Raw genomic sequence first — 92,654 nt, forward strand, 5'->3', positions numbered from 1 at the left:
ACGCTGGCGGAAGGTGGCCGACGACGTCGTCGAACGGGTGCGTGACGAGTTCTGGACGGACGACCTGAGCGTCGGCGCGGACACCCTCGGCGAGACGGTCATCGCCCTGCAGTGCGGGGTGGTCCCACCGGAGCACGTCAGCCTCGTCGTGAACCGCCTCGAGGAGCGGATCGCGCGGCAGCGCTTCGTCGTCGACGTCGGTGAGGTCGGCATGGCCGCGCTCGTCGAGGTCCTCGCGGCACACGACCGGCACGAGACGCTGTACCGGGTGGCATGCCAGGAGGAGCTCCCGGGTTACGGCTACATGATCCGCCACGGTGCCACCTCCCTCACCGAGACCTGGGACGGACCGACCTTCGGCATCAGCCAGAACCACTTCATGAACGGCGCGATCGACGCCTGGTTCTACTCCCACGTGGCAGGCTTGCAGCAGACGCCGACGAGCTGTGGCTTCCGTGACCTCGTGGTGCGGCCCCGGCCGTGCGGAGATCTGCGCTCCGCCACCGCGAGCTATCGAACCAAGCGCGGGACATTCTCCAGCGCGTGGACCATCGAGGAGGAGACGTTCCGTCTCGAGGTGGAGGTGCCACCCGGGTCGCAATGCGCCGTCGAGACGCCTGACGGCCGCCGCCGCTGCGTCGGGAGCGGGAAGCACGCATTCGAGTCCGCGCTCAGATAGCAGACGCCTTCTGAGTGGGCGGCCGCGAGCGCGCGCAAGGAAGAGGCTCGACGGGGCGTCCGAGCGCGGACGGGCACGGGGAGCCAACCCGCCGGCGGGTTGGCTCCCCGTGGTTGGCCGGTACGCGGTCAAGCGCGGCATGAAGGTCGTGCTGACTTCCGTGGCCGGGTGGGCCAGCTCCTGCGCCACGGATGTGGCCTCCGGGATGCGGCGTACCGGCACCACCGCTCGAGCGTCTTCGCACTCATCGGAACCTGTCACCGGTCGTGGCGAGGCGGCCGGTGCAGCGGCGGGGTCGCGAACGCCCGGTCGAACACGACGCCTTCGTCCGCCAGCCGCTGCAGGTGCGGCGTCGGCACCCCGAGCACGTCGTAGCAGCTCAGCATGGTGCCGACGTCGTGCAATGGATGAGCACGACATGGGGTGCGGGCATAGGACAGGTCATCCTTTCATTCCGGACATCATGGCGGCCTGCAGGAAGTGCCGCTGCGCGACGACGTAGACGGCCATGATGGGCAGGAAGGCCAGCGCCACCCCGGCCATCTCCATCGGCAGAAGCGTCTCCTGCTGGCGCAGACCGGCAACGCCGACGGTCAGGGTTCGCATGTCCTCGGACTGGCCGACGACCAGCGGCCACAGGAAGTCGTTCCAGTGCCACAAGAACATGAACAGGCCGACCGTCGCCACGATCGGCCGTACCAGCGGCAGGACGAGGCTCCAGTAGATGCGCAGCTCACCGGCGCCGTCGACGCGGGCCGCGTCGATGATCTCGTCCGGGATCCCCATGATGAACTGGCGCATGAGGAACAGCGCGTGCACGTTCGCCAGGGTCGGGACGATCAGGCCCCAGTAGGTGTTGATCCCGCCGGCCTGCGCCACGAGGATGAACAGCGGCACCAGCGTCAGGTGATACGGGATCATCATCATCGAGACGATGCTCCAGAAGATGGTGTCGCGACCGGCGAACCGCTTCTTCGCGAACGCGTAACCGGCCAGCGAGGCGAGCGCGACGATCACGACGGTGGAGCCGGCCGAATAAATGACGCTGTTGAGCGTCCACCGGGCGATCTCGCCGCCGGCCAGGGCGGTTCGGATCGTCTCCGTCGTGAGCGGCCAGGGCCACAGCGATCCCGGGAGCTCGATGACCGCCGTCGGTGGTTTGAGCGCGATCACCAGCATCGCGTAGAACGGGAAGCCCGTCGCGAGGGCCGCGACGGTCAGCGCCGTGTACCTCGCGTACCGCGGCAGCCGCGCCGCCGTGGGCCGAGTCTGGGTCGTCCGCGCTGTCGCGGTCACCGTCGTCATGTCCTGCTCCTGCCGAAGAACCGCCCCTGGACGATCGCGACCGCGATCGTGATGACGAACAGCACGACGCCGATGGCTGCTGCGTAGCCGAACTCGAAGAACTCGAAGCCGCGCTGGTAGAGCAGGAACACCAGCGTGGTGCTCGACCGGACGGGGCCACCTGCGGTCATCACGTAGATCACGTCGAACACCTGGAAGGAGTGGACCGTCTCGATCACGAGCACGAAGAACAGGGCCGGCCGCAGATGCGGGAGTACGACGTACCGGAAGACCTGCCACCAGCGCGCGCCGTCCACCCTGGCCGCCTCCTCCAGCTCCGCCGGGACGCTGAGCAAAGCGGCCAGGAAGATCAGCATGTCGAACCCGAACCTGGCCCAGGTGGCGACCGAGGCCAGCACCGGCAACACGAGCGTCCCGCTCGACAGCCACGAGACCGACGACAGGCCGATGCCGTCCAGCAGGGAGTTGATCGCACCGTTGTCGGCGTAGATCCACCGCCAGATCACCCCGGCGAAGACCAGGCTGGTCATGACGGGAAGGAAGAAGACCGAGCGAAAGAACTTCACGCCCCGCGTCGGGCGCCGGATCAGCAGCGCCATGCCGAGGGAACTCACGACGATCAGCGGCACCGCGATCACGGTGTAGACGGCGGTGACCACCAGCGCCTCCCCGACCAGCGGATCGGACCCGAGACGCTCGTAGTGATCGAGACCGACCCAGGAGAACCGGCCGGCGAGCGAGTAGTCGGCGAAGCTGAGGGCGATGCTGCCGGCCGCCGGCACGATCCGGAACAGCAGGAACAGTGAAACGTAGGGCAGGATGAACGCGTAGGCGATGCGCGCCTCGCGGCGCCGCAGCAGGACACCGGCCCGGTGTGCCACGTTGCTCGGAGGCGGCGCCGAGCGCTGCGTGGTGCTCATCCGGCCGCGAGGATCCGATTGGCCTCGGCCTCGGCGTCGGCCAGTGCCTCGGCAGGCGACTTGCGGCCCAGCAGCGCCGCCTGCACCTCGACCCGCAGGGTGGTCATGACCTCGACCGACTTGGCCGGATGCGGCCCGAACGTGGACGTCATGGGAATGAGCTTCTCGACGTCGCCGAGCACCGGGTCGTCGGCATACAGGTCGTCCAGTGACCGGCGCGGCGCGAAGTAGCCGGATTCCACGTCGAACTCGCGCAGTGCCTCGGGCCGGCTGATCCAGTTCACCCACGCCTGTGCGGCGTCGGTGTTGTCGGTGGTGCTGAGCACGCCGTAAGCGCCGACGGTTCCGTACGCGACCTGCTCCCGGTTCTCCAATGGTGGTGCGACGAGGACGTTCTCGGCTCCCCAAAGCTCGATGAGCCGTTGCGGCTCGGCGCTCACCTGGGCGACGTTGCCACGGCTGACCTCGGACTGCTCGATGTTCGATGGTTCGCTGATAGCTCCGCTGGGTGTGTAGCCGTTCTCGACGAGCGACGTGAGGTACTCGAGTGCCTCGACCCCTTCCGGGCTGTTGAACGCGACCGACTCTCCGTCGTCGGCGAACACCGAGCCGCCGGCTTGATGCAGCCACGGATAGAAGGAGATGTTGAGCGTCATCTCCAGGTGCCCGGGGTACTCGGTCATGTAGTAGCCGGCCGCCTGCACCTTCTCGGCCGCTTCGAGGAAGGCGTCCCACGTGGTCGGCGGCTCGCCGACGCCGGCGGCGTCGAGCACCCGCTTGTCGTACACCTGGGGGATCACGCTCTGCAGCACCGGGACGGCGTAGATCTCGCCGTCATAGGTCACCGCTTCCAAGGCGTTGTCGTGGAAGTCCTCCCGGTCCTCCCCCAGTGCCGCACCGAGCGGAGTCAGCAGGTCCTGACTGGCAAGGGTCGGTATGCGGTCGGGGATCAGGTAGGCCACATCGGGGCCCTCGCCGGCCGCGAGCGCCGCCGTCAGCTGCTCCTGAGCTCCCTGCCACGGGTTCACGGTGATGTCGACGTCGACCCCGGGATGCTCCTCCATGAACTCGGCAGCCTGCTGTTCGTAGTGCTCCCGCATGGCGTTCTCGTCGTAGATCGGGTTGGTCCACATCGTCACCGTGCCGGTGATCTCGCCGCCGCCGCCCGAGCCGGATCCGGAATCCGACCCGCAGGCAGCGACCATCATCACCGCAAGGGCACCCACCACCGCCGTCGTTGTTCGCCGCATCGTTCGAACCTTCCTGTGAGTGTGTCGGGGTCGTCGCCGGTCCGGCCGCGCGTTCACAGCCACCTGCCGAACCAGCGCAGCGCCGTGTCGACGTCGACCTCGTGACCGCCTTCGTGCAGGTGTAGAGCCATCCGCTCGCCGTGGCCGAGCTCGGCCCAGTGCCGGCGGGCCCGCTCGAACTCGGTGCTGACCGCCGGTGCCCAGCCGATGTTGTCGGCGCGTCCGTGCTGCACCAGCAGGGGACGCGGGCAGATGAGGCTGACCAGGTCGGCGTCGGCGAACTCGGCGAGCAGGCCGGGGTGATGCGCGTGGACCTCGGCGGTCTCCAGGAAGCACGTGTACCGCGGATCAGGCACCGCCATCTTGGCGAGACGATCGTTGAAGTACGCGGAGACCACTCCCGCCCGGATGCGCGGTTCCAACGGCAACCAGTACTGCGTCGCCAGACCACCCCAGCTCTGCCCCCACATCCCGAGCCGCTCCGGGTCCACCCCGCCGATCTCCGGCAGGGTGTCGAGCAGGCAGCGCAGCCGCGACAGCTCGACGCCCTCGATGAGCCGCCCGTCCATGAAGGCCAGTCGCTGTAGCCGGTTGCGCTCCTCGATGCCGGCGATGTTGAACGGCGCCAGGACGGCGAAGCCCGCCCGCACGAGGGCCAGCGCGCATTCGTGGTACGCCCCGGAGTCGTCGGGTGCGCCGAACGTCGTCTCCGGGGTGCTCGCGATGCCGTGTTGAACGACGACAACGGGTGCACGCCCGGCTCCGTCGGGCACGGCGAGGAGCCCTTCCGCCGTCAGCCCGCCGGTCAGCGGCACCCGGATCCACGATGTCGCCAGTCCCGCCCGTACCGGATACGGCTCGATCTCGGCCGGACCGGCGGCGGCCAGCGGTGGCGCGCCGAGGAACCGGGCCCAGCGCTCCCTGTTCGGCTCGATGCTGCGGGCGTACGCGGCCTCATCCGTGTAGTCCCGCCGCCACGCCGCCTCGGCGCGTGCCTGGTATTCGTCGACGAGGCTCTGGCGAAGGTAGTGCTCGAGCTCGATGCGGTAGCGGCGGTTGCGCTCCCGCCGCCAGCGCGCGCTGTTACGCACCCCGGCGGGCTCGCCGTCCGCCGCCGGTCTCAGAATCGCAGCCATGTTCCGGCCAGGTCCTGTTCGCCGACGCCGGGCTTGGACCAGTCGCAGACACCGTCGGGGAAGATCCGGCGCGCCCGGGCCAGCTGATCCCGGCTGAATTCGACCGGGTAGTCGGCGGCGGCGACTGGCTGGAGCCGGCATTTGACGACGTCGTTGGCCAGCGGCCCACCGGCCACGATCCGTGGTGAGGTCCACACCGGGTAGAGCTCCGCACAGGTGGTGCCGTCGATCTCCGGTTGCTGCGACTCCCGGATCCGCTGCGGGTCGTCACCTCGTGTCCAGCAGGAGTCCTCGAGCCATTCCGGCCGGTTGCGCGCGATCCGCTCGATCGGCCGCGCCGCGGCCGCGGTGTCCTCCTGGATCGCGGTGACCCAGGCGTCGAGCTCGGCGAGCGCCCGGCGCGCGACCGGCGCACCGGAGTTGAAGCCGCCGTGATCGAGCTCGTCGACCAGCATGACGTGGTTGTCGGCGGTTCCGTTCGCCTCGATCAGCCGCTCGCGGGTGGAGAAAGAATGGAAGCGCTGGTGGTTGTCGCCGTTCGGACGGTCGTCGAAGTAGAGCCGGAAGTCGATGATCGGAATCGCGGCCAGCCCGCCGCCGCCGTTCAGGATGCGGCCGGTGCGGTACGCGGTGTCGAGGGCCGCGGCGTCGGCCCGGGTGCGTTCGGAAACGTGCCCGGCATCGGCGTCCAGTCCGCCAATGTTCTCGTTGAGGTCCAAGAACTCGTCGACGTCGATGACGCCGTCCTCGAGCGCGCCGAGACCGTACTGGACGCCGACGTTGTCCAACGGCCGGCGCACCGTCCCGCTCACCTCGTCGAGACCGTAGACGTTGGCGTGGTGGGAGTACACGTCGCAGCGGGCGCCGCCGGGGTTGCTGACCGGGTCGTAGCGCAGCAACGCAGGCAACTGGGCGGGGCACTGCTCGCGGGGGTCGATCCGGCGGGCGCTGCTGGCGCCTCTCGCCAGGCTCCCCCACCGGCCGAAGCCGGAGACCGCCCGCTCCTGCTCGGCGGTCAGGGCGTCCGGCGCGGTCTGGGTGAAGTAGCGGTGCAGCAACGCGGCGTCGGTGGCGGTGACCAGGGTGCCGGAGACCACGTCGGGAAAGCTGGCGGCGGCGACGATGCCGTCGAGCAGCCCCGGGTAGTTGTCCCCGATCTGGTGCACCTGGTAGGCGCCGCCCGACGATCCCCAGCCCAGTGTGAACGCCGGCGGTCCGTAGGCCTCGACGAACCGCTCCTTCACCATGCTCATGGTTTCCGCGGCGAGCACGTCGTTGCAGTTGTTGCCGAAGACGTTGAGTGAGGCGGAGGCGACGGCGTACCCCTGCTCGAGCATCCCGTGGTCCATGACGCCGCCGGTCTCACGGCCCTGGATGTACCAGCCGCCAGGGCAGCCGCCGCCGAACCGGTAGATCAGCCTGCCGTTCCACCCCTTCGGCCGGCTGGACGGCGCGGGAACGGCCGTCGCAGGGTCGTGCAGGATCGCGGTCTCGTAGATCGACCGGTTGATCGTGCCGGTCTCGACCCGGACGATGTACGGCACATCCTGGCCGGCGCTGGTGGTCGTCCAGGCGAGGTCGGCCGGCCGGGTGACGCCCGCGGGCAACCGGGCGAACCGCCCGTTCGTGCTGCGGTACATGTAGTCGACGCGGGTTTCGGCCGAGCAGTTGGCGCTGGCCGGCTCGCCGAGCAGCTCACCGGTGACGAGTTCGAAGTGGGCCGTGTCACAGATGAACGGTTGCTGGTGCGGTCCGGAGAAGACCGGCCCGTTGACCGGGTGGTTGGTCACCTCCAGCTCGGCCGGAGCCGAGCCGGCGCCGGCGATCGCGGTCAGCGTGCTCGTCCCGGTCGGCAGGCCGGTCACGACGCCCTGGAGAGTCCCTGTTCCGGCGTCGGCAACCAGCTGATCGGTGACGGCGACTCCGTCGAGCTCGATGGTGATCTCGTCGACGGCGACCCCGGACGGCGCGACGACCCGGACGAGAGCGTCGCCGCCGGACACCACGTCCGGCCGGGACGAGAGCACGTCCAACTGCGGTGCGGGCGGCGGCGCGCACTGGCCGCTCGCGGCGCCGGTGACCGTCGTCGGGCTCCCGTTGTCCACGGGCGGCGGCTCGTTGCCGGTACACGCCAGCGATCCGCGAACGGTCGATCCGCTGATGACGTTCTGGCCGCCGACGTTGTCGGTGAGCGACACCGATCCGGAAGCCGTCGAGTCCTCGATGGTCACCGGCCCGGTGCTGCCGTGGATGCGGGTGGAGCCGACGATGCGGCTGTCCCTAACCACGACGGCCGACGCGCGGTCGGTGGTCACGCCGCCGAGCAGCCGGCTGCCGGTGACCACCAGGCCGGCACCGGCGGACACCCGGACCATGCCGCCGACGGTGGCGGCGTGCACGCAGGTGACGCCGTCGGTGACGGTCACCTGCCCCAAGTCGTGGCCGTCGACGATGCGGTCGCAGTCCGGGTTCGCCGCGGGATCCGGGCGATACCGGAACAGGTGGGCACCCGAGCGGTAGTAGAGGTCGCCTTCGTCGTCGATGGCGAGGTCCTCGACGGCGTTGTCGGCCAGCACATGCGCCTGCCAGCGGGCGCGATCGATGTAGAAGAGCTGCTTCGAGCTGGTGGCGAACATCCGGCCGGAGTCGTCCACGACGATCTCGAAGTCGCGCCCGTGCGGCTCGGTGACGTCGTGGCCGAGGTCGATGGTGCCGGCGACCTCACGGGTGTCCCGGTCGACGGCGAACAGGGTCCCGTCGGCGATCCCCCAGATCCTGCCGCCGTACACCGCCAGGCCGGAGACCGTGGCGGCGCCCGCGACCGGCGTGGTCTCGAAGACCACCTCGCGGGTTCGCGGGTCGAAGGCGAACAGTCTGGCCTCTGTCGCCACCGGCTCGGCCCCGAAGCCGCCGGTGATCGACGTGCCGCCCCAGACGAGCGTGCCGTCGAAGGTCAGCGACACCACGCTCTGGTCGGCGACGACGTCACGGAAGACTTCCTTCTCGCCGGTGCCGGGGTTCCAGAGGGTCAACGCGCCGCCGAGCATCCCGCTCTCCGGAGCCGAGCCGACCGCCACCTGGTCGGTCAGCTCGGCGAACGCGAACGGGCGATCCTGCCGGTCGCCGATCGGCAGCGGCGCGGACGGATTGCCAGCTCCCGGGTCCCATGGCGCGGCGGTGTCGTAGAGGCCCAGCCCGCCGCCGGGGTATTTGCCGATCAGCAGGTCGTCTCGCCAGGATCCGAAACCTTGGGCGCCGCCTGGCCCGGCCAACCGCTCCATCGTGTCGTCGGCCGGATTCCAGCGCGCCATGCCCGGCTGGCCGGACACGTAGATCCTCCCGTCCGGGCCGCGGTCCAGCGAGGCCAGTCGCGCCGGCGGCGCGTTCATGTCCGCCTGCTGGTACGACTCGTTGCCGGACTGGAAGTTGTGCACATGGATGTGCCCGTAGTAATGGGTCAGCGCGAGGCTGAGCCCTGGGAACGCCGGATCGTCCATATCGATCCACCGGAAATCGCCTGGCCCGGTGTTCGGTTCCCAGCCGGTCGGCTCCCACGTCAACGCATCCAGGTCGTAGCGGACGATCGATCCGGCGTGCTCGCCCTCGTTGACCGAGAAATAGACGTGCTTCCCGGTCACCGGGTCGACCGGTGACACCATCCGCGGACCGCCTTCGTCGACGGTATCGACGAAGGTGCGGCTCTCCAGGTCGAACACATGGATCTCGTGCTCGGGCGGTGACTCGGTGCGCACCAGCAGCCGGTCGTCCCGAACGTGGAAGAGGTCATACACGGCGAGCCTGGACCGGTACTCCGGCGGCAGCGGGATCTCGGTCAGCACCCCCGTCGTCCGGTCGATCTCAGCGAGGCGGGCCTCGCCGCGAGTGCCGACCCAGATCACGTCGTCAGTGACGGCGATGCTGCGCGCGTACGGCTGCTCGAGCACTTGCCCGTAGTCGCGCACCTTGCCGGTGGCGGGGTCGTAGCTGAACACGTGCCCGTTCGGATACGTCCCACCGAACACGACACCGTCCGGGGCGATCTCCAGCATGAGGATCTGCTCACCCGGCATCGGCGTGCCCAGAGGCTCGATGGTCTCGCCGCCGACTCGGTAGCGGTACAGCTCGCCGCTGCGCATACCCAGGTAGACGGCCTGCTCCACCTCGGAGTACTCGACGCCCCACGAGTCGTTGCCGCTGGGCACCTGCTGCCGGAAGACCACCTCCTGGGTGCGCAGGTCCACGACCGTGAACTCGGACGCGACCTCGTCGTTCCCACGCGGCAGGAAGAAGGCGAGCGGTTCGCCGTCCAGGCCCTCACCGAGTGCCTGATCCGGCGACAGCGGCGTCTGCGGCAGCGCCGGTCCGAGATCCTCGGCGGTCCCCGTCGGAACGGTCGCGCTGCCCACCGTCGCCGCAGGAGACGCATCGGCGTGCCCGCTGGCCACGGCGGACACGGAGTCCGGCTGCGCCGAGGCCGTCAATCCCGACGCGGCCACCACAATGCCGAGCACGACCGCCACTGTTGTCCGTCGCCGGGAAGTTCTCATGTTGGCTCCTTCCGCTGCGAATAATTAAGGGGGTGGCCGTAATGTAGGCCTGTGGACTCCATCGGTCAACAGTCGCATTTGAAATCGGGATCACCCCTTGCCACGTCTCCGCGGTGCGGATTACGGTAGCGACCGTTATTGCGGAGTAGACCCGGCCGGACCGGAAGGAACGCCATGACCAGTCGTTCAGCAGTCGTCCGCAGAGGCATCGCCCTGACGGCGGGAGTGGTGGTCTCCTCCACGCTGTTCCTGGCTCAGCACGGAACCGGAGCGGAGGCGGGTGACAGCCGGGAGACCGACCTCGGCTACCCGATCGCCGGCAACGTCGTCGCGTTCGCCCAGGCCTTCGGCGTGGACCCCGATGGCCGGCCGCAGAGCTATCACGTCGTGGACGGGCAACCGCTCTACACGCTGGAGTTCGTGGTCACCGACCTGCGAAGCGGCGAAACCTCGTACTCCACCCGGGTGCCTCGTGGTCAGCGCAGCAAGGCGCTGGAGTTCTCGGTCGCCGACGGCGGTGTGTACATCGGGACCCGGGAGGGCGACCTCTACCGGCACCCCACCGGGACGCAGGAGCTCCAGGACCTCGGGTCCCCACTGGACGGCGACGGCATCTTCAGCCTCGAGGCCGGCCCCGACGGCACGATCTACGGCGGCACGTACCCCGGCGGCCATGTCTTCGCCGTCGATCCCGGCAGCGGCGAGGTCCGCGACTTCGGCCAGGTCGCTCCCGGCGAGACCTACGTGCAGAGCCTGGTCGAGGTGGACGGCATCGTGTACGCCGGCAGCCAGCCGGGGGGACGGCTGTTCCGGGTCGATCCCGACGCCGGAACCATCGACGAGATCCCCCTTCCTCCTGGGCACGAGGAGGAGAAGGCCGTGTACCGGCTGTTCGAGGCGGCGGGCAAGCTGTTCGTCTTCCTCCAGTCCGAAGGCGTGCTCCTGGTCCACGACCTGGCCACCGGCACCTGGGTGGACGAGGTCGCCGATTTCCAGGGGCAGGCCGTCTCGCCGCTCGACCCGGTGACCGGCGAGCACGTCTACTTCCGCCTGAAGAACGGTGAAGCCGTCCGCTATCACGTCGACAGCGGCGACCGTGAGCTCATCGGTTGGCGGCCAGGGGTCGTCGCTGGCAGCTTCGCCTGGATCGACCTGGACGACCCCGCGTTCCCAGGCCCCACGCTGGCCGTCACGTACCAGGGCTCGGCCCGGATGGAGGTCTTCGACCTCACCAGTGGAGCCTCTCGCCGGATCGACGCGGAGCTGGTGGGCGCTCCCCCGCCGGTCCAGTCGCTCGGTACCGGCCCGGACGGGAAGATCTACATCGGGGGCTACCTGTCGCAATCCGGAATGGCCCGCTGGGATTCGGACACCGGCGAGATGGAGCGGCTCGGCGGCGTGCGTCAGGTCGAAGGCTTCGGCACGTTCGGGGATCTTCTGCTGATCGGCCGCTACCCCAACGCGCTGCTGTCGGTGTACGACACCACCCTGCCCTGGTCCGACGGGTTCGACCAGGGCTCGCCCGTCTACGTGGAACAGTTTCAGGACCGGCCGCACGCATTCGCAGATCTCGGCGACCGGGTGGCCGTCGCTACGGTACCGCTGTCCGGCCGGCGCGACGGTGCGATCGGCCTGTGGGACCCGGTGAGCGGAGAGCTCGACGTCCACCGTGGCGTGCTGGGCGACCGCAGCCCGGTTACGCTGGCGGCCGGCGCGGACAGCCTGCTCTACGGCGGTTCGACGGTTTGGGGCGGATACGGCGTGGACCCCGTCGAGGAATCCGGAACCCTGTTCGTCCTCGATCCGGAGAACGGCGAGATTGTGCACGAGTCCGTTCCGGTCGACGGCGAGCCGTCACTGTCCGGGCTGGCTTTCGGACCCGACGGTTTCCTGTACGGGCTGGCCGGCGGGTGGTTGTTCGCGTTCGACCCGGACACCCGCGAGGTGGTGCGCCGCCAGGAACTGCAGGACACCGGCGTGAGCCGATACGGCACCGACCGGGCCCTGCTGTTCGACGAAGTCGGTCGGTTGTTCGTCACCACCGGCGGGTCGTTGCACCAGGTCCACCCGACCACGTGGGAAGTCGACGTCCTCGCCACCGGTCAGGTCGAGCGGCTGGCCATCGACCGCCACGGCGACCTGTACTTCAACCGCGAAGCGAGCCTGTACCGCTACGACCTGCCGGAGCCCCGGTGCCCGCAGCCGGATCCGCGCGACACCGTCGTGATCGGCGACCATGACACCGGCGTCCCGAACCGGCACGCGGACGAGGGCTGTCGCGTCAGCGATCTCCTGGGCACGCCCGACGACTTCGCCAGCCACGGCCACTACGTGCGCCATGTCGGCGACATCTCGGAATCCCTGCGCGCCAGCGGGATCATCAACGCCCGGGAACGGGCGGCGATCCTCGCCGCGGCGGCCGGCACGCATTGATCAGAAAACCACCGGTTCACGACACCTCGGCGATGGAGACCTCATGCGACGACGCGCTTTGTTGACAGCCGCTCTGGCGGGACCGCCCCTCGCCCGCACGACGGCATGGCTCGACTCCGCTACTGGTGCGGCCGCGCCCGTTCCCGCACCGCCAGCACCGCAGCGCGAGACACACGAAGCACTCCCTGAACGGCTCGGTGTGCCGATCAGCGACGTGAACATGGTCGGCGCGAAGGTGCTCACCACAGCCGACGACGTGCCGCTGCTGTGCGGCGTCACGAGTGGGTCGCCGGCCAGGGTGTCCGTCGTCGACGCACGAACCGGTGCGGCGGTGTTCACCGAGCCGCTGCCCGGTGCGGGCGGCGCGTACGCGACCGCAGTCGGCGCCGACGGGCACGTCTACGTCGGCTCGTACTCCAACGCGGGTCTCTACCGGGTGGATCCGCGGGCCGGGACGGTGGACGATCTGGGTGCGCCGCTGGCCGGTGAGACGTTCCTGTTCGGTCTGGCCGCCGGTGCCGACTCACGCCTGTACGGAGTCACCTTCCCGGGCACGAGGGTCTTCTCCTTCGACGTGGACACCGCAGCCGTCCACGACTTCGGGGCGGTCGCCTCGGACACGAACTACGCCCGTGCGGTGGGCGTGCACGACGGGCTGGTCTACGTCGGCACCTCCCGGGGTGTACACCTCGTCCGGCTGGACCCGGCGACCGGCGACCTGTCCGAGCTGCCCCTGCCGGCCGGGATGGAGCCCGGGGACACCGGGCTCTCCGTGTGGGACGTCGACGCCGCCGGCGACTTGCTCTTCGTCCGCATCGGCGCCGACATCAAGCACGCGCCGCTGTATGCCCTCGATCCCGCCACCGATACCTGGGTCGGTGAGCTGGACAACGTCGCGGGCCTGGAGCTGGCGCCACCGGATGTGGCCGGCAGCGTGTACGTCATGCACAACAACGAGCTCACCGCGTGGAATCCCGTCAGCGGCACGGTCACCGGGACGGGCCTGGTCTACCCCGGCCGAGTGTGGAACTACCGTGGTGCGGGTTGGGTCCAGCTCGATGACCCGGAATGGCCCGGACCGACGCTGACCGGATGGTTCTGGCGCGGCGAGATGTGGCGATACAACCCCGCCAACGGCCGGCATTCCATCACGGCGGGGTCGACGGTGCCCGGCGAGCCCGCCGAACTGATCTCCCTCACGACCGCGCGCGACGGCAGTGTCCTGGCCGGCGGCTATCTCGCCGGTTTCGCCCGTATCGATCCGGGCGACTTCACCGTGGACTTCCACCGCTTCTCCCAGACCGAGAGTCTGCTCGACGACGGAGAGTCGGTGTGGATCGGGGCCTACCCGGACGCCCGGGGCTATCGCCACGACCCGAACCGGCCGTGGAACAGTCCCGAGTACTCACCCGGTCCGCCCGCTACGCCGGAGAACCCCGTGAAGGCGTGGGACCTGCACGACAACGCCGACCCGCAGGACCGCGTCTTCGCGATCGCGCGCGTCGGCGACCATGTCGTGGCGGCGACCGGCCCCCGGAGTCCGACGTTCGGCGGCGCGCTCGTCGTGCACGACACCCGGACGGGGCAGACCGACGTCCGCGAGGCGGGCCTCGGCGATCTGGCCGCGTGTGACCTCGCCGTCCTGGACGAGGTCGTCTACGGTGGCACGTGGATCTACGGCGGCTCCGGCGCCCCGGACCCAGCCCTGTCCGAGGGCGACCTGTTCGCCTACGACCCCTTCGGGGACCGAATGCTGTGGCGTTCCAGGCCGGTGCCCGGTGCCACCGCCTATGCCGGAGTCGTGGCCGACCGGGACGGCAGGCTGTGGACGCTGGGCGACACCACTCTCGCCGAGGTCGATCCCGTCGACGGTTCGGCCGTGCGGACCGTTCGGCTCGGCGATCCGACCAGCGGTGGGCGCACGTTCCCCAACTCCGTCGCGATCCTGCGCGAAGCCCCGGACGCGCCGCTGCTGTACGCCAAGTCGGCCGGCCGGCTGTGGCGGATCTGGACCCGCACGGCAGCGGTCGAGGACCTCGGCCTGACCGGCTACGGGCTGTTCACCGTGCTGCCGGGAGCCACCCTCGTGCTCGCCAGGGACGCGGAGCTCTTCCGCTGGGCGGCGGGCGCGCACGACGACTCCCCGCCCCGGATCTCGATAGCTCGAATCCATCCGCCAGGCGAACGGCTGCCATCGGTCACCGTGACGGTAGAGGACACCGGCGGATCAGGCGTCTGGCAGGTCCACTACCGGATCGGCAACGGTCCGTGGACCGCCTACACCGGCCCGATCGCGCTGCCCCGCCCCGGCCTGCACCGGGTCACGGTCCGCGCCGTCGACGGCGCCGGAAACCGTTCAGAACAGTCCCGCCCGGTGCTGGCCCGCCCCCGCGTGTCGTAGTCTCGGCAGAGCACGGGAGGTGGTGGTAGGGCGGTGGCAGCCGTGATCGGCGTGGTGGGGCCACCGGACATCGTGGACGCGGTGGCTCCGCACTGCGATCAGTACGACGGCGTGACCGCGATGTCCCTCGACTACGCCGACGAAGCCGAGGCTCCGGCCATCGTCGAAGCTCAGACGGAGAACGTCGCCGGCTGGCTGTTCACCGGCATCGGGCCGTACACACGGGCCGATCGCGCGGGTGTCCTCGACCGGCCGGCGGTCTACCTGCCGTACACGCGTGAGGCCTTGCAGCTCGCGCTCATCGGTCTGCTGCGGTCGGGCCAGCCCATCGATCGCCTCTCCGTCGACACGATGTCGCACAACGCGGTCGAGCGGTGCCTGGGTCGGGCTGGGGTCGCCACCGACCACGTTCGCGTCCTTCCGTACCGGCCGGAGCTGGGACCGAACGACTACGCCGAGTTCCACCGCCGGGCGCGAACCGGCGAGTCCGGCACGACTCACGCGATCACCTGTGTACCCGCGGTGCACGAGCAGCTGCGGCGCGAGCTGCCGGCCATCCGGCTGCACCCGACCAGACACGCGATTCGCAGCACGCTGCGGCACCTCGTCCTGAGCATGGAGGAGGCCGCGCTCGGCCACGCACAGATCGTCCTCGGGCTGATCGAGACGTCGGCCGGCACCTCGGCCGTGTTGCGCCACATCACCGAGCTCAGCGGCTGCCCCGGCCAGCGTGCGGACGGCACCTTCATCGTCGTCACCACCCGCGGCCGGCTGGCTGGAGCGACCGGCGACTTCACCGGCCTGCCGTTGCTCGAGAGACTGGCCGGCGTCAGCAGCCGGGTCCACATCGGCTTCGGGCTCGGGCGTACCGCGGCCGAAGCAGAACACCACGCCCGCCGCGCCGTGATCAGGTCACGGCGGGTCGCCCCCGTGGCGGCGGTATTCTCGCGCCGCAACGATGCCGACCTCATCCTGGCGGAGATCACGCCCGCCGCCGATCCACGACCGCACACGATCGACCGCCTCTCCCAGCAGTCCGGGATCTCGGCCGCCACTCTGACCACGATCCGCGACCTGGACCTCCGCGACAGCCCGCTTACCGCCGGCGAGCTCGCCCGGCGGCTCGGGCTCCAGACCCGCAGCGCCCGGCGGATCCTCGCCAAGCTGGAAGGCGCCGGGCTGGCTGAACGAACCGGCGAAGCCGCCGGCGGAGCCCGTGGTCGCCCCGCGACGTTCTACCGGATCCTGGCGCCATGAGCACCACGATCGGCGTCATCGCACCCCACGACCTGATCACCGGCATCGCGGCAGTCGTACGCGAGCAACCCGGCACCGTCGTCATGGAGCTGCCGTACGCAGACGACGGCGAGGCACGCGAACTCGTCACCAAGCACGCCGACGTGGACGGATGGCTGTTCTCCGGCATCGTTCCCTACGCGGCCGCAGCGGCAGCACACGAGCCGTTCCCGGGACCCGTCACCTACATCGAGTACAGCGGCCCGACTCTGGCCCAGGCGCTGCTCCTGCTCACCCAACGTGGCCACGACATCTCCCGGATCTCCGTCGACACCCTGCCGACGGACGACGTCACGCAGACCTACGCCGAGGCCGGAATCCCCGCGAGCGACGTACACGTTCTGCCCTTCTCCGCCGACGCATCCGTGGCAGAGGCCATCGAGTTCCATCGGTCCCGGCACACCGGCCCCGGGGGCACCCACGTCGCGATCACCTGTATCTCAGCCGTCCACGCCGCCATCGCCGACGAGGTCCCGACTCTCCGGCTCGCGCCGCTGGCCGCCTCTGTGCGGATCGCTCTGCGCCAGCTGCTCCTGGCCGGCAGCAACCAGCTCGCCGAGGACGCGCAGGTCGCCGTCGGGATGATCCAGACGTCGGGAGGTGACGCCGGGCTCGCGGCCGAGGCCGCCGCCTTGGGCGGTAGCCTCGCAACCGCGGTCGGCGGCTCCCATCTGCTCATCACCACCAGGGGTCCGCTCTACGCCGCCACGTCGGGCTTCACGTCGCTGCCGATGCTCGGACGGCTCGCAGACCATCACGATGTCGTTCGCATCGGCCTGGGGCTCGGCGACACCGCGGCTGCGGCCGAGACGAGGGCACGCCACGCTCTCGCACGGGCCCGCGTCCTTGGCGACGTCCGTGCGATTCTGTCTCTGCGCGACGGTACCGACATGCTGCTGGACGTTCCGGCAACCCGCAGCGCCATGGACACGATCAGCCTTCCCGTACTGGCCCGGCGCGTCGGTGTCTCGGTTCCCAGGCTCCGGGCGCTGCAGCGACTACGCGAGGCCACCGACGACGAAGCCCTCACCACCCGCGACGTCGCCGACCACCTCGGCATCCAACTGCGCACCGCCCACCAGATCGTGCAACGGCTCGAACGCGGCGGCCTCGCCGAACGCACCGGCCACCTCAATCCCGAGCGCGCCGGCCGCCCGCACACGCTCTACCGGCTCATCGTGTGACGCCTGCTCGGCCCCACGAGGAGGCTGTCTACTTGGGTGCGCCCCGTGTAGGGATCGGTTCGGCACTGTCGCTGGATCACCGTCACGTTGTCGATCCGTGGCATGGCCGTGCGGATGCCGGGCAGCGGTGAGCCACGGTCGGGGACGCCCCGTACCGTTCAGTCCCACCCGCGCGGTGCGGCGCAGCTCGTGAGAGGAGGGCTGACCGCGCCTCGGTCGATCTGCATAACCTTCCCCGCGACCTACTTCACCAGCTCCTGCAGTTTGGTCACGACTGGTTGTGCCGCGTGATCGTAGTTGCTGAGGATCACCGCCAGCACGCTGGACTCGGTGAACCAGATCAGGTCGGTCGACAGGCCGGGGGCGCCGCCATGGACGTGCCGTTCGGTGTCGTCGAAGGTCTTCTCGACGAAGCGGACCAGGTCCTGGGCGTCGGCGAACGCTCCGCCCGCCGGCGTGCCGAGGTAGCTGTTGCTCACGTCGCCGATGTCGACCCACTGCCCGGTGCCGTCCTGTGCGTGCGGACGGGCCAGCCGCCGCCGGATGTCACCCCATTGCGCCGCCGTGTAGAAATCGGAGTTGGTCATCCCGAACGGACGAAAGACGTGTTGGCGGATGTAGTCGTGATAGGACAGCTCTTCGCATACCTGGTCCACGATCCCGCCGAGAACCGTGTATCCGTCGTTGCTGTACTCGTACTGACTGCCCGGCGGGAAGTTCAGCGGCAGGCCGCGAATGTAGTCCAAAGTCCCGGCCAAGATCTCGTCGAGACCGTCCCACTCGTCCGACCCGGGAATCTCTACCATCTGGTTGGCGGGGCGCCCAATGCCGGAGGTGTGGGTGAGAAGCTGCTCAACGGTCACCACGTCGGCGATCTCCGGTGGAAAGCCGTCGAGATAGGTCCCCACCGTACCGTCGCTGGCCACCTTGTCCTGCTCGATGAGCTGCGCGATCGCTGCCTGGGTGAACAGCTTGGTGATCGAGGCCGTGCAGAAGACGGTGTCGGGTTCGTTCGGGATGGAACACCGCAGGTTGGCAAAGCCGTGGGACCGCCGCAGCAGAGTGCGTTTCCGCTGTCTCAGCACGACGGTGCCGGAGAACTCGTCCTGCGCAGCGAGCCGAGCAAGGTACCGGTCGAACTCGCCGCCGGGCAACAAGGCCTCGGGTGCTCCGGGCCGGGCCGAGTCCGTGCCCGCCTGGGCGCTGCCGGACGCCGCAAGCATAGTGCCGGCGGCCAACGGCGCGGCTCCCAGCAGGGTGAGCACCGCTCGCCGGGAAGGCTGGGCTCCCGGCGATGTCGATCGGATGTGGCGATGAGGCATGGTTAGCCTTCCTGTCGGTTCCCGTCGCCACGGATTCTGCCGGCCGCCCGTCAGCGTCCTGTCAAAGTCCAATCTGGAGCGACTTTTCTTAGGAAACTCACAGGCGACCCCTCCCATCCGAAGCTGTCCCGCCGGCTCGGCCCGGGTGCCTCTCCCGTAAGGCGCAAACCTTGCAGCGCTCCCACGACCACCTCGAGAAACGGTTCGAACCGCTCGAGGAAGAGGAGGCGCGGATCTGCCTGAGATCACGCCGTGGGAGACGTCACCGATTCCTCCGGCATCCCCCAGGTGAGCGCGTGCTCGCGCAGCGGACGGGTGTAACGCGGAACTTCACTGCAGGTTCTCCTCGGTGTACCGCCGGCGCCATCGCATGCCGTCAAGGTGGCGTGCCAGGCGATCGAACTTCCGAACATCGCTGGACATTCCGACCAAAGGGAGACCTGGAATGACGCATCGGGCCACGGCCGCAGTCCTGTTAGGGGCGTTGATCGCCACGGCAGCGGCGGTCCCGCAGGCCACGGCATCACCACCAGCTCAAGCAGCCGCGGCGCAGTCCGCTGAACCGACCGGCACGTCGTCCGGCCAAGACGACGACACCGTGACGTTCGACGTGTTCAGCGACATCCAAGGTCACCTCGACGACCTCGAGAACGTGCTGGACGCGGCCCACGCACTCGACCCGGGAACCGAGGGCTTGGTGATCAACGGCGACATCGTGGACCGGGGCTACTCGTTCGAGTACGACGACGTGCAGGCTCGCCTCGACGCCGCCGACCGGAACGGACCGGTCGCCGCGGCCATCGGCAACCACGAGGCGTACGCAGGAGCTTGGTGTGACGAGCGGACCCTCTGCCAGCCGAGCTGGCCCAACGGCTGGACCGAGGAGGGTTTCTACGGCAACTTCCTCGACTTCGCCGCGCGCGACTCTGTGTACGGCGAGTATTCCTTCGGCGGCGTACCCATACTCGTGACCGGCACGGAACGGCTGATGTGGTGGAAGGACCTCAACCTCGACGACCACATCTACCTGAGCGACACTCAGCTCGATTGGCTGGACGAGCGCCTGCGCCATCATTCTCGCGATGGCCGGCCGGTGTTCGTCTTCACGCACTACCCGCTGGCCGACACCGTGAGCGCATCCGACGGGAGGGCTGGACAGTTCCACCTCCAGGACGCCGAACTCCGATCTGTCCTCGGCGCCTACCCGAACGCCGTTCTGTTCACCTCCCACACCCACGCCGACCTGCGTGATGGCGCCTGGGCCACGCGGGTTGCGGTTCCCGGCGGGCACCCCGACGGCTTCGTCACCGTCAACACCGGTGCGGTGCTCAACCATCAGTACCTGCATGTGACGAGCGGACCCGAGGGCGCCGTCATCCGCGCACGTGACACGTCAGCGGACGCGTGGGTCAACCAGATCGATGTACCCCGGGTGGAGCCCGACGCTCCGGGCCGCGCCTCCGTTGCGGTCGACGTGGCCGAGGAGGCTGTCGCCCCTGGCGACACAGTGCGGATCGAGGCTGCGGTGGCCAACGTCGGCGGGCGGCCGATTCCCTGGGTGGATCTCACCATCGAGGTGCCGGACGGATGGTCCGTCGAGCCCGTGGACGCACCACCGGCGGGACGGCTGACTGACGGAGACCGGCGCAGTGGCACCTGGGACGTGACCGCGCCGGGCGACGCCGCCGCTGACGTCGTCGATGTGATGGTGCGTGCCGTCGACCGGCGCGGCGACAGCCTGGGCCAGGGAGCTTCACCCCTGCGTGTCCCGTCAGCACCCTCCGGGACGCCGTACGTGTCGGATCTTCCCTTCATTCGTGCCGACAACGGCACCGGGCCGGTGGAGCGCGATCTGAGCAACGGCGCTACGGCACCCGGCGACGGTCCGGCTCTGACGATGGCCGGAACAGTTCATCCGAAGGGTCTCGGCACGACGGCAGACTCGCACACGTCGGTGTATCTCGGTGGTGCGTGTACACGCTTCACGGCGACCGTCGGCGTCGACGACCGGGCACCGCAGGCGTCGCAGCGCCGGCCGCACGACGGTCGGGACGACGGCGGCGATGTGGTGCTCTCCGTCCGCGCCGACGACGGCGTCGTGTACGAGTCGGCGGTCATGCGACGGGGGGACACTCCCGAACAGATCGACGTCGACGTCACCGGAGCCGAGCGGCTGCACCTCGTCGTGGACGCCGCCGACGGCAGCACGGCCTGGGACTACGCAGACTGGGCCGACGCACGCCTGATTTGCGCGAGCTGACCCGAACAACCAGCGATCCCTGAACCAATTTGACCGTGTGAGTCACATCGCGGCTGCTGGCGACCGCAGCTTGCGTTGGGCGCGTTCAAGAGGACGATGTCGGCGTCGCTGAGGCCCATCACCAGGGGCGTATGTGCTTCACCAGGCTCACATCCATGGTCGGGCGCGCGAACCCCTGGTGATGGGCCTTAGTGTCGACCGCAGCGAACGCCAGCAGCTCCTTGGTCGGGCGGCAGCTCTACGGCCAGTCGACCGCGACGGACAGCAGGGCCGCGGCGAGACAGGTGAGTGCGCCGATGGACACCACGGCGCGGGCGTCGTTCCAGCGGGTCCACGAGGCTTCGAAGCGGCCACGCACGTCGGCGAGGTCGGCGACCCGGTCCGGGTCACCCGCCGCGGCGAGGGCGTTGTTGAGAGGCACGTTCCCGGCGAAGGTGATGACCCCGATCGCTCCGGCATAGAACAGCAGCGCCGCGACGATCCACCACAGCGTGGATCGATGGTCCTCGCCCAGGTGGAGCAGCAGCGATGCGCCGGTCAGCAGGCCGGGCCCGATGATGGCGACGGCGAAGCGCGGGCCCGGGGCGGCGTTCATCCGTTGCATCGCCACCACGAAAGTCCGGTCGTCGGCGCGTCGAAGGCCGACCATGACGAGCGACGTGAAGGCGTAGAACACGCCGGCGAACAGGCCCATCGTCACCGTCGCCGCGATCAGTACGAGTCCGCGCGTGACTTCCATCGTGTCATCGCCCCACCGGGGCCATCTCGCTCGGTGTCATACGACCCAGTCAAACGCACCCACGTGAGCCGATCTATGTCTCAGGGGCGCGGATCCATGTCTCATCGTCTACCTGCCGGATCGATCGGTGGTCCAGGCGCCCTCGCCTTGCCGTCCGGTCTGCGTTGCGTATAGGTTGAGGTGGTCAATCTTTGAATACTTCAACTGTCTGCTTCGAGGGTTCATGAGCCACGGGTCCAGCGAGTTCATCGCGACCATGTACGTCTTCGCCGAACGGCTCCGCGGCGACTACGACCAGGCCGCGCAACGGGCCGACCTCACGCCGGCTCAGGCGATCGTCATGGGCCTGCTGTCCGAGCCGCTGCCGATGAGAGACCTGGCCGAACGCCGGCACTGCGATCCGTCGAACATCACCTGGATCATCGACCGGCTGGAGCGCAAAGGCCTGGTCGCCCGCTCGGCCGACCCGTCCGACCGCCGGGTCAAGCGCGTCGAGCTCACCGGCGAGGGCCGCACCCGGCTGGCGCAGTTCCACCGCGAGCTGGACCAGATCTCCGTACTCAACGGGCTGACCGCAGCCGAGCAGCAGCGCCTGCTCCGCGCGGTTCCCGCGCTTCACCCCAGCGACGACCAGCCCTCGACGACGCCCGGCGCCCGACCAGACGCGAAGGAATGACCATGTTCGTCGCCACCGTCATCTGCAGCGTGTTACTCGCACTGGCCTTCGCGGGGACCGGTGTCGGCAAGGCGAGCGGTAAGGCCGACATCGTCGATGGGCTCGGCCGGCTCGGGGTCAGTCCACCCCTCGTCCGCGTGATCGGCCTGCTGGAGCTCGGCGGCGCGGCCGGCGTGGCGGTCGGTCTGGCGGTCGCCTGGCTGGGCATTGCCGCGGCGATCGGTCTCGCCGCTCTCATGATCGGTGCGATCACCACCCACCTGCGCGCCGGTGACTACGGGGAGCCCACGCGCCGCGGGGGTGCGCTCATGCCCGTCGCGCTGCTGCTCCTCGCCGTCGCGACCCTGGTCCTGCGAGCCGCCACGAGCTGAGCGCGGGCATATGCCGCGACGACGCCCGCCGTGACTGGGACCGCTCGCGGCGGGCGCCTTGTCGTGAGGCAGCCGGGCATCCACCCACGGATGCGTCGGAAGAGCCCGAAATGATCACGTTCAGCAGGATCGCCCGAGCCTCACCATGATTGCGAGCATGGTGTGACACGAGATTTCGTGCTGAACGTGATCATTTCGGGGTCCCGCGGCCCACGGAAGCAGCAGGAGGCATCAATCGATCACCTGCCAGGTGTCGCTCAGCGGTTGCTGGCCGACGCCGGGCTTCGACCAGTCACACACGCCCGACGGGAAGATCTCCAGCAGCCGGGCGCGCTCGGCCGGGGTGAAGTCGACCTCGTAGTCGCTCCATTCGACGTCCTTGCGGTGGCACGTCACCACGTCGTCGGTGAGCGGGGCGCCGGCCACCAGTCGCGGGGTGGAATGGGCGGGGTACAGCTGCCCGCACTCACCGGCGTTGTCCGGGGTGATCGGCTGGACGATCTCGCGGGGCTGTGCGTCGCGGCTCCAGCAGGCGTCGGTGAGATCGGCCGGCTTGTTCCGTACCACCCGCTGGTGCGCGGGCAGCGCCGAACCGTCGGCCATCAACGCGGTCAGCCACTGGTCCATGCTGGTCAGGGCATACTGAAGGGTGGGGCTGTTCAGGCTGAACCCACCGTAGCGGCTGTCCTCGACCAGGAAGACCTGGTTGTCCGCGTCGCCGTTCGCCGCCTCCAGCCGCGCCCGGGTGGCGAACCCGTGCGTCATCATGTGGATGTCGCCGTTCGTCGCGTCCTCGGAGTACGAGCGATAGTCGATGATCGGCGTGTCGGCCAGACCCGCGCCGCCATACAGGATGCGACCGGTCCGGTACGCGGCACGCGTCGCGATCGGGTCCGCCACGGTGCGGTGCGGAGTCGGCTGGGCGTCGAGGTCCAAGCCCCCGATGCCCTCGTTGAGGTCGAGGAACTGCTGTGTGGTGATCGCGCCGGAGTTCAGCGCTGCCAGCCCGTACTGCACCCCGACGTTGTCCAGCGGCCGCCGGGCGAACCCGGTGGCCGGGTCCCGGCCGTAGACGTTGACGGTGTGGTCGTAGACGTCCCCCCGCGCGCCGTCGGGGTTGGTCTGCGCGTCGTAGTGCAGCTCGGCGGGCAGCTCGGCGGGGAACTCAGCGGCCGGGTCCAGTCGATTCGCCCCCTTGCTTAGGTTGCGGATGCTCTGCCACCGCCCGAAGCCGGCGACCTGGCGCTGCTCCTCCTGGCTGAACTCGCCCGGCGCGACCTCGGTGAAGTAGTGCTCCAGCAGCCGAGCGTCGAACAGCGTGATGTTCGTCGCGGACGCGACATCGGGGAAGGTCCTCCCGACCACGATGCCGTCGAGCAGACCCGGATAGTTGTCGGCGATCTGGTGGCTCTGGTAGGAGCCGCCCGAGGAGCCCCAGCCGATGGTGAACAGCGGGTCACCGTACCGCTCGACGAACCGTTCCTTCACCATCATCATCGTCTCGGCGGCCAGAAGGTCGTTGCAGTTGTTGCCGAAGACGTTCAGCGACGCCGACGCGACCGCGTAGCCGCGACCGAGCATCTCCGGGTCCAGGACGCCGCCGGTGTCCGTGCCCTGGGTGTACCAGCCGCGCCGGCAGCCGCCGCCGAACGTGTAGATGAGCCGGTCGTTCCAGCCGGGGCCGCGCTGATGGAACGAGGGTTCCTCCGCGGCCGGGTCGTGCAGCATGGAGATCTGGTAGATCGCCCGGTTGAGCGTGCCGGTCTCGATCCGGATCAGGAACGGGACCGTCTCCCCGGTGATGGTTGTCGTCCAGGCCAGGTCGTCGGGTCGGACGGACGGGTCCGGCAGTGGCTTCGTCTGCCCGGCGGTCGACCGGTACGCGTAGTCGACCCGGGTGGCCGCCGAGCAGTCGTCGTCGAGCGGGGCGCCGAGCGTGCCACCGTCGACCAGACGGAACAGGTCGGTGGTGCAGACGTACGGTGTCTGGTGCGGACCGCTGATCACCGGACCGGCGGCTGGGTGGTTCGTCACGACGAGTTGGTCGCGCAGCGACCCCGCGGTCGCGACCAGGCGGTTGCGTCCGGGGCGGAGTCGGTCGACCAAGCCGGTGAGGGTATGTGCGTCCGCGTCGGCCCGGAAGGAGCTGGTGACGTCCGCGCCGTCCCGTGAGATCCGTACCTCGTCCAACTGTGTGTCGCGCGGCACCTCCACTGCGACCAGCACATCGTCCGCCGTGACCATCTCGGGTCGGGCCGACAGCGATACGAGGCGCAGACTGTCTGCTTCCCCAGCCACTGCCGACCAGCCCGGCTGCGTCAGGACTGCCGACACGAGCGAGACGACGGCGCAGGCCGCGGCCAGAGTGGGGCGGCGTCGTGCGAGGAGAGTCATCGATGGCCTCCAGGCTCGGTGACCGGGTCCGCGCAGACGGCGAACGCGGCCAGTTGAGTGTTGTGACTGGGCTGGTTGGGGTACCACCCCTGCGTGATGCGCAGCCGCACACCCAGTGCGTCGACGCCTGCCCGTCAGTGAGGAACGACGGCGGATGCTGATGGCTCGATGCGCAGACACGCGGATACGGGCTTCCGGTCGGGTTGAGCGCCAGGTTGTCGGGGTGTCTGTGCCGGTCGGTGCGGGCCATCCGGCGACCAGGTCGCGCGGGCTCAGCGCCGGTGGTCCGCCGTCGCGATCCGGATCGACCGGCACAGTGCCGCTGTGGGTGATCCCGTCCCGGATCGTGCCATCGAGGGCTCCCACCTGGCACTGCCGACCTCCTTCGCGTTCGCGGTAGTGGCCTGTGCCCTGCTGCAAGATGTCCTACAGGTTTCGTTACCGTAGGGTTCGCGGATCATGGTGTCAAGACCGGCGAGATGTCCCGTGAGTCCGCGCCAGCAACGGTCGGTCTGCTCCCGCAACCAGGGCGTGACCTGGCCTGTGCTATTGCCGAGAAAGAATCGCGCTGAAGGACGCAGATCATGGTGAGCCTGGCGACTTCCGACGCGACCAGCACGGCGAGGATCTCGTACGCGCCGAACCCGGCCGACCGGAGCCAGCGAGCGCATCGAACAGGTGCTGCAGCAACCAGCCGATGACGAGCATCGAGCCGTTCCAGGCGACCACACGCGCGAACTTCAAGGAGAACAGGCCGATCCGGTAGCGGGAGATCCGCCCGGCCGGGCGCCACAACGACAACCGTTGGTTACTATCGCCGAGCACCCACCGATGACGTTGAGGAAGAAGCTCCGGCGGAAAGCATCAACGGTCGTGCCGACCGATGGGGACGACGAGGTCTTCTTCGGCGGTGATCACGTCGCCGTCGAAGGTCGACCGTGCCGCGATCGCGGCCGCCTCCCGATCGTTGCCCGGCCAGAAGTGGGTGAGCATCAACTTGCGGGCGCCTGCCTCGGTGGCCCAGTGTCCCGCTTCCTCGGACGAGAGCAGGTTGCGGTGGATCTGTTGTCGCTCACCTTCCCTGTCGGTGGCTTCGACGATGTACAGGTCGACCTCGCGACCGAGTTCGGCGAGTAGCGGGTCCGGGCCGGTGTCGCCGGTGTAGGCGAGCGCCACCTGGTCGGTCTGCAGACGTATGCCGACGTTGGGCACGTAATGGGGCAGCAGGGCGCCGCTGAGCTCGAATGGACCGACCCGATGGCTTCCCGGTAGCTCGTGGACGTCGAACACGGCATGCAGGTCCGCATCGGGCTCAAGCCCACCCAGGCGAGCCAGCACACCTGGCGTGCAGTACAGCGGTAGCGGGGAGCGGTCCACGCCGCCGTAGAGGCGCATCCGGAACAGCCCGTGCAGGTCGATGCAGTGGTCCGGGTGTTCGTGGGAGATCACCACGGCGTCCACGGCTCCGTCCGGGCAACGAGCCAGCAACCGTGGCAGGGCCGCGTAGCCGAGATCGAGCACCAGCCGGAAGCCGTCCCACTCCACCAGGAAACCGCTGCATGCCCGGCCCGGCTCCGGATAGGCGCCGCAGCTTCCGAGCACCGTGACCTGTCGCATCAGCACAGTATGCGGACCTCACCCGGAACGTACCGACGTCAGGGCAGCTGTGCGGTGATCCGGTACCTCCCGGGTCCGGCGGAGTAGACGGCGTAGCCGTCGGCGAAGGACTCGAAGTCGACCTCCCGGGAGGCCCGGGCGGGGCGGCCGTTCACCCGCACGGTGGTGGGACGGATCGTGGGCACGTGGATCTGCGCGGTGGTGTTCCCTGGGATCGTCACGTCCAGCGAGAGGTCGCGGCTGCCCTGTTCGGCAATGCTCCACGCGCTGCGGATTCGCCCGCGCGGCCCGTCGAAGTAGCCGTCGACGTGGGTGAGCGGGAGGGTCGCCGTCCCGACCAGGCGCGGCTTCACCACCACCTGCTCGTAGGCGATCGCGTCGGGGACGTGCTGGATGCCGGCGAGGCCGGTGCTGAACCACTCGTCGATCTGCAGCAGGATGATGTGGTTCAGCGACGAGTTCCGTTCCGGCGCGTACCAGTGCTCGGGGACCGTGGTCATCCCGTGCGGGTTGAAGACGGACGGGAGCATGAACGACCCGTAGCTGGGCCGGGTGGTCTCGTGCAGCAGCTCCCAGATGACGTCGTCGCGGCCGGCGTCGCTCAGCGACCGGAAGGTCGGCCCGAGCGAGATCGTGCCGCCGCTCAAGTGCGGCCCGCCACCATTCGGATGGTAGGCGTAGATCCGCTCGACCAGGTTGTCCAGGACGTCCTGTTCCGACCCGGCGGGCACCAGGCCGGCGTCGAGGGCCAGGGCGTTCGCCGCCTGCGTCCCGGTCGTGCCGGCGTTGCCGTCGTTGGTGTACGTGCGCAGGGAGTCGTTGAAGAAGCGGGCGTTGAACGCGGCGGCGATGTCGGCGGCCAGGACACCGAACCGCTGGGCGTCGCCGTCCTTGCCCAGCTCCGCGGCCATCTGGGCCAGCCGGTCGGTCATGAGGTAGTAGCCGTAGGTGCCGACCAGGACGCCGGGCGTGCTCTCGTCGCTGGCCACCCAGTCCTTGAGTGGGCCGTCGACCAGGTGCTCGCCCACGCCGTCGGCTCCGGCCTGCATGGTCCGCACGTAGTCGTGGTAGTCGACCATGGCCGCGTAGTGCCGGTCCATTGTCGCGGTGTCCCCGTGCCGCTGCCAGAGCCACCACGGGGTGAGGATGATCGCGCTGCCCCAGTTGATGTCGTCGCGGTACATCGCCCATTGGCCGTCGAAGATCGGGAACTCCGGCGTGTGTGCGGGCACCAGGCCGGCGTTCGGACCGGCGACCAGCTGGGCCTCCCGCATCACCTGCTGCATGTGGGGCAGGAACGCCGACATCTTGAAGTTGCGGTCGATCGCCTGGATCGACTGGATCATGTCCGCGAGCCAGCCGAGCTTCTCGCGGTTCGGGCAGTCGGTGAAGATCGACTGCATGTTGCTGGCGATCGAGTAGCGGCTCATCCGGTGCAGCCGGTTGACCAGGTCGCTGGACGTCGACACGTCGCCGGAGACCGTTGTGGAGGCGCGCGTGTGCAGGGCCGTCAGCGTCTCGGTGGTGACGTCATATCCCGCCGGCAGGCCGGTGACCTGGAGGTACTGGAAGCCGTGGTGGACGAACGACGGGCGCCAGGTCTCGCCGTCAGGGTCGCCGGCGGTGGTGTAGGTGTCGAAGATGTCGTCGTCGGAGCCCATGCTGCCGGCGTCGACGGTGCCGTCGGCGCTCAGCGATTCCGACGGCTGCACCCTGACGACGGTGCCGGCCGGCACCGTCCCGTCGACGTGGAGCTCGAACAGGGCGGCGGAGTTCTGGCCGAAGTCGACGACCCAGGTCCCCGGTACCGGCTGGGTGATCTCGACCGGGGCGACGGTGTCGACGATCGTCACGGGCTCGCCATGGCGCCAGGTGAGCCGGGTCGCCAGGCTCGGCGGCGGCGCGATGCCGGCGGCGATCCAGCCGGTCGGCGTGCCGTCCCCGCGGGTGGCCGTCGCCGACAGGTCAGCCCCCGGCAGATCCCAGCCGTGCTGCTCACGCCGGGCGTCGTAGTCGCTGCCGGAGTACCAGTTGTCGGTGACCGTGGGCCCGAGGGCGCACCGCCAGCTCGGGTCGCTCACGATCGACTCGACGGAGCCGTCGCTATAGGCGACCTCCAGCCGGGCCAGGACGCGCGGGGAGACGGCGACGGTGGTCTCGTTCGCGGTGCCGGAGCGGGTGACCATCGCTCCGGCGGCATGCGCCTTCGCCAGCGGCTCGGCGAAGGCGATGGTGATCGTGTCCGGACCGGCAGCGTCGACCGCGGTGATGATCCGGCACTCCAGGTCCGCGCCGCCCGCGCCGGTGTCGATGTTCACGGTGGCGCCGACGGCGAAACCGTCAACGGCCGCGACGGAGACCGTCGTGGCACCGTCCGAGACGGGGGCCGCCAGCGTCGTCGGCTCGGCCACCTCGCTTTGGAACTTGGTGTACACGTCTTCGCGGCCTACCGCCGGGTTCTCGATCTCGACGACGTTGGTGATGCCGTTGCCGAGCTGGATGCCCAGGGTGTTCTCGCCGGGCGCCAGCAACGCGGTGATGTCGTAAGTGCCGACCTCGACCGACTGTTGCGGGTTGGAGTTGCCCGGGCAGAGCACGGCGTCGGTGACCTCGCGACCGTTCACCGTGGCGACGTAGACGCCGAGACCAGCCACGTAGAGGCGCGCCTGGCCGACGGTTCGGCCGGCGTCCACCGTGAACGGCCGGGCCAGGATGGGGAGTGGATCGGCATCGGTCCTGGTGGGGTGCTGAATCCACACCGCCGCGCCCCAGTCCGTCGACGCGAGCAGTCCCACCTCCCAGGTCGACGGGGCACTCCAGTCCGACACCTCGCCGTCGGCGTCGCGGATCCGCACCTGCCAGACGACCGCCTGCCGCGCCGGCAGCTCGCCGCCGGCATACGGCACGCCGGCGGAATTCGACGACCGCACCCAGCCCGAGTCCCACAGGTCCGCCGCCTCGAGTGTGTCCGGGTTCGTCGCCGCCCGGATCTGGTACGCCACCTGGGTGCCGCGGTCCAGCCGCCACGCCAGCAACGGCGCGGGGTCGTCCACACCCAGCAGCCGGTCGAACCGGCCCGCCACCGACAACGACCCGACGGACACCGCCTCCGCCGCCGCGGCCGCCCGGGCCATCGGACCGACAGTCGAACCGGCGGCGGCCAGTCCGGTCACGCCGGCCGCGGTGACCTGCAGGAAGCGGCGACGAGACAGGCCGTCCGCCGGATGCGACACCTCGGTCATGAAGCTGGGCTCCTTTCACGAGCTCGATGAGCCGGACCAGGCCAGAATCCGCGAACGACTAGATATTCAGATGTGGTTCTGCATGCGGATGCCGATGTCGCGCACAGTACGAGGCCGGCCGCGCGGCGAGCAACGGCCAGCCGTCAGGATGACCGCATCCGGCCATCACCCGCGGCCGGCGCACGGCCCCTACGACACCGCCGAAATCGAGTTCCGGTCCTCGCCTCGGACCTTCACAAGTAGTCATACAAGATTTTCAAATGATAAGTTACGGATGCGTTCGCGGACCGACTCGGCGCACTGGTGCCCGAACCTGGCCGCGACGTGCGCGATCCTGAGAAGGTGCCCTGGCTACCGCCGGCGGCGAGGAACGGCGAAGGGGTGCGACATGGGGGCACAGTCGCGACGGGGTATGCACGGCATCGCCGTGGACGGCATCGGCTCGCGCATCGTCTCCGGCGAGCTGGCACCGGGACAGACGCTCGACGTGGCGTACCTGGAGCGCGAGTACGACGCGAGCCGGACGGTCATCCGGGAGGCCATGCGGGTGCTGGCCGCGAAGGGCATGGTGGACGCGCGGCCGAAGCGCGGCACCTACGTGCTGCCGCGGGAGGCGTGGAGCCTGCTCGACCCCGACCTGCTGCGCTGGCAGTTCCAGGAGCCGGGCGACGAGACGTTCCTGCAGGACCTCGCCGAGGTCCGCGAGATCGTCGAGCCGGCCGGTGCGCGGCTGGCCGCCCGGCGCCGCGGTGAGGACGAGCTGGAGGTCATGCGCGAGACGCTGGCGCTGCTCGACGACACGACCGCCGACCCGGTGGACGTCGTCGAGGCCGACCTCCGGTTCCACCGGACGCTGCTCCACGCCAGCCACAACGAGCTGCTGCGGCGGCTGGAGTTGGTCATCGAGACCGGCCTGCGCGCCCGCGACGTGCTGGTGCACGGACGCGGGACGTGGAAGGAGTCGGTGTCGGCGCACCGCGCCGTCCTGGACGCGGTGGCCGCCGGCGACCCCGACACCGCCGAGACCGCGATGCGGCGCCTGCTGGACCAGGCGGCCCGCGACGTCCAGGTGAAGGTCGACGGCGACCCGCGCTGAGGCGCTGTGCTGCTTCACGGTCGAATTCGCCGCTTGAGCCACGATGTATGGCCGCTAGCGGTCGACTTCGACCGTGAAGCCCGACCACGCGCCATCAACCCGCTCCGAGGGAGACAATCACCGCATGAAGGCGATCGTTCACCACGGCTCCGGCCCCGCCGACGTCCTCCAGCTCACCGACCGGCCGGTCCCCGAACCGGGTCCGGGCGAGGTGCGGCTGCGCGTCGTCGTGTCGGGGGTGAACCCGACCGACTGGAAGTCCCGCAGCGGCGGCTACGGCGCGGTCGACGACTCCGAGGCCGTGCCCAACCAGGACGGCGCTGGTGTCGTGGACGCGATCGGCGACGGGGTCGACGGGCTGACCGCGGGCGATCGCGCGTGGGCGACCCTCGCCGCGTACCAGCGCCCGACCAGCGGCACCGCGCAGGAGTTCACCGTCGTCCCCGTCGAGCGGGTGTTCCAGCTGCCCGACAACGCCGGCTTCGACCTCGGCGCCGGCGTCGGCATCCCGGCCATCACCGCGCATCGTGCGCTCACCATCGCCGAGGACGGGCCGGCGCGGCTGCGGCCCGGCGCGCTCGGCGGGCGGACGGTGCTGGTCGCCGGCGGGGCGGGCGCCGTCGGCAACGCCGCGATCCAGCTCGCCCGCTGGGCCGGCGCCACCGTCGTCACCACGGTGAGCAGCTCGGCGAAGGCGGTGCTGTCCCGTGCGGCCGGCGCCGACCACGTCGTCGACTACACCACGCAGGACGTCGCCGCCGCGGTCCGCGAGGTCGCGCCGGAGGGCATCGACATCGTCGTCGAGGTGGCCATCGGCGCCAACGCCGAGGCCGACCTCGCCGTCCTCAAACCGCTCGGCACCATCGCGGTCTACGCCAACAACGGCGACCGGCCGTTCGCGCCCGAGGTCCGCCGGTTCATGGGGCTGAACGCCCGGCTGCAGTTCGTGCTGCTCTACACGCTCGGCTGGGACCGTCTCCGCGCAGCCGGCGACGACGTCAACGCCGCGGTCGCCGCGGGCGCCTTTCGCGTCGGCGAGGAGGCCGGGTTGCCGCTGCACCGCTTCGCGCTGGAGGACGCAGCGGCGGCGCACCGGGCGGTGGAGACCGCGACGGTCGGCAAGGTCCTGATCGACGTGACCCCGGCGACCTGACCTTCGGCCTGGCCCAGTGCACGCGCACCGGTCTGGCCCTGTCGTCCGCGGCGACGGCCGGGCAGCATGGCCGGCGACAGGTCGTCTACCGGAAAGGTGTGCCACTGTGCGGTTCCGTCATGCGCCCGAGCTCCGGGCTGCCCATCCCGGGCTCGCCGCCGGGGTCGTCGCCGCCGACGGGGTTGGGCTGGAGGCCGTCGCCGACAGGCGCGGCATCGACGAGCGGTTCGCTGCGGACCAGCACGCCGCGCTCGAGCGGCTCGCGGTTGACGGGCCTGGTCAGCAGCCGGAGATCCAGGCGTGGCGGCGGGCGTTCGCCGCGATGGGACTGAAGCCGACGCAGTACCGCTGCGCCGCCGAGTCGCTGCTGCGCCGGCTCGCCAAGGCGGGTGACCTGCCGCGCATCCATCCCCTCGTCGACCTCTGCAACGCCGCCTCGGCCGCCGCGGCGATCCCGGTCGCCGTCATCGACCGCGACCGTGTCGTCGGCGACCTGGAAGTGCGCTACGCCCGCGGCGACGAGGAGTACGCGACGTTCGTCGGAGAGATCGAGCACCCCGCCGCCGGGGAGGTGATCTTCGCCGACGATGCCGGCCGCGCACATGCCCGCCGCTGGACCCACAAGCAGAGCGGCTGGTCCACGGTCCGACCCTCGACGTCGCGGGTGCTCATCGTCGCCGAGGCCCTGCACGACGGCGCCGGCGACGACGTGAGCGCACTGGTGGCGCGGCTCGCCGGCGACATCGAGCGGTTCTGGCCGGCCGCGCCGCACCGGGCCGTCCTGACCTCCCAGCGGCCGGAGCTGCAGGTCGACGACCCGGCGACGACGACGCGCGCGCGATGACGCCTTCAACCCGAGGCGACGCGGCGGAGCGGGAGGCCCGCCCACCCGGGGAACTGGCGCGCGACCAGCCGCGCGACGAGAGCGGAGTCGACGTCGACCTCGTCATCGTGCGTCTTCACGGCGAACACGGACCCATATACCGGGCCGGGCCGGCCGGCGTCCACCGGTCTCCGGCCGCCTCAGCCGCAGTGGATGCGGGTCAGCGTGCGCTGAGCCCAGTCGATGACGCCGGTGATGTCGAGGCAGCGGTTGGACATGTCGACCCCGGCCGGCGTGTACACGGGACCGGCGTAGTAGCTGTAGCGGCCACCGTCGCAGCCGGTACTGCTCGGGCAGCTGGGCCAGCTGTAGCCGCTGGGCCGGATGGTGGCCTGGGTGTAGAGCGAGACGCCGTAGGTGGGCGAGGCGTGGTTGGTGACGAGGCAGTTCCGCTTCGCCGTCGATGACCAGTACACGTCCATGTAGGCCAGCACCTGGGAGCCGTTGCTGATCGGATAGTGCCCGATGTGCCGGTAGGACGAGCCGCACGGCCCGGCCATGACCGAGATGTCACTGGCACCGGATGGCGCCGCGGAGTCGCCTCCGGCCGCGGCCGGCGCGGCGAAGCCGAGGAGCAAGAGTCCGACAGCGACGATGACACGGAACGCACGCTTCATCCGGCAGATCCTCCTTGCCCCGAAGAACCAGATCGTCACGGATGACAGTGGCGGAGAAATCGCCCGAACGCAAGATCATTATGCGTATGATCTCAGCCGGTTCGCGAATCGGTGTACGCAAGTGCCGCTACCGCGACTTGAGCCGGCCGACGGTGACCTGCAGGTCCAGGTGGTCGGCCAGCAGCTGTTTGACCTGCCCGCCGTCGATGAGCTGGATACGTCCGTGCCGGGTCGCGAACTCCTTGCTGGCTTTCCCGAACCAGGACGTGGTGACGAGCACCCCGCGGCTGGCCCGAGTGTCGTCCATGACGCCGGCCAGGGCGCGAACCGCGTCGACGGGGACGACGCCGCGGTAACGCTTGACCTGGATGACGCACACCCCTCCCATGATCGGGTCGGCGTTGACAGCGACCGCGTCAACGCCGCCGTCGTGCGAGGACTGGGTCGCCCAGGCGGTCATACCCATCGCCTCGAAGAGCTGCCGGATCAGCTGCTCGAACCGGGTCGGCGGCAACTCGAGCAGGACCGGCCGGCCGTCCAGCACGGCGACGGCGTCGCGGGCCTCGACCGTGCGGTATTTCGACAGGTCCGGGTCGAAGATCGGCCGAACCGCCTCGAGCTCGCGTGGGTCTGGCGAGACGACGGCGTCGAGGTGACGTAGGCATTCCCGCGGGTCCAGCTCGGTGAGCACGAGCGCGCCGAACTTGTCTCGTGTGGCCGCGACGCTGACCAGGCAGGGTCGCTCAGTGTGGCCGGTGGCCTTGTTACGGGTCGTGACGTGGCCACTCACGGCGACTTCGGCGACGAGGCCGGCCGGCCGCACCTCGAAGACCTCGCGGATCGTGCGCAGGACGAGCTGGGCTACCAGTCCCGCATAGAGCTGCTGGATCTCCTTGGCCGGCCGCCGCTTCGCGCTGATCCGGTCCAGCGCCCGGTTGTAGGCGTACTCGCGGACCGACGGGACGATGTCGACGTCGGGCAGCTCGCGGATCACCAGCAGGCGCCGGTCCCGCGGCTGGTAGGCAACCTCGACAGTGGGGGGTACGCCATCCGGCAGTGTCGAGGCCTCGAGAAGCAACCCGACATAGCCCTCGACGGCTCGCGGCTCTCTCGCGTCGACGCCCAGCCGCAGCGTGTCGACACGAGCGTTGTGCCGCAGGATCTGCTCTCGCCGGAAGGCCTCGGAGATGGCGTGCTCGCTGGCCGCGGCGGCGAGCGCGGCCAGCCGCCGCTCCTCGCGGCCGCGGAAGGCTGCAGTCTCGCGTTCGAATCGCTCCCTTGCCAGCACGGTCGCCCGCCGCCGCCCTGCGGTGACCAGGCGGGCCGGCCAGGCAGTGGAGCGCGGCGCGTAATCCTCCCAGCGGGGCGCCTCGCCCGGCGTCACCAAGGCCCGGTCCGGGATGAACGGCCACGGGCGGTAGGCGTGGCGGAGCTGGTCGAGTGAGAACGGCCCGTGGTGGTTGAGGCCCTCGACGAGTACGGTGTCCAGCTCGACCAGCCGGGCTGTGATGGCGCTGGTCAGATCCGCTGCCTCGGCCTGCTGCTGGCGGATGTATTCCTCCCGGCGCTCGCGGTCGGCTTGCACGGCGGCGCGGACCTGTGCCCGCCCGCCGGCCGGCGTGGCCGAGCCCTGCGACGGACCCCCACGGGGCTCATTTTCGGCGCCGGGCTGCCCAGGCATCCGCCGCGCCGCGCGAGACTGTCGTTCGTCGCGCGCCCGCGGCGCGGGCGGTTTGGGTTCGTCGATGGGACCGTTCTTCCGTCGCGCCATGTTCCGCCCCAGACTCAACGCTCAACGGTAGGTCCATCATATAGTGAGAAATCGCGCTTAAAGATCAACAAACGGCCTCACCAGTCGATATCAATGAAACCTCGGTAAACGGACAGCGTCTGGGAAGGGTCGAGGGACATTTGATCCGATGAACTCCAGCGCGCCACGCGGCGACTACGGCTGGGCATGCTCCGCTAGAATGGCGACGTTCTTTTTCACTCCGCCGGCGCGACCGGAATTGGCCGCGACTTTCCATGCAACATGTAGCCAAGGTCGCGGTATGCATGACCTTCACCCGGCGCACATCGAGTAGGCGGGCTCACGAGCGGCGGGCCACCACCTGACGCTGCAAGTCGCGCAGGTCACGGCGGAGGCTGCGGCGCACTTGCAGGCTCAACAGCGGACCAAGGAGGCGATACCGGCCGCCGCCGCCGCGGACCCGGATGCTGGCGTGTGTTGCGCCGGCCCGTGGCTGGAACCGGTAGGTGACCCGCATGGGCATCGGCGCGAGCACCGACACCATGTCCAGCAGGCCGGGCGGTTGGTACGCGTCCACCTCGAGGACGTAGTCGATCCGGCGGCCCAGGAAGTACGCGGTGCGGGTCACCTGGGCGCCGACGCCGAAGCCGCCGGCCGGGGACGCTTTCGTCAGCGCCGCGATGCGGATGCCCTGGGTCCACTCGTGGTCGTGCCGGTGGTCCATCGCGTACCGGGCCACCTGGTCGACCGGCACGGGGATGATCCGGTGCTCCGTGACGTCGATGCTCATGACATCCGCCTCCCCCGATGCCGACGAAACCTGGTCCCAGTGTGCGCCGGGAGAGGGGCGCGGCGCACCGCTCCCTCTCTCGTCGGCGAACGGCCGGGTCAGCCCTGTTCGGTGGGTACGACGATCAGCTCCGCGACGTTGACCCGCGGCGGGACGGCGACGGCGAACGCGATCGCGTCGGCGATGTCCTCCGACCGCAGCGACTCGATGGAGGCCCGCCACCGCTCCAGGTGATCCTTGTTGCCGGTGTCGAGCATGCCGTCGCCGAGCTCGGTGGTGACGAGCCCGGGCTCCACGTTCTTCACGCGGACCCGGCGGGGGCCGAGCTCGGCGCGCAGGTTGCGGGTGAGGTGGGCGACGGCGGCTTTCGTCGCGGCGTACACGACGTACTGCGGGAAGATCCCGTGCCCGCCGATCGAGCCGACGTGGACGAGGTCGGCCGCCCGCCCGTCGGCCGCCGCGGCGATGAGGTCGTCGGCGAAGGCGCGGCCGGTGTAGAGCAGGCCGTTGACGTTGGTGGCGATCATCTGGTCCCACTCGCCGGTCTGCGCGGACTCGAACGGCGCTGCGAGCATGACGCCGGCGTTCGCGACGACGAGGTCGACCCGGCCGAGCTCGGACCGGATCGCCGCCGCGGCCCGCTCGACGGCGTCGCGGTCGGCGACGTCGGTGGTGACGGGGAGCGCGCGGATCTCGTCGGCCAGCTCCTTCAGCCGGCTCTCCCGACGGCCGAGGACGGCCACGGACGCGCCGTCGGCGGCCAGGCGCCGGGCCGTGGCCTCGCCGATCCCGCTGGTAGCTCCGGTGACGACCGCGACGCGGCCGGTCAGTGCGTTGGTGTGTGCTGTCATGCCTCCACGGTGCGGCCGGCGGCGACGTCCAACCAGCTCCCGCGACGCCCAGGAGTCCGGACCCTGGTAGTCGCGGGACCACCCTTCCCGCGCGGCACCCGTACTAGCCTCGCGAGCATGGCGGATACCGACACCCGGCTCGGCGACTTCCTACGCGCCCGGCGCGAGCTGGCCCGGCCCGAGGACGTCGGCCTGCCCGCGGGCTGGGGCCGTCGGCGGGTGCCGGGCCTTCGCCGCGAAGAGGTCGCCATGCTGGCCGGCGTCAGCGCCGACTACTATGTCCGCCTCGAGCAGGGCCGCGACAAGCATCCCTCGGAGCAGGTGCTCGAGGCGCTGGCGCGGGTGTTCGGGCTCGACGACGACGCCGCGGCGCACCTGCGCGAGCTGGCCCGGCCGGCCCAGCCGCGCCGCCGGTCGCCCAGCCGCCCGGAGAAAGTCGGCACCGGTACGCTGCGGCTGCTGGAGAGCTGGCCGAACACGCCGGCCATGGTGCTCGGCCGGTACCTCGACGTGCTGGCCGCGAACCCGCTGGCACTCACGGTGAACTCGTGCTCCGCGCCGGGTGTCAACCAGGTGCGGGCGGTGTTCCTCGACCCAGCCGCCCGCGACATCTACCCCGACTGGGACACCGTCGCGCAGGAGACCGTCGCCAGCCTGCGGGCCGCCGCGGGCGCCGATCTGGACGAGCCGCGGCTCACCGAGCTGGTCGGCGAGCTGTCGCTCAAGAGCGACGACTTCCGCCGCCTCTGGGCCCGCCACGACGTTCGCCCCAAGACCGCCGGCGTCAAGAGGTTCGTGCACCCGATGGTCGGCGAGCTGACCCTCTCGTACGAGACGCTGGCCATCGCCAGCGCACCCGGGCAGCTGCTGGTGGTCTACCACGCCGAACCCGGCAGCCCGTCGGAGCGGGCGCTCGCTCTACTCGGCAGCGCCACCGCTTCTGCGGCGGAGCCCGCTCCACGAACCTGACCTGCGGCCGGGCGCTATAGCGGTTGCGGTTCCACTATAGTGGAGGCGTGGCCCGCCCAGACGACGACCTGACCCGCGCGCTTCGCGCCCAGCTGCGGGCGATCCGGCAGGCCCGCGGGCTCAGTCTCGACGCGCTCGCGGCGGCCAGCGGCGTCAGCCGGAGCATGATCTCCGACGTCGAGCGGGGTGCGAAGCTGCCCACCGTCCTGGTTCTCGCCCGGCTGGCGACGGCGCTGGGCGTCACTGTGTCACGGCTGCTCGGCGAGGACCGGCCCGGCGACGTCGTCGTGGTGCCGGCCGCGGTCCAGCCGGCCGTCACCGACCGCGCCGGCTGGCAGCGACGCATCCTCTCCCCCAGCCTGCCCGGGGTGGAGTTCGAGTTCATCCGGACGACGGTGCCCGCCCGCGTCGTCGTCGGCGAGTTCGCCGCACACGCACCCGGCTCGCGCGAGTACGTCGCCGTCGAGTCCGGCGAGCTCACCGTCACCCTCGACCGCGCGGAGCACCAGCTCGGCGCCGGTGACGCCATCTACTACGCCGGCGACCGCGTCCACGCCTTCGCCAACCCCGGCGGCGCCGAGTGCGTCTACTACACCGTCATGCACGTCGCCGGCCACCACGACGCCGTGAAGGAGACATCGTGACCATCCAGCCGCTCGCCCCCGCAGTGCTGCCCGCGCCCATCGGCAACTACACGCACGGCACCCTGGTCACCGAGGCCAGCCGGACGGTGTTCGTCAGCGGCCAAGTGCCGTGGTCGCGCGAGGGCGAGCTGCCCGCGGACTTCGAGAGCCAGTGCCGACTCGTCTGGCGAAACGTGCTTGCCGTGCTGGACGAAGCCGGCATGGGCGTGCCGAACCTGGCGAAGGTGACGACGTACCTCTCCGACCGCCGCCACCGCGAGGCCAACAGCCGCATCCGGCAGGAGGTGCTCGGCGACCACGCGCCGGCGCTCACGATCATCATCGCCGACATCTACGCCGAAGAGTGGCTACTGGAGATCGAGGCGGTCGCCGTCGGCTGACGCTGCGGCGTCGTGCGAGAAGATAGAAGCGTGAGTCCGCCGGCGGTCCCGCTCGCCCGGCACCTGCTTCGGGTGCGCGACCTCATCGACCGCGCGTTCGCCGAGCCGCTCGACGTCGCCGCGCTCGCTCGCAGCGCGTCGGTGTCGCCGGCGTATTTCAGCCGCAGTTTCAAGGCCGCGTTCGGGGAGACGCCGCACCAGTACCTGATGAGCCGGCGGATGGAGCGGGCCACCGCGATGTTGCGCGGCGGAGACCTCACCGTCACCGAGATCTGCCTCGCGGTCGGGTTCACCAGCCTCGGGTCGTTCAGCACGCAGTTCCGGCGTTTCGTCGGCGACAGCCCGAGCGGGTACCGCGCCCGGCACCGTCTCGACGCCCTGGCCGCGGTCCCGACCTGCTACGTCCGCATGTGGACGCGACCGCGGCCGTCGACGCCGTCGGCGCACCCACGCGACTGAGCAGTTTTGGAGAAGCCCAGCGTACCGCACCGTTCCTATCGTCGAGGACGAGCGGCCGCGGACCCGCCGCGGCCGGGACAGACAGGAGCACCCCATGGAGGGGATCACGTCCAAGGACGGCACCCCGATCGCGTTCGACCAGCTCGGCGAGGGTCCGCCGATCATCGTCGTCGCCGGCGCCTCCTGCGACCGTGCCATCGACGCGCCGCTCGCCAAGGCGCTGGCGGAGCACTTCACCGTCCTCAACCACGACCGGCGCGGCCGCGGCGACAGCGGCGACACCGCGCCGTACGCCGTCGCCCGCGAGGTCGAGGACCTGCACGCCCTCATCGAGGCCGCCGGCGGGACGGCCGCGCTGCTCGGCCTCTCCTCGGGCGCGGTGCTGGCCGCCGAGGCGGCCGCCTCCGGCCTGCCGGTCACCCGGCTGATCATGTGGGAGCCGCCGTTCAGCATCGACCCGGAGGGCGTCCAGCAGGCCGCCGCGTACACGGCCCGGCTCACCGAGCTGCTCGGCGCCGACCGGCTGGACGACGCACTCGCGCTGTTCATGCGCCAGGTCGGCCTCCCCGGCGAGGCGATCGCCGGCGCGCGGCAGTCGCCGTACTGGGCCGCCGGCCTCAGCCTGGCTCCGACGCTGGCCTACGACGCCGCGATCATGGGCGACAACACAGTCCCGGCCGAGCGGTTCGGCGTGATCACCGTGCCGACGTTGGTGCTGGCCGGGTCGGCGAGCCCGCCGTTCATGGTCGAGGCGGCCAGGCGGGCCGCTGCCGCCGTTCCCGGTGCCCGGTTCGACGTGCTGGACGGCCAGGACCACAATGTGGCTCCGGACGCCATCACGCCGGTCGTCGCGGAGTTCGCCGGCCGGCGCGCATGACGGGCCGGCCACGGCGAGGAGGTCTCCAATGATCAGCGGTATCGCGCTGGTGTGCGTCAACGTCCTGGACATGGACGTCGCCCGCGCGTTCTACGTCGACGCCCTCGGCTTCGAGGTCGCCTACGACGTCATCCAGGACGGCTTCCACTGGTTCGTCGTCCACCCGCCCGAGAGCCCGGACGTGCCGCTGATGCTCGTCCTCCCGGGACCGCCGCTGCTCGACGGCGAGCTGGCCGAGCAGATCCGCACCCTGGTGGCGACGGGGTACCTCGGGCCGGGCGCGTTCCGGACCCAGGACTGCTGGGCCACGTACCGTGAGCTGAAGGCCAAGGGCGTGGAGTTCATCGAGGAGCCGACGGAGCGGTTCTACGGCATCGACGCCGCCTTCCGCGACCCGTTCGGCAACCACTGGCGGCTCACCCAGCCCAAGCAGGTCATGCCGCCCGCCTAGGGTGAGTAGAGTGACCGAGCTTCGTTCCCTGACCTTCCGCGAGGCAACTCGGGCCGACCTGCCGGCCATCGTCGCCATGCTCGCCGATGACGTCCTGGGCAAGTCCCGCGACGCCGGCACCGTCGACGAGAGGTACGAGCAAGCTTTCGCCAGCATCGACGCCGACCCACGCAACCACCTGATCGTCGGCGACGACGGCGGCCAGGTGATCGCCTGCATGCAGCTGACGTTCATCCCGGGCCTCGGCCGGCACGGCGCCGAGCGCTGCCTCGTCGAGGCCGTGCGGGTCCACTCGGACCGGCGCGGCACCGGCGTCGGCTGGCAGCTGATGGCCTGGGCCATCGAGCGGGCACGGGCGCGCGGGTGCGTGATGGTCCAGCTCACCAGCGCCAAGACCCGCGTCGACGCGCACCGCTTCTATCTCCGCCTCGGCTTCGTCGCCAGCCACGAAGGCATGAAGCTCGCCCTCTGACGCTCGGTCGTGCCAGACCGTCCTGGTCCCGCGACGGCGTCGGCGCCGGGGTCAGCGGGGAGGAACCGTAGACACCTCCCCTCCTGATGTATACACTTCCTCTCGTGGCGCCTGAGGGGCTCTCAGCCAACGGGTCGACCGGAGCCTCGACCCGTACCGCCGAGCGCGCCCTGGACCTTCTCCGGCAGCTACCCCCGACGTTCACGTACACCCAGGCCCGCCAGGCGGGCCTCAGCCATCGCGGGCTGTACGGCCTCCGCGGCGCCGGCATCGTCGAGCCGCTGGGCCGAGGGCTCTATCGTCGGGTCGACGCGGTACTCACCGACCCGACGCTCACCGAAGTTGCCGTCCGCGCGCCCCTGGCGACGTTGTGCCTGACCAGCGCTTTGGTCGAGCACGACCTGAGCGACGCCATCCCGACGGCGCCCCACCTGGCGCTGCCGCGGGGCAGCCGGTTCCCATCAACCACCGGGCCGGTGACATGGCACGCCTTCGCCGCCGAGACATTCGAGCTCGGCCGCATAAGGAGGCGAGTGGACAGTCAGCTGCAGCTCGGCCTATACAACGCGGAGAGAACTATCGTCGACACCTTCCGGTTGCGACACCTGACCGGCTCGGACGAGGCATACGAGGCACTACGCCGCTGGCTGAGCCGGCGTGGCTCACAACCCAGCACGCTGCTGACGATGGCCGGACACTTCCCCCGGACGCTCCCGAGCATCCGGCACGCACTGGAGGTTCTGCTGTGACGACATCCCCCGGCCGCCGCCCCACGAGAGCCACGGCCGGGGGACGCGCCTACCTGGACCTGCGCCGCCACGCCCGCGCGACCGGTCGCGACACCGGCGAGGTGCTACAGCTCTACGTCCTCGAGGGGTTCCTCGACAGGCTGCGGACGTCGCCGCTCGCCGATCGCTTGATCCTCAAAGGCGGCGTGCTGCTGGCGGCCTTCGACACCCGGCGCCCCACCCGCGACATCGACGTCGCGGCCCTCGACCTCGACCGTGACGCCCAGAGCGTCCTCCATGCCCTCGGCCGAGTCGCCGCGGTCCATGTCGACGACGGTCTTGCCTTCGACCACGGCGCCGCTACCGCCACGGCCATCCGCGACGACGAGCTGTACGGCGGCATCCGGGTCACGATGCCCTGCTCGCTCGATCGGGCCCGGATGCGCTTCCACGTGGACGTCAATGTCGGCGACCCGATCTGGCCGGCACCGCGCCCGATCGAGCTGCCCCGGCTGCTCGGCGGATCGATACGCCTCCTGGGCTACCCGCTGAGCATGGTGTTCGCGGAGAAGCTCGTCACCGCCGCCGAACGAGGGGCTGCGAACACCCGCTGGCGCGACTTCGCCGATGTCTACCTGCTGTCGCGCCGCCACGACCAGGACGGCACGGAGCTCGTCGTGGCGATCAGGCGAGTGGCCGAGCATCGCGGAACAGAGCTCCACAGAGCCACGGTCGACCTCGACGGCTTCGCCGACCTCGCCCAATCGAGGTGGCGGGCGTGGCGCAACCGCCTCGGCCTGGACGACCGCCTGCCCGAGAGCTTCGCCGAGGTACTCGGCGAGGTCGACGCTTTCGCGGCGGCGGCGCTCGACGGTTCCGCGGCGGGCCGGCACTGGTCCGGCGTCGCGCGCCACTGGACCTGACTTAGGTGATGGCGGGCGGGCGTTCATGGATGTTTCACCGGCCCGCTGGGGGATGTTCCCGCGCCGGATTCGGGTGGGTTCGAGGCTTCTGTTCCATCCCAGCCTTCATCCGCCACCCACCCCTCCGGAGGTCGACATGATCCCCCGCACCACGGCCGCGACCGCTCTGGGGGTCGCTGCGACCGCCCTCGTGCTGAGTACGGTGTTGGTCTCGGCCCAGGCCGCTTCCGACGCCACCATGACCGACGCCGCCACGCCCGCGACAAACCAGGTGATCCCCGGCGCTGAGTTCGCCCGGTACGACGCGTTCGACGCCAACCAGGGCGTCGCCGTCGACCGGCGGCACTTCTACGCGGTGAACAACCGGACCATCACCAAGCACGACCGCGTCAGCGGCGAGCCGCTGCTGCAGTTCGCCGGCGCGGAGGGCGGCCCGATCGAGCACCTGGACAGTGGCGTCGTCGTCAACGGGAGGCTGTACGCCGCGCACTCGAACTACTCGGAGTACCCGATGGAGAGCTCCATCGAGATCTTCGACACCCGAACCATGGAGCACATCGGCACCCACAGCTTCGGCATCCACCGCGGCTCGCTGACCTGGCTGGACCGGCACGACGGCGCCTGGTGGGCGACGTTCGCCAACTACGACCGGCTGCGCGACGGCTCGGACGTGCCGTACGGCGAGACGTACAACACCCAGGTGGTGAAGCTGGACGACGACTTCCAGGTGGTGGAGTCGTGGACGATCCCGAAGCCGATCCTCGACCGGTTCGAGGACATGAGCAACTCCGGCGGCTCGTGGGGACCGGACGGCCGGCTCTGGCTGACCGGCCACGACCTGCCCGAGGCGTACGTCATGGACCTTCCGGCCGCAGGCAGCGAGCTGACCTGGGTCGCCACCGTCAGTCTGCCCGGCATCGAGGGGCAGGGCATCGCCTGGGACGACGCCGGGCGGAACTCCACGCTGTGGGGCATCAGCCGTCGCAACGCCGACGTCGTCAGCTTCGGCATCCCGGTCGGCGACATCGAGGAGCCGGCCGGCGAGCAGTGGCGGGTCAACGGCCCGGGCGAGTTCGACGAGTGATCACCGGGGGTCGCAGCTCAAGGCACTAGATTCGCCGCATCGTCATGGATCGCCGCCCCCGGCTGGATCGCCGGAGCGACTGTCCTCGTCACCGTGCCGACCGGGGTGTCGACGGTGCTGAGCGCTGGCCCGCGACGTCGTCATCGCGGCGGTGTTCGGTGCCGGCGGCGAGCTGGACGGCTACGTCGTCGCGCTCGGGCTGTTGGCGGGCGCCATGGCGAAGGCCGCGGTACCGGTGCTGTCCCGGCAGGCCACCGGCGACGACGGCGCCCGGCGCAGCGACCCTGGTGATCCGCTGCTCGCGGGTGAGATCGTCGCGGTGCTGGCGCCCGGGTTCAGCCCGGCCGAGGCGGCGTCGGCCGAGCACCTCACCCGCGTCGTGCTGATCGCGGCGGCTGGTCGAGCTCGTCTTCCAGCGCGGCAACCTCGACGCCGACGACGCCGAGCTGACCGCGGCCGCGCTGCGCTGGTACGCCCACGGTGCTGGCGCTGGGCCGGCGCGAGGTGATGGTGCGGGCGAACGGTGACGCAACCAGGCGTTCAGCGGACGGTCACGCGGACGGGGATGCGCAGCTGTGGGGCGCCGGGATCGGTGGTGTCGACGAGCAGGGTCGCCACGTAGCTCTCCCCCGCCCGCATCGAGCCGCCGTCGACGTGCACGCTCACCCGCGCCGAGCCGTCCGCCGCGATCGTCCCGTCCACCGTCCCGCGCACCGAGAGCCAGGGCACGTCCGCGGCCGTCCCGGCGCACCGCTCGCCGACCGGCAGGTACCACGCGCTGTTCAGCGAGCTGCCGTTGCCGCCGACGGACCAGATCTCGCCGCCGGTGCGGGCCTCGGTACAGAACCCGGCCGGTGCGCCGTGCACCGGGCGCGGCAGGTCGTCGGCCGGGTCGATCGTCCACGTCCCGCTGTCCCAGTCCGCCAGCGCGAGCCGCTGCACCGTCGTCGTCGGCAGCCGGCCGTACGGGGGCCGGTCCTCCTCGCCGCCGACGGCGTAGACCGCCTGGTCGGTGACGGCGAGCGACAGGCCCGCCCGCGGCGCCGCCAGCGCCGGCCCCGCGCTCCACGTCCCCTCGCGCAGGTCGAGCCGCTGCACGGAGTCGTGCACGACCGCGTCGGTGCCCTGCACGGACATCCCGCCGACGACGTAGAGGTGCGTCCCGGCCTGGGCGAACCCGGCCCGGCGCACCGGAACCGGCATCGGCTCCCCCTCGGTCCACGTGTCGGTCGCGATGTCGTAGACGAACAGGTCGCCGCTGGTGCCGTACCAGTCGCCGTCGGGTGCCCCGCCGGCCACGTACACGCGTCCGTCCCAGGCGGCAGCGGCGGCTCCGTCCAGCGCCTCCGGCAGCGGCGCCGCCTCCGCCCAGGTGTTCCGGGCGATGTCGTAGACGTAGTGCCGGTCGGTCGCGTCGCCGCCGAGGACATGGATCTTCCCTGCCTCGCACACCGCGACCGCTTCCTGTCCCGCCTCCGGGATCGGCGCCAGCTCCTGCCAGGTGTCCGCCACCGCGTCGTACTTCCAGCTGCGCGGGGTCACCTCGGGCCGGGCGTCCGCCCCGCCGAACACGTAGCCGACGTCGGGCTGGCCGGGGCACTGGGCGGCGGCGTAATTCATCCGGCCGCCCGGCACCGCCGTACCCTCGGTCCAGCCCTCGGCCGCGGCCACCTCCACCGGCGCTGACGCGGCCGTCGCACCGGACGCCAGCGGCTGCAGCGCCTCGCCGGTCTCACTCACCTGGAAGTCGTAGCCGGCCGCCCCGCCGGCGTTGTCCAGCGTGATCCGCTCGACGGCCTGCCCGCGGGCGCGCACGGTGAGCTCCAGCTCCGCCGGCGCCGCCGCCGCGCACGATTCGTCCAGGCGCAGCGTCAGGTCGCGGGCGGCGGTCTCGCCGGCGACGACGTTGGCGGCGCCGTCGCCGCTGGTGTAGCCGTCGGCGGACGCGGTCACGGTCACCCGTCGCTCGGAGCGGTCCATCCAGTGCCGGTAGACACCGTTCGCGTCCGTGGTCACCTCCACCGTGGACTTCGCGCCGCGCAGCTCGACGCTGGCGCCGGCAACCGGTGCGCCGGGCGCGTCGCAGCGACCCAGACCGGTGACGGTGCCGGTGACCAGGCCCCACGACGACGGCGCGGTGGCGTCCATGCTCACGGTCAGCGCCGGGGCGGTTGCCGGGGTGTCCTCCAGGAGCAGCAGCCGGGCCAGGTACTCGCCGGGCTGGTTCGCCTCCGCCGCGCCGGCGTCCAGGGTCACCGTCACCTCGGCGGACTCCCCCGGCTCCAGCGTGCGTCGTTCGCCGTCGACCGACATCCACGGCACCGGGTCCTCGGTCGCGGTCTGGCAGTCGTCGAAGCCGGGCAGCTGCTCGACCCACGGGAACGTGCCCGGCTGGCCCTGCGTGCCGCCGAGCTTGTAGAAGCCGCAGGTGCCGGCCAGCCGGTAGACATCGAAGATGGAGTTCGGCAGCGCCGCCCACTGCGCCGCGGCCGGGTCGTAATAGAAGCCCTGGTTGCTGCGGTAGCCGCCGACCTGCCCGCCGGAGATCATGAGCAGGCCGTTGGCCGCGCTGTTCGCGGTCTGGGTCACCGGGATGGGCAGGTCGGCGATCCGGTACCAGGCGTCGGTGGCCGGGTTGTAGACGTAGCCGCGGTCGCTGTGCCGCGCATCCGGGCCCTGGCCGCCGGCGCAGTAGATGAGCCCGTCGATCGGGCCGCAGGACTGCCACGCGGCCGGCTCCGGGTAGTCCGCCACCCGCGACCACGTGTCCGTGGCCGCGTCGTACACCTGCACCGCGGTAGAGCCGTTGAGTTCGGTGTCCGGGGTGATGCCGCCGATCACGTAGAGCTTGCCGTCGAGGATCGTGTACCCGGCTGCGGCGAACGGGATGGGTGCCGGCGATCGCTCGGACCACGAGTCCGTCGCCGGGTCGTACACCAGGGTGGTCGCCGTCTCCTCACTCCAGGACCAGCCGCCGACCACGTAGAGGAGGTCGCCGATGAACCCGCCGGCCGCCTTGTTCCGCGGCTCCTGGAACGCCTCTGTGAGCCTCCACTCGTCGGTGCGGATGTCGTAGATCATGTCCCGCTGCCGCGTGCTGCCGGTGTAGTACATGCCGCCCACGTAGTAGAGCTTGCCCTCGTGCACGGCGGCCAGGCCGTCGGTGCGCGGGATGGTCATATCGTGCAGCCGCTGCCACTGCGCCTCGTTCGGGTCCGGCGACGGCGCCGGCGCGCTCGACGCGTCGCCGGCCGTCGCCGCAGCGCTCTGCGGGTCGAGCGGTCCGCCGTCGTCGTCGACGACCGAGAGGCGCAGCGGCGCGCTCGGCAGCGATGCCAGCGTCTCCTGCTGCTGCTCGAAACCGGTGTCGCGCTCGGCCAGCTCGAACGACGCGGGCGCGGTCCCGACGTTGGTCACTGTGACGGTGGCCGTGCTGCTGCCGCCGACCTCGACCGAACCCTCGACGACGGTGCTGCTCACGGCCAGCTCGCCGGTGCCGAGCGCGAAGTCCGCGTGGGTGAGCTCGCCGTCGGCGACGTCGATCTCCCGGGTCTGCGTGCCGTACTGGCCCAGCTCGTGCTCGGCGGTCAGCTCACGCTCACCGGGCTGCGGGGAGAACAGCCAGTACAGGCCGCCGTCGAGCTCCGGGTCGTTCGGCGTGTCGACGGTGGTCGCACGGACGCCGTCCTCGGTGCTGACGGTGGCGCCGTCGACGACGGCGTCGGTGCGGTCGTCGACGACCTGGCCCACGACCAAGCCGCCCTCGGCCGGCGCGCACGAGCGGGCGCCGATGAGAACGTCGTCCAGCGCCCACCAGCCGTTGTTGGAGGTGTCGTTGCGGTAGTGGAACCGCGCCTGCACCTCACCGGCGCCGGCCGCCGCCGCGATCGGCACCAGCTCCTGGCGCGGGCCGCGTTGCAACGCCGTCCGGGTCCACACGTTCTCCCAGGTGGCGCCGCCGTCGACGGAGATGTCGACCTCGGCGACTCCGCGGGTGAGCAGCAGGTCGCTGCGGAAGGCCAGGACCGGGTCGTCGACGCCGGACAGGTCGGTCACCGGCGACATGAGCACGGAGTCCTCGAGGCGGCCGCCGAACGCGCTGTCGACGCTGACGAAGTCGGCGTCACCGCCGGTCAGGTTGGTGCGCCCGCCGGGGTCGCCGGTCACCCAGCCGTCGCCGCGCGCCGTCTCCACGGTCCAGCCGTCGGGGAGCCCGTCGTCGAACGCCGCGAACGCCCCGTCGTGCACCTGCTCGTAGCCGGGCGCCACGCACTCCACCGTGCCCACCTCGATGGCGAGGTCGGCGGTGAGGTCGTCGCCGCCGACCGTCAGCTCCTCGCGCAGCGTCGTGTAGCCGGCGTACTCGGTCACGACGGTGACGCGGTAGGTGGTGTCCGCGGGCAGCTCGATCTCGTACCGGCCGGTCTCCGGTTCGGTCCAGATCACGCCGTGCGGGTACCCCTCGATGGTCAGCCCAGCGTAGAGCGGCCAGCCCTGGCCCGAACCGTCGGTGACCGTCCCGCTCACCGTGACCGACGGCAGCGCCGTGAGCGGCACGTCCTGGGTGATGGTGGCGTCCCCCGTGACGTCGAGGCCGGTGCGGGTGGCCGGCTCGTAGCCGTAGGCCGTCACCGTCACCTCGTAGGCGCCCTCGACGAGCGTCGTCTCGTAGCGGCCGTCCTCGTCGGTGAGGGTGGTCCGCTCATAGCCCTCGCTGACGGCGCGGACCGCCGCACCGGCCACCGGCTCACCGGTCTCGGCGTCGGTGATGCGCCCGGCCAGCCAGCCGGTCGCGCCGATCGGCGACGCGTTCACGGCGGCGTAGGCGTCCAAGCGGCCCTCGCCGAAGGAGTTGTTGTTCTCCGCGGTGCCGCCGCAGCTGAGCTCCTCGGTGTCGACGGCGGTGCCGCCCAGCAGCTCGCGGGTGCCGTCGACGTCCCCGATCAGCGACGGTGCCGCCGCCCACATGAGCGCGACTGTGCCGGAGACGTGCGGCGAGGCCATCGAGGTGCCGCTGGCGCTGGCATAGCGGTCCTCGGGGATGCTGGAGGTCACGGCCACGCCGGGGGCGGCGATGTCGGGACGGATGCGGCCGTCCGGGCCGGGGCCGCGGCTCGAGGTCGCCGCGATGGCGTTCGCGACGTCGTGGGAGCCGACGGCGTACGCGTTCGGCGAGTCCGCCGGCGACCCGACGGTGGCGCAGCCGGCCATGCCGTCGTTGCCGCTGGAGAAGATCGCGAACACGCCGGCCGCGTTCCAGGCGTCGACGATCTGGTCGTAGAACGGGTCGGCGAAGCCGCGAGTGTCCGAGCCCCACGAGTTGTTGACGATGTGCGGGCGCAGGTCCGTTCGCGGGTTCTGCCCGGCCAGGTCCGTGGGCGCCAGCGTCCACTGTCCGGAGGCGATCAGCGCCGGCGTCGAGCAGCCCACCTGGGCGGTCGCCTCGCAGCCCTTGGCCGCGATCCACCGCGCGCCCGGCGCGACGCCGATGGCCGTCCCGCCCTCGTCGCCGCCGGCCATCGTGCCCATGGTGTGGGTGCCGTGGCCCTGGTTGTCGCACGGTGCCGCGTCCGGGCAGATGCCGGACGGGTCGAACCAGTTGTAGTCGTGGCTGACGCTGCCGTCGGCGTTCGTGCCGCGATACCGCGCGGCCAGCGACGGGTGGTCGAACTGCACCCCGGTGTCGATGTTCGCGATGATCAGTCCCTCGCCGCTGACGTCGACATCGCTCCACACCCGGTCCGCGCCGATGGCGGTGACGCCCCACTCGCCGGCGGCCTGCGCGGCGACGGCCTCGGCCTCGGCGGGGTCGGTGGGCAGCAGCTGCGGCGGCTCGTACTGATGGACGTCGAGCACCTGGTCGACGCCGGGGCGGTCGGCCACCCGGCGCGCGACGCTCTCGGTGGCGTCGTGGACCAGGATCGCGTTGGCCATCCAGTACGACTCGTAGTCCACTCCGGCCTGGTCGAGGAATGCCCGCACGTCGCGCTGGCTCTCCTCCGCCGTCGCCTGCAATTGCTCGACGACGGCGGTACCGCGCTCGGTCCAATCGTCGATCAGCGCGGCATCGCCGAGGTCGGCCCGCTCGTCGAACGCGATCATGACGTCCGCGGTCTCGCCGGCCTCGAGGGTCGACAGCACCTGCGGCTCGACCTTGTCCCGCCACGTTTCGCCGTCGCCCACTGCGGTGGCGGCGGTGTCGGACGGGTCGATAGCCGCGGCGTCGCCGGCGCCGGCGTCAGGGGCCGCCGTCGAGGTGCCGGCCAGGCCGACGACCAGTGTCGCGACGACGAGCGCGGCCATCGGACGGCGGCGGAGCGGGGTTCGGGTACGCGGCATGCTCGGCCTTCCGACGACCTGGGCTGATTGCCGGTATGGTCCGCGACGTCGCGATTCGGTGTCCAGGAACTAAGCTGGCCAGCTATGGCCATGGACACAACTGGCCCACTGGACGACGCGGGACCATTCGCCGCGCTCGGCCTCGGGCCGGTCGAGGAGCGCGTCTACCGAACCCTGCTGCGGGAACCGGGCACGACGGCGGCCGAGCTGGCCGACTTCCTCGACGCCACCCGCAGCCGGACCCGCCGGGCGCTGACCGTCCTGGAGCGTACCGGCCTGGTCAGCCGCTCCCCCGGCGCCGTCGCCCGGTTCCTGCCGGCCGCACCGGACGTCGGACTGGAGGCGCTGGTCCGCGACCGGGAGGCCCAGCTGAGCCGCATCCGCACCCTCGGCGCTCAGCTCATGGACGACTACCGCGACGGCCTCGAGGCCGAGCGCACCGAGCTGTGCGAGATCGTCACCGGCTCCGAGGCGGTGCTGCGCCGGTTCGATCAGCTGCAGCGGTCGGCCACCACCGAGATCCAGGTGCTCGACACGCCGCCGTACGCCGGCCCGGGCGGCCCGTCGTCCAACGACCTGGAGTTCGAGATCCTCTCCCGCGGCGTCGCTTGCAAGGCCATCTACGACCGCGCCGCCCTGGAGCGCTCGCCACACGCGGCCAACGCGATCCTGCGCTACGTCGAGGCCGGCGAGCAGGCCCGCGTCACCTCCCGGCTGCCACTCAAGCTGGCCACGTTCGACCGGAAGCTGGCGTTCGTCCCGCAGTCGCTCAACCAGCGCGACGTGTCCGGCGCGATCGTCGTGCACCCGTGCTCGCTGCTGGACGTGCTGCTCTACGTCTTCGACGAACTGTGGGCGCGCGCCACCCCGCTGAGCGCGGCCCCGCCGGACTCGGCCACCGCGAACGGCGACGCTGACGCCGTCGTACCCGGACCGGACGACCTGCGGCTGCTCCCGCTGCTGGCAAGCGGCATGAAGGACCAGGCCATCGCGAACCACCTCGGCTGGAGCTACCGCACCACGCGCCGGCGCATCGCGTCGCTGCTGGCGCTGCTCGGCGCGGAGACGCGGTTCCAGGCTGGGCTGGCCGCCGCCCGCCGCGGCTGGCTCTGACGTCGGTGAGAGGCTCGTCGGCATGGACCGGAACTCGGCTACCACCCTCCTGGACGACCTGCACACCGCGCAGAACGCCTATTACGGCGGCGGCGACGGCACCCAGCTGCGCGCGCTGCTGACCGACGACATCACCTGGACGGTGCCCGGCGACAACGCGATCGCCGGCACCTACCGCGGCGTCGAGGAGGTGTTCGCCTACTTCGACCGGCGCCGCCAGCTCGCCGCGGGGACCTTCCGCATGCACCGCCGCGACGTGCTCACCGGCGACGGCGACACGATCGCGGCGCTGACCGACGGGACCGCGTCTGTCGACGGCGCGGACTGGGCATGGTCGACGGTGGGCCTCTATGGCCTGCGCGACGGGCTGATCGCGCGCTGCTGGCTGCTGCCGCTGGACCCGGAGCTCTTCGACCGCGTCTGGCGGTGATCGTCCGTCACCCAGCCCATGATCATCAACGATCTCCGGGGTCATGGCACCCGAGATCGTTGATGATCATGGGCGCGGCCGCCCGTCCGCCAGGACGGCGTCCATCTGGCCGATCGTGCCGGCGAAGATGTCCATCGCGCCCAGCTCGGCCAGCTGCTCCATATGCTCGCGGGAGCTGAAGACAGAGCGGACCACCATCCGCGTGCCATCGCCGTCGGCCGACAGCTCGACCCTCACGCTCGTCGTGGGCGCGCCCGCGACGGGGTCACCGTTGCGATCGGCGAACCCGTCGGTGAACTCCAGCGCCGTCGGCGGGGTGACCGCGGCGACGCGCCACCGGCCGCGGCTGCTCTGGCCGCCGGAGCCGGTCAGCACATAGGTGACCACGCCGCCGGGGCTCAGGTCGTACGAGTGGACCGACATCGGGAAGTCCGGCGGCCCCCACCAGCGCTCGAGCTGGCGCGGGTCGGCCCACAGCTGCCAGACCCGCTCGACCGGCGCGGCGAACTCCGCGACCACGGTGAGCGTCAGTGCGTCGAAGTCCTTCTCCACCCGGGTGACCGTCATGTGCCTGGGTTCTCGCCGTCCTCGTCAGCCCCGCTCCGGCTCCAGGTGCAGCGCCGCGATGCCGCAGTCGAACGACCGGGCCCGGACCATCCGGAAGCGCCCGTACGTCTCGGCGTCGGGGAACACCGGCAGGCCGGCACCGATCGCGGCCGGGTTGACGAACAGGTGCAGCTCATCGAGCAGGCCCAGCGCGATCAGGCCGGTCACCAGCGTGCTGCCGCCGTAGGCGATGATGTCGCCGCCGGGCTCGGACTTGAGCTTCGTGATGACCTCGGTGAGGTCGCCGCCGGCCACCGTGGCGTTCGGCCACGGCGACTCGGTGAGGGAGTTCGAGACGACCACCTTGGGCGTGTCGTTCATCTGGTCGATGGACTCCTGGGTCTCGCCCTCCGGTCTCGACTGCCAGGCGGGGATGAAGCCCTCGGCGAGCTTGCGGCCCAGCACGATGGTGTCGACGGGCGCGTCCAGCGCGCTGACGTAGTCGGTGAGGTCGTCGGACCACGGGACGGTGGCCCAGTCCAGCTCACCGTTCGGGCCGCCCATGAAGCCGTCGAGCGTGGTTTGGACCTGGAGCTTGAACGTACGCACGTGCTGTTCCTCCCGACTCGGCGTGACCGCAAAACTACAACCACTCGGTTGTACGTTAGTGCGACCCATTGCCGCTGTAAAGCACCTCCCCGGCCGCCGCCTCGACCCCGGCTCCCTCTCGCGGGCACCGGACGCCAACCCTCTACCGGCGGCCGAGATTTCGCTGTGCGGAAGGTCACATTTGTCCGCATCGCACTTAGAATCGTGCGGGTCTTACTCCGACGGGGGCCGGTGCGCTGGCCGAGGAGTGGTGGATCATGGGGGCATCCAGGCGCAGGCTCGGCACGCTCGTGTGCGGTCGTCGCAGCAAGTGGGCCGTCGTCGTCTTCTGGCTGGCCATTATGGCGGCGGCGTTCCCGCTGTCCGCCGAGCTCACCGGGGCGCAGGAGAACGATGCGGCGTCGTGGCTGCCGGGTAGCGCGGAGTCCACCAGGGTCTTCGAAGTCCAGCAGGAGGCGTTCCAGACCGGCGAAGAGGTCCCGGCCATCATCGTCTACGAGCGGCCCGGCGGCATCACGCCGGAGGACCAGGCCAAGGCGGCCGCCGACGCCGAGAGCTTCGCCGACCTCGACGCCGTCACCGGCGAGGTGGTCGGGCCGGTCCCGTCCGCCGACGGCCAGGCGCTGGAGGTCATCGCGCAGATCGACCCCGGCGACGGCGGATGGTTCGAGCTCGGCGACACCGTCGAGGAGATGAACGACATCGTCTCCGACGGCCCGGACGGGCTGACGGCGCACGTGGCCGGGCCGGGCGGCGTCGCGGCGGACTTCGCCGAGGCGTTCGAGGGCATCGACAGCACGCTGCTGTACGCCGCGATGGGCGTCGTCATCGTGATCCTGCTCATCTCCTACCGCAGCCCGGTGCTGTGGATCATCCCCGTCTTCTCCGCGTTCACCGCGCTCACCGCCGCGCAGGCCGTCGTCTACCTGCTCGCGGAGTACGCCGACGTCACCGTCAACGGGCAGACCGCCGGCATCCTGCTGGTGCTGGTCTTCGGCGCGAGCACCGACTACGCGCTGCTGCTGATCGCCCGGTACCGCGAGGAGCTGCGACGCCACGAGGACCGGCACGAGGCGATGGCGTTCGCGCTGCACCGCGCCGGCCCGGCCATCGTGGCCAGCGCCTCCACCGTCGCCATCGGCATGCTGTGCCTGCTCGCGGCCGACATGAACTCCACCCGCGGCATGGGGCCTGTGCTCGCCGTCGGTGTCGCCATCGGGCTCGCGGCCATGCTCACCCTGCTGCCGGCGCTGCTCGTCGTCACCGGACGCTGGGTGTTCTGGCCGGTCCGGCCGCGGTTCGGCTCGCCGGAGCCCACCGAGCGCGGGTTCTGGGCCCGGGTCGGCCGCCGTATCTCCGGCCGCCCGCGCACGGTGTGGATCGGCACGTCGCTCGCGCTCGGCGCGATGGCGCTCGGCCTGTTCGGCCTGGACACCGGCGTGCTGCCGAACCGGGACGCCTTCGTCGACCGCCCGGCATCGATCGAGGGCGAGGAGGCGCTGGCCCGGCACTTCCCGGCCGGCACGGGCAGCCCCGTCATCGTGGTCAGCGACGCCGCGGCCGCCGACGACGTCCGCTCGGCCTTCGCGGACACCCCGGGCATCGCCGAGGTGACCGAGCCCGCCGTCGTCGACGGCATCGCCTACCAGGAGGGCACCCTCGAGGCGGCGCCGGACAGCCAGGAGGCGCGCGACACCGTGCTGGCGGTGCGCGATGCCGTCCGTGCGGTCCCCGACGCCGACGCACTGGTCGGCGGCAACACCGCGATCAACCTGGACGCGCAAGATGCCGCCGCCCGCGACAGCGCGGTGATCATCCCGCTCGTGCTCGTCGCTGTGTTCCTCATCCTGGCGGCCCTCCTGCGGGCCCTGGTGGCACCCCTGGTGCTGATCGCGACGGTCGTGCTGTCGTTCGCGGCGGCGCTCGGGCTGAGCGCGCTGATCTTCGAGCACATCCTCGGCTTCGCCGGCGCGGACACCGCGTTCCCGCTGTTCGTCTTCGTCTTCTTGGTGGCTCTGGGCATCGACTACAACATCTTCCTGATGACCCGGGTGCATGAGGAGGCGAAGGTCCACGGCACCCGCCGCGGCGCGCTCATCGGCCTGGCCGCCACCGGTGGCGTCATCACGTCGGCCGGCCTCGTCCTAGCCGGCACGTTCGCCGTGCTGGCGACGCTGCCGGTGGTGGCCTTCGCCGAGATCGGCATCGCGGTGGCCCTCGGCGTCCTCCTCGACACCATGATCGTCCGCTCGATCCTGGTGACGTCGCTCAACCTCGACATCGGGCGGTGGATGTGGTGGCCCAGCGCCCTGGCCCGTCACCCCGAGCCGTCGCCGGCCGAGGCTGCCGAGGAGGTGCGCGTTCCCGACACCGCCCGCGTCCACCCACCCGCGTGACCCGTGTTGATCATGGACGAGGTCTCCTTCCCGGTGCGCGGTCGGTGCAGGAACGGTGTGTGGTCGCTGTCGCGTGCCCGCATCGAGGATCCGCTACATCACCCGGGTGTTCTCGACCTCACCAGGCTTACGAGCATGGTGGAGCACACACGATCCTCGTGATGTCAGCGATCGTTCTGGCCCGGCGGCGTCGACTGGGCGAACCTCTCCACTGCCTGGAACCAGGCCGAACGTACTGGGCGGTGCGGCTGCCGGCCGGTGCGAACGCGTTCAACGTGCTGCTGGTCAAGCGCTTCATGGTCGGCCTGTCCCACGATGTCGACGAAGCGGCCGACCCTGCAGCCCTGGTCTGTCCGGCTGCCGATCATCCGCGACACCGTCGAGCTGGACGTGTTCCTGGCCGCGCTGCTCATCTCGATGGCGCTGCCGATCGCGATCTTCCTGCTCTTCCAGCGAATGTCCGGCCTCGACCGGGCGCGTCAAAGGGGCCTCATGCGGCACCGGCCCCGCCACGTGCCCACACCCCGCGTGCGCCGGCGCCCGACCGGCGTTGATGTCAGGTCGAGGCGGCGTCGGCCGCCAAGGTGACCGCGCCCACGAGCGGCGCGTCCTGGGCGAAGCCGGACACCACGACGCCGGGCACGAACACCAGGTGCGAGCGCAGCCGCTCGGTCAGGCGGGTCACGATGCGCGCGCTGCCGGTGAGCCCGCCGAACAGCACGACCCGCTCCGGATCCAACAGCAGGCACATCCCGACGACGACGCGGGCCATCGTGTCGATGCGTTGGTCGACGACGGCGCTGAGCTCGGGGTCCGCGGCGGCGACCAGCTCCGCGGCACCGCCGGACAGGCCGTGTGCCGCGGCGAGGTCGTCGAGCACGCGGCCGCCGAAGACCGCCTCGAGGTGCGCCTCGTCCGGGTCCAGCGTGCCGGCGCCGCCGAGCGTGTAGCCGATCTCGCCGGCGGCGCCGTGGAAGCCCGGCACGACCCGGCCGCCGACGGTGAGGGCCGCGGCCACGCCGGTGCCCAACCCGAGGACCAGGCCCGGGTCGGCGTCGCGGAGGCTGCCGTGGCGTGCCTCGGCGAGCGCGGCGGCGTTGACGTCGTTCCACACCGGCACCGGGATGTCGCCGAGCCGGGACCGCAGCGCGTCGGCCAGTCGCAGCTCTCCCCAGCCCGGGACGTTCGGCGCGAGGTCGATGCCGTCAGGCCGGACCACGCCGGGCGTGGCGATCCCGGCGGCAAGAAGCGGCCGGCCGGAGTCGGAGACCAGCTTCTCCGCGGCGTCCAGCGCCCGGGCGAGGGCCCGCTCGGCGCCGTCGACGGCGTAGGTGGGCAGCCGTCGCCGCGCCACGATGGTGGCGTCGGGCTCGGCGAGCGCCAGCGCCATCTTGGTGCCGCCGAAGTCGATGCCCAACAGCAGCCCAGATGTCGGAACGCTCACGCGGCGACCCGCTCGCGCACCACGTCGTCGAGGCGGGCAGCGGCCGCGTCCAGCCGGGCCCGGTAGGCGGCCAGGTGCTCGGCGGACCGGGCGACGCTCCCCCGCAGCGCCGCGACCTGGCGGCGCACGGCGACCGTGCCGGGCCCGTCGACCTGCTCGCGCCGGAGCACCCGCGCGGGGTCGTTGGCGGCGGCGATCAGCTCCTTGGCGGCTTCCTCGCCGACGTCGGCGAACCCCAGCTCGTCCGTGACCTCCAGCACCGTCCCGACGGTCCACCGGTCCGGTTCAGCCTCGCGCAGCAGCTGGCCGACCACCGAGTGCGCGCCCCGGAACGGCACGCCCGCCGCGGTGAGCGTGTCGGTGGCGGCGGTGGTCGTAGCGCCGGTGGCGACGATATCGCCGGCCGCCGGCGGCGACAGCGGCTCGATGCGCGCGGTCACCCCGCCGAGCAGGCGGAAGAACCGGCGGGCGCGGTCGTCGCTCTCCCACAGCCGCGCCTGCACGTCGGTCGTCGCGTTGTTGGAGTCTTCCCACCACGCGGCGCCCACGTTGTTGAGCACCGAGGCGGCGTCGGCCGCGGTGGCGCCGGCCATGGAGACCAGGTGCTCGAACACGACCGGGTTGCGCTTCTGCGGCATGATGCTGCTGCCCTGCGTGAACTCCGCCGGCGTGGTCACCCATTGCCAGCTCAGCCAGTCCATCAGGGTGCGGGCGAAGCGGGCACCGGTGGCCAGCGCCTGCGCGTTGAGCGTGGCCACCCGCATGAGGTGATCAGCGCCGGCCACGGCCTCGTAGGAGTTCACGACCAGCCCGTCGAAGCCGAGCAGCTCGGCCACGCGGGCGGCGCTGATGGCCAGGTCGGTGCCGGCGAACGCGCACGAGCCCAGCGGCGACACGTTGACCTCGTCGAGCAGGGCGGAATAGGCCCCCGCCTGGCCGGCCAGCGCCTCGGCGTAGCCGGCGAACACGTGCCCGATGGTGGTCGGCTGCGCCGGCCGGCGGTGGGTGTACCCGATGACGACGACGTCGGCGTAGCGGTCCGCGGCGTCCAGCAGCACCGCGGCCGTCGCAAGTACCTCGTCCTGGACCGCGGCCAACTGCTCGCGCAGGATCATCCGGAACACGCCCTGGTCCAGGTCGTTGCGGCTGCGCGCCAGCTGCACGTCCAGCTCGGAGGTGTCGATGCCGCAGGCGGCGGCCAGCCGCTTCTCCACCGTGAAGTAGACGTCCTCGACCGAACCGTCGTACGTGAGCGCCGCCGGGTCGTCGGCGCGCATCGCCTCCAGCCCGCGCAGCAGCGTCGCGGCCCGCCCGGACGGGATCAGGCCCTGCTCGGCGAGCATGACCACGTGCGCCCGGCTGGCCTGCACCATGGGCCCGTAGAGCGTGGCCGCGTGGTGCTCGAACGCTACCCGCAGGTGGTTCTCCTGGTAGACGGTCAGGGCCCGGTCAGGCATCGGCCTCTCCTGTGTTCGGTGTTCCGTTCGCGGATGGTGCGGTCCCGGGTGGGTCCGGCAGCGGCGCGGCCAGCCAGGCCTCGACGAGCTCGCGCAGCCGTAGCGCGCCCAGCTCGCGGACCCGCCGCCCGGCGTCGTCGCCGACCAGCGACACGTGGCCGGACCACCCCTCCCACGGCGTGGGGCGCGACTCCACCAGCACGTACGGGCTCGGGGTGGAGAGCTTTGGCCGGGGCGGCAGATCGCGGGTGGCGGCGAGGTCGACGGCATCGGGCGCGAAGCCGAGCACACCGCTGGTCTCGTACGCGCCGCCGTGGCCGCGCGCCGGCAGCGGCCCGAAGATCTCGGTCGTCTCCTCCGGCGTGATCAGCTGGAACCAGTTGGCCAGCAGGAGGCTGCACCGGCCCCGTCCGGACACCCATTCCATGGCGGCCCGGACGATGGACATGTTGGCGTCGTGCCCGTTGACCACGAGCACGCGGACGAAGCCGGCCGCGACGATGCCCTCCAGCACGTCGCACAGGTACGGCAGCGCCACCTCGGGGCGTACGCCGACGGTGCCCGGCCACGGCCGGGTCTGCCCGGGGCAGGCGGTGTACGCGATGGACGGGTACAGCACACCGGACGGGGCGTCGGTGTCCTCCGCCCAGGCCCGGGCGAACCCTTCGGCGAGCAGCAGGTCGGTGCCCAGCGGCAGGTGCGGGCCGTGCCACTCGAACGCGCCGACCGGCAGGACCGCCAGGTCGGCGCCGGCGACGACGTCCGGCCAGGTCGCGCCGGTCACCCGGGTCGAGTCGATCAGCCCGCCCACTGGGTCGCCTCCTTGGCCGAGCGGGACGACCGGCCGCGCTCCAGCCGGCCGCTGACGAGCATCACGATGAAGATCAGCACGATCTGCAGCATGCCGTACGCCGCCGCCGTCCCCACCTCGAACCGGTACATGCTGTTGTTGATGGCGACGGAGATCGGCTCGGTCTGCGACGTGTAGATCAGGACGGACGCGACGAACTCCCCGACGCCGTGCACGAATGCCAGCAGCGCACCGGCCACCACGCCCGGCAGCACCAGCCGCACCGTCACCGTCAGGAATGCCCGCGGCCAGGACGCGCCCAGGTTGCGGGCGGCCTCCTCCAGCGCCGGGTCGGTCTGCGCGAGCGCGGCGGACGTCGAGCGGAACACCATCGGCAAGAACCGCACGAAGTAGGCCAGCGGCATGATCCAGAACGTGGCGACCAGCACCTGGCCGAAGCTGAACACGCTGCCGGTGCTGAAGGCCGCGATGAGGTTGATCGCGACGACGGTGCCGGGAAGCGCCCAGGCCAGCATCACGCCGATGTCCAGCAGCGACCGCCCGACGAACTGCAGCCGGCGCACCGCGTACGCGATGAGCACGCCGACGACGATGATCCCGGCGGTGGCGACCGCGCTGATGGTCAGCGAGTTGAGGATCGGCTCGAAGGCGCGCGGGTCGTCGACGATGGTCCGGAAGTTCTCCGTCGTGTACTCCGACGGGATCACCTGCGTGGTCCAGGAGCCGTCGCGCGAGAACGCCACCAGCCCGATGGTCGCCACCGGCGCCAGCAGCACCGCGACGCCCACCAGCGAGCCGACCATGGCCAGCCAGCGGCCCAGCGGATTGGTTACCTCGCGCCGGTGGCTGGCCACGCCCTTGGACTGCGACCGGTACGACCGCCGGCCCTCGTACCACCGCATGGCCAGTAGGAACAGGATCGACACCACACCGAGGACTGAGGCGTACGTCGACGCCAGCGGCATGTCGCCGTTGGTGCGGTTGATGTAGATCTGCATGGTCATGGTCTGGTCGACGCCGAACAGCAGCGGCGCGGTGTACGACGCCAGCGACGTCATGAACACCAGGAGCGCGCCGGAGACCATGGCGGGGGTCAGCATCGGCAGCAGCACGGTGCGCCACATCCGCAACCGGGACGCGCCCAGATTGTAGGCCGCCTCCTCGACTGACGGGTCCAGCCCGCGCAGCGCCGCGGACGCGGCCAGGTAGAAGAACGGGTACATGGTGAACGTGTGGACCACCAGCACACCGGCGATCCCGCTCACCGCCAGCACCGGCTCCTCGGTGCCGAACAGCTGCTGCAGCGCCCGAGGCAGGATGCCGGTCTCGCTGTAGAGCAGCTGAAACGAGATGGCGCCGATGAGCGGCGGCAGCGCGGCGGGCACCAGGATGATCGCCTCGATGAGCCCGCGGCCAGGGAACTGGAACCGGCGCAGCAGGAACGCCATCGCGACGCCGACCACGCCGCACAGCACGACGCTGGCCACCGAGATGAGGATGGAGTTGATCAGCGACTGTTGGGCGACGCCATCGCTGGACAGGAAGCCGGTGTAGTTGTCGCCGGCGTTCTCGCCGACGCTCTCGAAGAACGTCGCCAGCATCGGCTGGACGATGTAGCCCCACAGCACCAGCGCCAGCGGGAGCACCAGCAGGTACGGGAACCAGCGGGAGCCGGTGATCGCACCGCCGCGCAGCCGCCGGGCCGGCGCGGCCGGTGGCGCCTCGGCGACGGGGTCCGGCGAGGTGCGCACGCTCACGGCCGGACCACCCACAGGTGCTCCGCTGGCAGCACCACGCCGACGGTGGCGCCGGCGGCGAGCCCGGCCGGGACCTGGACGGCGGCGACGTGCAGCTCGGTGCCGGCGAGGTCGACCACCACGTTGGTGGACATGCCGGTGAACTCGGTCTCGACGACAGTGGCGCGCAGGCTGCCGGCGACCTCGGGCACGGTCAGCCGGATGTTCTCCGGGCGCACCGACACCAGCGCCGTCGCCGGTGCGCTCAGCCCGTGGTTCGACGGTGCCGCGGCCCGCAGCGTGACGCCGTCGGGACCGGTGACGTCGACGTGCTCCGGCCCGGCGCCGGCGGCGGGCAGCTCCAGCACGTTGCTGCGCCCGATGAACGTTGCGACGAAGCGGTTGGCCGGGCGGCGGTAGATCTCCTCCGGGCTGCCGACCTGCTGGACGGTGCCGCCGTTCATGACGGCGATCCGGTCGGACATGGCCATCGCCTCGGCCTGGTCGTGCGTGACGTAGATCGAGGTGGTGTTGGCCTCGCGCTGGATGCGGCGGATCTCCAGCCGGGTCTCCTCACGCAGCTTGGCGTCGAGGTTGGACAGCGGCTCGTCCAGCAACAGCGTGCGGGGCCGGATCACCAGCGCCCGCGCGAGCGCGACCCGCTGCTGCTGGCCGCCGGAGAGCTGGTCGATGCGGCGTCCGCCGTAGCCCGCGAGGTGCACCTGCTCCAGTGCCTCGTCGACCCGGCGGCGGGCCTCCGCGCCGCGCACTTTGCGCGTCTTGAGCCCGTAGCCGACGTTCTGCGCCACGCTGAGGTGCGGGAACAGGGCGTAGTTCTGGAACACCATGCCGGTGTCGCGCTTGTTCGGCGCCGTGCGGGTGACGTCGTCGGCGCCGAAGAAGATGCGGCCCGCGGACGGGAAGTAGAACCCGGCGACCATCCGCAGGGTCGTGGTCTTCCCGCAGCCGCTGGGGCCCACCAGCGTGAAGAACTCGCCGTCGCGGATGGTCAGGTCGACCGTGTCGACCGCGGGCTCCCCGGAGCGGGAGAACACCTTGCTCACCGCATCGAGCCGGACCTCGACCATGTCTCACCTTCCCCTTGTGTGGCTCCGCCTGATCGACGCAAGAGCTGCCGGCGGATCGCGTCGTCCGGCGGGCGCACCGTCAGCACGCCCGCCGGACCACTGGGCCTCAGCCCTTGTTCTTGATGTTCTCGTTCCAGTAGTTGATCCAATCGGTCTCGTGCTGACCGATGGTGGCCCAGTCGACCTCCATGGGCTGCAGGTCGAGGTTCGCCAGCCACTCCGGCTGCTCGGAAATTTCGACGGTCGGGATCTGGTAGTAGTCCGCGGCCAGCTCGGCGCGCAGCCCGTCCTCGAATAGGAACTCCAGGAACTCCGTGGCGGCGTCGGTGTCGCCACCGGCCACCGCCGCCACGCCGTCGACCAGCACCGGCGCGCCGGAGGCGGGCATGACGTAGTCGAAGGGCATGTTCTGCTGCTCGGCCTGGATCAGGATGTCCTGGAGGTTCCAGGCGCTGAGTACGCCCTGCTCGCGCGACATCTTCAGGTAGAGGTCGGCCGGGTTGGCGGCGTACTCGGCGGTGTTGGCGTCGAGCTGCGTCAGCCACTCGTACCCGGGCTGCGGGTCGGTGCCGTCGGGCGACTCCTTGAGGATCATCGCGGCGTAGATCGAGCGCATGGTGCCGGAGGCGGCCACGTCGCGGATGATGATCTGGTCCTGCCATTTCGGGTCGAGCAGGTCGTCCCAGTCCTGCGGCGCCTCGTCCTCCGACAGCGCCGCGTTGTTGTACATGATGACCTCGGGCAGCAGGATCTCGCCGAACCAGCGGCCGTCGGGGTCCTTGTGCCCGTCCTCGATGTCCGCGGCGAAGGCCGGCTCGATCGGCTCGAGCAGGTCCTCCGCGGCGCCGGCGTCCAGGCCCTGCTGGGTGCCGCCCCACCAGACGTCGGCCTGCGGGTTGGACGCCTCGGCACGCACCCGCTCGAGCACCTCCTGGGCGCCAAGGTTGAGCACCTCGACGTTCCCGGCGTACTCGGGGTGTTCCTCCTCGAACCGCTCCACGACGAAGTCGGTGATGTTGGAGTCGCGGGCGCTGTAGATCGTCAGGCTGCGCGATTCCGAGCCGCCGCCGTCGGACGTGGTCTCGCCGTCGTCGCCGCCGCAGGCGGTCAGGACCATGCCGAGCGCGACGGTCGCGCCGAGCACGATGATGGGGCGTCGCATGGATACCTCCGTTGTGTTGTGGTGACGTTCTGGGACGCGCGGCGGACGCGGCGTGCGTCGCGGTGTCCGGCGCCGGGTAGGTCAGGTCGGTGGCACCGCCATCAGGCCGGCGGCGGTGAGCGCGGAGCTGATGGCGCCGTACAGGACCGCCTGTTCGCCGAGCGCGCCGCGGCGGATCTCCACCGGGGCCGGCACGTCGGCGTCGACCAGCTCCTGCAGCCGCGACAGGGCCGCGTCGTCGAGCTCCGCGGCGGCGCCGCTGAGCAGGACCCGTCCGGGGTCGACGACGCAGGCGCACGAGATGACCAGCCGCGACCACGCCACTAGCACCTCGTCGAGGTACTCCCGCGCGGCGGTGTCGGCGGCCGCGGCGGCGATCAGTGCGGCGACCGGGCTGGCGCCGTCCCGGTCGACGCCGGCTCCGTCGCAATAGGCGGCGATGGCGCTCTCGGACCATTGCGCCTCGAACGCGCCAACGCCGTCGTGGGTGTGCGCGTCGCGGTCCAGCGTCATGAAGCCGACCTCGCCGGCAGCGCTGGAGGCGCCTCGTCGCACCCGCCCGTCGAGCACGAGCCCGGCGCCGACACCGTCGGTGACGTGCAGCAGCATGAGGTCGCGCACGTCGGCGCCGGCACCGGCGGCATGCTCGCCGGCCACCATGAGGTTCACGTCGTTGTCGACGACGACGGAGACCCCGAGGCGTTCGCGGATGCCCTCGCCGATGGAGCGGGTCTCGACGACGCCGACGGACGGCGCCAGCCGGACCTCGCCATCGGCGGTGACGCCGGGCACCGCGACGGCGACGCCGCGCAGCTCCGGCCGCCCCGCCCCGGCCAGTCGCGGCACGACGTCGCAGATGGTGGCGACGATGTCCGGACCGAGCGGCACGTCCTCGTGTGCGATGACGGTGCCGTCGCTGTCGGCGATCTCGCAGCGCGCCTGGTGCGGCTGAAGCGCCACCGCGGCGACCAGTTCGGCGCGCGGGTTGAACTCGAGCTTCTCGCGCGGCCGGCCGGACCGGGATGAGTCGGCACCGCGTTCGATCAGGTAGCCTTCCGCGATCAGCTCGCGGACGAGCGGTGTGAGGGTCGCAGGGCTCAGCCCGGTCAGTTCGGTCAGCTGTGATCGCGAAAGCAGCCGGGCCTGACGGGCCGCGGAGATGACCGCGGACCGCTTGATCTCCCGGGAACGCTCGCGTCGTACAGGGCTCGCCGGGACTTTGAATTGCGCCTTCACGGTTATTTTCTACGGCGAAAGAACTTCATCAGTCAAGACACGGTTCGGACACGGTGAGTCTCGGGTCGTTATTTTTCGTTCTCCGAAGGAAAAATCTCGCGAACTCTTGCCAACCGGCCGGCGACGTCCCTAGGGTCGCCATTTGAAGGCCTTCTAGGACGCTCGGCCGGCGTCCGTCATCCCGTCGTTCGCGCAGTGGTCGCGCGTCGTAGAGAGGGCTCACATGGATCTGAACCTGAACCGTCGCAGCTTCCTGCGAGGGACCGGTGCCGTGACCGCCGCGGCCGTCGGCGCCGTGTCCGGGCTGCGGCTGCTGACACCGGCGGAGCGGGCGCTCGCCACACCGGAGGGAACGGTGAAGCTGGACATCCTCTACATCGGAGCCCATCCCGACGACGAGGCCGGCACGCTCGGCGCGCTCGGCCAATGGAACGAGTACCACCAGGTCAGGTCCGGGGTCATCACCATCACCCGCGGCGAGGGCGGCGGCAACGCCGTCGGCCTGGAGGAGGGCCCGCCGCTGGGCCTGCTGCGCGAGGCCGAGGAGCGTCGCGCGGTCGCCTACGCCGGGATCGAGCACATCTACAACCTCGACGGGCTGGACTTCTACTACACCGCCAGCGCGCCGCTGAGCGAGCAGATCTGGGGCCACGAGAGCACCCTGGGCCGCATCGTGCGCGTCGTGAGAGCCACCCGGCCCGCTGTCGTCGTCACGATGAACCCGTCGGCCACCGACGGCAACCACGGCAACCACCAGCAGGCGGCCAAGCTCGCCGTCGAGGCCTACTACGCCGCCGCCGACCCCGACCGCTTCCCCGAACACGCCGAGGAGGGCTTCGAGCCGCACCGGGTCGGCCGCATCCTCCAGAGCGGCGCGGTGGGCCGCGGCCCACTCGGCCCGGACGGCCCGACCACCGGCTACACCCCGAGCGTCCCCACCGACGTCGTCTTCGGCACCTGGGACGGCACGGTCTCCGAGCGCCATGGCGGCGAGCGGTGGAGCGTCGTCAAGACCTGGGCCGCGCACGAGTACGTCACCCAGGGCTGGAGCACCCGGCCGTTCCCGCCGTCGGACCCGGCACAGATCTCCAGCCAGTGGTTCACGCTCATCGACACCCGCACCCCGTACCCGGCTCCGACGACGGGCGGCGTCGCCGCGATCCAGGGCGCGGCCCTGCCGGCTCCGGACGGGCTGCCGCTGGGCACCGAGTTCTACCTGGAGCCGCCGGGCTTCCACGTGCTGCCGGGGTCGACATTCGAGCTGGTCGCATACGCCAGGGCGGCCGCGCGGCAGCCCGTGCCGGGCGCGACCGTGGCGGTCGAGGTGCCGGCCGGCTGGACGGTGACCGGCTCCGGCCGACTGGGCACGCTGGAACCGGGCCGGGCCGCGTCGGCGCGGTTCACCGTCACCGTGCCGGCCGACGCCGTGGTCGGTGAGCGGTTCGTCCTGCACGGCACGCTGACCAGCCCGCAGCACGGTACCGGCGCCGCCGGCGAGGTCGTCGAGATCGGCGCGCCCGTGCGCGGCACGCTGGAGCCGCTCCCGGAGATCGCCCGATTCCGCGAGTGGACCGCCGCCAACCGGGTCCAGCACCTGGACAGCCTCATCCTGCCGCTGCTGGCGCTGGGCAGCGGGCTGTCGCGCGAGATCCGCGTCGACCTGGCCAACACCGGCGACCACCCGCACTCGGGCACCGTCACGCTCTCCGCGCCGGCCGGGTTCTCGGTGACGCCGGCGTCGCGGAACTACCAGGACCTGGCGCCGGGCGGCACCGGCGCCGTGACGTTCACCGTCACCAACACCGACCCCTCGCTGCCCACCTCGAACCGGGCGCCGAACGACGGCCGGTACCCGATTCAGATCGTCACCACCTACGACGGCGGCAGCGGCACCGAGGACGCCGCGCTGCTGCTGGTGCCGGCGTTGTCGCTGGAGAAGGCCGCGACCCCGCCGCGGGTGGCCGGCGACGTCGACGAGAGCGAGTTCCCCGGCGAGGTCATCGACATCTCCACCCGCTGGGAAGGCACCGAGGCGCCGGCCGCGGACATCTCCGGGCACGCCAGGATCACCTACACCGACGACGCCTTCTACGTCTACGTGAAGATCACCGACGACACGCTGGGCTTTGTGCTGCCGCCGGAGGACACCAAGCGCCAGCGGCGCACCGACTCCGTCGAGATCAACATCGACCCGCGCGGCACGTCGGCCAACACGTCGACGGTGTTCATCGCCGGCATCTTCCCGATCACCGACGACCCCGCCAACGGCAACCCGCCGAGCTTCCACCGCGACCGCGACAACCGGCAGGGACCCGGACCGCAGACCGCGCCGGGCATGGAGGTCGCATCGAGCGTCAGCGACCCCTACGCCGGGTACACAGTGGTGGCCAAGATCCCGTTCGACGTGCTGCCGGACACCCTGGACCCCCAGCACGTCGGGTTCAACATCCTGGTCAACGACTCCGACACGCAGGACAAGAGCAGCCAGACCCGGATCGGCTGGTCGACGTGGCGGGGGGTGCGCGCCGACCCGTACCGCTGGGCCGTCGTGTCATTGCCCGAGCTGGCGACGAGCCCGTCCACGCCGAAGGAGCCGGTGCTGCCCGACACCGCCGCCAAGAGCGTCGACTCGCCCCAGAGCATCCTGCAGTCGGCCGGCGACATCGTCCCGCTGGGCGGCTGGCGCTCGCTGGGCGACGGGTCGATCGAGGTCCTGGACGCCTCGGCCGATGCCGGGACGGCGACCGTGCGGCTGCGTGCCCGCCGGGCCGGCCGGGCACGGGTGTTCGTCTGGGACGGCACGACGGTGCTCGGGCGGCAGGACGTGGACGTCAGCGCCGGCCTGCACACGGTGAGCGTTGTGCTGTCCAACGAAAGCGGCGACGGCGACGGGGACCGCTGGGCCCTGGTGTCGCTGGAGTCCGGCGAGGCCAACGACGCTGCCGCCCGCCGCCTCTGACCGTCACCGGTTCCCGTGATCATGTTCCCTCGGGTCGCTGAGTGACCCTGAGGGAACATGAGCACGGGAGTGTGCCGCCCGGGCCCGACGGTGTTCGGCCACGGCCAGCGCGCCCAGGACCAGCAGGACGAACGCCGACGTCACCACCCCGCTCGCGTTGGCCATCACCGGCACCGCCGCCACCATGGCGACCAGTGCGACGACGGCGGGCCAGCCGACGCGGTGACCGACCCGGATACCGCACGCCATGAGGCCGAGCAGGTACAGCGCCGGACCGCCGAGTACCGCGACGGCACCCACGACTTCCATCTCGTGATCGGGGTGGGCGACGACGAGCTCGTCGCCCACCGCCGTCAGCACGATGCCGCCGACGATCGGCAGGTGCAGGTACGTGTAGATGTCGCGGCCCAGCGCGCCGACCTCGGTCATCGTGCTGTGGCCCATCCGATGCAGGATGACCGGCGACGCGCCGGTGAAGTACAGCCACCACAGCGCCACCGAGCCCAGGAACGACAGTCCGAGAGCCAGGCCGACCTCGGCGCCCAGGTCAGTACCGGCCGCCGTCGCCCCGGTCAGCACGATGCTCTCGCCCAGCGCGATGATGATGAACAGCTGGAACCGTTCGGCGAAGTGGTGGCCGTCGATGGACCACTGGCTCATCGGCGTATCACCGACACCGGGCAGCCAGTACCGCACCAGCGGCGCCGCCAGGTCCAGGCCCAGAGCCACCAGCCACAGCGGCCAGCGGGCGTCGTCGACCAGGCCGCCGGCCACCCACAACGGCGCGGACAGGACGCTCCAGGCGAGGATCTGCCGGAAGTTCTGGTGAAACACGCCCGGTGGCGTCACCGCGACGACGAACGCGTTGCGGCCGATCTGCAGCGCGGCGTAGCTGCAGCCGAACAGCAGCGCCAGATCGCCGAAGCCGCGCGGGATCGCCACGGACATCAGCAGGCTTGCCAGCATCACGAAGACGAGCACCAGCCGGACCGGCGCGGTCTCCGGATCGAACCAGTTGGCCATCCAGGTCGTGTAGTTCCACGCCCAGTAGACGGCGACCAGCATGAACGCCGTCTCGGCGGCGCCTTGCCAGCTCAGGTGCTCGGCCAGCAGGTGATGCGAGAGCTGAGTGATCGCGAAGACGTAGACCAGGTCGAAGAACAGCTCGAAGAACGTCGCGCGCTGCTCCTGCCCGGACGGGCGGATGAGCCGGATGGCGGGAATGACGGTGTCGTCGTCACGCATCGCGTCGGACATGCAGCGGAGCGTAGTACCGGCCCGGCCGCGCGGGCGACAACCGCACCGGGGTCGGCTCAGCCGGCGGCGCGCACCTGTTCGAGCACGGCGGACACTTCGGCGGCGACGGCGTCCGCGTCGGCCCGCTCGGCCGCGGCCCGCAGTGCCCTGAGCGTCTGGTCCAGGGCCGCGGCCGGCACCTGGTCCAGGGCGTGCGCCACACGGTCGCGGATCGCCTCCAGGATCGACACGTCCGAGAGCATCCCGGCCCGGTCGCTCTCGGCCGCGTCGGCGAGCAGCTGCCGTGCGACGACACCCAGCCTGTCGACGTCGACCTCGGCCGGCGGCCGGTACACGAGGGTCAGGTCCAAGGCAGCGGTGACGGCGTCGAGTGCCGCGCGCCGGGTGCCGGCAGCGTCGCCGTCGCCGGCCCCCCCGACGACGGTGTCCAGAGCCTCGCCGAGCCGGTCGGCGAGGCCACGGGGTGCGTTCGGCGGACGACCGGCCCGCCAGCCGGCGGCCGTCGCGGCGGCTTCGTCGCGCACCGCGGCCCAGTCGCCGGCGGTCACCTCGTCGCCGGCGCCGAGGGTGTCGACGATGCCCATCGCGGCGGTGACCACGTCGCGCAGCGCGACCGGCACGTCGACACCCTCGACGGCGTCCGCCGGGACCGCGACGACCACCTCGACCAGCTCGTCCGGGGCCTCGGCGCGGAACTCGCCGTATCCGGGCGCGAAGACCTTGTGCTCGACGGCGCCGTCCATGAGGTGCTCCTCGGTGCGGATGGCGCCGGCGACCGGCCCACGCGGCCCGTCGGCGGTCTGGCCGACGGCCTGGACGGTGACCTCCTCGAAAACCAGCCCGGGGATGTTCTCCGGCCGGAAGACGTCGCCCTCCCGCGGGTCGGCCGGCATGATCAGGCCTGCGGGTCCGTCCGCGCCGGCCAGCCAGCTGCCCTCGTGGTCGGCGACGCCCCCGTCGGCGTAGTTGTCGACCGTCTCGCCCAGGTACCAGACCCCGCCCTCGTCGTCCTGTGCGTAGTAGTCCAGCGCGACCTCGATGATACGACCGGACCGATAGGCCACGTACTGCGCGACGGCGGCCTCGATCTCCTGGTCCGCCCATCGCACGGTGATCGTCCGGGGCAGCGTGGTCACCTCGACCCGCAGCGGCTCACCCTCCTCGTCGCCGAGCTGGATGGTCTGGCCTTCCTGCTGGACCGGGAACAGCGGGTTGGTGACGGCGGTCGGCGTGGTGAACGCCGGCGTCGCGGTGTCGATCCGCCGAGTGACGCCATCGCCATCGCGCCCATCGCCGTCACCGTCGCGGCTGTCGCCTTCGCCACCGCACCCTGCGAGCACCAGGCCGGCCAGCGCCGCCACCGTCGCGGCAGGGAGCACGCGTCGCATCGCCGTCTCCCCTGATTCCGCGCTTCCGCCCGAGCCTCAGTCGTCGCCGTCGCCGGTGCCGTCCGGCGCGTCGCTCAGGACGGTGAAGTCCTGGTCCAGGTGGACGTCGAGCTGACGGCCGCCGTCGAGGGTGACCTCGACTTCGAAGTAGCCCTCCTCGTCGGCGATTTCGGTGTTGGTGACGGTGCCGGCGCCCGTGTGCTCCAAGGCGGCCTCGCTGGCGCGTCGCAGCGCGTCACCGGTGATGGGCGCCTCGCCGTCGTCGCCGGCTCCGGCACCCATCGCCGCGACGCCGCCGGCCACCGCCGCTACGGCTGCCGCGACGGCGCCGATCAGGGCCTTCAGATGCTTCATGGTTCTCACTCCTTCGGATCGGCGCGGGTGACCATCCCACCGTGGCCGATCGCCGCTGAACCGGCGCTGAACGACCCTGACCGCCCGTTCAGGTCAGCGACCGGCGGGCAGCCAGACGACGACACGGGCGCCACCTGACGGTGCGTCGCCCACCTCGACGGCGCCCCCGTGCGCAGCGACCAGCTCGTCGACGATGGCCAGGCCCAGTCCGACGCCGCCGACGTCGCGGTCGCGCGCCTCGTCGAGCCGGACGAAGCGGCGCAACACTCGTTCGCGGTCCGCCGCCGGGATGCCCGGGCCGTCGTCGTCGACGGTCACGACGACACCGCCGTCGTGCTCGCTCACCGAGAGCGATATCGCGGCCGACGCGTGCCGGACGGCGTTGTCGCCGAGGTTGCGCAGGACTCGCCGAAGCGCCGCCGCGTCGCCGTTCACCCGTCCCGCCGAGACGCCGGTGGTGTCGACGGCGAGGCCGGTGTCCCGGCGCAGCCGCCGCGACTCGTCGAGCACGAGGTCGTCAACGTCGACCGAGCGCGCGGCCAGGCGCAGGCGCCGCTCGTCGGCGCGGGCCAGCAGCAGGAGATCCTCGACCAGATGCTGGACCCGGAGGTCCTCGGCCAGGACGGTGCCGGCGAGCTCCGGCACGGTGGTGCGGCCGGGGTGGGCCAGCGCGACCTCGGCGTGCTGGCGGATCGACGCCACCGGAGAGCGCAACTCGTGCGAGGCGTCGGAGACGAACTTTCGCTGCCGGCTCCGGGCTTGCTCCAGCCGCCCGAGCATGCGGTTCATCGTGCGGGCCAGCCGGGAGATCTCGTCGTGGCCGGTGCCCTCGGGAACCCGCCGGTGCAGCTGCGACCCGGAGATCGCGTCCACCTCCGACCGGATCGCCTCGACCGGCGCGAGCGCCCGGCCCGCCGCCCGCCACGTCGTGAACCCGACGACGGCCAGCGCGACCGGCAGCCCGGCGGCCAGCAGCCTAATCACGACCGCGGTGGCCTCGCCGACGTCCTCGACCGACTGCCCGACGACGACCACCTGGTCGCCGGCGCTGGCCGCGGCAGCGATCATCTCGTCCCCGGCCGGCAGCTCCACCCGGGCGGTCCGTCCCGGCTCGACGTCGACGGCCTCGGCGCCGGTGACGTTGCCAGTGGCGTCGGCCACCACCCCGGAGCCGTCGACGACCTGCACGAAGCTGTCGTCGTCGAACCCGTCGCCGAGTGCCGGCGCCCGGCCCGCGGCCATCGCGGCGGCGAGGTCGTCGGCGCGCGCCTGGACCGCGTCCTCCGCCTGCTGCAGCAGCGTGGCGCGCATGACGAGCACCAGCGCGACGGCTCCGAGCGCCAACGCCAGCCCGACCACCAGCAAGGCACCGAGCGTGGTGCGCATCCGGACCGACCTCCACCGCTCCCGCCGGCGATCGCCGGGCCGGCGCGTCTCAGCCACCGTCGGCCGCCAGCCGGTACCCGGCGCCGCGCACGGTCTCGATGCCCGCGCGCCCGAACGGCCGGTCGATCTTGTTGCGCAGGTGCCCGACGTACACCTCGACGATGTTGGGGTCACCGTCGAACGCCTCGTCCCACACGTGCCCCAGGACATCGAGCTTCGAGACGACCTCACCGCGACGGCGCAGCAGGAACTCCAGGACGGAGAACTCCCGCGCGGTCAGCTCCAGCTCGGTGTCGCCGCGCCAGGCCCGCCGCGCTCCCGGGTCCGCGCGCAGGTCGCCGGCTTCCAGGACGACCGGGCGCTCGCGCAGGTCACGGCGGATCAGCGCGCGCAGCCGGGCCACCAGCACGTGGTGTGAGAACGGCTTGGTCAGGAAATCGTCGGCGCCGGTCTCCAGCGCCTCCACCTCATCCCACTCGCCGTCCTTCGCGGTCAGCACCAACACCGGCGTCCAGACGTCGCGCTCGCGCAGCCGAGCGCACACCTGGTAGCCGTTCAGCCCGGGCAGCATGAGGTCGAGGACGACGACGTCGTAGGTCTCCTCGACGGCCAGCCACAACCCGTCCGGCCCGGTCGCGGCCAGGTCGACGGCGAAACCCTCGGCCTCGAGCCCGGCGCGCACCCCGGCGGCCAGCCGCCACTCGTCCTCCACGACCAGGACCCGCATGGCGTCACTCCCTCGGTGGACCGACAGTGCCGCCGGCGACCTGAACGCCCGCTGAACGCGGCCCGCAGAGGGCACCGACGACGGCGCCGAAGGCCGCGTGGTCCAGCAACTGCGGCACCCGTGGCAACGACCGCAGATGCGGATAGCGACGCCCGACGAGCTCGAGGTCCAGCACCGCGATCGCCAGGCCGGCGACCGCCCCGCCCGCGATACGCGTCGGGCCCGCACCCTGGTGCCGGCGGGCGGCCGCGCACAGCACCGCCGTCCACCAGGCCGACACCGCGACGTGGGCGGCCACCCCGGCGACCGGCCCGGGGCGGTCGCGCCGGCCGGGAAGCAGGGTGCCAGCCGCGCGGGTCGCACGCAGCGGGTCGTCGCCGGCCGCCAGCGCCCACAGCGTCGACGGCGCGCCGCTCACCGTCGCCGCCACCGCCCAGACGCCCAGCGCCCGCAACCGCCGCTGACCCAGGCCCATGCTCCATGGTGGACCCGGCATCGCCCGTCGGCGGCGGTTCGGACCCGTTTGGTCGCCCGGCCCACAAGCCCCGGGGAGCCGCGGTGTTGCGACGCTGTCGCGGACGGACCGCCCGGTAGCCGACCTGCCGATGGAGCGTGCGCGAACCCTGGGCGAAGAACGGGCGACGACCGTTGCCGGCGGGAACTCCGGCGAACCAGGGTGAATCCGGCGGATGCCCAGCCCCATACGCCGGAGAGGGGTCCCGATGACGACGCGTACGTCCCGCACCCACCGAATGTGGGCCGGACTCGCGGTCGTCCCGTTCCTCCTGCTCCTCGCCGCAGGATCGGCCGCGTCGCACGTGCGCACGAGCGACGGGTACTCAGAGATCCGCTCCCACGGCGACGGCGTCGACTACCGGCTGAGCCTCGAGCACGAGATCCTCGCCCGTGGCATCGGCATGGGCACCCACGCCATCGAGGCGCCCGACGACCCGGCGCGCCGTGCGGCCCTGACCGAACACCACGAGCTCGTCGAGCGCTACCTCGCTGGGCGGGTCGAGATCGTCGCCGACAGCGTAGCCTGCGACCTCACCCTGGAGCGGACCGATGTCGAGCAGCGGCCGGCCTCGGACGCCACCGCCGCGGACATCCCGTACGCGGTGCTCGAGCTGCGCTTCGACTGCCACGGCGCCGGGTCGGGCGAGTACGTCGTCCACTACTCGGTGTTCTCCGGCCGGCCCGTCGACGGCGCGAACGGCGGCGCGGACGACGCCCTGGGCTCCGACGCCGTCGTCGACGACCACACCACCACCGTCGACTACGACCTCGGCGGGGAGCGCGGCCGGGTCGTGCTGGACGGCGGCCACGACAGCTTCAGCGTCGGCGAGCAGTCCGTCGGTCCCGCGGCGCTGCGTGCGCTCCTGATCGGGTTCGAGCGCTCGGCCGGCGTGCCGGACCACGCCCTGTTCGTGGTGGCGCTCGTCCTGGGAGCGTCGACGGTGTCCGGGCTGGTCCGGCTGGTGGCGGTGTTCGCGCTGGCCCAGGGCGCGGCGCTGACGTTCGCCGCGGCCACCGCGACGACGGCGCCGGCCGAGGTGGTCGGCCCGCTGGTGGCGCTGTCGGTGGTCTACGCCGCCGGTACCGCGCTGGGCGCGTCCTCGCGGGGTGCCACCGCGCTGGGCGGCGCCGCTGGCGGTTCCGCGCGCGGTGTCCGCTCCCTCGGCGACGCGCCGACGCGGTACCGGCTGCTCGTCGTCGCCGCCGCCGGGCTGCTGCACGGGCTGGACCTGGCCGGCGAGCTGCGTTTCGGCGGGCCGCTGGGCCGCGACCTGGTGACGTCCTTCGGCGGAGTCGTGGCCGGTCTCCAGGTCGGGCACCTGCTGGTGGCCGCCGCCCTGTTCCCACTGGTCGCGATCGCGCGGCGGTACGCGTGGTCGGCCCTGACGCAGCTGGCGGCGGCCGCCACCGTCGCCGTCACCGGGCTGGCCTGGTTCGTCGACAGGCTCTTCTGATCCTCCGTGTTCCCGACCCGTCGAATGGAGACGAAGTTGAACGCGTTCAGCGAACGCCTCTCCCCCGAGGCGCTCGGCCGGCTGCGCCGCGTGATCAACGCGGCAGTGGTCTTGCTCGTGGGACTGGCGCTGCTCGGGCCGGTCGCGAGCGTGGTCGCCGAGACGATCGACCCACCGGTGGCGCGCGTCAGCGGCACGGTGTTCGACGACAGCAACGGCAACGGCCAGCACGACGCCGGTGAGCCGGGCGTCGCCGGGGTCAGCGTGTCCGACGGCGTCGCGATCGTCGAGACCGACGACGACGGCCGCTACCAGCTCGACCTGGACACCGACCGGCGCATCACCGACATGGTGTTCATCAGCCAGCCCGCGGGCTACCAGGTGCCGCCGGACGAGTTCATGACACCGCGCTTCTACCAGCTGTTCGGCCAGGTCGCCGACGGTGAGCAGCGCACGGCGGACTTCGCGCTCACCCGTGTCCCAGGCAGCGAGAGCGCGACGTTCTCGTTCGCGAACATCGCCGACCCGCATGTGAACCCGCAACTGCCCGAGCAGATCCACGAGATCAACTCGACCTCGAACGACGTCCCGTTCATCGCCGTGAGCGGCGACCTCACGAACAACGCCACCGACGCGGAGTTCACGACGTACAAGAACGCGACGGCCGGCTCGGAGGTCCCGGTCTGGCCGGCGGTGGGCAACCACGAGTACTTCTCCGGCGGCGGCACCGGATATGCCGCGCGCATCGACAACTACCGCCGGCACGTCGGCCCGGAGTGGTACTCCTTCGACTACGGCAACCGGCACTTCCTGGTGCTGGAGAACAACGGCCAGGCACCGTTCGACGAACAGCTGAACTGGATCCGCCGCGACCTGGCCGCCAACGTCGGCGGCAAGGAGCTGGTGGTCCTCGCGCACCAGCCGATGAACGTGCCGTTCGGTTCGCCATCCACGTACGACCAGTACGGGGACCTGTTCGCCGAGTACGGCGCCGAACTGATGCTCGTCGGGCACGAGCACTCCAACGACGTCGAGCCGGACAGTGAGTTCGCGCCGACCGCCAAGCACATCCAGACCGTGTCGAGCTCGTACACCATCGACAACGCGCCGCGCGGCTTCCGCTACATCCACCTGCGCGGCGACGAATTCGTCAACCCGTTCCGGATGTACGGCGTCGACCAGGCGCTGACCATCACCAGCCCGGCGCCGGACAGCGAGGTGAGCGCCGACGGCCACCGCACCGGGTTCCCGGACATCCAGGTCAACGCCTACGACACCGCCGACGAGGTGACTCGCGTCCGTTACCGGATCGATGACGGCAGCTGGCGCAGCCTGACCCCGACCGGCGAGCTGACCTGGCACTCGGAGTTCGTCGGCCGGGCGCCGGCGGTCGGCGAGCACACCATCGAGGTGGAGGCGGTCAGCGAGGGCGGTGGCCGCTGGACGGAGTCGGCCACGTTCACCATGACCGACGAGCCGCTGGTGACACCGGTCGCGGGCGCGGCCTGGAACCAGCACCACGGCGACTCGGCGCACTCCGGCGTCGCCGCCGACGTGGTCGAGCCCGGCCTGGAGCTGGCCTGGAGCTACCGCACGCCCGGCACGTTCCTCACCGGTTCGCCGGTGATCGTGGACGGCGTCGTGTACGCCGGGACCCGCGACGAGAACGGCGACGGCAACGCCGCCTTGCATGCGGTGGACCAGGTGACCGGCGAGCGGCTCTGGGAGTTCCCGGTGCCGTCGTCGGTGGTCGGCACGCCGGCCGTACTGGGCGACACCGTCTTCGTCGGCACCCTGCGCGGCTCCCTGTTCGCCGTCGACCGGGCCAGCGGCGAGCTGGTATGGCAGCGCGACACCGAGGAGGCCCCGGAGCCGAACAACCAGCGCGCCTACGGCTACTACTCCCCCGCCGTCGCCGACGGCAAGGTGTTCTGGGCATACCAGACCCGCTACGGACCGGCCAGCCAGGGCCTGCTGACCGCGCTGGACCCGGCCACCGGCGACACCATCTGGGCCTCGCCGATGTCCGGCGCCACCATGAGCGACGGCACGCCCGCCGTCGTCGACGGGCAGGTCTTCGTCGGCAGCCAGACCGCCGACCGAGTGCTGGCCTACGACGCCGAAACCGGCGCGCGGCAGTGGACGTCGTCCGCCGTGCTCGGCGGCTGGCAGGACGGCGTCCCGGCCGCGGCTGACGGACGGGTCTTCATCGGATCGAACAACGGCATCGTCGCCCGCGACGCCGCCACGGGCGCCGACCTGTGGACCTACCGCAGCCCGCACTCCTCCCGGGTGTCCAGCGGCTCCACGCCGTCGGCGCCGACCGTCGTCGGCGACGTCGTCTACATGGGCTTCCCCAGCGGTGCGGTGACGGCGCTCAACGCCCGCACCGGCGCGGTGCTGTGGGACCGGCTGCTGCCCGGCGGCACCTACACCGGCGGCGTGCACTCGTCGCCGGCGCTGAGCGGCCAGACCCTGTTCGTCGGCGCCAACAACGGCTGGCTGTACGCGCTGGACAGCGTGACCGGCCAGCCGCTGTGGCAGTACGAAGTCGGCACCTGGGTCGCCTCCGGCCCAGCGGTCAGCGGCAACACCGTCGTCGCCGGCGCCTGGGACGGCAACCTCTACGCGTTCACGCCCGGCGGGGAGGCGGCGGCGCGCTGGGCCCGCGTCACCGGCACCGTCACCGACGCGACGACCGGCGCGCCGATCGCCGACGCCCGCATAGTCGCGACCAGCGGCGACACGTCGCTGTCCACCTCGACCGACGCCGACGGGCACTACGTCCTCGGCCTCGGCGCGGGCACGTACACGCTGTCGACGGCGAAGCGCGCGTTCCTGCCGACCGACGCCTCGTCGACGACGGTGACCGTGGGCACGTCCGGGACGCAGGCGGCGGACCTGCGGCTGGCGGAGGTGACTGGCCCGACCGCGGGATCGTCCACGGTTCCGCCGGACTTCGGGGCATCCAGCCCGCGGCTGGACGTCGTCCCCGGCGACACCTACCACTACACGATGAACCCGCGGGTCCAGGCAACCATCTCGTCCAAGGCCGCCGCCAACAACCAGCCCGGCACCCTCGTCGTCGGCAGCCTCGCCGACCTCACCCTGCTGGACGGCACCGCGCAGGAGACGCTCGACTGGAGCGAGCTGATGCTGTCGCGGACGGCCGGCGGACCGGGCACCCCGGACTGGGGGCGCAGCGCGGACTGGCTCGACATCGCCGACATCGGCGTCGAAGGAAACGCTGTCGTCGCCTCCGGCGGGGCCAGGGTCGACGACGACCTCCAGACGACGCTGAGCTACGAGGCGCTGGGCGACGCGCCCGTCGTCAAGATCACGCTGGAGGTGGAGAACACCGGCACCGAGGACTTCGAGGGCTACTTCCAGTACCTGCTCGACCCCGACAGCGCCCAGGACGTGTCGCTGGTGCCCGGCGTCAACGGCCAGAACCCCGGCTACCTTCGCACGGGCTGGACGAGCAACTTCCACTACGTCGGGTCCACCACGCCGCGGCAGGTCCCGGCGCACGGCCTGGCGTGGCTGGAGGACGAGCCGTACGCCCTCAGCGGCTTCGGCTACGTCTCCGGGACCTGGTTCGACGCCAGCGTCGCTGCCGGCGACACCCGCACGATCAGCTGGTACCACATCACCGACTACCCGGCCGCGTCCGGGGACGTCACCGGCAACATCGCGCGCTGGGCGTCGCAGCTGGACCTGCTCGACGACGAGGTCGCGGACCGGTCCCGGGTGGCAGGCACGGTGACGCGGGCCGACACCGCGGAGCCGGCCGCGGGGGTGCTCGTGGAGGCGCTGGCCGGGTCGGGCGTGGTTGGCTCGGTTCGGACCGCGGCGGACGGCACGTACGCGTTGCCGCTGGACCCGGGCGGCTACACGCTGCGGGTGTCCACCCTCGGGTACGCGCCGGCGACGGTCGACGCGTCGGTGACCGAGGGCGGCACGTCGACCGCGGACATAGCGTTGCAGCCGGTGTCGGTCCTGGCCAGCACCGGCCGGACGCTCGCCGGCAGCCTCGTCGAGGGCGGGACGCAGGACGTCGTCCTCGAGAACGACAAGCTGGCGATGGCGGTCTCCCGGGTGTTCGACGACGGGCAGCTGCCTAGCTCGACCGTCGGCAAGCCGGTGGACCTCGCCGTCCGCGGCCGCTCGGACCAGCTGGACTGGCTGAACCTGCCGTACATCGTCGACGAGGAGCCCACCGGCACCGAGGCGTGGCAGCAGACCACCGTCCGCGGCACGGACGTGTCGATCGTCCAGGCGAGCGGCGAGGAGGCCGTCGTGCGCGCCACCGGCACGTCGTCCGCGCACCCGGGCGTCGGCGTCGAGACGACCTACACGATCCGCCCCGGCGAGGAGTGGGTCACCGCCGAGACCGTGTTCACCAACGACGGCTCGGCCGACCTGTCGGTGTGGGTCGGCGACGCCATGGACTGGGACGGCGCCGGCCAGCGCATCGGCGTCCCCGGTCACGGCGTCATCACGACCCCGTACGAGAGCCCGGCGGCGTACCAGCCCGCGGGCCGGTGGATCGGCGCGACCGGCACCGACCCGCAGACGTACGGCGTCGTCTACGACGGCGACGACGAGTTCTCCGCCTACGGGACCGGCAACTGGGTGATGAGCCGCTTCCAGGTGGAGATCCCGGCCGGCGATAGCTACACGCTCAGCCGCCGGATCGTCGCCGCCTCCAACACCGGGTCCGCGGACCCGTTCGCGGTCCTGGAGGCGCTCGCCGAGTAGTCCGTATCAAGCGATGGCGGGTGGTCTGGTGGTGCCATGGCCCCGCGCGCAGATGAGAACCACCGCCCCTGGGATGAGCTCTTGGTGAGAACTCTCTCAACAACGCCCTCAGCGCTGGAGAAACGCTCTCTGGCCAGGACAGATTGAGGTGAGCCGGCAGCCCTTGCCGGCTCGAGAGTCCACCCGACACAAGGGAGTTCGGCCATGCGTTCCAGCAAGATCAGCCTCGCCGCGGCGCTCACCGCGACCGCGGGCCTCACCGCCGCCGGCGTCGCGGTCGCCGCGCCGGCGAGCGCGGCCGTCGAGACCGCGATCGTCACCACCGACGACGACGGCAGCGGCTCCGGTGACGACGACGGCTCCGGCGGCGGTGACGACGACGGCAGCGGCGGCGGTGACGACGACGGCTCCGGCGGCGGTGACGACGACGGCTCCGGCGGCGGTGACGACGACGGCTCCGGCGGCGGTGACGACGACGGCTCCGGCGGCGGTGACGACGACGGCTCCGGCGGCGGTAGCGACGACGGCGGTAGCGACGACGGCGGTAGCGACGACGGCGGCTCCGGCGGCGGTGACGACGACGGCTCCGGCGGCGGTAGCGACGGCGGCGGTAGCGACGACGGCGGCTCCGGCGGCGGTGACGACGACGGCTCCGGCGACGACGGTCAGGCGCCGAGCGGCGGCGTGAACACCGGCGTCACCATGGACGACGACGCCGGAGACGACGACGGTGGCCAGGCTCCCAGCGGCGGCATCGACACCGGTGCCGGCGGCGCGGCCGACGACGGCAACCTCGACTTGCTCGCTCCGGGCGCGTTGGTCGGGCTGGCCGTGATCGGTGGTGCCGGGCTGGCCTGGCGTCGGTTGAGGCTGGAGAGCTGAGCGGGCCGGAGCCCGTTCGCTGCACCCGTGGTGGCCGCCGGCTGAGACGGCGGGCGGCCACCACGGCGGCCACCACGGCGGCCACCACGGCGGCCTCAGTGGCGGCCGCGGCCCTGTGCCTGCTGGTGCCGGCCTGCAGCGACGGCGATCCACCCGGCGCCGCCGGCCCGTCCGCGACCGACGTCGGGTCGCCGGCACCGCGCTCGGCACCGGAGACACCGGCACCCAACCCGACCCCCACACCCACACCCACCCAGGCGGAGCCCGACGTCGCCGACCCGGTCCGCGTCACCATCCCGGCCGTGGACATCGACGCGAACGTCCTGCCGATCGCCGTCGACGCCGGCAACGTCCTGGTGCCGCCGCCGTACGGGGACGCCGGCTGGTGGGAGGCGGGGCCGGAACCCGGAGAGGCGGGCGCGTCCGTCATCGCGGGGCATCTGGACAACGCCGACGGGCCGGACGTGTTCTACCGGCTGGCCGAGGTCGAGGAGGGCGACGAGATCGTGGTGACCCGCGCCGACGGCGGCGCCGGCGTGTTCCGCGTCGTCGACGTGGGCCAGTACTCGCAGGACGCGTTCCCGACCGAGAGCGTCTACGACGCCTCGGACGACCAGCCGCTGCTGCGCCTCATCACCTGCGGCGGCGAGTACGACCGCCAGCTCGGCCGCTACCGCGACAACGTTGTCGTCTTCGCCGAGCGGGCCTGAGATCGGGACCGCTGGCGTCCTGGCGTTGGCCGGGGCGCCAGCGGTCGTTCATGGACAATCCGCCTGAATCGGGCAGGATGAGCGCACCCGCTCGATCCCCGGAGGTCGTCCGTGCCCAGGTCCCGCCGCGTCCGCGCCCTGTTGTCCTCGGTCCTGCTCCTCGGTGCCGGTCTCGCGACCGCGGCGGCGCCGTCGTCGGCGGCACCCTCGGCGGCGGAGCCGGACACGTTGCCAGCCTCCATCGAGGCCGCCACCAGCGAGCGGCCGGTCGCTCCCGGCGTCACCGCCGAGGAGACCGAGACGCTGGACGACCGCGGCTGGCAGGTCACGAACGCGGTCACCATCGACACCGCCCAGGGCGCCGAGCTCGGCTATCTGTCCCACGGGAGCCTCACCGACATCGGCCCGATCACCGAGCCGGGGCAGGCGGCCGGCGCGGTCGCCGTCGTCAACGGGGACTTCTACGACATCAACAACTCCGGCGCCCCGATCGGCCCGGTGATCACCGGCGGCGAGCTGCTGAAATCGCCGTCCGGCGGGCAGACTCGGGTCGTCGCGTTCGACGCCGACGGCGCCGGCCGCGTCACCACGATCGAGTTCGCCGGCACCGTCGGCTTGCCCGCCGGCGATCGCGCGCTGGACCGGCTGAACAGTTCGGACCTGCCGGCGAACGGGATCGGCGCCTACGACGAACACTGGGGCGACTACCCGCGCACGCGTGCGGTCCAGAACGCCACGAACGTCACGGAGGTCCTGGTGGCCGACGGCGTCGTCACCGAGGTCCGCGAAGCGCCCGGCGCCGAGGCACTGGGGGCGGGCACCGTCGCGCTGGTCGGGCGGGAGCAGGCCGCCGACGTGCTCGCTACGCTGCGTCCGGGCGACGCCGTCGCCGTCGACTGGCAGGCGCGCGCCGCCGACGGCCGGCCCGTCGACGTCGCGATCGGCGCGCACGCGCTGCTCGTCCAGGACGGTGTGCCGCAACCCGTCGACGACGCCACGTATGCCGCCCGCACCGCGATCGGGTTCTCCGCGGACGGCACCGAGATCACCATCCTCTCCGCCGACGGCGACAACTACAGCCACAGCCGCGGCGCCACGCTGGCCGAGATGGGCCGGCTGATGGCCGGCCGCGGCGTGCACACCGCGGTCGAAATCGACGGCGGCGGGTCGTCCACCATGGCCACCCGGCTGCCCGGCACCAGCGCGCTGCGGGTCGACAACGCCCTCAGCGACGGCGAGCTGCGCAGCGTCCCGAACGGCCTGGGCGTCTTCGTGCCGTCGCCGAGCGAAGACACCGCCGGGCTCTGGACCCGGCCGGCACTCGCGCCCGACGACGCGCCCAGCGACGCGCCGGCCGGGGGCGGCCGCCCGGACCTGGCGTTCGCCGGGCTCGCCCGTACGGTCGCCGCGACGCCGCACGACGAGACCTACGGACCGGTCAGCGACGAGCCGAGCATCACCTGGTCGGCCAGCGGTGCCACGGTCGACCCGGCCGGCGCCACCGCCACCGTCGTCTCGACCGAGCCGGGCACCGTCACGGTCACCGCGGCCGCCGGGCCGGCCCGGTCCGAGACCGCGCTCGAGGTGCTCACCGCGCCCGTCCGGCTGCAGCCCACCGAACGGTCGGTAAACGTCCCGTCACTGACGGCCACCGGCTCGTTCGGCCTGCTCGGTTACGATGCGCACGGCAGCAGCGCGCCGATCGAGCCCGGCGACGTCGAGCTCGACTACGACGAGTCGCTGTTCACCGTCACCGCCGACGGCGTCCGCGGCTTCACCGTGATGCCGGTGCGCGACGGCGTCGCCGGACTGGTGACGGTGCGGGTCGGCGACCTGGAGACGTCGGTCGGCGTCAGCATCGGCGTCGTCACGCACGTGCTGGACACCTTCGACGACGCCGACGGCTGGCGCGCCACGGCCACCCGGGCGACCGCCCAGATCGCGCCGACGCCCGACGGCGAGGACGGCGCGGGACTGCGGCTGTCCTACGACTTCACCCAGGCGACCGCGACCAGGCTGGCCGTCGCCCAGCTCGACCAGCCGCTCGGGGTCGAGGGCCAGTCCCGCTCGTTCGGGGTGTCGATCTACGGCAGCGGCAAGGGCGAGTGGACCGCGTTCACGTTCGTCGACGCCAACGGCACCACGCTGCCCGCGGTCTACGGGCCGTACATCACGTGGGAGGGCTGGCGCACCGTCGAGCTGGCGGTGCCCGAGGGCTACCCGCAGGAGCTGTCGTTCCGGCGGCTCACCATCATCGAGACCAAGGCGGCCGCCCAGTACACCGGCGACGTGCGGATCGACAACCTTTACGTCAAGGCGGCGCCGTCGGTCGAGGTGCCGGCCGACCCGCCGGCCCAGGACCCAATCGTCGCGCAGGACCTGTCCCGCGCCGACGCCGACTGGCGCTTCGCCGTGTTCAGCGACGCGCAATTCGTCGCGCGCGACCCCGACTCACCGCTGGTGGAGGGCGCGCGCCGGACGCTGCGGGAGATCCGGGCCGCCGACCCGAACTTCTTCGTCATCGCCGGCGACCTGGTCGACGAGGCGTCCGAGGCGGACTTCGAGCTGGCCCGGCGCGTCCTGGAGGAGGAGATCGGCGACGCGGTCCCGTACGTCTATGTGCCCGGCAACCATGAGGTGATGGGCGCGGACATCGCCAACTTCGAGCGGTACTTCGGCCAGACGCACCGCGTCTTCGACCACGAGGGCACCCGGTTCGTCACGCTCGACACCTCGCTGGGCACCCTCCGGGGCGGCGGGTTCGAGCAGCTCGCGATGCTACGCCAGGCCCTCGACGACGCCGCCGACGATCCCGCCGTGAACTCCGTCGTCGTCATCCAGCACCACCCGCCGCGCGACCCGACACCGTCGAAGAACAGCCAGCTGGCCGACCGGCACGAGGCGGCGCTGCTGGAGCGGTGGCTGGCCGACTTCCAGCACGACACCGGCAAGGGCGCGCTGTTCGCCGGCGGGCACGTCGGGTTGTTCCACGCCTCCTCAGTCGGGGCCGTGCCCTACGTGATCAACGGCAACTCCGCGAAGTCGCCGTCGGTCGGGCCGGCCGAGGGCGGCTTCACCGGCTGGACCTTGTTCGGCGTCGACCCGGTGACGGCGCAGGAGCAGGAGGCGGCCCGGACCTCGCCGTACGCCGGCGGCCCGGAGTGGGTGACCGCGCAGTTCCGCCCGCACGTCGACTCGCTGACGGTGGACGCGCCGGCCACGCTCGCGGTCGGCGACACCGCGGCGCTGACGGCGACGGTGGTGCAGGGCGCGCGGTCGGTCCCCGTGGCGTACCCCGTCAGCTCGCGGTGGGTGCCCAGCGCCGCCGTCCACGTCGGACCCGTCGACGAGGCCGGCGTCCGCCACGTCGCCAGCTTCGACCCGGCGACGCGCGAGCTGACCGCGCTGCGCCCCGGCGTCGTCACCGTCGAGGTGAGCGTCGGTGACCGGACGGAGGTCGTGCGGGTCCGCCTCACCCCCTGACAGACCTTGACCCAGCCGACGCGCTGGCCGGTGCCATCTCGTAGAGCGCGATGAACTGCTCCATCGCGGTGTCGACGCCGGCACGGTCGCCGGTGGCGAGCAGGTCGAGCAGCAGCCCGCGAGCCACGGCCACACCGAGGCGGGCCCGCGTCCGGGCATCGGCGGGCGCGGCACCGGCGCGGCGCAGCGGCTGGGCCAGCGCGTCGACCCACGCGTCGACGACGCCGTCGAGCAGCGGCAGTGCACCCGGGTCACCCTGCAGCGCCCGCCCGTAGAGCTCGAAGAACAGCCGCTCGTTCGGCCGCATCGCGGGATCGGCGAGACGCGCCCAGAACTGCCTGGCCACATCGGAGAAGCCGTCCGTCGCGGCGGCGTCGAGCTCGGCCAGCAGGTCACGCTGGCGCTGCTCCATGGCCCGGGCGACCTCGACGAGCAGGCCCTCCTTCGAGCCGAAGTGGTAGATCAGCATGCGGTGGCTGGTGCCCAGCGCGGTCGCGAACTGCCGCAGGCTGCGCTCGCCCACGCCGTGTTCGGCGACGTACTCCACGGCCGCGCGCACCAGCCGCTCCCGTGCCGGACCCGCCTGCGTCATGACCCGGATCCTACCTGTACCATTTGGTACACACGCTTCTGGAGGTTGCACATGGGTATGCAGCGCATCGACGTCTCCACCACCACGACGGCGCCGGCCGCGGCCGTGTACGCCCTGCTCCGCGATGGTGCGAGCTGGCCGGACTGGTCGCCCATCGGGTCGTTCGAGCTGGAGTCCCCCGGCGGCGACGGCGGCGAGAGCGTCGGCGCCGTCCGGGTCTTCCGCACCGGACGGATCACCAGCCGGGAACGCATCGTTGAGCTGGTGCCGGAGCGGCGCCTCAGCTATGTCCTCCTGTCAGGACTGGCCATCAAGGACTACCGGGCCGACATCGACCTCACCGAAGGCCCCGGCGGCACCACCGTGCGCTGGAGCTCGTCGTTCCGGGCCAAGGTCCCCGGCACCGGCTGGCTCTACCGGCGCACGCTCAGCGACTTCATCCGCAAGTGCGTCGACGGCGTCGCGGCCAAGGCCGCCGCTTCGGCCGAGCCGCGGAGCTGACGACGGGGTAGGTCGCGGCCGCGGCCGCCGGGTCATTCCACCTCGTTGCGGACCAGTGCGACGGCGGCGTCGACCCGCACGCGGGTGGCCGGGTCGTCGAGGTCGATGCCGGGGTCCAGCGCGGCGGACCAGACGATCTCGTCGCTCGCCGTGCGCCGGCCGGTCACCCGCACGCCGCGCCGGCCGTTCACCGCGACGTGCCGGCTGATGAGGACGCTGGCGGTGACCTGCTCACGCACGACGTCGACCAGCCGGCCGGGCTGGTCAAGCGCGACGCGGTGCCGGCGCTGCCGCCCGGTCGGCTCGGGCACCTCGGTGAGGGCGAGCAGCTCGGCCTCGCCGTCCCAGGAGGCGGTGTCGACGCGGCTCCACTCGATCGCGGTGTCGCGCAGCATCAGTCGGTGGGTGGTGGCGACGACCTCGCCGTCCGGCCCGGTGGCCGCGGCGAGTACCCGCTCGCCGGGCACCATGCCGTCGATCGGAGGGTTTCGCCGCCGCAGCCTCATGGGCACCAGCGTAACCAGTGCCCGTCGCCGCGCCCGGCGGCAGCCGACCGCTCAGCCGAGGTAGTCGCGCAGTTCGCTGGCCCACTCGTTGCGACGCAGCTTGGTGAGGGTGCGGTGCTCGATCTGGCGGACCCGCTCGCGGGTGACGCCGAACTCCCGGCCCACCTCCTCCAGCGTGCGGGTGCGCCCGTCGTGCAGGCCGTACCGGAGGCGGACGACGGCCCGCTCGCGCTCGCTCAGCCCGTCGAGCACCTGCTCGACCTGGTCGCGCAGCATCAGTTGGGCGACCAGCTCCTCCGGGCTGAGCGCGTCGGTGTCCTCGACGAAGTCGCCGAACGTGTTGTCAGCGGACTCGCCGACCGGCGACTGCAGGCTCACCGGCTCCTCGGCATAGGTGAGCAGCTCGACGACGCGGTCCACCGGCAGCGACGCGGCGGCCGCCAGCTCCTGCACCGTCGGGTCGCGCGCCTCGGACTGCGCGATGGCCCGCAGCACTCGCAGCACCCGGTTGAGCTCGTCGACCACGTGCACGGGCAGCCGGATGGTGCGGCTCTGCTCGGCCAGCGCGCGGCTGATGGCCTGCCGGATCCACCAGGTCGCGTAAGTGGAGAACTTGAAGCCGCGCGCGTGGTCGAACCGCTCGACGGCCCGGATCAGCCCGACGTTCCCCTCCTGGATGAGGTCGAGCAGCGGCAGGCCCCGCCTCGTGTAACGGCGAGCGATCGACACCACCAGCCGCAGGTTCGCCTCGACCAGGCTCGCCTTGGCCTGCCGGCCCAGCCGCGCGACCTCGCGAAGGTACTCGTCGTCGGGGCTCGGCGCGGTGCTTGCGGTCAGCCGCTCCTCGGCGAGCACGCCGGCCTCGATGGCGCGGGCCAGCCGTACCTCCTCGGTCGCGGTGAGCAGCGGAATGCGGCCGATCTCGCGAAGGTAGTGGCGCGTGAGGTCGGTGCCGCCGCCGACGTCATCGGCGCGGGGATGTGCCGGGCCGGTGGACGCGCGACCGGTGGAGGCAGGGCTGGCAGGTGGCGGGCCGCCGACCGGGACCGCACCGCTCACGGGCACAGGATCGCCCGCCGTCGACGTCTCGGCCGGGTCGTCGTCGGGCCGCCCACGTTGGGACGGCAGCGCGCGACCCTCCACCCTCGATCGGACCACCGGCACCACCTCGGCTCGCAACAAGTGTGCCTTGCCGGGGCCGCAATGATCTACCCCTTCCGGGTTTCCAGATGATCAACAGATGTCTTGTGGGGTGGCTTTGCACCGGCGAGCTCGCAGGGACTGTCCGCGGACCTCAGCCGTAGCCGGAAGGCGACGGCCCGCGACCGCCGTCAGCGCACCCGCAGGCGGCTCAGGTACTGGTACCCGGCCTCCGCGGTCCGCAGCGGCGTGACGTCCGGGGTGTCGTTCTCCACGATGTACTCCAGCACCCGGTGCGCCCGGAAGATGCGCGGGAAGTCCCGCAACTGCGCGGCGGTGCGGCCGAAGAAGCCCAGCGCCTGCTCGACGAATCCGATGATCATCAACGGTTGGCGACGGTATGACGTCGCCAACCGTTGATGATCATGGGGATCACTGGGTGCTGAACGCCGCGTCGAACGCGGCCGCCGGCGGGTCGAACAGCTTGGACCGGACGTACTCCAGCGCCTCGGGGGCGCCACGCAGCCGGTCCATGCCGGCGTCCTCCCACTCGATCGAGATCGGGCCCTCGTAGCCGATGGCGCTGAGCATCCGGAACGACGCCTCCCACGGCACGTCGCCGTGCCCGGTGGAGACGAAGTCCCAGCCGCGCCGTGGGTCGGCCCACGGCAGGTGCGAGCTGAGCCGGCCGTTTCGCCCGTTGCCGAGCTGCTTCTTCGTGTCCTTGCAGTCCACGTGGTAGATGCGGTCGCGGAAGTCCCAGATGAACGCGACGGGGTCGAGATCCTGCCACACCATGTGGCTGGGGTCCCAGTTCAGCCCGAACGCCTCGCGGTGCCCAATGGCCTCGAGCGTCCGCACCGTCGTCCAGTAGTCGTAGGCGATCTCCGAGGGGTGCACCTCGTGCGCGAACCGCACGCCGACCTCGTCGAACACGTCGAGGATCGGGTTCCACCGGTCGGCGAAGTCGCGGTAGCCGGCCTCGATCATGTCCTCGGAGACCGGCGGGAACATCACGACGTACTTCCAGATCGCCGAGCCGGTGAAGCCGACGACGGTGTCCACGCCCAGCCGCGCGGCCGCCCTGGCCGTCATCTTCATCTCCTCGGCCGCACGCTGGCGCACGCCTTCGGGGTCGCCGTCGCCCCAGATGCGGTCCGGCAGCATCCCGCGGTGCCGCTGGTCGATCGGGTCGTCGCAGACCGCCTGGCCCTTGAGGTGGTTGGAGATGGCCCACACCTTCAGGCCGTTCTGCTCCAGGATGTCCAGCCGCGACTTGACGTACGCGTCGTCCTCCGCCGCCCGCCAGACGTCCAGGTGGCCACCCCAGCAGGCGATCTCGAGGCCGTCATAGCCCCACTCGCCGGCCAGCCGCGCCACCTCCTCGAACGGCAGGTCGGCCCACTGCCCGGTGAACAAGGTGATCGGTCGTGCCATGTGTCGTCTCCTTCAGTGGTTCGTCGGTTCTGTGGTCGTCCTGTCTGTGGGTCGGTGGGGGTGTGGGGTGATGCCGGCCCCGCCCGCGGGGGCTTGTTCCTCACCCCCGATGCCCGACCGAACCCTGGCCGGCATCACCCCACACCCCCGCCTCGAGCTGGGGTGCGCAGCTGGGCGAGGTCGAGCATGAGGTCGCGGACGTCGGTGGCGGCGAGCTCGGCCCGGGCGGTCGACGGGTCGCTGCACAGGAGCACGGGGCCGTCGGCGGGGTCGTCGGGGAGCCGGCCATGGGTGCCGCGCACCCACTGGCCATCCAGGGGCACGACGTTCATGGCGTAGCGCAACCCCAGCTTCTTCTTCGCCAGGTTCGCGCCCGCGCGCAGCTTGACCCACGGGTCGGCCGGGTCAAGGAACAGCTCGGCCGGGTCGTAGCCGGGCTTGCGGTGGATCTCCACGCCGCGGGCGAAGTCGGGCGCGCGGTCGTCGTGCAGCCAGTAGTAGTAGGTGAACCACGCGCCGATGTCGGCGACGAGGACCAGCTCGCCGGAGCGCTCGTGGTCCAGACCGAACTCGCGCTGCGCCTCCTTGTCCAGCACCAGGTCGACGCCGGGCACCGCCGCGCACAGCTCCCGGACCGCCGGCAGGTCGGCCTCGTCGCGGACGTAGACGTGCGCCACCTGGTGGTCGGCGACGGCGAAGGCCCGCGACGTCCACGGGTCCAGGTACTCCATGCCGGCCTGGGTGTACACCTCGAGCAGCCCGGCCCGCCGCAGCGCCCGGTTGACGTGCACCGGACGGCTGGCCGGGCCGATGCCGTACTCGCTGAGCGCCAGCACGGTGACGCCGTTGTCGCGGGCGTCGGACAGCAGCGGCGCCAGGGCCCGGTCCACCTCGCGCGCGGCCGCGACCGCCTGCGGGCTGTGCGGGCCGAAGCGCTGCAGGTCGTAGTCCAGGTGCGGGACGTAGGCCAGCGTCAGGTCCGCGCCGGGCATCAGCCGGCGGGTCGCCTGCACGATCCACTCGCTGGACTTGATCGACGCCGTCGGGCCCCAGTACTGGAACAGCGGGAACGGGCCGAGGGCCGAGGTCAGCTCGTCGTGCAGCGCCGGCGGCCAGGTGTAGCAGTCCGGCGACTTGCGGCCGTCGGCGTGGTAGATCGGCCGCGGCGTGACGGTCCAGTCGGTGGCCGCGCCCATCGCGTACCACCAGCAGACGTTGGCCACCCGGTAGCCGGGCCGGACCCGGCGGGCGGTGTCCCAGACCTTCTCGCCGCCGACCAGCCGGTTGTGCTGCCGCCACAGGAAGACCTCGCCGAGGTCGCGGAAGTACCAGCCGTTGCCGACGATGCCGTGCTCGCGCGGCATCGTCCCGGTGAGGAACGTCGACTGCACCGAGCACGTGACCGCCGGCAGGACGGTGTCCAGCTGTGCCTGCCAGCCCTCGTCCGCGATCGCTCGCAGGTTCGGGGTGTGCTCCAGCAACCGCGGGGTCAGTCCCACGACGTCGAGCACCAAGACCTTGTTCACGCCATCTCCTCCTGCGTCGTCCGCGCGTCCAGCCCCGTCTCGGCCAGCCGGTCCGCGACCCACCTCAGCTCCGCGGCCAGCCCGTCGGCCAGCCCGTCCGGCCCGGCCGGTCGCCGCCCCGCTGGCAGCACCGACCAGGTGTACGTCTCGACCTCCACGTGGTCGGTCACCGCGTGCTCGCCGCCGAACAGCGCGTCGAGGGTCGCGCCCAGGTGGTCCTGGGTGACGGCCAGCGGCGGGTCCGGCCGCTCGTGCACCGGCACGTGGTAGTGCACCCGCCACGGACCGTCCGTGGGCAGCTCACCGTCCAGCGCCGCCGGTAGGTCGTCGGTGCCGTCGACGGTCCCGCTCGCGGCCGGCGACGCCACACGCGTCTGGTGCAGGAACCGGTCCTCGGCGTAGGCGCCCAGAGCCGACCGGGCCGCGTCCGACCCCGGATCGGCGATCTCCAAAGCCGCCGACGCCTGCGTCTTCACCACCGCCAGTCCGGCCGCGGCCAGGCGCCGGACCGCGTCGGCCGGCTCCTCGAACTGCACGGCCAAGTGGCAGGCGTCCAGGCAGACGCCGATGCGCTCGGTGTCGACCCCGGCCAGCTCGGCGACGGCGCCGTCGATCGTCTCGACCACGCAGCCAGGCTCCGGCTCCAGCCCGACGCGCACCACCCGGCCGGTGCGGTCCTCCAGCACCGCCAGCCCGTCGGCCAGCCGGTCCAGGTGGTCGCGGGCGGTCCGCCGCCGCTGGTCGTCCCACGGTGTGCGCCAGGCCAGCGGCAGGCTGGAGACGCTGCCGCGCTCGGCGTCGTCGGGCAGCAGCCCGGCCAGCACGGTGGCGCACTCCAGCGTGTACCGCAGCCGCGACGCGTCCGTCCAGTCCGGGTGGTAGACGGCCAGCTTGACCCGCGGGTCGTGGAAACCGGCGTACGGGAACGCGTTGAGCGTCACCACCTCCAGCCCACTCGCGTCCAGTGCTGTGCGCAGTCGCTCAAGCTCCGGGCGGCCCGCCTCGCCGGCCAGCCGGGCCACGACCGGCGCCGGCAGCCACAGTCCCAGGCCTAGCCGCGGCGTGCCCAGCCGTGCCCGGACCCCGCCGCCGTAGCGCCGCACCTGCTCCAGCAGCGCATCGACGTCCTCCGTCGGGTGCACGTTGGTGCAGTAGGCGACGTGGACGACGGTGCCGTCACGGTGCCGCAGCCGCAATCGTCGGCCCTCCCTCAGCTCTCGGCGGCGTCGGGCCGCTGCCCGCGCAGGATCGAGTTGCCCTCGAACGTCGCGGCCCGGTCGGCCGTCCCCTTGAGGTCGACCTCGTCCAGCAGCAGCCGCCCGCTCTGGCCGTAGAACTCCACCGGGTTGCGCCACAGCACCTGGTCGACGTCGTCGGCGCTGAAGCCGGCGCCGAGCATCGCCCGACCGGTCTTCACCGTCTTGAGCGGGTCGCTGTGGCCCCAGTCGGCCGCGGAGTTGACGATCATCCGGTGCAGCCCGCGGTCGACCAGGATGCGCACCATGCGGTGCTCGTCCATCTTGGTGTCGGGGTAGATCGAGAAACCCATCCAGCACCCGGAGTCGGCGACCATGCCCACCGTCGTCTCGTTCAGGTGGTCGACGAGGACGCGCTCGGGTGACAGCCCGCTGGCCGACACCAGCTCCAGCGTGCGCCGGGTGCCGGCCACCTTGTCGCGGTGCGGCGTGTGCACCAGCACGGGCAGATCGTGCTCGCCGGCCAGCTCCAGCTGGCGGACGAACACCTTCTCCTCCTCGTCGGTCATGGAGTCGAACCCCACTTCTCCGACCGCGACGACGCCGTCCTTGGCCAGGTACCGCGGCAGCACCTCCAGCACGCCGGTGCAGCGCGGGTCATTGGCCTCCTTCGGGTTCAGCGCGATCGTGCAGTGGTGCCGGATGCCGAACTGCGCCGCCCGGAACCGCTCCCAGCCCAGCAGCCCGTCGAAGTAGTCGCAGAACGAGCCGACGTTCGTGCGCGGCTGGCCGAGCCAGAACGCCGGCTCGGTGATCGCCCGCACGCCGGCGGCGTACATGCGCTCGTAGTCGTCGGTGGTGCGCGAGGTCATGTGGATGTGGGGGTCGAAGATGCGCATCAGGCCTCCCGTGCACTCGTGTCGGACGGGACGGGGAACCGGCCGGCGACCGCCTCGGGGTGCCGGCCGAGGATGCGCCAGGCGTCGCTGGGCACCGACCGGCCCGCCGCCACCCGCTCGTTGCCGTAGTCCGCGACCATCCGGGCCAGCTCGGCGTCGGTGCGCACGTCCAGGTCGGCGACGGCGTCCAGCGGCACGCCCACGAACAGGCACTTCAGCACGCCTTGCCGCCACGCCGACGGGTCCAGGTGCGCCGCGGCGTACGGGCCCAGCGCGGCCGCCACCAGTCGCACGTCGTTCGTCCGCAGCGCGTCGGCCACCAGCGGCAGACCGGCGTCGCCGACGTCCAGCAGCGCCAGCGCGCGCAGTACCGCCCGCTTCTCGTCGGCGTCGCCGAACCGGTACAGCTCGCCCAGCTCCCGGGTCAGTGTGGCACCGTCCATACCGGCGGCGGCCGCCACCAGCAGCGCCATCCGGGCCTCGTCCTCCAGCCGTGGGGTACGCAGCCCGTCCGGGTCGCCGGCGCTGGTCGGCCCTCTGATCACCCGCCGGGCGACCGCCGGGAACAGCACCGAGATTCGTGCCGGGTCCGCCTGGACCTCGGCCACCAGCCCGGCCAGCCGTTCCCGCGCCGCCTCATCCAGGTGCGGAGCCGCTTGCTCGATCGTCGCGCTCATCGCCGTGCCTCCTCTCCCCCGTCCCGTCCCCCGACGT

73 protein-coding genes (1 of these 73 only partly in view) are annotated in these 92,654 nt (G+C 71.5%); 32 read left to right on the forward strand and 41 right to left on the reverse strand.

The window, feature by feature from the left end; genetic code table 11:
• On the forward strand, positions 1–679 hold the 3' end of the coding sequence (locus E1269_RS09310) for a family 78 glycoside hydrolase catalytic domain (protein ID WP_162606315.1). 1,529 nt of this gene lie to the left of the window's left edge; 679 of the gene's 2,208 nt are visible here — the last part of the coding sequence; its start codon lies beyond the left edge, outside the window; it ends in the stop codon at positions 677–679.
• Positions 680–936: 257 nt separating this feature from the next.
• Here E1269_RS09310 and E1269_RS33765 read toward each other — a convergent pair whose 3' ends face one another.
• The 6 genes from E1269_RS33765 to E1269_RS32820 are packed head-to-tail and all read right to left on the reverse strand — an operon-like array spanning position 937 to position 9,837.
• On the reverse strand, positions 937–1,065 hold the full coding sequence (locus tag E1269_RS33765) for a hypothetical protein (protein WP_275264200.1): 129 nt from the start codon (positions 1,063–1,065) through the stop codon (positions 937–939).
• Positions 1,066–1,120: 55 nt separating this feature from the next.
• A complete protein-coding gene (locus E1269_RS09315; protein WP_131893680.1) occupies positions 1,121–1,984 on the reverse strand; it encodes a carbohydrate ABC transporter permease in 864 nt (287 codons plus the stop codon).
• Entirely contained in the window at positions 1,981–2,904 is a 924-nt protein-coding gene (locus E1269_RS09320) for a carbohydrate ABC transporter permease (RefSeq protein ID WP_131893682.1), read from the reverse strand. The genes E1269_RS09315 and E1269_RS09320 overlap by 4 nt, the downstream gene beginning before the upstream one ends.
• On the reverse strand, positions 2,901–4,154 hold the full coding sequence (locus E1269_RS09325; RefSeq protein ID WP_131893684.1) for an ABC transporter substrate-binding protein: 1,254 nt from the start codon (positions 4,152–4,154) through the stop codon (positions 2,901–2,903). The genes E1269_RS09320 and E1269_RS09325 overlap by 4 nt, the downstream gene beginning before the upstream one ends.
• Before the next feature lie 53 nt (positions 4,155–4,207).
• Positions 4,208–5,290, reverse strand: a complete 1,083-nt coding sequence (locus tag E1269_RS09330; RefSeq protein ID WP_131893686.1) for an alpha/beta hydrolase family protein — start codon at positions 5,288–5,290, stop codon at positions 4,208–4,210.
• Entirely contained in the window at positions 5,275–9,837 is a 4,563-nt protein-coding gene (locus tag E1269_RS32820) for a DUF6351 family protein (protein ID WP_203433246.1), read from the reverse strand. The genes E1269_RS09330 and E1269_RS32820 overlap by 16 nt, the downstream gene beginning before the upstream one ends.
• 174 nt (positions 9,838–10,011) lie before the next feature.
• Here E1269_RS32820 and E1269_RS09345 point away from each other — a divergent pair, with 174 nt between their 5' ends.
• From E1269_RS09345 to E1269_RS09360, 4 genes are read left to right on the forward strand one after another with little or no spacing between them, the layout of a single operon-like run.
• The gene (locus tag E1269_RS09345) at positions 10,012–12,270 is read left to right on the forward strand and encodes a PQQ-binding-like beta-propeller repeat protein (protein ID WP_131893688.1); all 2,259 of its coding nucleotides are present in this window, start codon (positions 10,012–10,014) and stop codon (positions 12,268–12,270) included.
• Positions 12,271–12,313: 43 nt separating this feature from the next.
• Positions 12,314–14,671: an OmpL47-type beta-barrel domain-containing protein gene (locus E1269_RS09350; protein ID WP_131893690.1), complete on the forward strand. Its 2,358-nt coding sequence runs from the start codon at positions 12,314–12,316 to the stop codon at positions 14,669–14,671.
• Positions 14,672–14,704: 33 nt separating this feature from the next.
• Positions 14,705–15,928: a helix-turn-helix domain-containing protein gene (locus tag E1269_RS09355; protein ID WP_131893692.1), complete on the forward strand. Its 1,224-nt coding sequence runs from the start codon at positions 14,705–14,707 to the stop codon at positions 15,926–15,928.
• On the forward strand, positions 15,925–17,151 hold the full coding sequence (locus tag E1269_RS09360) for a MarR family winged helix-turn-helix transcriptional regulator (RefSeq protein ID WP_131893694.1): 1,227 nt from the start codon (positions 15,925–15,927) through the stop codon (positions 17,149–17,151). Before E1269_RS09355 ends, E1269_RS09360 begins: the two co-directional genes overlap by 4 nt.
• A 242-nt stretch (positions 17,152–17,393) precedes the next feature.
• Here the strand turns inward: E1269_RS09360 and E1269_RS09365 are convergent, their stop codons facing one another.
• Positions 17,394–18,416, reverse strand: a complete 1,023-nt coding sequence (locus E1269_RS09365; protein WP_162606316.1) for a serine hydrolase domain-containing protein — start codon at positions 18,414–18,416, stop codon at positions 17,394–17,396.
• Between the two features lie 655 nt (positions 18,417–19,071).
• On the opposite strand from E1269_RS09365, the gene E1269_RS09370 reads away from it, so the two are divergent.
• Positions 19,072–20,733: an NPCBM/NEW2 domain-containing protein gene (locus tag E1269_RS09370; protein ID WP_162606317.1), complete on the forward strand. Its 1,662-nt coding sequence runs from the start codon at positions 19,072–19,074 to the stop codon at positions 20,731–20,733.
• Positions 20,734–20,971: 238 nt separating this feature from the next.
• On the opposite strand, the gene E1269_RS09375 is transcribed toward E1269_RS09370, so the two are convergent.
• Entirely contained in the window at positions 20,972–21,472 is a 501-nt protein-coding gene (locus E1269_RS09375; protein ID WP_131893700.1) for an anthrone oxygenase family protein, read from the reverse strand.
• 223 nt (positions 21,473–21,695) lie between these two features.
• Here E1269_RS09375 and E1269_RS09380 point away from each other — a divergent pair, with 223 nt between their 5' ends.
• Both E1269_RS09380 and E1269_RS09385 read left to right on the forward strand, forming a co-directional pair.
• Positions 21,696–22,148, forward strand: coding sequence for a MarR family winged helix-turn-helix transcriptional regulator (locus E1269_RS09380; protein ID WP_131893702.1), 453 nt, complete (start codon positions 21,696–21,698; stop codon positions 22,146–22,148).
• Between the two features lie 2 nt (positions 22,149–22,150).
• Complete coding sequence (locus E1269_RS09385) at positions 22,151–22,519, forward strand: DoxX family protein (RefSeq protein ID WP_131893704.1); 369 nt, start codon at positions 22,151–22,153, stop codon at positions 22,517–22,519.
• Between the two features lie 231 nt (positions 22,520–22,750).
• On the opposite strand, the gene E1269_RS09390 is transcribed toward E1269_RS09385, so the two are convergent.
• The 3 genes from E1269_RS09390 to E1269_RS09400 all read right to left on the reverse strand — a co-directional run bounded on the left by E1269_RS09390 (position 22,751) and on the right by E1269_RS09400 (position 29,772).
• Complete coding sequence (locus tag E1269_RS09390; protein WP_131893706.1) at positions 22,751–24,913, reverse strand: DUF6351 family protein; 2,163 nt, start codon at positions 24,911–24,913, stop codon at positions 22,751–22,753.
• Positions 24,914–25,777: 864 nt separating this feature from the next.
• Complete coding sequence (locus tag E1269_RS09395) at positions 25,778–26,530, reverse strand: MBL fold metallo-hydrolase (protein ID WP_131893708.1); 753 nt, start codon at positions 26,528–26,530, stop codon at positions 25,778–25,780.
• A gap of 38 nt (positions 26,531–26,568) precedes the next feature.
• Positions 26,569–29,772 (reverse strand): alpha-L-rhamnosidase, encoded by a 3,204-nt coding sequence (locus E1269_RS09400; protein WP_131893710.1) that lies wholly within the window; start codon positions 29,770–29,772, stop codon positions 26,569–26,571.
• Positions 29,773–30,160: 388 nt separating this feature from the next.
• Between E1269_RS09400 and E1269_RS09405 the strand changes: the two genes are divergently transcribed.
• The 3 genes from E1269_RS09405 to E1269_RS09415 all read left to right on the forward strand — a co-directional run bounded on the left by E1269_RS09405 (position 30,161) and on the right by E1269_RS09415 (position 32,865).
• Positions 30,161–30,868 (forward strand): FadR/GntR family transcriptional regulator, encoded by a 708-nt coding sequence (locus E1269_RS09405; RefSeq protein ID WP_131893712.1) that lies wholly within the window; start codon positions 30,161–30,163, stop codon positions 30,866–30,868.
• A 124-nt stretch (positions 30,869–30,992) separates the two neighbouring features.
• Positions 30,993–32,021 carry an NADPH:quinone reductase gene (locus E1269_RS09410; protein ID WP_131893714.1) on the forward strand — a complete coding sequence of 343 codons (1,029 nt, stop codon included), beginning with the start codon at positions 30,993–30,995 and terminating at the stop codon, positions 32,019–32,021.
• Between the two features lie 106 nt (positions 32,022–32,127).
• The gene (locus E1269_RS09415) at positions 32,128–32,865 is read left to right on the forward strand and encodes a B3/B4 domain-containing protein (RefSeq protein ID WP_131893716.1); all 738 of its coding nucleotides are present in this window, start codon (positions 32,128–32,130) and stop codon (positions 32,863–32,865) included.
• Between the two features lie 179 nt (positions 32,866–33,044).
• Here the strand turns inward: E1269_RS09415 and E1269_RS09425 are convergent, their stop codons facing one another.
• From E1269_RS09425 to E1269_RS09440, 4 genes are all read right to left on the reverse strand, one after another.
• The gene (locus tag E1269_RS09425; RefSeq protein WP_203433248.1) at positions 33,045–33,521 is read right to left on the reverse strand and encodes a hypothetical protein; all 477 of its coding nucleotides are present in this window, start codon (positions 33,519–33,521) and stop codon (positions 33,045–33,047) included.
• A gap of 127 nt (positions 33,522–33,648) precedes the next feature.
• A complete protein-coding gene (locus tag E1269_RS09430; protein WP_131893718.1) occupies positions 33,649–35,202 on the reverse strand; it encodes a restriction endonuclease in 1,554 nt (517 codons plus the stop codon).
• Positions 35,203–35,611: 409 nt separating this feature from the next.
• Positions 35,612–36,061, reverse strand: coding sequence for an SRPBCC family protein (locus E1269_RS09435; protein ID WP_131893720.1), 450 nt, complete (start codon positions 36,059–36,061; stop codon positions 35,612–35,614).
• Positions 36,062–36,159: 98 nt separating this feature from the next.
• Positions 36,160–36,912, reverse strand: coding sequence for an SDR family oxidoreductase (locus E1269_RS09440; protein ID WP_131893722.1), 753 nt, complete (start codon positions 36,910–36,912; stop codon positions 36,160–36,162).
• 117 nt (positions 36,913–37,029) lie between these two features.
• Between E1269_RS09440 and E1269_RS09445 the strand changes: the two genes are divergently transcribed.
• From E1269_RS09445 to E1269_RS09495, 11 genes are all read left to right on the forward strand, one after another.
• Positions 37,030–37,881: a helix-turn-helix transcriptional regulator gene (locus E1269_RS09445; RefSeq protein WP_131893724.1), complete on the forward strand. Its 852-nt coding sequence runs from the start codon at positions 37,030–37,032 to the stop codon at positions 37,879–37,881.
• 47 nt (positions 37,882–37,928) lie between these two features.
• Positions 37,929–38,525 carry a helix-turn-helix domain-containing protein gene (locus E1269_RS09450; protein ID WP_131893726.1) on the forward strand — a complete coding sequence of 199 codons (597 nt, stop codon included), beginning with the start codon at positions 37,929–37,931 and terminating at the stop codon, positions 38,523–38,525.
• Positions 38,522–38,905, forward strand: coding sequence for a RidA family protein (locus tag E1269_RS09455; RefSeq protein ID WP_203433250.1), 384 nt, complete (start codon positions 38,522–38,524; stop codon positions 38,903–38,905). The genes E1269_RS09450 and E1269_RS09455 overlap by 4 nt, the downstream gene beginning before the upstream one ends.
• A gap of 30 nt (positions 38,906–38,935) precedes the next feature.
• Positions 38,936–39,364 (forward strand): helix-turn-helix domain-containing protein, encoded by a 429-nt coding sequence (locus tag E1269_RS09460; RefSeq protein WP_131893728.1) that lies wholly within the window; start codon positions 38,936–38,938, stop codon positions 39,362–39,364.
• 94 nt (positions 39,365–39,458) lie between these two features.
• Positions 39,459–40,241 (forward strand): alpha/beta fold hydrolase, encoded by a 783-nt coding sequence (locus tag E1269_RS09465; RefSeq protein ID WP_131893730.1) that lies wholly within the window; start codon positions 39,459–39,461, stop codon positions 40,239–40,241.
• A 28-nt stretch (positions 40,242–40,269) separates the two neighbouring features.
• Positions 40,270–40,692 (forward strand): VOC family protein, encoded by a 423-nt coding sequence (locus E1269_RS09470; protein WP_131893732.1) that lies wholly within the window; start codon positions 40,270–40,272, stop codon positions 40,690–40,692.
• 76 nt (positions 40,693–40,768) lie between these two features.
• Positions 40,769–41,164 carry a GNAT family N-acetyltransferase gene (locus E1269_RS09475; RefSeq protein ID WP_131893810.1) on the forward strand — a complete coding sequence of 132 codons (396 nt, stop codon included), beginning with the start codon at positions 40,769–40,771 and terminating at the stop codon, positions 41,162–41,164.
• A gap of 104 nt (positions 41,165–41,268) precedes the next feature.
• Positions 41,269–41,913, forward strand: a complete 645-nt coding sequence (locus E1269_RS09480) for a type IV toxin-antitoxin system AbiEi family antitoxin domain-containing protein (RefSeq protein ID WP_203433254.1) — start codon at positions 41,269–41,271, stop codon at positions 41,911–41,913.
• A complete protein-coding gene (locus E1269_RS09485) occupies positions 41,910–42,815 on the forward strand; it encodes a nucleotidyl transferase AbiEii/AbiGii toxin family protein (protein ID WP_131893736.1) in 906 nt (301 codons plus the stop codon). Before E1269_RS09480 ends, E1269_RS09485 begins: the two co-directional genes overlap by 4 nt.
• 136 nt (positions 42,816–42,951) lie before the next feature.
• Positions 42,952–43,899 carry a hypothetical protein gene (locus E1269_RS09490; protein WP_203433256.1) on the forward strand — a complete coding sequence of 316 codons (948 nt, stop codon included), beginning with the start codon at positions 42,952–42,954 and terminating at the stop codon, positions 43,897–43,899.
• A 151-nt stretch (positions 43,900–44,050) separates the two neighbouring features.
• Positions 44,051–44,407: a hypothetical protein gene (locus E1269_RS09495; protein WP_131893738.1), complete on the forward strand. Its 357-nt coding sequence runs from the start codon at positions 44,051–44,053 to the stop codon at positions 44,405–44,407.
• 32 nt (positions 44,408–44,439) lie between these two features.
• On the opposite strand, the gene E1269_RS09500 is transcribed toward E1269_RS09495, so the two are convergent.
• Entirely contained in the window at positions 44,440–50,238 is a 5,799-nt protein-coding gene (locus tag E1269_RS09500) for a S8 family serine peptidase (protein WP_131893740.1), read from the reverse strand.
• A 90-nt stretch (positions 50,239–50,328) separates the two neighbouring features.
• Between E1269_RS09500 and E1269_RS09505 the strand changes: the two genes are divergently transcribed.
• Positions 50,329–51,351 (forward strand): helix-turn-helix domain-containing protein, encoded by a 1,023-nt coding sequence (locus E1269_RS09505; protein WP_162606318.1) that lies wholly within the window; start codon positions 50,329–50,331, stop codon positions 51,349–51,351.
• Positions 51,352–51,373: 22 nt separating this feature from the next.
• Complete coding sequence (locus tag E1269_RS09510) at positions 51,374–51,781, forward strand: nuclear transport factor 2 family protein (protein WP_131893744.1); 408 nt, start codon at positions 51,374–51,376, stop codon at positions 51,779–51,781.
• Between the two features lie 66 nt (positions 51,782–51,847).
• On the opposite strand, the gene E1269_RS09515 is transcribed toward E1269_RS09510, so the two are convergent.
• Positions 51,848–52,348, reverse strand: coding sequence for an SRPBCC family protein (locus E1269_RS09515; protein WP_131893746.1), 501 nt, complete (start codon positions 52,346–52,348; stop codon positions 51,848–51,850).
• A gap of 24 nt (positions 52,349–52,372) precedes the next feature.
• The gene (locus E1269_RS09520; protein WP_131893748.1) at positions 52,373–52,936 is read right to left on the reverse strand and encodes a dihydrofolate reductase family protein; all 564 of its coding nucleotides are present in this window, start codon (positions 52,934–52,936) and stop codon (positions 52,373–52,375) included.
• Between the two features lie 257 nt (positions 52,937–53,193).
• Between E1269_RS09520 and E1269_RS09525 the strand changes: the two genes are divergently transcribed.
• The gene (locus E1269_RS09525; protein ID WP_131893750.1) at positions 53,194–55,332 is read left to right on the forward strand and encodes an MMPL family transporter; all 2,139 of its coding nucleotides are present in this window, start codon (positions 53,194–53,196) and stop codon (positions 55,330–55,332) included.
• 164 nt (positions 55,333–55,496) lie between these two features.
• Here E1269_RS09525 and E1269_RS32165 read toward each other — a convergent pair whose 3' ends face one another.
• The 8 genes from E1269_RS32165 to E1269_RS09565 all read right to left on the reverse strand — a co-directional run bounded on the left by E1269_RS32165 (position 55,497) and on the right by E1269_RS09565 (position 64,266).
• Complete coding sequence (locus E1269_RS32165) at positions 55,497–55,745, reverse strand: hypothetical protein (protein ID WP_162606319.1); 249 nt, start codon at positions 55,743–55,745, stop codon at positions 55,497–55,499.
• A gap of 143 nt (positions 55,746–55,888) precedes the next feature.
• On the reverse strand, positions 55,889–56,776 hold the full coding sequence (locus tag E1269_RS09535) for an ROK family protein (protein ID WP_203433258.1): 888 nt from the start codon (positions 56,774–56,776) through the stop codon (positions 55,889–55,891).
• Positions 56,773–58,233, reverse strand: coding sequence for an argininosuccinate lyase (locus tag E1269_RS09540; protein WP_131893754.1), 1,461 nt, complete (start codon positions 58,231–58,233; stop codon positions 56,773–56,775). The genes E1269_RS09535 and E1269_RS09540 overlap by 4 nt, the downstream gene beginning before the upstream one ends.
• Positions 58,226–59,044 carry a creatininase family protein gene (locus E1269_RS09545; protein WP_131893756.1) on the reverse strand — a complete coding sequence of 273 codons (819 nt, stop codon included), beginning with the start codon at positions 59,042–59,044 and terminating at the stop codon, positions 58,226–58,228. The genes E1269_RS09540 and E1269_RS09545 overlap by 8 nt, the downstream gene beginning before the upstream one ends.
• A complete protein-coding gene (locus E1269_RS09550) occupies positions 59,032–60,801 on the reverse strand; it encodes an ABC transporter permease (protein WP_203433260.1) in 1,770 nt (589 codons plus the stop codon). Before E1269_RS09550 ends, E1269_RS09545 begins: the two co-directional genes overlap by 13 nt.
• Positions 60,798–61,868 carry an ABC transporter ATP-binding protein gene (locus E1269_RS09555; protein WP_131893758.1) on the reverse strand — a complete coding sequence of 357 codons (1,071 nt, stop codon included), beginning with the start codon at positions 61,866–61,868 and terminating at the stop codon, positions 60,798–60,800. Before E1269_RS09555 ends, E1269_RS09550 begins: the two co-directional genes overlap by 4 nt.
• 106 nt (positions 61,869–61,974) lie before the next feature.
• Entirely contained in the window at positions 61,975–63,030 is a 1,056-nt protein-coding gene (locus E1269_RS09560) for an extracellular solute-binding protein (protein ID WP_131893760.1), read from the reverse strand.
• Between the two features lie 81 nt (positions 63,031–63,111).
• A complete protein-coding gene (locus E1269_RS09565; protein ID WP_131893762.1) occupies positions 63,112–64,266 on the reverse strand; it encodes an ROK family protein in 1,155 nt (384 codons plus the stop codon).
• Positions 64,267–64,489: 223 nt separating this feature from the next.
• Here E1269_RS09565 and E1269_RS09570 point away from each other — a divergent pair, with 223 nt between their 5' ends.
• Positions 64,490–67,225, forward strand: coding sequence for a sugar-binding protein (locus E1269_RS09570; RefSeq protein WP_131893764.1), 2,736 nt, complete (start codon positions 64,490–64,492; stop codon positions 67,223–67,225).
• A gap of 3 nt (positions 67,226–67,228) precedes the next feature.
• On the opposite strand, the gene E1269_RS09575 is transcribed toward E1269_RS09570, so the two are convergent.
• From E1269_RS09575 to E1269_RS09600, 6 genes are all read right to left on the reverse strand, one after another.
• A complete protein-coding gene (locus tag E1269_RS09575; protein ID WP_203433262.1) occupies positions 67,229–68,482 on the reverse strand; it encodes a low temperature requirement protein A in 1,254 nt (417 codons plus the stop codon).
• A 56-nt stretch (positions 68,483–68,538) separates the two neighbouring features.
• Entirely contained in the window at positions 68,539–69,870 is a 1,332-nt protein-coding gene (locus tag E1269_RS09580; protein ID WP_131893766.1) for a hypothetical protein, read from the reverse strand.
• A 36-nt stretch (positions 69,871–69,906) separates the two neighbouring features.
• A complete protein-coding gene (locus E1269_RS09585; RefSeq protein ID WP_131893767.1) occupies positions 69,907–70,224 on the reverse strand; it encodes a PepSY domain-containing protein in 318 nt (105 codons plus the stop codon).
• A 93-nt stretch (positions 70,225–70,317) separates the two neighbouring features.
• Entirely contained in the window at positions 70,318–71,610 is a 1,293-nt protein-coding gene (locus E1269_RS09590) for a sensor histidine kinase (RefSeq protein WP_131893769.1), read from the reverse strand.
• A gap of 49 nt (positions 71,611–71,659) precedes the next feature.
• Positions 71,660–72,337: a response regulator transcription factor gene (locus E1269_RS09595; protein ID WP_131893771.1), complete on the reverse strand. Its 678-nt coding sequence runs from the start codon at positions 72,335–72,337 to the stop codon at positions 71,660–71,662.
• A gap of 4 nt (positions 72,338–72,341) precedes the next feature.
• On the reverse strand, positions 72,342–72,812 hold the full coding sequence (locus E1269_RS09600) for a hypothetical protein (protein WP_203433264.1): 471 nt from the start codon (positions 72,810–72,812) through the stop codon (positions 72,342–72,344).
• Positions 72,813–73,059: 247 nt separating this feature from the next.
• On the opposite strand from E1269_RS09600, the gene E1269_RS09605 reads away from it, so the two are divergent.
• From E1269_RS09605 to E1269_RS09625, 5 genes are all read left to right on the forward strand, one after another.
• Complete coding sequence (locus E1269_RS09605) at positions 73,060–74,307, forward strand: HupE/UreJ family protein (RefSeq protein ID WP_131893773.1); 1,248 nt, start codon at positions 73,060–73,062, stop codon at positions 74,305–74,307.
• Between the two features lie 36 nt (positions 74,308–74,343).
• Entirely contained in the window at positions 74,344–79,068 is a 4,725-nt protein-coding gene (locus E1269_RS09610; RefSeq protein WP_162606320.1) for an outer membrane protein assembly factor BamB family protein, read from the forward strand.
• 204 nt (positions 79,069–79,272) lie between these two features.
• Positions 79,273–79,950 carry a hypothetical protein gene (locus E1269_RS32825; protein WP_203433266.1) on the forward strand — a complete coding sequence of 226 codons (678 nt, stop codon included), beginning with the start codon at positions 79,273–79,275 and terminating at the stop codon, positions 79,948–79,950.
• Between the two features lie 98 nt (positions 79,951–80,048).
• Positions 80,049–80,660, forward strand: a complete 612-nt coding sequence (locus tag E1269_RS09620) for a class F sortase (RefSeq protein WP_162606321.1) — start codon at positions 80,049–80,051, stop codon at positions 80,658–80,660.
• A gap of 111 nt (positions 80,661–80,771) precedes the next feature.
• The gene (locus E1269_RS09625) at positions 80,772–84,143 is read left to right on the forward strand and encodes a phosphodiester glycosidase family protein (protein ID WP_131893778.1); all 3,372 of its coding nucleotides are present in this window, start codon (positions 80,772–80,774) and stop codon (positions 84,141–84,143) included.
• Here the strand turns inward: E1269_RS09625 and E1269_RS09630 are convergent.
• Positions 84,133–84,735, reverse strand: a complete 603-nt coding sequence (locus tag E1269_RS09630) for a TetR/AcrR family transcriptional regulator (RefSeq protein ID WP_131893780.1) — start codon at positions 84,733–84,735, stop codon at positions 84,133–84,135. The two genes, E1269_RS09625 and E1269_RS09630, sit on opposite strands and share 11 nt — an antisense overlap.
• Before the next feature lie 51 nt (positions 84,736–84,786).
• Between E1269_RS09630 and E1269_RS09635 the strand changes: the two genes are divergently transcribed.
• Positions 84,787–85,236, forward strand: a complete 450-nt coding sequence (locus tag E1269_RS09635) for an SRPBCC family protein (protein WP_131893782.1) — start codon at positions 84,787–84,789, stop codon at positions 85,234–85,236.
• A gap of 32 nt (positions 85,237–85,268) precedes the next feature.
• Here the strand turns inward: E1269_RS09635 and E1269_RS09640 are convergent, their stop codons facing one another.
• From E1269_RS09640 to E1269_RS09675, 8 genes are all read right to left on the reverse strand, one after another.
• Entirely contained in the window at positions 85,269–85,742 is a 474-nt protein-coding gene (locus E1269_RS09640; protein ID WP_131893784.1) for a hypothetical protein, read from the reverse strand.
• A 51-nt stretch (positions 85,743–85,793) separates the two neighbouring features.
• Complete coding sequence (locus tag E1269_RS09645) at positions 85,794–86,801, reverse strand: sigma-70 family RNA polymerase sigma factor (protein ID WP_239000840.1); 1,008 nt, start codon at positions 86,799–86,801, stop codon at positions 85,794–85,796.
• A gap of 272 nt (positions 86,802–87,073) precedes the next feature.
• Positions 87,074–87,265, reverse strand: a complete 192-nt coding sequence (locus E1269_RS09650) for a hypothetical protein (RefSeq protein ID WP_203433268.1) — start codon at positions 87,263–87,265, stop codon at positions 87,074–87,076.
• A 49-nt stretch (positions 87,266–87,314) separates the two neighbouring features.
• Positions 87,315–88,319, reverse strand: coding sequence for a sugar phosphate isomerase/epimerase family protein (locus tag E1269_RS09655; protein WP_131893788.1), 1,005 nt, complete (start codon positions 88,317–88,319; stop codon positions 87,315–87,317).
• A 134-nt stretch (positions 88,320–88,453) separates the two neighbouring features.
• Positions 88,454–89,845: an alkaline phosphatase family protein gene (locus E1269_RS09660; protein ID WP_131893790.1), complete on the reverse strand. Its 1,392-nt coding sequence runs from the start codon at positions 89,843–89,845 to the stop codon at positions 88,454–88,456.
• Positions 89,842–91,041 carry a metabolite traffic protein EboE gene (gene eboE / locus E1269_RS09665; protein WP_131893792.1) on the reverse strand — a complete coding sequence of 400 codons (1,200 nt, stop codon included), beginning with the start codon at positions 91,039–91,041 and terminating at the stop codon, positions 89,842–89,844. The genes E1269_RS09660 and eboE overlap by 4 nt, the downstream gene beginning before the upstream one ends.
• Before the next feature lie 14 nt (positions 91,042–91,055).
• Positions 91,056–91,940 carry a TatD family hydrolase gene (locus tag E1269_RS09670; protein ID WP_131893794.1) on the reverse strand — a complete coding sequence of 295 codons (885 nt, stop codon included), beginning with the start codon at positions 91,938–91,940 and terminating at the stop codon, positions 91,056–91,058.
• Positions 91,940–92,617 (reverse strand): EboA domain-containing protein, encoded by a 678-nt coding sequence (locus E1269_RS09675; protein WP_131893796.1) that lies wholly within the window; start codon positions 92,615–92,617, stop codon positions 91,940–91,942. Before E1269_RS09675 ends, E1269_RS09670 begins: the two co-directional genes overlap by 1 nt.
• Positions 92,618–92,654 lie beyond the last annotated feature (37 nt).

It is taken from the genome of Jiangella asiatica (assembly GCF_004349065.1).
GTDB lineage: Bacteria > Actinomycetota > Actinomycetes > Jiangellales > Jiangellaceae > Jiangella > Jiangella asiatica.

Excerpts from the sequence above, each read along its gene's own strand:
- E1269_RS33765 (WP_275264200.1), bottom strand. The coding sequence starts at position 1,065 with ATGCTGAGCTGCTACGACGTGCTCGGGGTGCCGACGCCGCACCTGCAG.
- E1269_RS09315 (WP_131893680.1), bottom strand. The coding sequence starts at position 1,984 with ATGACGACGGTGACCGCGACAGCGCGGACGACCCAGACTCGGCCCACG.
- E1269_RS09320 (WP_131893682.1), bottom strand. The coding sequence starts at position 2,904 with ATGAGCACCACGCAGCGCTCGGCGCCGCCTCCGAGCAACGTGGCACAC.
- E1269_RS09325 (WP_131893684.1), bottom strand. The coding sequence starts at position 4,154 with ATGCGGCGAACAACGACGGCGGTGGTGGGTGCCCTTGCGGTGATGATG.
- E1269_RS09330 (WP_131893686.1), bottom strand. The coding sequence starts at position 5,290 with ATGGCTGCGATTCTGAGACCGGCGGCGGACGGCGAGCCCGCCGGGGTG.
- E1269_RS32820 (WP_203433246.1), bottom strand. The coding sequence starts at position 9,837 with ATGAGAACTTCCCGGCGACGGACAACAGTGGCGGTCGTGCTCGGCATT.
- E1269_RS09345 (WP_131893688.1), top strand. The coding sequence starts at position 10,012 with ATGACCAGTCGTTCAGCAGTCGTCCGCAGAGGCATCGCCCTGACGGCG.
- E1269_RS09350 (WP_131893690.1), top strand. The coding sequence starts at position 12,314 with ATGCGACGACGCGCTTTGTTGACAGCCGCTCTGGCGGGACCGCCCCTC.
- E1269_RS09360 (WP_131893694.1), top strand. The coding sequence starts at position 15,925 with ATGAGCACCACGATCGGCGTCATCGCACCCCACGACCTGATCACCGGC.
- E1269_RS09375 (WP_131893700.1), bottom strand. The coding sequence starts at position 21,472 with ATGGAAGTCACGCGCGGACTCGTACTGATCGCGGCGACGGTGACGATG.
- E1269_RS09380 (WP_131893702.1), top strand. The coding sequence starts at position 21,696 with ATGAGCCACGGGTCCAGCGAGTTCATCGCGACCATGTACGTCTTCGCC.
- E1269_RS09385 (WP_131893704.1), top strand. The coding sequence starts at position 22,151 with ATGTTCGTCGCCACCGTCATCTGCAGCGTGTTACTCGCACTGGCCTTC.
- E1269_RS09390 (WP_131893706.1), bottom strand. The coding sequence starts at position 24,913 with ATGACTCTCCTCGCACGACGCCGCCCCACTCTGGCCGCGGCCTGCGCC.
- E1269_RS09395 (WP_131893708.1), bottom strand. The coding sequence starts at position 26,530 with ATGCGACAGGTCACGGTGCTCGGAAGCTGCGGCGCCTATCCGGAGCCG.
- E1269_RS09400 (WP_131893710.1), bottom strand. The coding sequence starts at position 29,772 with ATGACCGAGGTGTCGCATCCGGCGGACGGCCTGTCTCGTCGCCGCTTC.
- E1269_RS09405 (WP_131893712.1), top strand. The coding sequence starts at position 30,161 with ATGGGGGCACAGTCGCGACGGGGTATGCACGGCATCGCCGTGGACGGC.
- E1269_RS09410 (WP_131893714.1), top strand. The coding sequence starts at position 30,993 with ATGAAGGCGATCGTTCACCACGGCTCCGGCCCCGCCGACGTCCTCCAG.
- E1269_RS09425 (WP_203433248.1), bottom strand. The coding sequence starts at position 33,521 with ATGAAGCGTGCGTTCCGTGTCATCGTCGCTGTCGGACTCTTGCTCCTC.
- E1269_RS09430 (WP_131893718.1), bottom strand. The coding sequence starts at position 35,202 with ATGCCTGGGCAGCCCGGCGCCGAAAATGAGCCCCGTGGGGGTCCGTCG.
- E1269_RS09435 (WP_131893720.1), bottom strand. The coding sequence starts at position 36,061 with ATGAGCATCGACGTCACGGAGCACCGGATCATCCCCGTGCCGGTCGAC.
- E1269_RS09440 (WP_131893722.1), bottom strand. The coding sequence starts at position 36,912 with ATGACAGCACACACCAACGCACTGACCGGCCGCGTCGCGGTCGTCACC.
- E1269_RS09445 (WP_131893724.1), top strand. The coding sequence starts at position 37,030 with ATGGCGGATACCGACACCCGGCTCGGCGACTTCCTACGCGCCCGGCGC.
- E1269_RS09465 (WP_131893730.1), top strand. The coding sequence starts at position 39,459 with ATGGAGGGGATCACGTCCAAGGACGGCACCCCGATCGCGTTCGACCAG.
- E1269_RS09470 (WP_131893732.1), top strand. The coding sequence starts at position 40,270 with ATGATCAGCGGTATCGCGCTGGTGTGCGTCAACGTCCTGGACATGGAC.
- E1269_RS09475 (WP_131893810.1), top strand. The coding sequence starts at position 40,769 with ATGCTCGCCGATGACGTCCTGGGCAAGTCCCGCGACGCCGGCACCGTC.
- E1269_RS09490 (WP_203433256.1), top strand. The coding sequence starts at position 42,952 with ATGATCCCCCGCACCACGGCCGCGACCGCTCTGGGGGTCGCTGCGACC.
- E1269_RS09500 (WP_131893740.1), bottom strand. The coding sequence starts at position 50,238 with ATGCCGCGTACCCGAACCCCGCTCCGCCGCCGTCCGATGGCCGCGCTC.
- E1269_RS09505 (WP_162606318.1), top strand. The coding sequence starts at position 50,329 with ATGGACACAACTGGCCCACTGGACGACGCGGGACCATTCGCCGCGCTC.
- E1269_RS09510 (WP_131893744.1), top strand. The coding sequence starts at position 51,374 with ATGGACCGGAACTCGGCTACCACCCTCCTGGACGACCTGCACACCGCG.
- E1269_RS09515 (WP_131893746.1), bottom strand. The coding sequence starts at position 52,348 with ATGACGGTCACCCGGGTGGAGAAGGACTTCGACGCACTGACGCTCACC.
- E1269_RS09525 (WP_131893750.1), top strand. The coding sequence starts at position 53,194 with ATGGGGGCATCCAGGCGCAGGCTCGGCACGCTCGTGTGCGGTCGTCGC.
- E1269_RS32165 (WP_162606319.1), bottom strand. The coding sequence starts at position 55,745 with ATGAGCAGCGCGGCCAGGAACACGTCCAGCTCGACGGTGTCGCGGATG.
- E1269_RS09540 (WP_131893754.1), bottom strand. The coding sequence starts at position 58,233 with ATGCCTGACCGGGCCCTGACCGTCTACCAGGAGAACCACCTGCGGGTA.
- E1269_RS09555 (WP_131893758.1), bottom strand. The coding sequence starts at position 61,868 with ATGGTCGAGGTCCGGCTCGATGCGGTGAGCAAGGTGTTCTCCCGCTCC.
- E1269_RS09560 (WP_131893760.1), bottom strand. The coding sequence starts at position 63,030 with ATGCGACGCCCCATCATCGTGCTCGGCGCGACCGTCGCGCTCGGCATG.
- E1269_RS09570 (WP_131893764.1), top strand. The coding sequence starts at position 64,490 with ATGGATCTGAACCTGAACCGTCGCAGCTTCCTGCGAGGGACCGGTGCC.
- E1269_RS09575 (WP_203433262.1), bottom strand. The coding sequence starts at position 68,482 with ATGTCCGACGCGATGCGTGACGACGACACCGTCATTCCCGCCATCCGG.
- E1269_RS09580 (WP_131893766.1), bottom strand. The coding sequence starts at position 69,870 with ATGCGACGCGTGCTCCCTGCCGCGACGGTGGCGGCGCTGGCCGGCCTG.
- E1269_RS09585 (WP_131893767.1), bottom strand. The coding sequence starts at position 70,224 with ATGAAGCATCTGAAGGCCCTGATCGGCGCCGTCGCGGCAGCCGTAGCG.
- E1269_RS09590 (WP_131893769.1), bottom strand. The coding sequence starts at position 71,610 with ATGCGCACCACGCTCGGTGCCTTGCTGGTGGTCGGGCTGGCGTTGGCG.
- E1269_RS09595 (WP_131893771.1), bottom strand. The coding sequence starts at position 72,337 with ATGCGGGTCCTGGTCGTGGAGGACGAGTGGCGGCTGGCCGCCGGGGTG.
- E1269_RS09600 (WP_203433264.1), bottom strand. The coding sequence starts at position 72,812 with ATGGGCCTGGGTCAGCGGCGGTTGCGGGCGCTGGGCGTCTGGGCGGTG.
- E1269_RS09605 (WP_131893773.1), top strand. The coding sequence starts at position 73,060 with ATGACGACGCGTACGTCCCGCACCCACCGAATGTGGGCCGGACTCGCG.
- E1269_RS32825 (WP_203433266.1), top strand. The coding sequence starts at position 79,273 with ATGCGTTCCAGCAAGATCAGCCTCGCCGCGGCGCTCACCGCGACCGCG.
- E1269_RS09630 (WP_131893780.1), bottom strand. The coding sequence starts at position 84,735 with ATGACGCAGGCGGGTCCGGCACGGGAGCGGCTGGTGCGCGCGGCCGTG.
- E1269_RS09635 (WP_131893782.1), top strand. The coding sequence starts at position 84,787 with ATGGGTATGCAGCGCATCGACGTCTCCACCACCACGACGGCGCCGGCC.
- E1269_RS09640 (WP_131893784.1), bottom strand. The coding sequence starts at position 85,742 with ATGAGGCTGCGGCGGCGAAACCCTCCGATCGACGGCATGGTGCCCGGC.
- E1269_RS09650 (WP_203433268.1), bottom strand. The coding sequence starts at position 87,265 with ATGATCATCGGATTCGTCGAGCAGGCGCTGGGCTTCTTCGGCCGCACC.
- E1269_RS09655 (WP_131893788.1), bottom strand. The coding sequence starts at position 88,319 with ATGGCACGACCGATCACCTTGTTCACCGGGCAGTGGGCCGACCTGCCG.
- E1269_RS09670 (WP_131893794.1), bottom strand. The coding sequence starts at position 91,940 with ATGCGCATCTTCGACCCCCACATCCACATGACCTCGCGCACCACCGAC.
- E1269_RS09675 (WP_131893796.1), bottom strand. The coding sequence starts at position 92,617 with ATGAGCGCGACGATCGAGCAAGCGGCTCCGCACCTGGATGAGGCGGCG.